This is a genomic window from Rhodoferax sp., assembly GCF_028688795.1.
Lineage (GTDB): Bacteria > Pseudomonadota > Gammaproteobacteria > Burkholderiales > Burkholderiaceae_C > Rhodoferax.
The window spans coordinates 1-112638 of sequence record NZ_JAQTXM010000011.1 but is presented as its reverse complement, the minus strand read 5'-3'; the positions used below and the strand labels follow the sequence as shown (position 1 = coordinate 112638).

109 protein-coding genes and 3 pseudogenes (1 of these 112 only partly in view) are annotated in these 112638 nt (G+C 60.1%); 56 read left to right on the top strand and 56 right to left on the bottom strand.

What is annotated here, in order from left to right:
- A protein-coding gene (locus PHQ58_RS10365) for a secretion protein (protein ID WP_300110815.1) crosses the window boundary here: on the top strand, positions 1-1296 show its 3' portion. It extends 663 nt beyond the left edge of the window; 1296 of the gene's 1959 nt are visible here — the last part of the coding sequence; its start codon lies beyond the left edge, outside the window; its stop codon occupies positions 1294-1296.
- Positions 1297-1414: 118 nt separating this feature from the next.
- Positions 1415-2809, top strand: coding sequence for a jacalin-like lectin (locus tag PHQ58_RS10360; RefSeq protein WP_300110813.1), 1395 nt, complete (start codon positions 1415-1417; stop codon positions 2807-2809).
- A gap of 117 nt (positions 2810-2926) precedes the next feature.
- Here the strand turns inward: PHQ58_RS10360 and PHQ58_RS10355 are convergent, their stop codons facing one another.
- On the bottom strand, positions 2927-4129 hold the full coding sequence (locus tag PHQ58_RS10355) for an ammonium transporter (RefSeq protein WP_300110811.1): 1203 nt from the start codon (positions 4127-4129) through the stop codon (positions 2927-2929).
- Positions 4130-4588: 459 nt separating this feature from the next.
- Between PHQ58_RS10355 and PHQ58_RS10350 the strand changes: the two genes are divergently transcribed.
- The 3 genes from PHQ58_RS10350 to PHQ58_RS10340 all read left to right on the top strand — a co-directional run bounded on the left by PHQ58_RS10350 (position 4589) and on the right by PHQ58_RS10340 (position 7483).
- Positions 4589-6379, top strand: coding sequence for a PEP-CTERM sorting domain-containing protein (locus PHQ58_RS10350; RefSeq protein WP_300110809.1), 1791 nt, complete (start codon positions 4589-4591; stop codon positions 6377-6379).
- A 26-nt stretch (positions 6380-6405) separates the two neighbouring features.
- On the top strand, positions 6406-6846 hold the full coding sequence (locus PHQ58_RS10345) for a hypothetical protein (RefSeq protein WP_300110808.1): 441 nt from the start codon (positions 6406-6408) through the stop codon (positions 6844-6846).
- 73 nt (positions 6847-6919) lie between these two features.
- The gene (locus PHQ58_RS10340; protein WP_300110806.1) at positions 6920-7483 is read left to right on the top strand and encodes a TMEM165/GDT1 family protein; all 564 of its coding nucleotides are present in this window, start codon (positions 6920-6922) and stop codon (positions 7481-7483) included.
- 70 nt (positions 7484-7553) lie between these two features.
- Here PHQ58_RS10340 and PHQ58_RS10335 read toward each other — a convergent pair whose 3' ends face one another.
- The 5 genes from PHQ58_RS10335 to PHQ58_RS10315 all read right to left on the bottom strand — a co-directional run bounded on the left by PHQ58_RS10335 (position 7554) and on the right by PHQ58_RS10315 (position 12098).
- Positions 7554-8783 carry an ROK family transcriptional regulator gene (locus PHQ58_RS10335; RefSeq protein WP_300110804.1) on the bottom strand — a complete coding sequence of 410 codons (1230 nt, stop codon included), beginning with the start codon at positions 8781-8783 and terminating at the stop codon, positions 7554-7556.
- On the bottom strand, positions 8780-9232 hold the full coding sequence (locus PHQ58_RS10330; protein ID WP_300110802.1) for an RbsD/FucU domain-containing protein: 453 nt from the start codon (positions 9230-9232) through the stop codon (positions 8780-8782). Before PHQ58_RS10330 ends, PHQ58_RS10335 begins: the two co-directional genes overlap by 4 nt.
- Before the next feature lie 9 nt (positions 9233-9241).
- Positions 9242-10036 carry an ATP-binding cassette domain-containing protein gene (locus PHQ58_RS10325; protein WP_300110800.1) on the bottom strand — a complete coding sequence of 265 codons (795 nt, stop codon included), beginning with the start codon at positions 10034-10036 and terminating at the stop codon, positions 9242-9244.
- Positions 10036-10995 carry an ABC transporter permease gene (locus PHQ58_RS10320; protein WP_300110798.1) on the bottom strand — a complete coding sequence of 320 codons (960 nt, stop codon included), beginning with the start codon at positions 10993-10995 and terminating at the stop codon, positions 10036-10038. Before PHQ58_RS10320 ends, PHQ58_RS10325 begins: the two co-directional genes overlap by 1 nt.
- 116 nt (positions 10996-11111) lie before the next feature.
- Positions 11112-12098 (bottom strand): sugar ABC transporter substrate-binding protein, encoded by a 987-nt coding sequence (locus PHQ58_RS10315; protein ID WP_300110797.1) that lies wholly within the window; start codon positions 12096-12098, stop codon positions 11112-11114.
- A 170-nt stretch (positions 12099-12268) separates the two neighbouring features.
- Here PHQ58_RS10315 and PHQ58_RS10310 point away from each other — a divergent pair, with 170 nt between their 5' ends.
- From PHQ58_RS10310 to PHQ58_RS10285, 6 genes are all read left to right on the top strand, one after another.
- On the top strand, positions 12269-13261 hold the full coding sequence (locus tag PHQ58_RS10310; protein WP_300110795.1) for a PfkB family carbohydrate kinase: 993 nt from the start codon (positions 12269-12271) through the stop codon (positions 13259-13261).
- 173 nt (positions 13262-13434) lie between these two features.
- Positions 13435-14616, top strand: a complete 1182-nt coding sequence (locus PHQ58_RS10305) for a homoserine O-acetyltransferase (RefSeq protein WP_300110853.1) — start codon at positions 13435-13437, stop codon at positions 14614-14616.
- Entirely contained in the window at positions 14613-15194 is a 582-nt protein-coding gene (metW, locus tag PHQ58_RS10300; RefSeq protein WP_300110793.1) for a methionine biosynthesis protein MetW, read from the top strand. The genes PHQ58_RS10305 and metW overlap by 4 nt, the downstream gene beginning before the upstream one ends.
- A 155-nt stretch (positions 15195-15349) precedes the next feature.
- A complete protein-coding gene (locus tag PHQ58_RS10295) occupies positions 15350-15559 on the top strand; it encodes a hypothetical protein (protein ID WP_300110790.1) in 210 nt (69 codons plus the stop codon).
- A 90-nt stretch (positions 15560-15649) separates the two neighbouring features.
- Positions 15650-16768: an alkene reductase gene (locus tag PHQ58_RS10290; RefSeq protein WP_300110788.1), complete on the top strand. Its 1119-nt coding sequence runs from the start codon at positions 15650-15652 to the stop codon at positions 16766-16768.
- 29 nt (positions 16769-16797) lie between these two features.
- Positions 16798-18207: a right-handed parallel beta-helix repeat-containing protein gene (locus tag PHQ58_RS10285; RefSeq protein WP_300110785.1), complete on the top strand. Its 1410-nt coding sequence runs from the start codon at positions 16798-16800 to the stop codon at positions 18205-18207.
- A 3-nt stretch (positions 18208-18210) separates the two neighbouring features.
- Here the strand turns inward: PHQ58_RS10285 and PHQ58_RS10280 are convergent, their stop codons facing one another.
- Positions 18211-19104, bottom strand: a complete 894-nt coding sequence (locus PHQ58_RS10280; protein ID WP_300110782.1) for a D-hexose-6-phosphate mutarotase — start codon at positions 19102-19104, stop codon at positions 18211-18213.
- 153 nt (positions 19105-19257) lie between these two features.
- Between PHQ58_RS10280 and otnI the strand changes: the two genes are divergently transcribed.
- A complete protein-coding gene (otnI, locus tag PHQ58_RS10275) occupies positions 19258-20091 on the top strand; it encodes a 2-oxo-tetronate isomerase (RefSeq protein ID WP_300110780.1) in 834 nt (277 codons plus the stop codon).
- 59 nt (positions 20092-20150) lie between these two features.
- Here otnI and PHQ58_RS10270 read toward each other — a convergent pair whose 3' ends face one another.
- The gene (locus tag PHQ58_RS10270) at positions 20151-20585 is read right to left on the bottom strand and encodes a PAS domain-containing protein (RefSeq protein WP_300110778.1); all 435 of its coding nucleotides are present in this window, start codon (positions 20583-20585) and stop codon (positions 20151-20153) included.
- Positions 20586-20778: 193 nt separating this feature from the next.
- On the opposite strand from PHQ58_RS10270, the gene PHQ58_RS10265 reads away from it, so the two are divergent.
- Positions 20779-22263, top strand: a complete 1485-nt coding sequence (locus PHQ58_RS10265) for a M20 family metallopeptidase (protein ID WP_300110775.1) — start codon at positions 20779-20781, stop codon at positions 22261-22263.
- Between the two features lie 115 nt (positions 22264-22378).
- Entirely contained in the window at positions 22379-22939 is a 561-nt protein-coding gene (locus PHQ58_RS10260; protein ID WP_300110772.1) for a hypothetical protein, read from the top strand.
- A 12-nt stretch (positions 22940-22951) separates the two neighbouring features.
- Here the strand turns inward: PHQ58_RS10260 and PHQ58_RS10255 are convergent, their stop codons facing one another.
- From PHQ58_RS10255 to PHQ58_RS10240, 4 genes are all read right to left on the bottom strand, one after another.
- Positions 22952-23779: an ABC transporter permease gene (locus PHQ58_RS10255; protein WP_300110769.1), complete on the bottom strand. Its 828-nt coding sequence runs from the start codon at positions 23777-23779 to the stop codon at positions 22952-22954.
- A 117-nt stretch (positions 23780-23896) separates the two neighbouring features.
- Entirely contained in the window at positions 23897-24706 is an 810-nt protein-coding gene (locus PHQ58_RS10250; protein WP_300110765.1) for an ABC transporter ATP-binding protein, read from the bottom strand.
- A gap of 1 nt (position 24707) precedes the next feature.
- Entirely contained in the window at positions 24708-25733 is a 1026-nt protein-coding gene (locus PHQ58_RS10245) for an ABC transporter substrate-binding protein (protein WP_300110763.1), read from the bottom strand.
- A gap of 174 nt (positions 25734-25907) precedes the next feature.
- Positions 25908-27077 carry an MFS transporter gene (locus tag PHQ58_RS10240; RefSeq protein WP_300110761.1) on the bottom strand — a complete coding sequence of 390 codons (1170 nt, stop codon included), beginning with the start codon at positions 27075-27077 and terminating at the stop codon, positions 25908-25910.
- Between the two features lie 127 nt (positions 27078-27204).
- Here PHQ58_RS10240 and phnC point away from each other — a divergent pair, with 127 nt between their 5' ends.
- The 4 genes from phnC (at position 27205) to PHQ58_RS10220 (ending at position 30395) form a co-directional block, all read left to right on the top strand.
- A complete protein-coding gene (phnC, locus tag PHQ58_RS10235) occupies positions 27205-28086 on the top strand; it encodes a phosphonate ABC transporter ATP-binding protein (RefSeq protein WP_300110759.1) in 882 nt (293 codons plus the stop codon).
- A 41-nt stretch (positions 28087-28127) separates the two neighbouring features.
- Positions 28128-29096 carry a phosphonate ABC transporter substrate-binding protein gene (gene phnD / locus PHQ58_RS10230; protein ID WP_300110757.1) on the top strand — a complete coding sequence of 323 codons (969 nt, stop codon included), beginning with the start codon at positions 28128-28130 and terminating at the stop codon, positions 29094-29096.
- Positions 29097-29142: 46 nt separating this feature from the next.
- Positions 29143-29952, top strand: coding sequence for a phosphonate ABC transporter, permease protein PhnE (gene phnE, locus PHQ58_RS10225; RefSeq protein ID WP_300110754.1), 810 nt, complete (start codon positions 29143-29145; stop codon positions 29950-29952).
- Between the two features lie 62 nt (positions 29953-30014).
- Positions 30015-30395 (top strand): GNAT family N-acetyltransferase, encoded by a 381-nt coding sequence (locus PHQ58_RS10220; RefSeq protein WP_300110751.1) that lies wholly within the window; start codon positions 30015-30017, stop codon positions 30393-30395.
- A gap of 109 nt (positions 30396-30504) precedes the next feature.
- Here PHQ58_RS10220 and phnN read toward each other — a convergent pair whose 3' ends face one another.
- The 3 genes from phnN to phnF are packed head-to-tail and all read right to left on the bottom strand — an operon-like array spanning position 30505 to position 32503.
- Complete coding sequence (gene phnN, locus PHQ58_RS10215; protein ID WP_300110748.1) at positions 30505-31056, bottom strand: phosphonate metabolism protein/1,5-bisphosphokinase (PRPP-forming) PhnN; 552 nt, start codon at positions 31054-31056, stop codon at positions 30505-30507.
- Positions 31053-31748 carry a DUF1045 domain-containing protein gene (locus tag PHQ58_RS10210; RefSeq protein WP_300110745.1) on the bottom strand — a complete coding sequence of 232 codons (696 nt, stop codon included), beginning with the start codon at positions 31746-31748 and terminating at the stop codon, positions 31053-31055. The genes phnN and PHQ58_RS10210 overlap by 4 nt, the downstream gene beginning before the upstream one ends.
- Complete coding sequence (gene phnF / locus PHQ58_RS10205) at positions 31745-32503, bottom strand: phosphonate metabolism transcriptional regulator PhnF (protein ID WP_300110742.1); 759 nt, start codon at positions 32501-32503, stop codon at positions 31745-31747. Before phnF ends, PHQ58_RS10210 begins: the two co-directional genes overlap by 4 nt.
- 380 nt (positions 32504-32883) lie before the next feature.
- On the opposite strand from phnF, the gene phnG reads away from it, so the two are divergent.
- The 9 genes from phnG (at position 32884) to PHQ58_RS10160 (ending at position 40125) form a co-directional block, all read left to right on the top strand.
- Positions 32884-33348 carry a phosphonate C-P lyase system protein PhnG gene (gene phnG, locus PHQ58_RS10200; RefSeq protein WP_300110739.1) on the top strand — a complete coding sequence of 155 codons (465 nt, stop codon included), beginning with the start codon at positions 32884-32886 and terminating at the stop codon, positions 33346-33348.
- Complete coding sequence (phnH, locus tag PHQ58_RS10195; protein WP_300110736.1) at positions 33345-33944, top strand: phosphonate C-P lyase system protein PhnH; 600 nt, start codon at positions 33345-33347, stop codon at positions 33942-33944. The genes phnG and phnH overlap by 4 nt, the downstream gene beginning before the upstream one ends.
- A 1-nt stretch (position 33945) precedes the next feature.
- Positions 33946-35145: a carbon-phosphorus lyase complex subunit PhnI gene (locus PHQ58_RS10190; RefSeq protein ID WP_300110733.1), complete on the top strand. Its 1200-nt coding sequence runs from the start codon at positions 33946-33948 to the stop codon at positions 35143-35145.
- Positions 35142-36059, top strand: a complete 918-nt coding sequence (locus tag PHQ58_RS10185) for an alpha-D-ribose 1-methylphosphonate 5-phosphate C-P-lyase PhnJ (protein ID WP_300110730.1) — start codon at positions 35142-35144, stop codon at positions 36057-36059. Before PHQ58_RS10190 ends, PHQ58_RS10185 begins: the two co-directional genes overlap by 4 nt.
- Entirely contained in the window at positions 36056-36928 is an 873-nt protein-coding gene (gene phnK, locus PHQ58_RS10180) for a phosphonate C-P lyase system protein PhnK (protein WP_300110728.1), read from the top strand. Before PHQ58_RS10185 ends, phnK begins: the two co-directional genes overlap by 4 nt.
- Before the next feature lie 23 nt (positions 36929-36951).
- Positions 36952-37650, top strand: coding sequence for a phosphonate C-P lyase system protein PhnL (phnL, locus tag PHQ58_RS10175; protein ID WP_300110725.1), 699 nt, complete (start codon positions 36952-36954; stop codon positions 37648-37650).
- Positions 37651-37668: 18 nt separating this feature from the next.
- On the top strand, positions 37669-38811 hold the full coding sequence (locus PHQ58_RS10170) for an alpha-D-ribose 1-methylphosphonate 5-triphosphate diphosphatase (protein ID WP_300110722.1): 1143 nt from the start codon (positions 37669-37671) through the stop codon (positions 38809-38811).
- A gap of 93 nt (positions 38812-38904) precedes the next feature.
- A complete protein-coding gene (locus tag PHQ58_RS10165; protein ID WP_300110719.1) occupies positions 38905-39552 on the top strand; it encodes a DapH/DapD/GlmU-related protein in 648 nt (215 codons plus the stop codon).
- A gap of 96 nt (positions 39553-39648) precedes the next feature.
- The gene (locus tag PHQ58_RS10160) at positions 39649-40125 is read left to right on the top strand and encodes a peptidylprolyl isomerase (protein WP_300110716.1); all 477 of its coding nucleotides are present in this window, start codon (positions 39649-39651) and stop codon (positions 40123-40125) included.
- Positions 40126-40215: 90 nt separating this feature from the next.
- On the opposite strand, the gene PHQ58_RS10155 is transcribed toward PHQ58_RS10160, so the two are convergent.
- Entirely contained in the window at positions 40216-40821 is a 606-nt protein-coding gene (locus tag PHQ58_RS10155) for an outer membrane beta-barrel protein (RefSeq protein ID WP_300110713.1), read from the bottom strand.
- Positions 40822-41052: 231 nt separating this feature from the next.
- Here PHQ58_RS10155 and PHQ58_RS10150 point away from each other — a divergent pair, with 231 nt between their 5' ends.
- The 7 genes from PHQ58_RS10150 to ubiD all read left to right on the top strand — a co-directional run bounded on the left by PHQ58_RS10150 (position 41053) and on the right by ubiD (position 48777).
- On the top strand, positions 41053-42345 hold the full coding sequence (locus PHQ58_RS10150; protein ID WP_300110710.1) for an HD-GYP domain-containing protein: 1293 nt from the start codon (positions 41053-41055) through the stop codon (positions 42343-42345).
- Complete coding sequence (locus PHQ58_RS10145) at positions 42342-44000, top strand: ATP-binding protein (RefSeq protein WP_300110707.1); 1659 nt, start codon at positions 42342-42344, stop codon at positions 43998-44000. Before PHQ58_RS10150 ends, PHQ58_RS10145 begins: the two co-directional genes overlap by 4 nt.
- 59 nt (positions 44001-44059) lie before the next feature.
- Positions 44060-45076, top strand: a complete 1017-nt coding sequence (locus tag PHQ58_RS10140) for a peptidase U32 family protein (RefSeq protein WP_300110704.1) — start codon at positions 44060-44062, stop codon at positions 45074-45076.
- 38 nt (positions 45077-45114) lie between these two features.
- Positions 45115-46020: a U32 family peptidase gene (locus PHQ58_RS10135; protein ID WP_300110701.1), complete on the top strand. Its 906-nt coding sequence runs from the start codon at positions 45115-45117 to the stop codon at positions 46018-46020.
- Positions 46021-46080: 60 nt separating this feature from the next.
- Complete coding sequence (locus tag PHQ58_RS10130; protein ID WP_300110698.1) at positions 46081-46575, top strand: SCP2 sterol-binding domain-containing protein; 495 nt, start codon at positions 46081-46083, stop codon at positions 46573-46575.
- A 90-nt stretch (positions 46576-46665) separates the two neighbouring features.
- Positions 46666-47253 (top strand): UbiX family flavin prenyltransferase, encoded by a 588-nt coding sequence (locus PHQ58_RS10125; RefSeq protein ID WP_300110695.1) that lies wholly within the window; start codon positions 46666-46668, stop codon positions 47251-47253.
- Positions 47254-47292: 39 nt separating this feature from the next.
- Positions 47293-48777 carry a 4-hydroxy-3-polyprenylbenzoate decarboxylase gene (ubiD, locus tag PHQ58_RS10120; protein ID WP_300110692.1) on the top strand — a complete coding sequence of 495 codons (1485 nt, stop codon included), beginning with the start codon at positions 47293-47295 and terminating at the stop codon, positions 48775-48777.
- A gap of 37 nt (positions 48778-48814) precedes the next feature.
- Here the strand turns inward: ubiD and PHQ58_RS10115 are convergent, their stop codons facing one another.
- Positions 48815-49732, bottom strand: a complete 918-nt coding sequence (locus tag PHQ58_RS10115) for a LysR family transcriptional regulator (RefSeq protein WP_300110690.1) — start codon at positions 49730-49732, stop codon at positions 48815-48817.
- A gap of 208 nt (positions 49733-49940) precedes the next feature.
- Here PHQ58_RS10115 and PHQ58_RS10110 point away from each other — a divergent pair, with 208 nt between their 5' ends.
- The 6 genes from PHQ58_RS10110 to PHQ58_RS10085 all read left to right on the top strand — a co-directional run bounded on the left by PHQ58_RS10110 (position 49941) and on the right by PHQ58_RS10085 (position 55806).
- Positions 49941-51473 (top strand): aldehyde dehydrogenase family protein, encoded by a 1533-nt coding sequence (locus PHQ58_RS10110; RefSeq protein WP_300110687.1) that lies wholly within the window; start codon positions 49941-49943, stop codon positions 51471-51473.
- A 4-nt stretch (positions 51474-51477) separates the two neighbouring features.
- Positions 51478-53157 (top strand): thiamine pyrophosphate-binding protein, encoded by a 1680-nt coding sequence (locus tag PHQ58_RS10105; RefSeq protein WP_300110684.1) that lies wholly within the window; start codon positions 51478-51480, stop codon positions 53155-53157.
- A gap of 183 nt (positions 53158-53340) precedes the next feature.
- Positions 53341-53745 (top strand): DsrE family protein, encoded by a 405-nt coding sequence (locus PHQ58_RS10100; protein ID WP_300110851.1) that lies wholly within the window; start codon positions 53341-53343, stop codon positions 53743-53745.
- 177 nt (positions 53746-53922) lie between these two features.
- Positions 53923-54318 carry a hypothetical protein gene (locus tag PHQ58_RS10095; RefSeq protein ID WP_300110681.1) on the top strand — a complete coding sequence of 132 codons (396 nt, stop codon included), beginning with the start codon at positions 53923-53925 and terminating at the stop codon, positions 54316-54318.
- 373 nt (positions 54319-54691) lie between these two features.
- Positions 54692-55246 carry a polymer-forming cytoskeletal protein gene (locus tag PHQ58_RS10090; RefSeq protein ID WP_300110678.1) on the top strand — a complete coding sequence of 185 codons (555 nt, stop codon included), beginning with the start codon at positions 54692-54694 and terminating at the stop codon, positions 55244-55246.
- 122 nt (positions 55247-55368) lie between these two features.
- The gene (locus PHQ58_RS10085) at positions 55369-55806 is read left to right on the top strand and encodes a hypothetical protein (protein ID WP_300110675.1); all 438 of its coding nucleotides are present in this window, start codon (positions 55369-55371) and stop codon (positions 55804-55806) included.
- Positions 55807-55827: 21 nt separating this feature from the next.
- Here the strand turns inward: PHQ58_RS10085 and PHQ58_RS10080 are convergent, their stop codons facing one another.
- Positions 55828-57093, bottom strand: coding sequence for an iron-containing alcohol dehydrogenase (locus PHQ58_RS10080; protein WP_300110672.1), 1266 nt, complete (start codon positions 57091-57093; stop codon positions 55828-55830).
- Between the two features lie 112 nt (positions 57094-57205).
- On the opposite strand from PHQ58_RS10080, the gene PHQ58_RS10075 reads away from it, so the two are divergent.
- From PHQ58_RS10075 to PHQ58_RS10050, 6 genes are all read left to right on the top strand, one after another.
- Positions 57206-59335: a dehydrogenase gene (locus PHQ58_RS10075; protein WP_300110669.1), complete on the top strand. Its 2130-nt coding sequence runs from the start codon at positions 57206-57208 to the stop codon at positions 59333-59335.
- Positions 59332-60000 (top strand): DsbA family oxidoreductase, encoded by a 669-nt coding sequence (locus PHQ58_RS10070; RefSeq protein ID WP_300110666.1) that lies wholly within the window; start codon positions 59332-59334, stop codon positions 59998-60000. Before PHQ58_RS10075 ends, PHQ58_RS10070 begins: the two co-directional genes overlap by 4 nt.
- Positions 60001-60127: 127 nt before the next feature.
- Complete coding sequence (locus PHQ58_RS10065) at positions 60128-61051, top strand: ABC transporter substrate-binding protein (RefSeq protein WP_300110664.1); 924 nt, start codon at positions 60128-60130, stop codon at positions 61049-61051.
- Positions 61052-61066: 15 nt separating this feature from the next.
- Positions 61067-62317 (top strand): ABC transporter permease, encoded by a 1251-nt coding sequence (locus PHQ58_RS10060; RefSeq protein WP_300110661.1) that lies wholly within the window; start codon positions 61067-61069, stop codon positions 62315-62317.
- Positions 62314-63258: an ABC transporter ATP-binding protein gene (locus tag PHQ58_RS10055; RefSeq protein WP_300110658.1), complete on the top strand. Its 945-nt coding sequence runs from the start codon at positions 62314-62316 to the stop codon at positions 63256-63258. Before PHQ58_RS10060 ends, PHQ58_RS10055 begins: the two co-directional genes overlap by 4 nt.
- A 154-nt stretch (positions 63259-63412) precedes the next feature.
- Positions 63413-64102, top strand: coding sequence for an ABC transporter permease (locus PHQ58_RS10050; protein ID WP_300110655.1), 690 nt, complete (start codon positions 63413-63415; stop codon positions 64100-64102).
- Here the strand turns inward: PHQ58_RS10050 and PHQ58_RS10045 are convergent.
- Genes PHQ58_RS10045 through PHQ58_RS10035 form a run of 3 tightly spaced genes read right to left on the bottom strand, consistent with a single transcriptional unit; the run spans position 64025 to position 66732 of the window.
- Complete coding sequence (locus PHQ58_RS10045) at positions 64025-65083, bottom strand: Stealth CR1 domain-containing protein (protein ID WP_300110652.1); 1059 nt, start codon at positions 65081-65083, stop codon at positions 64025-64027. The genes PHQ58_RS10050 and PHQ58_RS10045 overlap by 78 nt on opposite strands.
- 23 nt (positions 65084-65106) lie before the next feature.
- Positions 65107-65385, bottom strand: coding sequence for a DUF427 domain-containing protein (locus tag PHQ58_RS10040; RefSeq protein WP_300110649.1), 279 nt, complete (start codon positions 65383-65385; stop codon positions 65107-65109).
- A gap of 9 nt (positions 65386-65394) precedes the next feature.
- Complete coding sequence (locus PHQ58_RS10035; RefSeq protein WP_300110646.1) at positions 65395-66732, bottom strand: AarF/ABC1/UbiB kinase family protein; 1338 nt, start codon at positions 66730-66732, stop codon at positions 65395-65397.
- 231 nt (positions 66733-66963) lie between these two features.
- On the opposite strand from PHQ58_RS10035, the gene PHQ58_RS10030 reads away from it, so the two are divergent.
- Positions 66964-67113: a hypothetical protein gene (locus PHQ58_RS10030; RefSeq protein ID WP_300110643.1), complete on the top strand. Its 150-nt coding sequence runs from the start codon at positions 66964-66966 to the stop codon at positions 67111-67113.
- A 42-nt stretch (positions 67114-67155) separates the two neighbouring features.
- On the opposite strand, the gene PHQ58_RS10025 is transcribed toward PHQ58_RS10030, so the two are convergent.
- Positions 67156-67989, bottom strand: coding sequence for a 16S rRNA (uracil(1498)-N(3))-methyltransferase (locus PHQ58_RS10025; RefSeq protein WP_300110640.1), 834 nt, complete (start codon positions 67987-67989; stop codon positions 67156-67158).
- A gap of 465 nt (positions 67990-68454) precedes the next feature.
- On the opposite strand from PHQ58_RS10025, the gene PHQ58_RS10020 reads away from it, so the two are divergent.
- A complete protein-coding gene (locus tag PHQ58_RS10020; protein ID WP_300110637.1) occupies positions 68455-68805 on the top strand; it encodes a septal ring lytic transglycosylase RlpA family protein in 351 nt (116 codons plus the stop codon).
- 104 nt (positions 68806-68909) lie between these two features.
- On the opposite strand, the gene fghA is transcribed toward PHQ58_RS10020, so the two are convergent.
- From fghA to PHQ58_RS10005, 3 genes are all read right to left on the bottom strand, one after another.
- A complete protein-coding gene (gene fghA, locus PHQ58_RS10015; protein WP_300110634.1) occupies positions 68910-69782 on the bottom strand; it encodes an S-formylglutathione hydrolase in 873 nt (290 codons plus the stop codon).
- A gap of 63 nt (positions 69783-69845) precedes the next feature.
- Complete coding sequence (locus tag PHQ58_RS10010) at positions 69846-70952, bottom strand: S-(hydroxymethyl)glutathione dehydrogenase/class III alcohol dehydrogenase (protein WP_300110631.1); 1107 nt, start codon at positions 70950-70952, stop codon at positions 69846-69848.
- Positions 70953-71038: 86 nt separating this feature from the next.
- Positions 71039-72151, bottom strand: a complete 1113-nt coding sequence (locus PHQ58_RS10005) for a phosphotransferase (protein ID WP_300110628.1) — start codon at positions 72149-72151, stop codon at positions 71039-71041.
- Between the two features lie 109 nt (positions 72152-72260).
- Here PHQ58_RS10005 and PHQ58_RS10000 point away from each other — a divergent pair, with 109 nt between their 5' ends.
- The 3 genes from PHQ58_RS10000 to rsmA are packed head-to-tail and all read left to right on the top strand — an operon-like array spanning position 72261 to position 76775.
- The gene (locus PHQ58_RS10000) at positions 72261-74624 is read left to right on the top strand and encodes an LPS-assembly protein LptD (RefSeq protein WP_300110626.1); all 2364 of its coding nucleotides are present in this window, start codon (positions 72261-72263) and stop codon (positions 74622-74624) included.
- A gap of 9 nt (positions 74625-74633) precedes the next feature.
- The gene (locus PHQ58_RS09995; protein ID WP_300110624.1) at positions 74634-75989 is read left to right on the top strand and encodes a peptidylprolyl isomerase; all 1356 of its coding nucleotides are present in this window, start codon (positions 74634-74636) and stop codon (positions 75987-75989) included.
- 18 nt (positions 75990-76007) lie between these two features.
- The gene (gene rsmA, locus PHQ58_RS09990; RefSeq protein WP_300110621.1) at positions 76008-76775 is read left to right on the top strand and encodes a 16S rRNA (adenine(1518)-N(6)/adenine(1519)-N(6))-dimethyltransferase RsmA; all 768 of its coding nucleotides are present in this window, start codon (positions 76008-76010) and stop codon (positions 76773-76775) included.
- Between the two features lie 265 nt (positions 76776-77040).
- Here rsmA and PHQ58_RS09985 read toward each other — a convergent pair.
- The 29 genes and pseudogenes from PHQ58_RS09985 to PHQ58_RS09845 form a co-directional block, all read right to left on the bottom strand.
- Positions 77041-77478: pseudogene (locus PHQ58_RS09985) on the bottom strand (barstar family protein); the annotation flags it as partial.
- Positions 77479-77517: 39 nt separating this feature from the next.
- The gene (locus tag PHQ58_RS09980; RefSeq protein WP_300110616.1) at positions 77518-77850 is read right to left on the bottom strand and encodes a ribonuclease domain-containing protein; all 333 of its coding nucleotides are present in this window, start codon (positions 77848-77850) and stop codon (positions 77518-77520) included.
- Between the two features lie 215 nt (positions 77851-78065).
- Complete coding sequence (locus PHQ58_RS09975) at positions 78066-80378, bottom strand: NADP-dependent malic enzyme (RefSeq protein WP_300110613.1); 2313 nt, start codon at positions 80376-80378, stop codon at positions 78066-78068.
- Positions 80379-80530: 152 nt separating this feature from the next.
- Positions 80531-81922, bottom strand: a complete 1392-nt coding sequence (locus PHQ58_RS09970; RefSeq protein WP_300110610.1) for a glutamine synthetase family protein — start codon at positions 81920-81922, stop codon at positions 80531-80533.
- A gap of 110 nt (positions 81923-82032) precedes the next feature.
- Positions 82033-82401, bottom strand: a complete 369-nt coding sequence (locus PHQ58_RS09965) for a hypothetical protein (RefSeq protein ID WP_300110608.1) — start codon at positions 82399-82401, stop codon at positions 82033-82035.
- Positions 82402-82599: 198 nt separating this feature from the next.
- The gene (maiA, locus tag PHQ58_RS09960; RefSeq protein WP_300110605.1) at positions 82600-83238 is read right to left on the bottom strand and encodes a maleylacetoacetate isomerase; all 639 of its coding nucleotides are present in this window, start codon (positions 83236-83238) and stop codon (positions 82600-82602) included.
- Positions 83235-84341 (bottom strand): 1,2-phenylacetyl-CoA epoxidase subunit PaaE, encoded by a 1107-nt coding sequence (gene paaE, locus PHQ58_RS09955; RefSeq protein WP_300110602.1) that lies wholly within the window; start codon positions 84339-84341, stop codon positions 83235-83237. Before paaE ends, maiA begins: the two co-directional genes overlap by 4 nt.
- 6 nt (positions 84342-84347) lie before the next feature.
- Positions 84348-84941: a 1,2-phenylacetyl-CoA epoxidase subunit PaaD gene (gene paaD, locus PHQ58_RS09950; RefSeq protein WP_300110599.1), complete on the bottom strand. Its 594-nt coding sequence runs from the start codon at positions 84939-84941 to the stop codon at positions 84348-84350.
- 6 nt (positions 84942-84947) lie between these two features.
- Positions 84948-85736: a 1,2-phenylacetyl-CoA epoxidase subunit PaaC gene (gene paaC, locus PHQ58_RS09945; protein ID WP_300110595.1), complete on the bottom strand. Its 789-nt coding sequence runs from the start codon at positions 85734-85736 to the stop codon at positions 84948-84950.
- Positions 85736-86059 carry a 1,2-phenylacetyl-CoA epoxidase subunit PaaB gene (gene paaB / locus PHQ58_RS09940; RefSeq protein ID WP_300110592.1) on the bottom strand — a complete coding sequence of 108 codons (324 nt, stop codon included), beginning with the start codon at positions 86057-86059 and terminating at the stop codon, positions 85736-85738. The genes paaC and paaB overlap by 1 nt, the downstream gene beginning before the upstream one ends.
- Positions 86056-87069 carry a 1,2-phenylacetyl-CoA epoxidase subunit PaaA gene (paaA, locus tag PHQ58_RS09935; RefSeq protein ID WP_300110589.1) on the bottom strand — a complete coding sequence of 338 codons (1014 nt, stop codon included), beginning with the start codon at positions 87067-87069 and terminating at the stop codon, positions 86056-86058. Before paaA ends, paaB begins: the two co-directional genes overlap by 4 nt.
- Positions 87070-87097: 28 nt before the next feature.
- Entirely contained in the window at positions 87098-87883 is a 786-nt protein-coding gene (locus PHQ58_RS09930) for an enoyl-CoA hydratase/isomerase family protein (protein WP_300110585.1), read from the bottom strand.
- Positions 87884-87951: 68 nt separating this feature from the next.
- Complete coding sequence (locus tag PHQ58_RS09925; protein ID WP_367187302.1) at positions 87952-89085, bottom strand: ABC transporter substrate-binding protein; 1134 nt, start codon at positions 89083-89085, stop codon at positions 87952-87954.
- Positions 89086-89133: 48 nt separating this feature from the next.
- A complete protein-coding gene (gene pcaF / locus PHQ58_RS09920) occupies positions 89134-90339 on the bottom strand; it encodes a 3-oxoadipyl-CoA thiolase (RefSeq protein ID WP_300110580.1) in 1206 nt (401 codons plus the stop codon).
- A gap of 106 nt (positions 90340-90445) precedes the next feature.
- Positions 90446-91771 carry a phenylacetate--CoA ligase PaaK gene (gene paaK, locus PHQ58_RS09915; protein ID WP_300110577.1) on the bottom strand — a complete coding sequence of 442 codons (1326 nt, stop codon included), beginning with the start codon at positions 91769-91771 and terminating at the stop codon, positions 90446-90448.
- Between the two features lie 54 nt (positions 91772-91825).
- Positions 91826-92290 (bottom strand): hydroxyphenylacetyl-CoA thioesterase PaaI, encoded by a 465-nt coding sequence (paaI, locus tag PHQ58_RS09910; protein WP_300110575.1) that lies wholly within the window; start codon positions 92288-92290, stop codon positions 91826-91828.
- The gene (gene paaH / locus PHQ58_RS09905) at positions 92287-93810 is read right to left on the bottom strand and encodes a 3-hydroxyacyl-CoA dehydrogenase PaaH (protein ID WP_300110572.1); all 1524 of its coding nucleotides are present in this window, start codon (positions 93808-93810) and stop codon (positions 92287-92289) included. The genes paaI and paaH overlap by 4 nt, the downstream gene beginning before the upstream one ends.
- A gap of 6 nt (positions 93811-93816) precedes the next feature.
- Complete coding sequence (paaG, locus tag PHQ58_RS09900; protein ID WP_300110569.1) at positions 93817-94608, bottom strand: 2-(1,2-epoxy-1,2-dihydrophenyl)acetyl-CoA isomerase PaaG; 792 nt, start codon at positions 94606-94608, stop codon at positions 93817-93819.
- Positions 94609-94617: 9 nt separating this feature from the next.
- The gene (gene paaN / locus PHQ58_RS09895) at positions 94618-96285 is read right to left on the bottom strand and encodes a phenylacetic acid degradation protein PaaN (RefSeq protein ID WP_300110566.1); all 1668 of its coding nucleotides are present in this window, start codon (positions 96283-96285) and stop codon (positions 94618-94620) included.
- 106 nt (positions 96286-96391) lie between these two features.
- Positions 96392-97408, bottom strand: a complete 1017-nt coding sequence (locus tag PHQ58_RS09890) for a fumarylacetoacetate hydrolase family protein (protein ID WP_300110563.1) — start codon at positions 97406-97408, stop codon at positions 96392-96394.
- A gap of 6 nt (positions 97409-97414) precedes the next feature.
- On the bottom strand, positions 97415-97954 hold the full coding sequence (locus tag PHQ58_RS09885) for a VOC family protein (RefSeq protein WP_300110560.1): 540 nt from the start codon (positions 97952-97954) through the stop codon (positions 97415-97417).
- Positions 97955-98186: 232 nt separating this feature from the next.
- Positions 98187-98411, bottom strand: a complete 225-nt coding sequence (locus PHQ58_RS09880) for a DUF2783 domain-containing protein (protein WP_300110557.1) — start codon at positions 98409-98411, stop codon at positions 98187-98189.
- A gap of 10 nt (positions 98412-98421) precedes the next feature.
- Positions 98422-100110 (bottom strand): FAD-dependent oxidoreductase, encoded by a 1689-nt coding sequence (locus PHQ58_RS09875; RefSeq protein WP_300110554.1) that lies wholly within the window; start codon positions 100108-100110, stop codon positions 98422-98424.
- 45 nt (positions 100111-100155) lie between these two features.
- Positions 100156-101121, bottom strand: a complete 966-nt coding sequence (locus PHQ58_RS09870; RefSeq protein WP_300110551.1) for an MBL fold metallo-hydrolase — start codon at positions 101119-101121, stop codon at positions 100156-100158.
- A gap of 30 nt (positions 101122-101151) precedes the next feature.
- Positions 101152-101853, bottom strand: coding sequence for an ABC transporter ATP-binding protein (locus PHQ58_RS09865; RefSeq protein ID WP_300110849.1), 702 nt, complete (start codon positions 101851-101853; stop codon positions 101152-101154).
- A gap of 216 nt (positions 101854-102069) precedes the next feature.
- Positions 102070-102468 (bottom strand): annotated as a pseudogene (locus PHQ58_RS09860) (hemerythrin domain-containing protein); the annotation flags it as partial.
- A gap of 24 nt (positions 102469-102492) precedes the next feature.
- Positions 102493-103254 carry an ABC transporter ATP-binding protein gene (locus PHQ58_RS09855; protein ID WP_300110548.1) on the bottom strand — a complete coding sequence of 254 codons (762 nt, stop codon included), beginning with the start codon at positions 103252-103254 and terminating at the stop codon, positions 102493-102495.
- A gap of 2 nt (positions 103255-103256) precedes the next feature.
- Positions 103257-104189, bottom strand: a complete 933-nt coding sequence (locus tag PHQ58_RS09850; RefSeq protein WP_300110545.1) for a branched-chain amino acid ABC transporter permease — start codon at positions 104187-104189, stop codon at positions 103257-103259.
- A 2-nt stretch (positions 104190-104191) separates the two neighbouring features.
- Positions 104192-105064 (bottom strand): branched-chain amino acid ABC transporter permease, encoded by an 873-nt coding sequence (locus tag PHQ58_RS09845; RefSeq protein ID WP_367187301.1) that lies wholly within the window; start codon positions 105062-105064, stop codon positions 104192-104194.
- 235 nt (positions 105065-105299) lie between these two features.
- On the opposite strand from PHQ58_RS09845, the pseudogene PHQ58_RS09840 reads away from it, so the two are divergent.
- From PHQ58_RS09840 to PHQ58_RS09820, 5 genes and pseudogenes are all read left to right on the top strand, one after another.
- A pseudogene (locus PHQ58_RS09840) lies at positions 105300-105437 on the top strand (mechanosensitive ion channel family protein); the annotation flags it as partial.
- Between the two features lie 240 nt (positions 105438-105677).
- Positions 105678-106451 carry a DUF3348 domain-containing protein gene (locus tag PHQ58_RS09835; RefSeq protein WP_300110539.1) on the top strand — a complete coding sequence of 258 codons (774 nt, stop codon included), beginning with the start codon at positions 105678-105680 and terminating at the stop codon, positions 106449-106451.
- The gene (locus PHQ58_RS09830) at positions 106448-108616 is read left to right on the top strand and encodes a DUF802 domain-containing protein (protein WP_300110536.1); all 2169 of its coding nucleotides are present in this window, start codon (positions 106448-106450) and stop codon (positions 108614-108616) included. Before PHQ58_RS09835 ends, PHQ58_RS09830 begins: the two co-directional genes overlap by 4 nt.
- Positions 108616-109251 carry an OmpA family protein gene (locus PHQ58_RS09825; RefSeq protein WP_300110533.1) on the top strand — a complete coding sequence of 212 codons (636 nt, stop codon included), beginning with the start codon at positions 108616-108618 and terminating at the stop codon, positions 109249-109251. Before PHQ58_RS09830 ends, PHQ58_RS09825 begins: the two co-directional genes overlap by 1 nt.
- Before the next feature lie 5 nt (positions 109252-109256).
- Positions 109257-110072 (top strand): DUF2894 domain-containing protein, encoded by an 816-nt coding sequence (locus PHQ58_RS09820; protein WP_300110847.1) that lies wholly within the window; start codon positions 109257-109259, stop codon positions 110070-110072.
- 105 nt (positions 110073-110177) lie between these two features.
- On the opposite strand, the gene PHQ58_RS09815 is transcribed toward PHQ58_RS09820, so the two are convergent.
- Positions 110178-111746 carry a DNA polymerase Y family protein gene (locus PHQ58_RS09815; RefSeq protein ID WP_300110530.1) on the bottom strand — a complete coding sequence of 523 codons (1569 nt, stop codon included), beginning with the start codon at positions 111744-111746 and terminating at the stop codon, positions 110178-110180.
- Positions 111721-112431, bottom strand: a complete 711-nt coding sequence (gene imuA / locus PHQ58_RS09810) for a translesion DNA synthesis-associated protein ImuA (protein ID WP_300110527.1) — start codon at positions 112429-112431, stop codon at positions 111721-111723. The genes PHQ58_RS09815 and imuA overlap by 26 nt, the downstream gene beginning before the upstream one ends.
- Positions 112432-112638: the final 207 nt, after the last annotated feature.

The following is a 112638-nucleotide window of genomic DNA, read 5'->3' as shown; positions in this document are numbered from 1 at the left end:
ACGACCTTGGCCGCATTGAACCGCGAGCCCACCGATGTCGGGCGCGTGGATCAGCGACTGGCCCAATGGAAATCTTTTTACCGCCAAAATGCGCCCACCGAGAGTGCCGCAGCCGCCAATTCAGTCGCCGGATTGATTCAGACGAGCCTGAGCAGCGCCGCCACGGCTGCCCCACCTGAACGCTTTGCGCAAGCCTTCACGCTGCCCAGCAGCGGTATTGCCCAGCCCATGGCACGGCCAGCGCCCAGCGCCGTTGTGCCCCAGGCCAACCGCCCCACTGAACCCAACGCACCCGAATTGGTGAGGGCGGCTGACAGCGCCAGCGACGGCAGCCCACGCATGGTGCTGGTGGATGTGGTCCTGGTGTCTACCCAGGAGTTGGTCAGCACCTCCAAAGGCGTCAACCTGCTCAGCGCCTTGACGCTGCAACTGGGCTCGCTCAGCGGCGGCAAACCCGCCTACTCGCGTGAGAACATCTCCAACAGCGTTGGCGGTGCCGCCGAGAGCGTCAGCACCGCCATCACCCGCGCGGTCACCATTCCCGCCCTGGCCTATTCGCTGAACATTGCCAACGCCAGCAACAGCATGAACGAAGTGCTGGCGCGGCCCACCCTGGCCGCGATGGAGGGCATGCCGTCCGAATTCTTCTCGGGCACCAACCTGAGTGCCGGCGTGGTGTCGGCCAGCTCCCAAGGTGGCACCACCGTGGTGCCTGTTGAGAAGCGTTTTGGTGTCAAGCTCGCAGTCACGCCGGTCTTTTTGTCCAATGGCCGGGTGCAACTCAAGGTCGATGCCCAGCGCACCTCTTTGAACGCCACGGCAGACAACCCCAAAGTGGCCTACCAGATCGAAATTGCCGAAACCACGGCCAATGCCAATGTGGTCATGCAACTGGGTGACACGCTGGTGTTGAGCGGCTTGAGCGAAAAGACGTCATCCAATGCCCGCGATGGCGTGCCGGTGCTGCAAGACGTGCCCGTGGTTCAGTATTTTTTCTCAAACAAGAAAACCAATGACATCCAGCGCTCGGTGCTGATCCTGATCACCCCGAGGGCGCCGGTGTATGCCGCCAATCTGGCTCAGGGCACGGCCATCAGCACCAGCACCCAGGTCCTGCGCGAGAAATTCGGCTTCTCGGGCAGCACCCCCTCCAGCGTCGAAGCCATCCTGAGTCACCTGAAAACCAATGACCTTTTTCGCGAGTTTCGCCAGGGTGACGTGACCCTGGAGCGCTGGGACCGCATGCACAGCACGGGCGACCGGCTGCGCCAGGCCTTGGGGTTTTTGTATTACTAACCTGCCATTCCCCTCGGTTTTTTCCTAACCAGAGAGCGCCCAACCGCAAGTATTTAGTTAACGCCCGTCAACCTTCGATTCTTCGACATCCAGTCGACACCATTAACAACACATTCCCATGAATAAAAAACTTACCCCCCACGCCGCCCACCTCCTGGCCACTTTGGCGATGATTTCTTTCGGTGCCAGTGATGCCATGGCCATTGGCGGCGGCGGCGGCGCGCCCTGGGCCGACACCAATTGCGCGGGCAAACCTGTCAGCGGGTTCTATGTTCGCTCGGGCGGTCGGGTCGACGGCTTGCAGTTCGGCTACCGAAATGGGGGCTGGGCCAACAAGCATGGCTACGAGGGCGGCGCGGGAACCCTCGTCTCCCTGGACGCAGATGAAACCTTCACCGAGGTGCGCTACCGCAGTGGCGGTGCAGTTGACCAGTTGACATTCGTCACCAGCAAAGGCCGTGTCTATGGCCCCTATGGCGGCGGCGGCGGCGCGCCAGGCGTTTTCAAGGGACCCGACGGCGGCAGCCTGTCCTGTGTGTCCGGGCGATCCGGTAGTTCCATTGATGCAATCGAATTCACCTGGATGCAACCCACGTCCAAGCCCTCGGACAAGCCCAAAAAATCAGGCATGACCTCCAGCGCCAATTGCACGGCCTCGTCTTACGCCAATGGCAGTGGGGGCACGTCCGGGGGCAACGTGCAGGGCGGTGGCAGCGTGGGCAGCGGTGTGGTGTGTACCGACACCACCGGTTATGCCGACCAAAACGGCTATGCCAATGTCCAGTTGTCATGTCAGTCCGGCATGTTTGCCAACGCCGAAGGACAGGCTGGCGCCAACGGTGTCGCGGTGTGTGCGGATGCCAGCGTAGGCACCTCATGCAGCGCGACGGTGGCGGGCGGCGGCACCACGCAGTATGGCGGCGGTGGTGGTTCGGCCGGCGTCAGCGGCGGCGGCACCGGGGCCGGCACCTGCGGCGGCGTGACCTTCACCGCTGAAGCGGTCAACATCGCCATGTGCGGCACCGTTGCGCTCGATGTGGGGGTTGACGTGTGCATCAACGGCAGCGTGAATTACGCCAACATCTATGGTCGCACCGAACCCTTTGCCTCGCGTGCAGTGGCGCAAGCCGCCAAATGCGCCAGTTCCAGCAACGGGGCAGAGTGCGGCTTCACCGTGGGCGACATGCTGGCCAATTCGGCTGCACCCTATGTGGGCCGCGCCGCTGATTTCTTTGACAGCAAAAAAACCTTTCGCACGGGCGCAGCCATTGATGTCTGGAACGATTCCAGGGCCAGCGTTTTGCGCACGGGCAACTACACCAAGGCGGTGGACAAATATGTCGGCAACAATTTGAAAAACACCACGTACAGCGCGGTGGGCCAAGTGCTCAACACCAGCAATCAGTTGGTGGACATCGGCAAGTCCAGCGTTGAAACGGGCAAAAATATCGTCAACAAGGTTGGCAAGGAAGCCAATAACGTGACGAAAAAAATGAACCCGAAGAACTGGTAGTTCCACTTCACCAGGTTCGCTTGAGTAATGAAAAAGGACCCTCGGGTCCTTTTTTATGGCTTGAGTCGTTCGAGTTTTGACGCGCAGAGGAGGCAAGGTTCGCCTCAGTCAACCCGGTTACCAGTTTGCCTCGCGCTCCGGCGTTGCGCTGATTTTGTGAATGGAGATATCAGCGCCGTCGTATTCCTCTTCCTGGCTCAGGCGCATGCCCACGGTGGCCTTGAGTACGCCGTACACCAGCAGCCCGCCAGCGGCAGCCCAGGCCACGCCCATGGCAGTGCCGATCAGCTGCGCACCCAAGCTCACCCCACCCAAACCGCCCATCGCTTTGCTGCCGAAAATGCCCGCAGCGATGCCGCCCCAGGTGCCGCACAGTCCGTGTAGCGGCCACACGCCCAGCACGTCGTCAATCTTCCATTTGTTTTGTGTCAGGGTGAACATGGTCACAAACAGCGCACCCGCCACGGCGCCAACCACCAGTGCGCCCAGCGGGTGCATCAGGTCGGAGCCGGCGCATACCGCCACCAAGCCGGCCAGGGGGCCGTTGTGCACAAAACCAGGGTCGTTTTTGCCAGCCACCAGCGCGGCCAGCGTGCCACCTACCATGGCCATCAGGGAGTTGACCGCCACCAGGCCCGAGATTTTGTCGAGGGTTTGAGCGCTCATCACGTTAAAACCAAACCAGCCAACCGTCAGAATCCAGGCGCCCAGCGCCAGAAACGGAATGCTGCTGGGCGGGTGCGCCGAGATGCCACCGTCTTTGCGGTAGCGGTTGGCCCGCGCGCCCAGCAGCAGCACGGCGGGTAGCGCAATCCATCCGCCCACGGCATGCACCACCACGCTACCGGCAAAGTCATGAAATTCGGCGCCAGTCAGCCCCTTTAACCAGGCCTGCACACCAAAGTGCTGGTTCCAGGCGATGCCTTCAAAAAATGGGTAAATGAAACCGACGATCACCGCTGTGGCAATCAGCTGCGGCCAAAAACGTGCGCGCTCGGCAATGCCGCCGGAAATGATGGCCGGAATGGCCGCGGCAAAGGTCAGCAGGAAGAAGAACTTCACCAGCTCGTAGCCATTCTTGGCCGCCAGTTCTTCCGCACCAACAAAGAAATGGGTGCCGTAGGCCACGCCGTAACCCACCAGAAAATACACCACGGTGGACACCGAGAAGTCCACCAAAATTTTCACCAGCGCATTGACCTGGTTCTTCCGCCGCACGGTGCCGAGCTCCAGAAACGCGAAACCGGCGTGCATGGCCAGCACCATGATGCCGCCGAGAAGGATGAACAAGGCATCTGCGCCCTGTTTGAGTGCTTCCATGAGAACCTCTTTGAGTGAATTGCTTTGTATTGGTGCGTTCTTTTCCTATTTCATAAAAACGCACCAAAGTAAAGCAAGATTTGAGCCAAATTAAAAAGACAAATCCATGGCAGTGCAGCCAAAAGTCTTTCCAGTGTGTGCTTTTGGGCTGTCTTGATCGTTGGTAGAAAAAAGGCTGTGCGATGGGTTTGATCCTGGTCAGGATCGCGTGCGAGAAATGTAACCAAAGGTACTCAGAGGCTGCGAATTCGCATGTCAGGAGAATTTGATTTTTCTTAGACTGAATTTGCGTTCAATCAATCAATTCGGCCTGTCTGGGCGCAGGGCCATTAAGGGGAAATCATGTGCATTTCTTTAAGAATAAAAGAGTGCTTGACGGGGGATCTTGTGGTCGCGTCGGCCATCACCCAATCAGGCATCAACAACCGACAAGCAACACCGCGGCGGTGTAGGGAAGGTATGGCGGTCAGAGCTGTGCGCCTGCATTCTTTAAGTTCGGCTGCCGTCTGTGCCGCGATAGCTGGGGTTGGCTGGATTTCTCCGGCTCCGGCGGCTGCGGAGCCGGTTTTGGCGTGGACGACGGTCGTCAACAACAGCTTTGTGGCGCCAGATCCAACCAAGCCGGACTCGACCAAAGTGTTCAACAGCTACAGCCCCGCATCGGTTAACGACGAAGGGCTGGTTGTGTTTCGTGGTCGCACCCAGGGCGGTACCGAAGGCGGCACCGATGGCAGTACAGGCAGCGAAGGTGGTGGGCGGATTTCCGGGGTATTCCAGCGTGACATGAAGACACTTGGGCCGGTACAGGCCATTGCCACACAGGGATCGGCGGTACCCCAGCCGAACAACCTCGCCGCAACTTTCAATGAGTTCCCATCATTTGCGCGCATCGACAGCGGTTCGAACCTGATCGCCACGCGTGGGCAGTCGGGGCCAGTGCTTGAGTACCAGACAGGCATCGATCCTGTAACTGGTGAGCCCGTCACCACCCGAGTTGGTACTTCGGGAATTTACGCCACGCCTGGCGGCACGCTTACCACCGGGGCGAGCTTGTTGGGTGCTGTGCCTGGATACTCTCAGTTCCAGATTCCACCCGCGGCGGCAAGTGGAGTTGAAGGTTTGCGCTTTGACCAGTTCCCTGGTGCGCCCGCAGCGTTTGACGGCAAATACATTGCCTTCAAGGCCAACTACACCGACGCGGCCACCGTGGGCCAGACTGCCGTGTTCTACCGCGACATCACAAGCGCAGGAGGGTTGGAGCAAGCCGTGGCCATCGCCTGGCGGGGCATGGCATTGCCAAATGACCCATCGAAATTCTTTGGCTCAACGTCCCCACCCAGTGCCGCCAAGGGCAAGGTCGTGTTCACCGGGCTGGACAATGAAGATGCACCCACCGCAGGCGGCATTTACAGCGCCAAGGTTGGGCAAGCTGGTTTGACCACACTGGTCAGTATTGGTGAAGCCGTGCCAGCTGGCGCCACGAGCGGTAACGGAAATACATTGACCAGCTTGGGCGAAGGCCTGTCTTTCGATGGCCGGTATGTCTCTTTCTGGGGTGCTTGGGGCACCGAGACACGCAAGATCACATTGACCTGCCCGGTGGATGGCAATACGGCGGTGAAGGCGGCTTGCATGGCTCAAAGCGACAAAGATGCCAACGGTAGCCCCACGGGGCAAACGACCAAAGAGGTACCACTGCACCAAGGTATCTTTCAAAAGGACACCTTGACTGGCAAGTTGCAACTGGTCGCGCAGACTGGTACTGCTTACGAAGATTTCCTGTTCTGGAACTTCTCGGGTAATGCTGGCCAGGGTGGTCCTGCCGATACAGAAGAGGAGGAAGGCCCGCGTTGGCGTTCCACTGCATTCATCGCTGCCGATGGCACCAAAGTGGCCTTCAAGGCGACCCAGCCAGCTACTCTCGATATACCAAGCATCTTTGGGATCTACCTCGACATGAGCGATCTGCTTGATCCATTTGCGCTGCTGACGTCAGCCATGTCTGGTGGCGTATTGGACTCTATGGCGCAAGACATGAAAATTGTGGCACTGTCCATTGAGCGTGACTCCTTCCGCAATGGCTGGCTGGCGGTAAGTGCCAGCATGGCGAATGCGGAGGCCGGTTGGGCTGGCGTTTATCTGACACAAATACCAGAGCCGTCCAGCGTGGCGCTGGTGCTGCTGGCACTTGGCGTACTGGTGGTCTCAAAAAGTCGTCGAACCCGGCTGAATGGTGAGTTCAGCCTTTGATCAACAGTTCAACCCAGGAGAAACGTATGAAGATGCGAAAGACCAATATCACCCGCGCAGCTGTGGCTGCTGCAATGGCACTGCTGGCCGTGGCCGCAGCGCCGGGCGCGCTGGCACAGGATCAAACTCGGGACCAAACCCGAGACCAACTCAAGGACGGAACTGGCGATCAAACGCCAGACCGGTTGCGTGATCAAGACCGGCTGCGCGATGCCATGTATGGCAGTCAACTGATGACACAGCAGGAGCGCGCCGCGTATCAGGCCAAAATGCGCACCCTTAAGACTGAGCGAGAGCGCGAAGCCTACCGTCTGGAACACCATAAAAAAATGCAGGAGCGCGCCAAGGCGCAGGGCATGACGTTGCCTGAAACGCCACCAAATCCCCGTCCAGGGATGGGTCCCGGCCCGGGTGCAAGTACTGGCACCAGCACAGGTCCTGGCCCGGGTGCTGGCAATAAAAAATAGTTGATTGTGCTCAGGATGCGGTTAAACCCATTCAGGCCGGCGCCTGGATGGGTGTAAAGGCTACCATCGGAGGATGGAAGCCTTTTTAATCTCAACCGGTATCGTCGCCCTGGCCGAAATGGGCGATAAAACCCAACTTCTCGCACTCATTCTGGCGGCACGTTTTCGCAAACCCTGGCCAATTGTGTGGGGCATTTTTGTCGCCACCGTCGCCAACCACGCCATGGCTGGTGCTGTCGGCGCCTGGGTTAATAGTGTGCTGGGGCCAGACGTGTTGCGTTGGGTGCTGGGCGTGTCTTTCATTGCCATGGCGGTGTGGATGCTGATCCCCGACAAGATGGATGACGATGGTGACCCCAGTGCGCCGCGTTTCGGAATTTTCTGGACCACGGTGGTGGCGTTCTTTCTGGCCGAAATGGGCGACAAGACACAAATCGCCACCGTCATGCTGGCCGCCAAGTACCAGGCTTTTTACTGGGTCATAGCCGGCACCACGGTGGGCATGATGCTGGCCAACGCACCGGTGGTCTGGCTCGGTGAGCGCATGACCCGGTTGGTGCCGCTGCGCGTGGTGCACATCGTGTCAGCGTTGATTTTCATGGGGCTGGGCGTGTGGGCGCTGTTGGCAGAATTTTAATGAATGCTATATATTAAATAGCTGCTTGCGCTTGATATATAAGGGCTAGAGGTCTAAAAACCTTAATAAATTAAGCCCCAACCTTCAAAAACAAATCTTGGTCGGGTGCAAAGTTGGCGTGCAGCGGCATCAGCGCGCCGCCTAGCGCCCCGGCATCCGGGCCCACGTTGCCGGCAATCACGTTGGCTGGCCACAGGCCTTCCCAGTTGTAACGTTGCAGGGCTTGCCCGGTGTCACTGATCAGCTGGGCGAGTAGCGCGCGGGAAAACGAGCCGTCAATGACCACGGCATCAATGTCCAGAAACGCGGTGCCACTGACCACGGCGTGCGCCAGCGCGTTGGCCGCCTGCTTGAGCCAGGCCTGGGTTTCGGGCGCATAGGCGGGCGTAAGGGCGCGTTCGTCGTAAGCACCATGCGGGTCAAGTCCTTTGGCGATCAGACGTTGCTCCAGCTCCCAAAGCGAGGCGTGGTGCAGCAGTTGGGTGGGCGGTGTGTCGCCCTGCGCCAGGCTGGACGGAAGCGACGCCACCGCGCCAGCGTTGCCATGCAGGCCCGTGTGCAAGTGTGAGTTGATGACCAGCCCGCCACCCACAAAGGTGTCGACAAACAGGTACAAAAAGCTTTTCAGGTCGCGCCCGCGCCCTTGAACCAGTTCGGCCACGCATGCGGCTGAGGTGTCTTTGGCAAAACTCACCGGCACATCCGTCATGGCTTGCACTTGCGCGCGTAAGTCAAGCTGGTTCCAGGCCTCGGACTGGGCCTCGGACAAACCCAGCACCTTGTGCCAGCCGCCCATTTGAAAGGGTGCGGCTACACCCACGCCAACCAGCCGGTCTTTCAGGTCACCCAAGTGCTCGCGCATGGCGTTCAGGCGGCTGGCGATGGCAGGCAGCAGCGTGGCAGCGTCTGGAAAAGCGTAGTCCAGGTTCTCGCGTTGGCGCACCTGGCCGGCAAAATCCACCAGCAGCCAGTCGGCACTGCGCCGGCCAATCTTGATGCCGATCGAAAACGCGCCATTCGGGTTGAGCGAGATCGGCACCGACGGCTGGCCGATGCGGCCGCGCACGCGGGCTTGTTTGAGGACCAAGCCATCGTCTTCCAGCCGGGTCGTGATCAGGCCAATGGTTTGCGCCGTCAGGCCCGTGACCCGCGCCAGATCGGCCTTGGGCAAGCTGCCATTGAGGCGAATGGCCTGCAGCACCACACGTTCGTTGAACTGGCGCATGCCAACGTGGTTGGAGCCGCGCGGTCGCAGCACGGCAGGGGGTTCAACGGCAGTGGGGTGGCGCGGAGGTGTCATGGGCGCAGATTTTCGCCGATGACGCCTTTGCGAAGGATGAAGTTGCCAAAGGGTTGCTTTTCGCCGGTCAGCACAATGGCGTAGGCGGCGCGCGCGCGATCATAAAAAGCATAGCGCTCTACGGGCTCTGCGCTTTGGCTGGGCAGCATTTCCGGCTGAATCAGGGTGATGACGTCACGTTGCAGGGCAGAGCGGTAACTGGCGGGTTCACCGCTCACGGCCATGAAGCCCACCGGGTGTGGCACGTCGGCGGCCAGCGGCAGCAGCGCGCTGATGGCCTGCACCGCTTGCAGCATCGACGCACCCGGTAGCCGGATCACCGGTTTGCCGGCAGCGATGCTCATGGCGGTGAAGTTGGCGTCTGCCAGCACCAGCGCATCGTCGTGGCCCATTTCCATCATGATTTTGAGCAACTCGGGCGTGAGCAGGGGGGAGATTCCTTTGAGCATGTTTAACTTTTAGGCGTGGGCATTGGCAGGCAATTCATCCACCGTCTTGGCGCCGGTCATCACCGCCACGGTGTCGCTCATGCTGATGGTTTTGGGGTTGACCACGGCGGCGCGTTTGCCCAGGCGCTGGATGTGGATGCGGTCGGCCACCTCAAACACGTGCGGCATGTTGTGGCTGATCAGAATCACCGGCAGGCCCTTGTCGCGAACGCGGCGAATCAGTTCCAGCACCATGTTGCCTTCTTTCACGCCCAGCGCCGCAGTGGGCTCGTCCATGATGACGACGTGCTGGGCAAAAGCCGCCGCACGGGCTACTGCCACGCATTGACGTTGGCCACCCGACAGGGTTTCCACCGCTTGTGTCATGGAGCGGATGCCGACCTTGAGCTCCTGCATCCGGGCAATGGCTTGCGCCAGCATTTCTTTCTTGTCCAGCAGGCGCAGCAGTTGGCCCAGCATGCCGGGTTTGATCAACTCGCGGCCCAAGAACAGGTTCTCGGCAATGCTCATGGCGGGTGCCACGGCCAAGTCCTGGTACACCGTCTCGATGCCGGCTTTGCGGGCATCAATGGGGGACTTGAACCGCACCGGTTTGCCGTCGAGCAGCAGTTCGCCTTCATCGGGCACGGTGGCGCCAGACAGGGCTTTGATCAGGGATGACTTGCCGGCGCCGTTGTCGCCAATGATGGCCATGATTTCGCCGGCGCGCAGCTCAAAGTCGGTGCCATCAAGTGCGGTGACCTGACCGTAGCGTTTGACGATGCCTTTGGCCTGCATGACCAAGGGTTGTGTGGTGGTGCTCATTAGCGCGCTCCTTTGCGAGACATTTGGTCAGCCGCTACCGCCAGAATCACCAAGATGCCGGTGATCAATGTTTGGTAGACCGAGGCCACACCCATCAGGGTCAGGCCGTTGCGGAACACGCCGACGATGACCGCACCGACCAGCGAGCCCAAAATGATGCCGCGCCCGCCAAACAGGCTGGTGCCGCCCAACACCACGGCGGTGATGGCGTCCAGGTTTTCGGTCTGCCCGGCGTTCGGGTCACCGACGCCGGTGCGCGCCACCGACAGCATCGCGGCAATACCGTAAAACAGGCCGGCCAAGGCATAGACCGTGATCAGCACGCGGTCCACATTGATGCCGGTCAGGCGCGCCGCTTCCGGGTTGTTGCCCACCGCGTACAGATGGCGGCCAGGGGCGGTTTCGCGCAGCACAAACCAGGCCAGCGCATACAAAAACAGCATGGTCACGGTGCCCAGGCTGACTTCGGTGCTGCCCAGGTTGAAGGTCTCGCCCAACGCCGTCATGACACTGGGCAGGTTGGTGATGGTTTGTGACTCTGAATAGATTTGGGTGATGGCAAAGGCAATGTTCAGCGTGCCCAAAGTGACAATAAATGGCGGCAGCTTGATGCGTGTCACCAGCAGGCCGTTGATCAGGCCAAAACCGGTGGTCACGGCCAGCCCGCACATGATGGCCGCATACGGGTCCATGCCGTAATTGGCGGCAAATTTGGTCATCACCACGCCGCCCAAGGCCATCACCATGCCGCACGACAAGTCAATGCCGGCGGTCAAAATGATCAGCGACTGGCCAATGGCCAACACGCCCACCACCATCACCTGTTGCAGCACCAACGAGAGGTTTTCGCCGCTCAAAAATCGGTCAGACTGGGTGGTAAAAAACAGGCAGGTCACCGCCAGGGCAAGCCAGGGGCCAAGGGCTCCCCAGGGAATGGGGCGTTTGGTTGTCGTGGACATCACAGACTCCGTGTGAAAAATGAACGATGTAGCCATTGCGAGGGCAGCGCGGCAATCCAGGCGGGCATGGATGGCCGCTTCGCTGTCGCGCCTCGCAATGACGCCTACTTAGAAAATTACTTGGTGCCCCAGCACAGGTCCATGCCAACCTTGGTGTCCTTGCTGTCCACGCCGGCCACTGGTTTGCCAGCAATCAGGGTCACGCCGGTGTCGGTGTAGCCAGAGACTTTCTTGCCAGTCTTTGCGTATTCCACGCCTGCCGCCACGCCCATCGACGCCATCTTCAGCGGGTATTGCTGCGACGTTGCGGTGATGATGCCGGCAGCGGTGTCCTTGATGCCTTGGCAACCACCGTCCACCGACACAATGATCACGCCTTTTTCTTTGCCGGCCTTCTTCAAGGCGTTGTAGGCACCTGCAGCGGCTGGTTCGTTGATGGTGTAAACCACGTTGATGTCAGGGTTCTTTTGCAGGCAGTTTTCCATGGCGGTCTGGCCTTTGGCCTGGTTGCCGTCAGTGTCGCCAGCACACACGGTCTCAGGCGTGGAAGACAGTTCGTTGGATTTGGCGTCATTGGCTTTCAAGCCAAAACCGGTCATGAAGCCGTTGTGGCGTTGTGCGCCCACCGGGTGGCCGGGGAACAAGTCGAGCATCGCAATCTTGGCAGGTTTGTTGCCCAACGCCGCCTTGGCATATTGGCCAATCAGCACGCCGGCCTTGTAGTTGTCAGTGGCAAACAGGGCATCAGCGCCGTCAAACGGGCTGTCCAGCGCAATCACTTGCACACCCTTGGCCTGCACCTTTTTCACGGTCGGGATGATGGCGTCGCCTGTGGAGGTGATCAAAATTGTCTTGGCACCAGCGGCGGCCATGTTTTCCAGGGCTGTGATCTGGCTGGCGGTGTCGCCGTCTTTCTTGCCCGCAGCGCTGAGCAGCTTGGCACCGGCTTTCTTGGCTTCGGCCTGTGCGCCTTCCTTCATCTTGACGAAGAATGGGTTGGTCTCAGTCTTGGTGATCAGGCCAATGATGGGCTCGTTGGCGGCAAACGCGGCGGTGGTGGCCAGGGTCAGGGTGCTCAACAGCAGGGTGGTCGAAAACTTCATGGTTGTGTTCCTCTTTGGTCTGTGTCCTTGCGGGACGATCGGTTGGCTCTGGTGCAGGTTGCTTCAGGCTGGCCTGCGGGTAATTACGCTTGTTTGTCTAGCGTGGCTGAACTATAGTGGCAGAATAGTTACTAAATCAAGTTGTTTTAGTTATGGAAAACCCTAATACCATGCAAATAAATTCTTCTGTCCAAGTCGCCACCGCAGGCGAAGCCTTGATCGATTTCATTGCCCATGCCGATGGCCGGTTTGAGCCGTGTCTGGGCGGTGCGGTCTACAACCTGACCCGGGCGCTGGCCCGTCAAGAGGTCGGTACGCTGTACCTCAACCCCCTGTCGCGCGACCGGTTTGGCCAGCGTTTGGCGCAGGGTCTGGTTGATGACGGTGTGCATCTGGCCGTGCCCGAGCCAGTGGTTCAGGTCACTTCGTTGGCGGTGGTGAATGTCAATGAACAAGGCCACCCTGATTACGCGTTTTACCGTGAAGGCGTGGCAGACCGGGCCACCACGGCCACCGCCTTGACCCAGGCCTGCCACGACCTTGAGGACTTGACGCTGGTTTGTACTGGTGCCCTGGCGTTGTCACCGGACGATGCAGACACCTATCTGCCCTGGCTGGCTGCGCAGCGCCAAGCCGGCCGCACCGTGGTGATTGATGCCAACCTGCGCCCTTCTGTCATGCCCAATCTGGAGCAGTACCGTCGCCACGTGCTCACGGCGTTGCAGTACGCCGACGTGATCAAGGCCAGTGACGAAGATCTGGCCTGCCTGAACCTCCCGGGTGCGAACGCCTTGGCGCAGGCGCAGCATCTGCTGCACAGCAGTCGCGCCAGCGTGATGGCGCTCACCTTGGGTGCTGAAGGCGCGGCTTTGCTGACCCGCCATGGCCAGGTGTTTCAGGCGCAAGAACAAGCCCCCGTATCGGTGGTTGACACGGTGGGTGCAGGCGACTGTTTTCTGGCCGGGTTGGTGGCTGCGATGCTGGGGCACAAACTGTCCACGGATTGGGGCAGCGCAGCGGTGGCTGCCGACGTGGCCAAGCACTTGCTCGGCAGCGCCATTGCCAGTGCCAGCCTGTGTGTGATGCGCCGCGGCTGTGTGCCGCCAACGCGCGCCGAAGTGGCATTGCGGCTTGAGCAGCACCCTTGCGTGTTCATTCCCTGATCACGCCGCGTTGATATACTGGCAAAGCGCCGATTTGCCAGAATTGCGGGCGCATAACAAGTACCGCTAAAGATGCCTGCCCACCCGGTTTTGCCTTTAGCGTCACACATGAAACTTAGTGGAACAGACCGCAGTGACGCGAAGCGCCCCAGTTCTGTCCCCAACTGATTGACATCTTGATGATCGCTACGCCACAGTCCATGCAATTTGCTGCTGCCTTGCCTTTGCAAAGCGGCGCATCACTGCGCGACTACCACCTGAGCTTTGAGACCTACGGCACGCTCAACGCCGCCAGGTCCAACGCGGTTCTGGTTTGTCACGCCTTGAACGCCTCGCACCATGTGGCGGGCGTGTACGCGGGGCAGGACAAGAGCGAAGGCTGGTGGGACAACATGATTGGCCCCGGCAAGCCGCTTGATACGAACAAATTCTTTGTCATTGGTGTCAACAACCTGGGCTCGTGTTTTGGCTCAACTGGCCCAATGCACACCAACCCCGACACCGGCCGCGTTTACGGCGCAGGTTTTCCGGTGGTCACGGTGGAAGACTGGGTCGATGCCCAAGCCCGTTTGCTTGACGCGTTGGGCATTCAAACCCTGGCCGCCGTGATGGGTGGCAGTTTGGGCGGCATGCAGGCCCTGAGCTGGACGCTGCAGTACCCAGGCCGTGTGCGCCATGCGCTGGTGATTGCCAGCGCGCCCAACCTGACGGCAGAAAACATCGCCTTCAACGAAGTTGCCCGCCGCGCCATCACCACCGATCCCGAGTTTCATGGCGGCCATTTTTACGACCACGGCACCGTGCCCAAACGCGGGCTGCGCATTGCCCGAATGATTGGCCACATCACCTACCTGAGTGATGACGTGATGAACGAAAAATTTGGCCGCGACCAGATTGCCCCTGCGCTTGTTGCTTCGCTTGCGGCGCTGCCGCCCGGGGATGTGCGCGCCACATCTGCTGTGCCCTACAAATTCAGCACGCTGGAGGCCGAGTTCCAGATCGAAAGTTACCTGCGTTACCAGGGTGACAAATTTGCCGAATACTTTGACGCCAACACCTACCTGCTGATCACCCGCGCCCTTGATTATTTTGACCCAGCCCGCCGTTACAACGGCAACCTGAGCCTGGCACTGGCTCGGGCCAGCGCCAAGTTTTTGCTGGTCAGCTTCACCACCGACTGGCGATTTGCCCCCAAGCGCAGCCGTGAAATCGTCAAGGCGCTGCTGGACAACAAACGCGATGTCAGTTATGCCGAAATCGACGCGCCTCATGGGCATGATGCCTTTTTGCTTGATGATCCCCGTTATATAAGCGTAGTGCGCTCTTATTTTGAAAGCATTGAGGTGCAAGCATGAGCGACCCGCACCTGATGAACGCCCTGGCGCAACTGGTCCCAGAGGGCTCGCGGGTGTTGGACCTGGGCTGTGGCGACGGCGCCATGCTGGCGCACCTGAAAGCCACGCGCGGTTGCACCGGTTATGGCGTGGAGATTGACGACGCCAATGTGCTAGCCTGCGTCAAGCGCGGTGTCAACGTCATTCAGCTCAACCTGGACGAAGGTCTGAGCATGTTCGAGGACGCTTCGTTTGACGTGGTGCTGCAAATTGACACCCTGCAACACCTGCGCAACGCCGAGGTGATGCTGATTGAAACCGTGCGCGTGGGGCGCCTAGGCATCGTCGCCTTCCCTAACTTTGCCCACTGGCCAAACCGCCTGAGCGTGCTCAAGGGCCGCATGCCGGTGACCAAGCGCCTGCCCTACCAATGGTTTGACACGCCCAACATCCGTGTTGGCACCCATGCCGACCTGGGTGTGCTGGCGCAAAGCAGCGGCCTCAAGGTGCAGGACAGCTTTGGCCTGCAGGACGGCGAAGTGGTGCGCTGGTTACCTAATTTGCTGGCGGGTACCTCGGTGTACCAACTGTCCCGGTGATTCCGGCTGAAGAAGACAGGTTTTAGTAGGCAGCCAGGAGTTGCCGATCTACGCGATTCAAACCAGACACTTGGAACCATTTGGTGTCGGCTCGCCTTGACCAGCTATCAACTGGAAAAGACGCAGAAAATAGCCCTTTTAAAAATGAGGTCCTTGTGAATCAATCCCTTGCCAATTCCGAACTCATCGCAACTTTCAGGAGGGCGGAGGTAGATGCCGCTCACAAATTCGGATTGATCAAAGCTGCTCAAAAGAAAGGGCCCAAGGCCATTCAGACGGCCGTCGAAACTGCTGCAAAAGCAGCTAAACGCAGGGATTCGTATGCAAAAAAGCTGGCTGTCCTAGGGGTGAGTCTCACGGATTGAGCCGGACTCAGCACCCGCATTAACGCGGCAGCGCTGTCGCACAGACCTTAAACTAATGCGAACCGTTCAGATACCTACATGAGACAAGCCATGCATTACCGTACCGCCACCCTGTTTGACCCCCTGCAAGTGGGCGACCTCTCCCTTGCCAACCGCGTCGTCATGGCCCCGCTGACGCGCAACCGCGCGCCTGATGCCGTCCCGACGCCGCTCATGGCCCTGTATTACAGCCAGCGCGCTAGCGCCGGCCTGATCATCAGCGAGGCGACGGCCATCAGCCAGCAAGGCCAAGGCTATTCAGACGTGCCCGGCTTGTACGCCGAGGAACAAGTAGAGGCCTGGAAGCCGGTGACCCAGGCGGTGCACAAGGCTGGCGGGAAAATCGTTTGCCAGCTTTGGCATGTGGGCCGGGTCTCGCACACCAGCTTGCAGCCGCATGGGGCAGCGCCTGTGGCGCCCTCGGCCATCACGGCCAAAACCAAAACCGTGTTGATCAAGGACGGTGTGCCGAGCTTTGTCGACACCTCTGAGCCGCGTGCTTTGCAAGCCTACGAGTTGCCCGACATCGTGCATGCCTATGTGGCCGCTGCGCGCAATGCGGTGCACACCGCTGGTTTTGACGGGGTGGAGATTCATGCCGCCAATGGTTACTTGTTGGACCAATTCCTCAAGGTCGGCTCTAACCAACGCCGTGACGACTTTGGTGGCAGCGTCGAAAACCGTGCCCGCTTGCTGCTGGAAGTGGTGCGCGCCGTGACCGATGCCGTGGGTGCTGGCAAAGTCGGCATTCGCCTGTCCCCAGTGACCCCGGCCAATGATGCGTTTGACCCAGACCCGCAACCCTTGTTTGACTACGTGGTGCGCGAGCTGGCGCCGTTCAATCTGGCTTATGTGCACGTTATCGAAGGCGCCACCGGTGGCCCGCGTGTGTTGCCAGACCGCCCGTTTGACTACACCGGCCTGCGCCGCGCTTACCGTGCTGCGGCTGGCAAAGGCGCCTGGATGATCAACAACGGTCTGGACAAGGCGCTGGCGCAGGAAGCCGTCGTGGGTGGTGCCGATCTGGTGGCGTTTGGTCGCCCGTTCATTGCCAACCCGGACTTGGTGGAGCGCCTGCGCAAAGGCAAGCCGCTCAATGAAGGCGACCGCAACACGTATTACGGTGGCGGCGCCAAGGGGTACACCGACTACCCCACGCTCAAAGGCTAAAGCGCCAGCCAGCCCAACGCATCAGCCACATGGACCGCCGACTTTTTTTATACACCTCTCTGGCTGCATCGGCAAACCTGGCCGCTTGCGGCGGTGGTGGCAAGGGCAGCGACGCGGCCGCTGCGAATCTGCTGCCCTTGGCACCAGCGCCCATCGCCAGCCAACCGATCGCGCCCACCACCCCGGCGGCAGAATGGCCGCAAGACTACGTGGCCGACACCAGTGGCCGCATTTTTTACGTGTCACCCGCGGGCAATAACAATGCCGCTGGCTCATTGGCTGCGCCCTTTGCCACCGTGAGCCACGCGGTGACCGTGGTGGCCGCTGGCGACACCATTGTGCTGGCCGATGGCACCTATGCCGAAGACGTCTGGTTGACGCAGTCTGGCGCGCCGGGCCGCTACATCACCCTGCGCGCAGCCAACCCTGGCATGGCCAAGTTGGTGGGGCCACTGGGCAGTTATTCGGCGCTGGCCATGGCCAATGTGGGCTGGATTCGGGTGCAAGGTCTGGATGTGCAGGCCCACCTGGGCCACGGCATTGAAAGCAACAACAGCCACCATATTCAGCTGGTGGGCAACACCTGCCATGATTGTGGTGGCAGCGGCATCAGCCTGGAGGCGGGTGACTATTACCTGGTTGAGACCAATGCGGTGTTTCGCAACGCCAGCACCAATGTGCACCAAACCAGCGGCATTTCGATTTACCAGGCCCGCGCGTTTGATGCGGCAGCGGGCTTTCACATCGTCATACGACGCAATCTGGTGCACTCAAACGTCGAGTCGGCCGCGGTTGTGGCCGCGCACAGCGAGGGCAACGGCATCATCCTTGACGATTTTCACAACAGTCAAGGCGGCGCTACCTCAGGCAATTACAGCGGCAGCACGCTGGTCGAAAACAACATCGTGGCCTTCAACGGCGGCGACGGCATTGCGGCGTATGAAAGCGACAACGTCACGGTGCGGCACAACACGGTGGCATTCAACAACACCGACCTGTCAAACCCCGCCACCTGGCGCGCAGAGCTCAGCAGCGGTCAGGGCCGCAACAACCACTGGTACAACAACCTTGCTGTGTGCAACACACAAACCAGCCCCAACAGCAATGCCTTACTGGAGGCGGTCACCGATGATTTTCAAAACACCGGTGCCGCCTGGGCTGGCAACCTGCTGTTTGATGTGGCTGCGCCCACGCGCAACGCCGTGCTGGTCGCCGGCGCTGGTAACACTTTGTCGCTGACCCTGGTCAGCAGCAGCAACCTGCTGCGCCAGGACCCCGGCTTTGTTTTGCCCCTGGTTGCCGGTCAAGCGGACACCTTCAGGCTGGCTGCAAACAGCCCCGCCATCAACACCGCACTGCTGGCGCAGGCCGCTTTGGTGGACTACGCCAACCAGGCCCGCGGGGCCCAGCCAGACATTGGGGCGTTTGAGCGGGTGTGACGCTCAAGCCACGCTGATGGCTGCCGTCAGGGTGTGTTGCTGCCCCGGTGCCAGCGTGACCTGATCCGGCCCGGCGTTGCAGGTTTCCACGCACAGCATGTCCTTGAATTCAGCGGCTGCCATGTCGGCAAAGGTTTTTGCACGCTCGCTTCCTGGGTTCCACACCACGGTCGAGCTGCTGCCCTGCTTGGCCACGCAAATACTGCGGCTCCAGGCCTTGTCGTCAATCAGGCAGTCGGCTGTGGTGTCAAAGTAAATACGATCTGTTTCGCCCGTGAACGCAACGGCACCGGTTTGCTTGGCCTTGGCAAAGTTTTGCACCTTGTCCAGGTATGCGCAACCGTCCAGCCCCTGCACCATGGCTTGTGCAATGTCGCTTACGCAAAAGTAGCTGTGCAAGGCATCGGTGATCGTGAAAGCTGCTGTGCCTGTGTTTTTGGTGACCAAGGCCACGGTCAGGGTTTGGCCCACGGTGACCACCAGCTCCAGATCAAAGGCAAAGTCCCACAGTGTGCGGGTGCTGGCGTCATCAGTTGTTCCCAGGCGCAGCACCACTTGCCCGGCCGCATCCTGCGTGGCTTCACGCATCTCCCATAGGCGGGTGCGCACAAAGCCGTGGGCCGGCAGCCCGTCACGGGCGCCAAACCACGGCCAGCACACCGGCACGCCGCCACGCACGCCTTTGCCCGGCTCGTACACCGCAGCTTTGGACACCCAGAGCACCGGTTGTTGCCCGGCTGGCTGAAATGCCAGCACCTGCGCGCCCTGCAGTGCCACGCGGGCGCTGGCGTGAGGTGTGTGGATTTCAGCCACGGGCAAGCCCGCGCCGCTGTCGACAAAATGCAGCAGCCCAGCCAAGCCAAAGCGGGTGTTGAGGGTGTCGATGGGTTGAGTCATGTGATGTCCTATGTAAAAATGCTATGTTACTAATAGCTGCTTACGCATGTAAATAAAGGGCTAGAAGGTGATTTCTATACAAAAATACACCCCCATCGCCCGCCACTGCTTGTGCGACACTTTAAGTCCTGAACCACTGCTTTTGCCAGACCCATGCCCCGTTTTGCTGCCAACCTGAGCTTTTTGTACCCCGAGCTGCCGTTTTTGGCGCGCTTTGAAGCCGCTGCGTGTGACGGCTTCACGGCGGTGGAATATTTGTTCCCCTACGCCTGGGCCCCGCAAGAACTGGCAGCCTGCCTGCAGGCCAATGGCTTGCAGCAGGTGCTGATGAATGCGCCCCCGGCCGGTGCTGATTTGGCATCTGCAGCGGCAGCGTGGGACGCGGGTGAGCGCGGCTTGCTGTGTCTGGCCCATCGGCAGGCCGAATTCCGCCACAGTGTCAGACTGGCGCTGGACTACGCTGGCGCGCTGCAGTGCCCGCGCATTCACGTCATGTCAGGTTTGGTGCCGGCAAGCGTGGCGCGTGAATCGCTGCTGGACGTGGTGGCTGGCAACCTGGCCTGGGCCTGTGCGCAAGCCGCAGCGCAGGCCGTGACGCTGCTGATTGAGCCCATCAACCTGCGTGACATGCCCGGTTACTTCCTGAACCGGCAAGACCATGCGCACGAGATTCTTGACGCGGTGGGTGCGCCCAACCTGCAGGTGCAGATGGACCTCTACCATTGCCAGATTCAAGAGGGCGACCTGGCCAGCAAGCTGCGCCGCTACCTGCCCACCGGGCGCATTGGCCACATTCAAATTGCTGGCGTGCCCGAGCGCCAGGAGCCCGATGTGGGCGAATTGAACTACCCGTATCTGTTTGATGTGATCGACGAGCTGGGTTACAGCGGCTGGGTCGGGTGTGAGTACCGGCCGCAGCGTGGTGCGCAAGCGGGTGGCACCTCAAGCGGGCTTGGCTGGCGCCAGTCGTATGCGCCAAGTTTTTAGATGTTTTTGGCCTCTAGCCCTTTAAATTCGTGCGTAAGAAGCTATATTAAATATAGCATCTAAGGCAGCACCTCGGCCGGCTCCTGCGGGCTCGCCTGGCCCAGTTTGCGTTCGGTGATGTCTTTGATCAGACCCACAAAATGCGTCACCTCACGCCGGTGGTTACGCCAGGGAAAAATGGTCAACTCGTTCCAAAAGGCGGAGTAATCTTTTCGGTAGTTCAGGACTTCGCCAGAGAAGATCGTGCCATTTTTTTGCGCCTGCCGCATCTCGTTGAGCGTCTGCTGATCAGTCCCCGGGCCCTGAAAAAAGCGGCAAGTTCGCCCCAAAGTCTCGGCCTTGCTAAAGCCTGACAGGCTGATGAAGGCGTCGTTCAGGGCAAGAATGATCCCGTTGGCATCGGTGATCAGCACGCCCTCCTGAACCGCATTGAGTTCAATCTGGCTCATGCGAAACAAGACTTCAGGGGCGTGGGCTGTGCAATGGTCTGCCATGGTTGTCCTTTCTGGAAAACGTGGACCGGGGCCAAATTTTGGCTTTGCAGCTGGCGTTGTACGCCATTTGCGGCTGCGTTGCACCGGGCCCTGAGAATTTTTTAACGTCGGCGGTCATTATTTTGGCGCCGACACTGTTTTGGGGACATGGCATGATCATGGTCATCGCCCATGAACCATGTCAGGAGTTTTGATGAATGCACGTCTACCCGCCTCACTTTTGAACACCGCCCAAGCCCTCACTCAAGTCAGCCAGGCCTGGGACGATGACCTGGTCAAGCAACTCTCTGGCTATATCGCCGTCCCGGCCAAGTCGCCCATGTTTGATGCCGATTGGGCCACGCATGGCCTGATTGACACGGTGGTGCAGAACGCTTTTGAGTGGGTGCAGGCGCAAAAGGTTCCTGGCTTGACACAGGAAATCGTTCGCCTGCCCGGGCGCACGCCGGTGCTTTTCTTTGAGGTGGCCGCGTCAACCGGCAACACCAACCAGGCGGTGTCTGACCAAACCGTGCTGATGTACGGGCATCTGGACAAGCAACCCGAATTCACCGGCTGGCGCGCTGACCTTGGCCCGTGGACGCCCAAATATGAAGACGGCAAGCTGTATGGCCGTGGCGGTGCCGACGATGGCTACGCCATCTACGCCGCCATCACCGCCATTCAGGCCCTCAAAACTCAGGGCGCGGCGCACCCGCGCATCGTGGGCCTGGTGGAAACCTGCGAAGAAAGCGGCTCCTACGACCTGATGCCCTACATCGACCTGTTGCGAAAGCGCCTGGGCGACGTGGGCCTGGTGATTTGCCTGGACTCGGGCGCCGGCAATTACGACCAACTCTGGCTTACCAGCAGCCTGCGCGGCATGGCCAGCGGCACGCTCAGGGTCGAGGTGCTGACCGAGGGCGTGCACTCGGGTGACGCCAGCGGCTTGGTGCCATCAAGCTTTCGCATCCTGCGCCACCTGCTGGATCGCCTGGAAGACAGCGCCAGCGGCCGACTGTTGCCCGCCAGTTTTCACTGCGAGGTGCCGGCCGACCGATTGGCCCAAGCCAAAGCCACCGCAGCCATTCTGGGCGAAGAACTTTACAAACGCTTTCCCTGGGCCCACGCCGATTGCGGTGGCAGCAGCAGCCAGAGCATGTTGCCCACCACGCAAGACCCGCTGCAAGCTTTGCTGGCGCGCACCTGGACACCCACCTTGAGCGTGACCGGTGCCGAAGGTCTGCCAGAACTCAAAAACGCCGGCAACGTGCTGCGCCCATACACCGCCTTCAAACTCAGCCTGCGCCTGCCCCCGCTGATTGACGCGGCCAGCGCTGTGGCCGAACTCAAAACCCTGCTCGAAGACAACGCCCCCTACCAGGCGAAGGTGACGTTTGAAGGCGGCGCAGGGGCCACCGGCTGGAACGCGCCCAACACCGCACCGTGGTTTGAGCAGGCGCTAAACCAGGCCTCCAAAGACTACTTTGGCGCACCCTGCGGCTACATTGGCCAAGGCGGCACCATTCCGTTGATGAACATGTTGAGCACCGGGTTTCCCAGGGCGCAAATGATGGTTTGCGGTGTGCTTGGGCCCAAAAGCAACGCGCATGGTCCGAACGAGTTTCTGCATGTGCCGTACGCCAAAAAGCTTACCGCAGCTGTGGCGCAAGTGATTGCAGCTGCCGCCACGGCCTGAGGCCTAGCCCCGTCTGCTTTGGATAAATTGGCCTCTTCTTGACATCTATCAACGACCCGTGCGACGCCAAGACGCAAGCTAGCGCAAAAGTGGTTCACCCAAGGGGATTGATGTCATGAAAAAGCTGTTTGGTGCGATGGCACTGGTGCTGCTGACCAGCGCCTGTTCATCCATGCTGCCCAAAGCGTCTACCGATGCGTCTAACTTCCAGAGTTTTGACGAAGCGCGCGCTGCCGTAGAGAAGCTGCAGCCAATGAAAAGCGACCGGCAATCGCTTGAAAACAATGGCTTCAATCTCAAGTCGCACCCCAACATCAAGTTGTTGACACATGCCGACGTGGTGCGGCTGTTTGTGCCCACCAGTTTGCTCAAGCGCGAAGACCTGGACCCCGGCATCTTGAAGTGTCTGGAGGCGCGCGATGCCTGCCGCGGCATGGAGGTCACCGAGTCCAGAATGTCCCGGGTACGCACTGGCAATTTCTGGACCGATTTCACCAACTTCAAGCGCCGCACCGAGACCACCGGCTGGCGGCTGGACGCGCTGATTTTATTTGTGGATGACCTCGTGGTGTACCGCTCATGGGGTGGGCAGCCCGCCATCAATGAGGTTGAGGTCAGAACCAACCCCCTGGGCCCGTTTCAGGAAATTGGCCCTGCAATGCTGACAACCCAGTGAAGCGCCGTCCCGCTACAGTTTTTCTGTCTCGCCAGAGCGTGGTTGCCACTTCATCAGGCGTTTCTCAAGCATCCCCACCAAGCTGTCAAGTAGCAGCGCAAAGACGGTCAGCACCACAATGCCGGCCATCACGGTGTTGATGTCAAAGCTGCCTTCGGCCTGCAAAATCAAATAACCCACGCCCTGGCTGGAACCCAAATACTCCCCCACCACCGCGCCGACAAAAGCCAGCCCGACGCTGGTGTGCAATGAGCTGAACACCCAGCTGGTGGCGCTGGGCAGGTACACATGGCGCAGCAATTGGCGCGCATCGGCACCCAGCATGCGGGCATTGGCCAGCACCACCGGGCTCACCTCTTTCACGCCCTGATAAACGTTGAAAAACACAATGAAAAACACCAGCGTGACGCCCAGTGCCACCTTGGAGCCCATGCCCAGGCCAAACCAGACGGAGAAAATGGGCGCCAAAATGATGCGCGGCATGGCGTTCATGGCCTTGATGTAAGGCTCAAGAATGGCCGATGCCATGGGTGCCAGCGCCAGCCACAGGCCACCGCCCAGCCCCAGCCCGGCGCCCACGGCGAAAGCCATCAGGGTTTCGGCCAGCGTCACGCCCAGGTGTTGGTAAATGTCAGCATCTGTCACAAACCATGCCCAGATGCGTTCGAACATCTTCAGCGGCTCGCCAAAGAAAAAAGCGGCCTGGCTGTCGTTGTCAAACATCATCGGCGGGATCAAGCCCGGCACGGTCATCACATGCCAAAAGACAAACAGGGCCACCAGCAGGCTCAGCTGCCAGAGCCATAAATTACCGTTTTTGGGTTTGATCAGTTTCCACATAAATGCCTATTTTTTTGCGACACCCGCACAGCGGCAGTCTTTGACGGCTTCCTCGTACTGGGGTACCAGAAATCGTCAGCCGCCAAAGCCAGCCACTGCGCTAGACACTTCATGAAGTCATGCCGCTTTCAGTTGTTGTTGGTAACCCTTGAGCACTTCCTCACGCAGCACCGCCCAAATGGCTGCGTGCAACTCCAGAAAACGTGGCGTGGTCTTGATCTCGGCCACGTCACGCGGGCGTTCGATGTCAATGCGGAAATCACCCATCGGATGGCTGCCCGGCCCGGCGCTCATCACCACCACGCGGTCGCTCAGGGCGATGGCTTCGTCGAGGTCATGGGTGATGAACAGCACCGCCTTTTTCTTGGCCTGCCAGATGTCGAGCAACTCGTTTTCCATCAATTGGCGGGTCTGGATGTCCAAGGCTGAAAATGGCTCGTCCATCAAAATAATGTCGGGGTCAAGCACCAGCGTTTGCGCCAGGCTCACGCGCTTGCGCATGCCGCCGCTCATCTGGTGCGGGTAACGGTCGCCAAAACCACCCAGACCGACGCGTCGCAGCCAGTCGTTGGCCTGGGCTGCCGCTTGCGCCTCGGCCACGCCGTGAAACTGCAAACCGGCCGACACGTTTTCCAGCGCCGTGCGCCAGGGCATCAGGCTGTCGGCCTGAAACATGTAACCGGCACGCCGGTTGATGCCCGTCAGCGGCTGGCCAAAGACCTGCACCGTGCCCACGCTCGGACTCAGCAGCCCGGCGCCCACATTCAACAGCGTGCTTTTGCCGCAGCCCGTGGGCCCAACCACGCTGACAAACTCGCCGGCGGCCACCGTCAGGTTGACATCTTGCACTGCCGTGTAACGCTGGCCGGGCTTGTCCTTGCTGACAAAGGTGCAGGCCACGTCCTGCAGCGTGAGGGCTGCTGTCATGTCAACCCTTGGGGTATTTGGCGTTGGCCTTTTTGACGAAGTCGTTGGTGTAGACCGCCATCAAATCCAGCTTGGCTGCGGCGATCTTGTCGTCCACACTGGCCAGTGCTTTGAACGCCGTCTGGGCACCTTTTTCCGGAATCATGCCGTCTGGTGACAAGGCACCTTTGGCGGCCAGGAAGGCGTCAATGTAGACCGCGCGGTCACCCAGCAAAAAGCCTTCGGGCACAGCCTTGATGATCTCTGCCGCGCCGGCCTTCTGGATCCATTTGTTGGCGCGCACCATGGCGTTGGTCAGGGCTTGCGTGGTGTTGGGGTTTTTGTCAATAAAAGCTTGTGGCGCATACAGGCAGCCAGCGGGCATGGGGCCGCCAAACACCTTGTCAGATTCGACCACGTTACGGGTGTCCGACACAATTTTCAGGTCGCCCGAGCGCTGCAGCAGGGTGATGACCGGGTCGAGGTTGCTCATGGCGTCAATTTGGCCAGAACGCATGGCGGCGACAGCGCCGTTGCCTGTGCCCACGCCAATGATGCTGACATCGGTGGGCTTCAGGCCGGCTTTGGCCAGAATGAAGTTGACCATGACGTTGGTCGAGCTGCCCGGCGCTGACACGCCGATTTTTTTGCCCTTCAGGTCGGCAATCGACTTGTAGTTGGGCATGGTTTTGGGGTTGATGCCCAGCACAATTTGCGGTGCTGCGCCCTGCAGCACAAAAGCACGCATCTTTTGGCCCTTGAACTGCATGTTGACGGTGTGTTCAAACGCCCCTGAGACCACATCGGCACTGCCGCCCACCACCGCTTGCAGGGCTTTGGCGCCACCGGCAAAGTCGACGATGGTCACGTCTAGCCCCTCGGCCTTGAAGTAGCCCAACTGTTCGGCAATGGTTAAAGGCAGGTAATACAGCAAATTTTTGCCGCCTACGGCCAGGGTGACTTTGGGTTTTTCAAGCACTTGCGCCAGCGCCCAGTGAGGCAGGGTGGCGGCAGCGAGGCCGCCCGCAATCAGGTGTCGTCTTTGCATGGGATTTGTCTCCAAAGTTATGAATGGATGGGCAGCTTCTTGGGTGGCTGCCACGGACAAATCATACTTGCCCAAGTCAAGGCGAGGGTAAACCAGAGTGCCCGCGCCCTTGTTCAGTATGGGCAAACAGCTACAAAATTCATGGCCCTTTCCAGCGTGTGTCGCTTCACCGAGTCACGCTATCGCCCTGCGGCTGGGGTGGCGTGCCAGCCAGATCAGGGCAGCACCTGTGAGTGCCACAGGTATCAGGGAGCCCATGTTGAGCAATTGCCAGCCTTGGGTGGTCACCAGCACACCAGAGGCAAATGAACTGACTGCGGTGGTGGCAAACACAAAGAAATTCAGCGCGCCTTGCGCCCGGTCTTTCTCTTGAGGCGTGTAGGTTTGCAGTGACAAGGTGGTGCTGCCAGTGAACAGAAAATTCCAGCCCACACCTAGCAAAAACAGGGCAATCAAAAACTGGTGCAGGTCCACGCCCGAGAGCGCGATGGCGATGCATACCGCGTTGAGCACCACGCCAATGCCCATGATGGGCAGGACACCAAAACGCTTGATCAAATGGCCAGTAAAAAAGCCCGGGGCAAACATGCCAATCACATGCCATTCCAGCACCAGCGCCACATCACTGAAAGGCAGGCTGCACTGCTGCATGGCCAGCGGCGTGGCGGCCATCAGCAGGTTCATCACGCCAAAGCCCAGCGCGCCACTGACCGCAGCCACGATGAACATCGGCTGGCGCATGATTTCGCGCAGGGGACGACCGTCATCATTGAGTTTTTTGGCCGGTGTGGGTGGAAACGTGATGAAAGCCAGCACGGCCATCGACAACAGCGCTACCCCGGCAAGCGCCAAATATGCGCCCATGAAAGGCACGGTGGTGAGCGTGCGTGTCTGCGCCGCCAGGTTCGGCCCGGCCACGGCACCAATCAGGCCACCGGCCATCACCATCGACACGGCTTTTTCCTTGTAACCCGCGCTTGCCAGCTCGGCGGCGGCAAAACGGTAAAGGTTGGCATTGGCGTTGTAGTAGCCAGCCACCACGGTGGCGGCGCACAGCAGCCAGAAGTTGCGGCTCCAGGCGGCGTAGGCACACAACAGGGCGCTTAAGCAAGCCACCACCAGCCCCATTTGAAACGACGTTTTGCGACCAAAACGGTGCTGTGTCTTGGCCACCAGCCCGGTCGAAAACGCCCCACCCACCACATAACCCATCACCGGCAGCGTGGCCATCCAGCCCAAGGGGGCCAGACTGAAACCCACCAAGCCGTTGATGGCAATGAAGGTGACGTTGTTGGTCAGGAAGAGTCCCTGGCAAATGGCCAGTAGCCAGAGGTGTCGGTTCATGGGGAGATGTCAGGGTGGAGAGTAAGGCCAGCATTTTCGCAGGTTCAGTGCCAGCCACAGGCCTTGCCGATTGACATCTATTTGACATGTTGCCCCGTTAACTTTGGCGCATTAACCAGGAGTTAGCATGGGCACGGCGATTCACATCAATGCATTGAACAAGACATTTCGCGGCGGGCGCAAGGCGCTGCATGACATTCATCTGACCATTCATGCAGGTGAAATGGTGGCGCTGATTGGTGCCTCGGGTTCTGGCAAGTCCACCTTGCTACGTCACATGGCAGGCTTGATGGCCGGGGACGGCGCGGGCCACGGTCTGATCCAGATCCATGGCAAGACCGTGCAGAAAAACGGAAAAATCGCATCTGACATTCGCCGCACGCGTGCCCGCATCGGTTTTGTCTTTCAGCAATTCAATCTGGTGGACCGCTTGCCGGTGATCGTCAATGTGCTGGCGGGTACGCTGCACCGGGTGCCGTTGTGGCGCAGCCTGCTGCGCTGGTTCACGCCCGCCGAGCGCATCCGTGGGGTTGAGGCCTTACGGCGTGTTGGCATCGCTGAGTGCTGCGACCAGCGTGCGTCAACGCTGTCGGGCGGCCAGCAGCAGCGCGCAGCCATTGCCCGTGCCATGGTGCAGGGCGCCCAGGTGATTCTGGCGGATGAGCCAATTGCCTCGCTTGACCCGGAGTCTTCCCGCAAGGTGATGGACATTCTGGCGCAGGTGAATCGCGAGGACAAATGCACCGTGGTGGTGTCGCTGCACCAGGTCAATGTGGCCATGAAATATTGCCCGCGCACCGTGGCCCTGCATCAGGGCCGGGTGGTGTACGACGGGCCATCCGCTGCGCTTACCCCCACCTTGCTGCGCGAACTGTATGGTGCCGAAGCCGACGACATCCTGTCGCTTGGCGACCACATCTCCAGCCTGCAAGACAGCAAGCCGGCGGCCGTGCACCTGGTCTGGCCTGCCCCGCTGGCAGCACATGTCCCGCAGGCTTGCGCGGCCTGAATTCGATTTTTCTCTCTTCTCAAACTTCAAAGGAAATCACCATGATCAAGAAACTGCTCGCCGGACTGGCTGGCGCCGCACTCATCGCCATGAACCCCGTGACGGCTCAGGAACTAAAGGAACTCAATTTTGGCATCATCTCAACCGAATCATCGCAAAACCTGAAGTCTGACTGGCAACCGATTCTGGACGCCATGAGTCAAAAAACCGGCATGAAGGTGAATGCATTTTTTGCCTCGGATTACGCCGGGATCATCGAAGGCATGCGCTTCAACAAGGTGCATGTCGCCTGGTTTGGCAACAAGTCGGCGATGGAAGCGGTGGACCGAGCCGGTGGTGAGGTGTTTGCCCAAATGGTCAACGCCGATGGCACAAAGGGCTACTACTCGCACCTGATCGTGCACAAGGACAGCCCACTCAAATCATTGGCTGACATGCTAAAACAAGGCAAAAACCTGTCGTTTGGCAATGGTGATCCAAACTCGACGTCAGGCTTTCTGGTGCCAAGTTATTACGTCTTTGCGCAGAACAAGATTGACCCCAAGACTTTCTTCAAGCTCACCCGTGGCGCCAACCATGAAACCAATGCCTTGGCCGTAGCCAACAAACAGGTGGATGTGGCCACCAACAACAGTGAAAACTTGGACAAGCTCAAAGGCAAGCTGCCCGAGAAGTTCAACGACATTCGCGTCATCTGGACGTCGCCACTGATTCCGTTGGACCCGCTGGTGATTCGCAAAGACCTGCCTGAAGCCACCAAGGCCCGGGTGCGTGATTTCTTCTACACCTTTGGCCAGGGCGGCCAGCAGGAAAAAGATGCCTTGTTCAAGCTGTCAAAACTCTCCGGCTTCAAGGCCTCCACCAACGACCAGCTGATTCCGATTCGCCAACTTGAGCTGTTCAAGGCACGCAACAAGTTTGAATCAGATGCCACACTGGCTGCTGCCGACAAACAGACCAAACTGGCCGACATCGACAAGCAGTTGGCCGCGCTCGGCAAGGTGCAGTGATGCGGCTGGCACCTCAAGCAAAGTTTGATTTTTATGAGGTGCTGGCATGAGCGCGCCCGCAGGTGTCAGGATTTTGCCTGCCGCGCCAACCCCGCAGCCGCCTCGCGCTAGCTTGATGAGTCTGCTGGCCTGGGGCGCGCTGCTGGCCTTGCTCGCGGGCTCCTGGCAGGGTGCCGACATGCGCCCGTTCGATTTGGTGCGCGATGCGGGCAACATGGCCACTTATGCGGCTGATTTTTTTCCACCAAATTTCACTGACTGGCGCATGTATTTGCAAGAGATGGTGGTCACCGTGCAGATCGCGCTTTGGGGTACCGGGCTGGCGGTGGTGTTTGCCGTGCCGCTGGGATTGCTGTCTTCGTCCAACATCACGCCGTGGTGGGTTCACCAACCGATTCGTCGCCTGATGGATGCAGCCCGCGCCATCAACGAAATGGTGTTTGCCATGCTGTTCATCGTGGCGGTTGGCCTGGGACCTTTTGCCGGGGTGCTGGCCCTTTTTGTGCACACCACCGGTATTCTGGCCAAGCTGTTTTCTGAGGCGGTGGAATCCATCGACGCCCAGCCGGTTGAAGGCATCCGCGCCACAGGTGCCCATGCGCTGGAGGAAATTGTCTACGGCATCATCCTGCAGGTGTTGCCGCTTTGGATTTCGTATTCGCTGTACCGGTTTGAGTCGAACGTACGGTCCGCCTCGGTGGTGGGCATGGTGGGTGCGGGTGGCATTGGCGTGATTTTGTGGGAGATCATTCGCGGCTTTCAATACGCCGAAACCTGCGCCGTGATGATCATCATCATTGTCACGGTGACGATGATTGACGTGATTTCAGCGCAGATCCGTAAAACGCTCATTTGAGGCCAGAAGTGCACGCCATCAGGGCAATGTCAATCCATGACCACCCTGCGGTCATGGACCTCATGAAGCAAACGCCCGGCGTGACGGTACGTGATGCTGATTCATATGAAGGCACCCAACGCTACCTGCTTCGCAACCCGAACCTGAGTTTCATTGCCCTCGTCAATGAGGTGCTGGTGGGTTGCGCCATGTGTGGACACGATGGTCGTCGAGGCTATTTGCAGCATTTGTTGGTGTTGCCTGGCCATCGACGCAAGGGCATTGCAAACGAGCTGGTGGAACATTGTCTGGCGGCACTTGAAAAGAATGGGATAGTGAAGGCGCATATTGATGTCTTGACAACAAATCAACTTGCGCAAACCTACTGGGGCAGTCAAGGATGGAAACGGCGCACCGACATTCAACGTTTTTCTTTTGTGCGCAAAGGTGGTGAGAACGTTTGACACTCTGCGGCATAGGCAGCGTAGCGTGGAAAGGCGTGAGGGTGCACTGCAAGAGCAAGCCTCGGTTCAGTGTGCTAAACGAGCACTCGCTGCCAACGCACGCGCCATCTCACAACGGCAACAGCGCCCCACCCACCAGGTAGTCCACCAGTTGGCGGCCGGCATTGGTGAGCTCACTTTGGTTAACGATGGTGCAGTCCGCGTACAGATCGGTAAAGAGCGCGTTGCGGGCCAGTCGCTTGGCTACCTCTTGGGGGGTGTCGCGGCTACGCTGAGCCAACCGTGCGGCGAGTTGCGCGGCGTCAACCTCAATCTGCACCACGCGCAGTTGCTCTGAGGCCTGCAGCGTGTTGACATGTTCGCGTGAGCCATTCACCACCACCACGCGGCCTGCTGCCACCAGCGCGGCGTAGCGCGCCTCAATGCCATAGTGAAACCCGTGCGCCTGCCAGCGCCAGGCTAGGCCGCCGCAGTCCATCAGGCGCGCAAACTGTTCCGGGGTGACCTCATCGTGGTCGGAGCCCGGGTGTGCGGCGCGTGTGACCAAGCGGCGGGCAAACACAATGTCCTCCCGCGCGGCAAGTTCTTGCGCGGCCCAGCCCAGCACACTGTCCTTGCCCGCGCCCGAGGGGCCGCACACAAACACCCACAGGCCGCTCATGCTGGAAACTCCGCATCAGCCAAACGTGTGAAGGACTGCCCCAGTGATGACTCAATAAACAGGCAGATCCGGTCCAGCACCAACGGCGCTTTTTCATTCAGCTCTGCCACGGGGTTAGCCGCCGCTTGCAGGATAAGTTCTGCCATGGGCGGGGCCACCGGCCCGCTCAGGGTGAGGTGCAAACGGTAACGCTCCAGCACATAGGGGTAGCCATACTGGGCCAGCAGTGCCTGTTCACGCGCATCCAGGTTACTTACCCTGCGGCGGAGCAGGTCAGCCGCAGACAAGGGCGCACGCAAATCGTCAATCCCGGTGACGCAGGCGGTAGCCAGGGCCGCCAATTCGCCGGGCACCTTGACTGGCACCAGCGCCACAAAGTCGCCCAGCATGGCGGCTTGCATCGGCCCCAGCGCCACCGGCCTGAGTGTGGTCGCCAGCGCTTTCATGCGCGTGATCAGGTCGTCCAGGGTGTAACCACCACGCAAGGCAAAGGGCGCTTTCAACGTGGCGTGAAATCCGTAGCGGCGTGGCTGCTCAGTGGCTGCATGCAACTCGGCGGGTGCGATCTGTGCCAGCGCGTGCTGGGCAATCTGAACGTCGTGGTATTCATCTCGGCCAAGCCAGCGGGTGCCGAATTCCCACCACGGTGAGCCTTGCGCGGGTGCGAAATAGATGGCGTAGCGCGGTGTCATGCGTTGTCCCCGGTATTGACCACCAGTTGCACGCGGTCGCCACAAAAAACGGTTTCACCATATTTGATGGGTGTGCCCTGCATGTCCACATCCAGACATTCCACGCACAAGAGCGGCCGGGTGGCGGGCTGCTTCAGCAGGCGCGCGGTTTCGTCGCTGGGCAGTTGGGTGGTGATGCGGCTTTGTGAGCGCACATAGTCCTGCACATCAAAATGTTTGAGAATGTCGGTGCTGCGCATGCCATCGGCCAGCATCTCCAGCAAGCCGCCAAAGCGAAGCGCCGGGTAATAAGCGGTGGCCAGGCCGATGGGTTCACCATTGGCCTCGTCCAGCGTCTCCACCATCAACACCTTGGCACCCCTGTCTAGCTTGAGTTCAAGCGCAGCACGCTCAGGGGCTGGCATGTCACGCGCGGTCAGCAGTTGCTTGCTGGGCAGCAAGCCCTGGCGCAGCAGGTTTTCACTGAAGCGGGTGCGTTTTGACAGTGCGTAGTCCAGCAACTCATGTTGCACAAACATGCCGCGCCCCGGCTCAATGCGCACCAGTCCTTCGCTTTGCAGCGCGGCCACGGCCTGGCGCAGCGTGTGGCGGTTCACACCAAAGCGTGCCGCCAGCGCCACTTCGCCGGGCAGGCGGCCGGTGTCTGCATAGGCGCGGTCACGAATCTCGGTGGTAAGCGTGTCGGCAATTTGCCGCCAGACGGTCACACCGCTGCGCCGCCCGGGAGGGCTGGTGATAAGTTGTCCGAATGTCATGCGTCTTCCTGGTCAATGAAGCGGGTTGCGTGTGAGGTACGTGATTTGCGGCAACGGGTACGCGCTGCAGCCACTTTAGTGACTGATTTAGACATCTGTATGACAAATGCTGTTGGTGGGACTAAATATATATAAAACAAGGCTGTAACCCTCGTATATTAAGCGTAAGACGCTATAAATAAAATAGTGAACAAGGGGTGTCGGTGTGGGTGCATGGCCCATGCTTGGGCGTATGCGACCGTCAGCCGCGCAAAGCAGGTGCGGTGGGTTTGATTGTCATAAATCCTTCATGTTGACAACGTCAACTACCCGGCATGCACTTCGACTTTCAAACAGACGTGCCCTGGTTTTTAACTTGGCTGACTGCTTCAAACACCCCTATGACACACCACAACCTGACAAGCGATTACCCCACGCGACCGGCCTGGCTGGCCGTGTTGGCGCGCGCCACGCTGGCCGAACTCGAAGGCATGGCGCCTGCAAGAAGTGAGCTTTCCCAGCTGCAGTCCGTGCGCCCGCCAGAGATCGGCATGGTGATGCTGCGCGGCCGGATCGGCGGCACTGGCAACCCGTTCAACCTGGGCGAGGCCAGTGTGGTGCGATGCGCATTACGGCTTGGGGACGGCCCGTTGGGCGTGTCTTATGCACTGGGCCGTGACAAGCGGCGGGCGGAACTGGCCGCCTTGTTTGACGCCATGCTGCAAGACCCGCAACACCATGACCGCTTGCAACGCCAGGTGATAGCGCCTCTGGCCGTGACACAAGCGCAAGCCCGGGGAGAAAAGCAGCAGGCTGTGGCCGCCTCCAAGGTCGAATTCTTCACCTTTGTGCGGGGTGAAGCATGAACGGCACACAGGCTTTGGCGGCTGGCCTGCCCGACGCTGTTCATGACGCGCAGCAGGCGTTTCGTGCCGTGCTTGACGCGTTGGCCCGGCCAGGAAAAATCCGTGTGATTGGTCCGGCGTTGCCGGGTGTGGCGCTGGGTGGCGCCATGGCGCGTTTGCTGCTGAGCCTGAGCGATGACGACACCCCCGTGTGGTGGCAGTGTGAGGGCACGGGCCTGCAGCGCTGGCTGCGTTTTCATGTGGGCGCACCGGTTGCCGACGCGCCTGCTGTTGCCAGTTTTGCGGTGTTCGCCGATCTGGGGCAGGGGTTTGACTTGGCGGATTTTGCTGCTGGCACGGCTGCTGCCCCCGAGTTTTCCACCACCCTGTTGATTGAGCTGCCCAGCTTGACGGATGGGCCGGTGCTGGCCTGGCATGGCCCCGGCATTCAGACGGTGCAGCGTGTTGGCCTGCAAGGCTTGCCCGCAAATTTCTGGACGCAGTGGCAAGCCAACCATGCGGCTTTTCCACAGGGTGTGGACATCATCTTCACCTGTGGCGAAGCGGCCCTGGGCCTGCCGCGCACAACACGCGTGCGTCGATTGGAAGGAGTCTGACATGTATGTTGCAGTCAAAGGCGGCGCTGCCGCCATCGAGAGTTCCTGGCAGTTGCTGGAAAAACAACGTCGGGGTGACATCACTATTGCTGAGTTGTCAGTGGCGCAAATTCGCTCGCAACTTACGCTGGCAGTGGACCGGGTGATGAGCGAGGGCTCGTTGTACGACCCCGAGCTGGCCGCCCTGGCCATCAAGCAAGCCAGCGGTGATTTGATGGAGGCAATTTTCCTGCTGCGCGCCTACCGCACCACCTTGCCGCGCCTGGGCTACAGCGAGCCGCTGGACACCGCGCGTATTGCGCTGGTGCGGCGCATCTCGGCCACCTTCAAGGAGGTGCCGGGCGGTCAGTTGCTCGGGCCAACGTACGACTACACCCAGCGCCTGCTGGACTTTGCATTGCTGGCCGAAGGCGAGACCTGCGGCCAGGCCGATGCCGGGGCTATGGCGCAGGGCTTAAGCGCGCGGCCCTCGCCGTGTCCACCGGTGTCCATGAACGCGCCTGATGTGCAGGCCTGTGCCACATCGGGACCGGCCACCGTGCCGCGCATCAACGATCTGCTGGCGCGCGAGGGTCTGCTGGAAACACCGCAGCCTTTTGACGCGGCGCCACCGGGCGACCTGACCCGTGACCCATTGATGTTCCCGGCCGACCGCGCCTTGCGCTTGCAAGCGCTGGCGCGGGGTGACGAGGGCTGGCTGCTGGCCATGGGCTACTCCACCCAGCGCGGTTACGCCAACTCGCACCCGTTTGCAGGCGAAATCCGGCGCGGCACGGTCAGCGTAGAACTGGTGCCCGATGAACTCGGCTTTGCCATTGACATTGGTAACCTGGAAGTTACCGAGTGCCAGATGATCAATCAGTTCAACGGCAGCCGCGAGGTGCCGCCACAGTTCACCCAAGGCTATGGCCTGGCCTTTGGCGGGGCCGAGCGCAAGACCATGGCGATGGCTCTGGTGGACCGCGCCCTGCGCGCCGATGAGTTGGGCGAACCGCGTGTGGCCCCTGCGCAGGACGAGGAGTTTGTGCTGTCACACGCCGACAACGTCGAGGCGTCTGGTTTTGTGCAGCACTTGAAGCTGCCGCACTACGTGGACTTTCAGGCTGAACTCGAATTGGTGCGCAGGTTGCGCCAGGCCCATGCCAAGGCAGCACAAGGCAACGCCAACCCTTTCAACCCGACCCAGCAAGAGGCCGCATGATGGACACACACTACAACTTTGCCTTCCTTGACGAACGCACCAAAAAACGCATCCGCCGCGCCTTGCTCAAGGCCGTGGCGGTGCCTGGCTACCAGGTGCCGTTTGGCTCACGCGAGATGCCTTTTGCCTATGGCTGGGGTACCGGCGGCGTGCAGATCACGGCCAGCATCATTGGCTTATCCGATGTCCTGAAGGTGATTGACCAGGGCGCGGACGACACCACCAACGCGGTCAACATCCGGCGCTTCTTTGCCCGTACCACCGGCGTGACAACCACCGAGAAAACGCGCGAGGCCACGCTGATCCAGACGCGACACCGCATCCCGGAGGCCGCCCTGACCGAGTTGCAGACGCTGGTCTACCAGGTGCCCATGCCCGAGCCGCTGTCCAAGCTGGAACCCAGCCGACGCGAGACCATCAAGATGCATGCGTTAAGCGAGTACGGTCTGATGCATGTGCGCCTGTACGAAGACATTGCGCAGCTGGGTGCCATCTCACACGCCTATGACTATCCGGTCATGGTCAATGAGCGTTACCTGATGTCACCGTCACCCATTCCAAAGTTCGACAACCCCAAGATGCACATGAACCCGGCCTTGCAGCTCTTTGGCGCCGGGCGTGAAAAGCGCCTGTACGCTATTCCTCCGTATACGCCCGTGCGCAGCCTGGACTTTGAAGACCACCCGTTTGAGGTGCAGCACTGGGACCATGCTTGTGCCTTGTGCGGCGCCACGGAGAGTTATCTGGACGAAATGATTGTGGACGACGCGGGCAGCCGCCTCTTTGTGTGCTCGGACAGCGACTATTGCGAGGAGCGGCGTGACGCCGGCCATGTCGGCACGCAGCAAGCGGTGACGCTGTACGATGCCTTGGCCACCGACACGTTGATGCCCAGCGAATTGGAGGCCGCATGAGCGCCGCACCGGGCCGCCCCCAAGCCAACTCGCACGGCAGTGCGCCGCAGGACGGTTTTTCAGTGAGTCCGCCGGTGTTGTTGTCGGCGCGTCAGGCGGGTAAGGCCTTTGTGCACCAGGGCCAGTCGCGCTGGGCCTGCCGCGATGTGAGTTTTGACCTGTACCCGGGCGAGGTGCTGGCGGTGGTAGGTGAGTCCGGATCGGGCAAAAGCACGCTGTTACGTTTGCTGGCGGCACGGCTGACTTGCGACGAGGGCTCGGTGCACTACGACGTGCGGTCTGAATCTGCCAATGAAGCCAGCGGTTTGGTCGATTTGGCCGCGTTGTCAGAGGCGCGCCTGCGCTGGTTGGCACGTACCGATTGGGGTTTTGTGGAACAACATGCGAGAGATGGCCTGCGCATGAATGTCTCTGGCGGGGCTAATGTGGGTGAGCGCCTGATGGCACTGGGGGCCAGGCATTACGGCAATCTGCGCAGCGAGGCGATCACATGGCTGCAGCGTGTGGAACTCGACACCGGACGTATTGACGACCTGCCCGGCACCTACTCCGGCGGCATGCAGCAGCGCCTGCAGATTGCCCGCAACCTGGTCACCCACCCGCGCCTGGTGTTCATGGATGAGCCCACCACCGGTCTGGACGTGTCGGTACAAGCCCGCCTGTTGGACTTGTTGCGTGAATTGGTGGACGAGTTGCAACTGGCCGCCGTGGTCGTCACCCACGACCTCGCCGTGGCCCGCCTGTTGGCGCAACGCATGCTGGTTATGAAAGACGGTCAGGTGGTCGAACAAGGCCTGACTGACCGCGTGCTGGACGACCCCCAGCACCCCTACACCCAACTGCTGGTGTCCTCGGTGCTGACACCATGAGCCCCTACCTTGAATTTAATCCCATGACCGCACTGATCGAAACCCTCGCCCTGTCCAAAACCTTCACACTGCATGGGCGTGGCGGCCTGCAGTTGCCGGTGTTTGCTGGCATTGACTTGAGCGTGCAAGCGGGTGAATGCCTGGCGCTCACTGGCCACTCCGGCAGCGGCAAAAGCTCCTTGTTGCGTTGCCTGTACGGCAACTATGGCGCCAGCAGCGGCGAGGTGCGCATTCGTCATTCAGGTGATTGGGTCAGCCTGTCCACAGCCGCCCCGCGCGAGGTGTTTGACGTGCGCCGCCGCACGCTGGGCTATGTGTCGCAGTTTCTGCGCGTGATTCCGCGTGTGTCCACGCTCGACATCGTGGCCGACCCGCTGCGTCGACTTGGTGTGGGTGCCGAAGAAGCACGCAAACAAGCAGCGCAGTGGCTGCAACGCCTGAACCTGCACGAACATTTGTGGCATTTGCCACCCGCCACGTTCTCAGGTGGTGAGCAGCAGCGCGTGAACATTGCGCACGGCATGATCACAGCCCCGCCGGTGCTGCTGCTGGACGAGCCCACCGCCTCGCTGGACGCTGACAACCGGCGCGTGGTGGTGGAACTGATCCATGCCGCCCGCGCGCAAGGCTCAGCCATCGTCGGCATCTTCCATGACGACGAAGTGCGCGAGGCCGTGGCCACGCGCTGCTTTGACGTTGAGCAGCACCGCAACCCCGTTTGATATTCAAGGAACACTTTCATGAAGCAACGCATTTTTCGCAACGCCCGCATCGTCACCGCCACCGAAGAATTCACCGGCAGCGTGGTGATTGAAGACGGCCTCATCCAACGCGTGGACCGCGGCGACACCTCGGTGACCGGGGCCGAAGACTGGGCTGGTGACTGGCTCATGCCCGGCCTGGTGAAGGTGCACACCGACAACCTTGAAAAACACCTGTCGCCCCGACCCGGCGTGTTGTGGAACGCCCATTCCGCCATGCTGGTGCATGACGCGCAATGCGCCGCCGCCGGCATCACCACCGTGCTGGACTCGGTGGTGATTGGTGACCTGGATGAAGGTGGTGCCCGTAGCCAGACCCAGCACACCTCGATTGCCGCCCTGCACCAGTGCCGTGACGAGAGCCTGATGCGCGTGGCGCACCTACTGCACCTGCGCTGCGAACTCTCCGCGCCCGACATGCTGGAGGTGTTTCACCAATATGCCGACGACACGCTGCTGACCCTGGTGAGCATGATGGACCACACACCGGGTCAGCGCCAATGGCGTGACATGGCCAGTTATCGCCGTTACACCGAGCGCAATGGCCGCTACAACGAAGCCGAGTTTGACGCCATGATCGCCCAGCGCAAGGCCGACCAACAGGCCTACTCGCTGCCGCACCGGGTGGAAATTGTGCGGGAATGCCAGGCGCGAAATTTGCCCATGGCCAGCCACGACGACACCTTGCTCAGTGACATCGCCCAAGCTGTTGAAGAACGCGTGGTGATGTCCGAGTTTCCAACCACGATTGAGGCAGCGCAGGCCGCGCGGGCCGCCGGCATGGCGATCATCATGGGTGGCCCCAACATGGTCAAGGGCGGCTCACACTCTGGCAACGTGTCGGCAGCAGAACTGGCGCAATTGGATTTGCTGGACATTTTTTCATCCGACTACGTGCCCAGCAGCCTGTTGTTGGCCACCTTCATGCTCAGCGCGCTGGACGGTTGGACCCTGCCCAAGGCGGTGCGCACCGTCACCTGCAACCCGGCGCGCGCCATTGGCCTGCAAGACCGCGGCGAAATTTCCCCTGGATTACGCGCCGACCTGCTGCGTGTGCGCATGAACCGCGCTGGCATGCCCATGGTGATTGAGACCTGGTTTGGCGGCACCCGCGCTTTTTGAATCCGCCGAGAAGTAGAGAAGGGACGGGGTCGCCTTTTTGTGGGCCTCCCGTTTCGTCAAAGAAATTCGTCCTGAATTTGAAGAGGATTTGCCATGAGTTACACCCACATCTCCGCCCACAACCTGTCGCCCGCGACCCGTCTGGGGCTGGCCCCCACCATCGCACCAGGTGCCAGCGTGCGCGACAGTCGTTTTGGCCGTTACACACAGGTGGGCGACCAGGTGCACATGGCGAACTGCCTGCTCGATGATTACGCCTACGTTCAGCCCTATTGCGACCTGATGTCGACCGACATTGGCAAGTTCGCCAACATCGCGTCCATGGTGCGCATCAACCCGGGTTTTCATCCCATGGATTACCCCAGCTTGCACCATTTCACCTACCGGCCCACGATGTACGGCATGGCAGAGCAGGACGATGCGGCGTTTTTTGAATGGCGCAGCCGCCAGAGGGTGGTGATTGGCCATGACACCTGGATCGGCCACGGCGCCGTCATCATGCCGGGCGTGCGTATTGGCAACGGCGCGGTGGTGGGCAGCAACTCGGTGGTGACCAAGGATGTGCCGGCGTATGCCATCGTGGGCGGTGTGGCGGCCAAACTGATTCGTCAACGGTTTCCCAGAGCGATTTCTGAAGCGCTGGATGCCACCGCCTGGTGGGACTGGGACCACGACACCCTGACCGAGCGCTTGCCAGAGTTCAAGGACCTGCGCAGCTTCCTTGCGAAATACGCGCCTTAGGGTGTGCTCGTCCGGGGCGGGGTCGGCGGGCTACGGGTCGCGCCATTTGCTGCGCGAGAATGGACCTTTACATCCACTCACTCACAAACACACCCCATGGACATCGGAAAAGACACCGTCGTGACACTGCGCTACAAAGTAGCGGACGCTCAAGGCAAGCTGCTGGAGCAAGCCAAGGAGCCCATGGCCTACCTGCACGGCGGCTACAACAACACACTACCCAAAATAGAGGAAGCGCTGGAAGGCAAAAGCGCCGGGTTTCAGACCACGCTGCTGTTGCAACCCGAAGACGGCTTTGGCCTGCGCGACGATAACCTGGCGCAAACCATGCCGCGCCGAGATTTCCCGGCCGGCGTCAAAGTGGGCGGACAACTGCAGGGGCGCACCGCCGACGGCCGTGACCAAGTGTTCAACGTGGTCAAGATCAAGGGCGACACCGTGCTGCTGGACGGCAACCACCCTTGGGCTGGCAAAGTGCTGCGCTTTAGCCTGAATGTGACCGACGTGCGCGCCGCGTTGGCCGAAGAACTGGCCCATGGCCACGTTCATGGGGCGCACGGGCACAACCACTGACGGCAGATGGGGCCTTGCTAAATCACGATGTGCTCGGTCCCAACCTCCATGCTGAATGCCGGGCTGCCAGCAAGGTTGCTGTCCGCTTGATCAGAACCGGTATCTTGCGCTCACGGTGGTGACACCAACACGGTCATTGCGGTCGCCGGCAAACTTCACGTCGGTCGATTCATACTGCAGGACGGTTGACCACTGTGGGGTGAACACATATTCAACACCGACGCCATACGACAGCCCAAAATCACTGTTTGAGCCTGCCGTGACACCCGATACAGGATTGGACGACACGTCAGTGCGGCTGTAGGTGGTGCCGACTTTTCCAAGCAGATTAAAGCTCGTGTTGAGTGGCAGTTTGCCGATCAAGCTGATGTTGATGCCGTCCACTTTGGTGCGACCACCCGCCCGGGCAATCGAACCAAAATCGGTATAACCCATCTCAACGCCCCAGTTTTCGCTAAAGTAGCGTCCACCGCGCAGGCTATAAGACGTGTCGCCCTGGTCAGAGCCAAAGACGCCAATGCCGTTGCCCAGGTCGTAATCGGACTGACCCACGCCCAAGTCCAGATAGCTGCTGCCTGCGCCGTAGAGCGAGGCTTTGTTGTTGGATGGGCCGTTTTGGGCTTGTGCGCCAGCGGCCAGGGTCAGTGTCGCTGCAGCAAAGATCAGGCTGGCAGCGGTGCGATTGAATTTTTTCATGATTGGAGCCTTTGGTTGGTTGATTAACTCACCGGACATTCCGGCGGTTTAAGTGGGGACGCAATTGCCAAGCTTGGCTTGCCTCACCTCTTGCTTGAACGATAGGCGTTTGCCGCTGCTTTATCTGTTCGTTGGCGCACCAAACCGCAGCGCTGCACTGAACGACCTAAATGGGGTGGCGCTAACTGATAATGAGGTTTACCTTGCCTTCATGTACCTGCATGACTTCTCATGCCAAACGAACACAGTCTTTCGGTTGACCAGCTCCACGTTGGTCTTTATGTTTACCTCGACCTGAAGTGGTTCGAGCACCCCTTTGCGTTCAGTCATTTCAAAATCAAGTCTGAGGACCAGATCCAGACCATTCTCAAGCTGGGTTTAAAAACGGTGCGTTTCAGTCCGGAGTTGAGCGACAAGCGCCCCCCGGCTCCTGCAGACGCCGCACCAGCGGCATCATCAATGGTGTCTGACGTGGTGGCCTCCTTGATGCCGGACCCATCGCCAGTGATGTTGGCCAAACGCGCCATGATGGCGCAGATGAAGCTTCGCCAGCAAGCCGCCGAGCGCATTGAAAGTGCTTTCGTCAATACCGCCAACACCCTGCGCGACATCGAAAAAAACATGCACAGCCGGCCCCAGGAGACCGTGCAGCAAGCCACCAAACTGGTCAAGGACATTGCTGACGCCATCCTCATTGCGCCCGAGCTTGCCATTCATGTCATGGGCGACAAGATGGGCGGCGAAGAGCTGTACTTTCATTCGCTCAACGTCACCATGCTGTCGATCATGATGGCACGTGACCTGAAGCTGCCGCATGATGTGGTGGGCGTGCTGGGAGTTGGCGCCATCATGCATGACATCGGCCGCAAAGAGGTTCCAAACAAAATATTGCTCAAGACCGAAGCGCTGACGCAAGCAGAGCGCAATTTTTATGAAATGCACTGTCAGTTCGGGGTGGAAATTGGCCAACGAATGCAGTTGCCCCCGGCCGCACTGACCATCATCCGCGAGCACCATGAGCTGTATGACGGCACTGGTTATCCGGCCAAGCTCAAAGGCGAGTCGATCAACCTGCTGGCGCGTATCGTGGTCATTGCCAACTATTACGACGAACTGTGCAACCCACCAGCCCTTGCCGATGCGCTGACCCCGCACGAGGCGCTGTCCCTGATGTTTGCCAAATACCGCAGCAAGTTTGACCCCAAGTTGTTGCAAGTGTTCATCCGTTGTCTGGGGGTGTACCCGCCGGGCACCATCGTGCAGCTGTCCAACGGCGCGCTTGGGATGGTGGCCACGGTCAACACGGCGCGGCCCATGAAGCCGGTGGTCATGGTGTACGACGCCGATGTGCCCAAAGATGAGGCCATCCTGCTCGATATGGAGCGCGAGACTGAGTTCAACATCGCCAAGGCCATTCGCCCGGCCCAAGTGCCACGCGAGGTGTACAACTATTTGAGCCCCAGAAAGCGCATCAGCTATTACTTTGATTCAACCACCACCGGTTCGCAAGGGCGCAAGCCATGACGGACCTGGCCAGGCTTATGCTGGACAACAGTACCGAGATGTTGATGTTGGTCAACCCGACCACCCTGCAGATCGAGATGGCCAATGCGCCCGTGGTCAACACCCTGGGCTACCCGCTGGCGAAGCTGCAGGGCATGACGATCACCGACGTTGAAAGCGCGTTGCAGGACATCTTTTATTGGGAAGATGTGCGGGCGGGTGAGTACCTTGAAGTCCAGAGTCAGGAAGGGCAGTATTTGCGCGCCGATGGTGAGTTGCTGACGGTCAGTAAGTCCATCAAACTGCTTGACCATGATGGCGTACCAATGCTGCTGGTGCGGTCTGTGTTGACGCAAAATGAGCGAAAAACAGAAGATGTACTGGCGCACACCCTGTCGCAGTTGCGTGCCACCCTGGAGTCCACTGGCAACGGCATTCTGGTGATTGACTGGCAAGGGCACATTGCCAGCATGAACCACCTGTTTGGCAAGATGTGGGGTATTTCTGACGCCTTGCTGGCGTCGAATGACGACGCCCGGATTCTTGACTTCGTGGTGGCACAGGTCATTGAGTCCGAGCAGTTGCGCGCCCGGTTTGGCGCCATTGTGGACAGCGGCGAGACGCAAGACCTGCTGCACCACCGCGAAGGCAGCGTGTATGAGGTGACGTCGCGCCCGCAGTATTTGGGCGAACAAATCATCGGCCGTGTGTTTGGTATTCAGGACATCACAGACCGCACGCTGGCCGAAAAATCTTTGCGTGAGTCACGTGACCTGCTGGAGGAGCGGGTACGGGCCCGGACGGCAGACCTGCATGCGGTCAATGAGACGCTACAGCAAGAAAAGCACAGCCAGGCCATTTTGATCAAGCGGCTGGAAGAGGCGCAAAACCAGTTGCTTCAGTCCGAACGCATGGCGTCCATTGGGCAGCTCGCGGCCGGCGTGGCGCATGAGATCAATAACCCGGTGGCGTTTGTCAATTCCAATTTGGGTTCGTTGCAGCGTTATGTCATGGACATGCTGAAACTCCTGCTGTTTTACGAGCAAGCCGAAGGCGGGCTGCCACAGACCGTGGTGCAGCAGATCAAGCAGTTAAAAGCTGCCGCTGATTTTGATTTTTTGCAGGGCGACATCGTGTCACTGCTGGATGATTCCCTGGACGGGCTCAAGCGTGTAACACGCATCGTGCAAGACTTGAAGAATTTCTCGCATGTCGATGAGTCAGAACGCCAGTGGGCCAACCTGGAAACGGGGTTGGAGAGCACCTTGCGCGTGGTCTGGAACGAGCTCAAATACAAAGCCACCGTGGTCAAGGAGTTTGCCGGTATTGCACCCATTGAGTGCTTTGCATTCCAGGTCAACCAGGTGTTCATGAATTTGCTGGTGAATGCCTCGCATGCGATTGAAACGCAGGGCACCATCACCCTGCGCACCGGGCAAGACGACAGCACCGTTTGGGTTCAGGTGCAAGATACCGGCCGTGGCATCAAGCCCGAGAACCTGGCGCGCATTTTTGAGCCTTTTTTTACCACCAAGCCGGTGGGGCAGGGCACTGGGCTGGGCTTGTCGGTGGCCTATGGCATTGTGAAAAAGCACAACGGCCGAATTGACGTCACGAGTGAGATCGGAAAAGGCAGCACGTTTACCGTGGTTTTGCCCAAAAAACACAGCGCCTAATGGCGGAAAAGTTGACCTACATCATCGATGTTTCTGGCGAGGTCTGATACCTTCGCCGCATGAAAAATGGACCTCTTTTTGAACTGGTTTGCCCAGCCGGTAGTTTGCCAGCGCTCAAAGCGGCTGTGGACAACGGCGCTGATTGTGTCTACCTGGGTTTCCGTGACGCCACCAATGCGCGCAACTTTGCGGGGCTGAACTTTGACGAAGCCGCCATTGAGGCGGGCATTCGTTATGCGCATGACCGCGGCCGCAAGGTGTTTGTTGCGCTCAACACCTACCCGCAGGCGGCCAAGGCTGACTTGTGGCAGCGCGCCGTTGACAGGGCTGCGCACAGTGGGGTGGATGCCGTCATCCTGGCCGACCCCGGCATGATGGCTTACGCCGTTAAACATCAGCCGCAGTTGCGTCTGCATTTGTCGGTACAAGGCTCGGCCACCAACTACGAGGCGTTGGACTTTTATTACCAGCACTTTGGCATTGCGCGTGCCGTGCTGCCGCGTGTGCTGTCACTGACTCAGGTGGAGCAGGTGCTGCAAAAGTCGCCCGTTGAGATCGAGGTGTTTGGCTTTGGTAGCCTGTGCGTGATGGTGGAAGGCCGCTGTGCGCTCTCAAGCTACGTGACCGGCGAAGCGCCCAACACCAACGGCGTGTGTTCGCCGCCCAAAGCGGTGCGCTGGGTGGAGACGCCGCAGGGCCGCGAGTCGCGTCTGAATGGTGTGCTGATTGACCGCTACGCGCCCGGCGAAAACGCTGGATACCCAACGCTGTGCAAAGGCCGCTTTGACGTGGGTGATGACCATAATTACTACGCCATTGAAGAGCCCACCAGCCTCAACACTTTGTCTCTGTTGCCGGAGTTGATGAAAATCGGCGTGCGCGCCATCAAGATCGAAGGTCGCCAGCGCAGCCCGGCGTATGTGGCGCAGGTCACCAAGGTGTGGCGCGCTGCCATCGACAACTGCCGTGACAACCCCGAGCGCTACACCGCCAAGCCGGCCTGGATCAGTGACCTGGACAAGGTCGCCGAAGGCCAGCAACACACGCTGGGTGCCTATCACCGGCCCTGGAAATAGTGGATTTGCGCTGTCCCCAACTGATTAAAGGAAGTTCCGTGAAATTAGCTTTAGGCCCCATCCTGTACTACTGGCCGCGCGACGAGGTGCTGGCCTTTTACGCAGCCGTGGCCGCCAGCCCGATGGACATTGTTTACCTGGGCGAAGCAGTGTGTTCACGCCGCCACGAGGTGCGGCTGAACGACTGGCTGGACATCGCCACCGCCCTGCGAGACGCTGGCAAAGAAGTGGTGCTGTCCACCCAGGTGCTGATCGAATCGGGGGCGGACGTGGCGGTGCTACACAAAATCGCCGCCAATGGTCAATTCATGGTGGAGGCCAATGACGTGGGCGCGGTGCATTGCCTGGAGGGCAAAGCCCCGTTTGTGGCCGGCCCGCACCTGAACATTTACAACCTGCCCACGCTGCAGTGGATGGCCGCGTTGGGCGTGCACCGCTGGGTGATGCCGCTGGAAATGGGCCGAGACGACCTGGCGCTGCTACTGGCCGGTTGCCCTGCCAGCGTGCAAACCGAGGTGTTTGCCTATGGTCGCATGCCGCTGGCGTTTTCTGCACGCTGCTTTACCGCGCGCCACTGCAATCTGCCCAAGGACGATTGTCAGTTCAAATGCATGAACCACCCCGATGGCTTGTTGATGCGCACGCAGGAAGACGAAGAATTTTTGGTGCTCAACGGCATCCAGACCCAATCGGCCCGCGTGCACAACCTGCTGCCGGAGTTGGCCGCCATGCACACCATGGGCGTGGATGTGGCGCGCATCAGCCCGCAGTCGCGACACACGGTGCGCATCATTGAGCTGTTTCATGGCGTGCTGCACCGCGAGCTGGATGTCGTAGCCGCCAACATTGAACTGAACAACCTGATGCCCGAGAAATCTTGCAATGGCTATTGGTACGGCAGGCCCGGACTGGAACAAGTGGCAGAAAACCTTGCTCCTGCCTAGCGATGACACGATCGATCACCATGCATTTCCAATCCATGACTTCTGGAAAGAACACATAACATGACCGCCAAACCGTTTGTGATTCCGCCCCCGCTGGGGGCCATGCTGGGCCGCCTGCCTGGCTACCCCGGCTCCCTGTTGTTTGTGACCGCCTTGAATGTCGCCCTTGCCAAACAACTGGCACCCGATGTGACGCAAATGCTCACCGGTAAAAAGCTGCGTTTGCGTGTAACCGATGCAAAGTGGGCGTTTGACTTCGAGTGGAAAAACGCCCGCTTTGTCGCCTGCCAAAACGCGGGCGGGGCCGACCTTACCATCAGCGCCAGTGCGCATGATTTTTTGCTGCTGGCGCGTCGCCAGGAAGACCCCGACACCCTGTTCTTCAACCGCCGCCTGGCCATGGAAGGCGACACCGAACTGGGCCTGTTGGTGAAAAATACCATTGATGCCATTGAACTGCCGGTGTTCAGCTTGACGCAGCTGCACCCGCGCCATGTGCTGACGCAAGCCCGTGAACATTTCAAGTCCCTGTTGGGTGGCCTTCGGCCGCGTTAGAAAAAGCGTATTTGTAGGGCCGATTTGTACCGGCTGTGTTGGTATCAGTCGACCCCACGAAAACTCAAGACCCCTCAATCATCACGCCTCATGCAAGCATCAGAAAACCGCCCAAAACGCATCATCGTCACCATCTCGGGCGCCAGCGGCGCGGTGTATGGCGTTCGGCTACTGGAGGTGTTGCGTGCCATGGGCCAAGTGCGCACCCATTTGGTGGTGTCGCATGGGGGTTGGCTGAACCTGCAGCAAGAGCTGGACATGACGCAGAACCACCTTGAAGACCTGGCCGATGTGCTGCACCCGATTCATGACGTAGGGGCCAACATTGCCAGCGGCTCATTTCAGTGTGATGGCATGGTCATCGCGCCCTGCTCCATGCGAACGCTGGCTGCGGTGGCGCATGGCCTGTCAGACAACTTGATCACCCGCGCCGCAGATGTGATGCTCAAGGAACGACGCCGGCTGATTTTGATGGTGCGTGAAACGCCCTTGAATCTGGCGCACCTGCGCAACATGACCAGCGTGACCGAAATGGGCGGCATCATCTTTCCGCCGGTGCCCGGCTTTTACCACCGCCCGCAAACCATCGCCGAAATGATCGACCACACCGTGAGCCGCGTCATTGACCTGTTGGGCTTGCCGCAACCAGATGCACCGCGCTGGACCGGTTTCCCATAACGGGGGTCAGACCCCAATTAATTTTTTGGAAACAAGCTGATGGCCTACCGTGACCTGCGTGAATTCATCGCTCAGCTGGAACATCTGGGCGAGCTCAAGCGTGTGCAGCCCGAGGTGTCCCCGCACCTTGAAATGACCGCGCTGTGTGACAAAGTGCTGCGCGCGGGGGGCCCGGCCCTGCTGTTTGAGCACCCCACCGGCCACAGCACCCCTGTGCTGGGCAACCTGTTTGGCACGACCCGCCGCGTGGCCCTGGGCATGGGCGTGAATGATGTCAGCGAATTGCGCCAGTTTGGCCATGTGCTGGCCTCACTCAAGGAGCCAGAGGCTCCCAAAGGCTTCAAAGAATTCATCGGCTTGGGCAGCCTGGTCAAAACACTGTGGGCCATGGCACCCAAAGAATTGCGCAGCGCGCCGTGTCAGGAAATCGTATGGGAAGGTGCCGACGTGGATTTGGCCCGCCTGCCCATTCAGCACTGCTGGCCGGGCGACGTGGCACCGCTCATCACCTGGGGTCTGGTGATAACGAAAGGCCCACACAAGGCGCGGCAAAACCTGGGCATTTACCGCCAGCAAGTTCTGACACGCAACAAAGTCATCATGCGCTGGCTGCCGCATCGTGGCGGTGCCCTTGACTTCAGGGACCACGCCCTGCAAAACCCCGGCCAACCTTACCCGGTGTGTGTGGCACTTGGTGCCGACCCGGCCACCATCCTGGGCGCCGTCACCCCAGTGCCGGATTCTTTAAGCGAATACCAGTTTGCCGGCTTGCTGCGCGGCAGCCGCACCGAACTGGTCAAGGCGCTGGGCAGTGAATTGCGCGTGCCTGCCTTTGCCGAGATCGTGCTGGAAGGCCACATTTACCCCGACGCCAATCACAAAAGCGGCTTTGAGCACTCCCTGGAAGGCCCGTTTGGCGACCACACCGGCTACTACAACGAGACCGCAGAGTTCCCGGTGTTCACTATCGACCGCATCACCATGCGGCGCGAGCCCATTTACCACTCCACCTACACCGGCAAGCCGCCGGACGAGCCCGCCATGCTGGCGCTGGCCTTGAACGAGTTGTTTGTGCCGCTCTTGCAGCGCCAGTACCCCGAGATCACCGACTTTTACTTGCCCGCCGAAGGCTGCAGCTACCGCATGGCGGTGGTTAGCATCAAGAAAGCCTACCCCGGCCACGCGCGGCGTGTCATGTTTGGCATCTGGAGTTTTCTGCGCCAGTTCATGTACACCAAGTTCATCGTGGTGGTGGATGACGACGTGAATGTGCGCGACTGGGCTGATGTGATCTGGGCCATCACCACCCGCGTTGACCCGACGCGCGACACATTGCTGGCCGACAACACACCAATTGATTACCTCGACTTCGCCTCGCCAGTGAGTGGCTTGGGTAGCAAGATGGGCATCGACGCCACGAACAAATGGCCCGGCGAGACCAGCCGCGAATGGGGCAAGCCCTTGACCATGAACGCTGAGGTAACGGCGCGGGTAGAGCAGGTTTGGCAGACCCTGGGGTTGTAGGAAAAATCATCCTATAAGCCAATTGATACAAGCGCAATTAGCTATTTAATACATAGCATAACCCGCCCCCACACTGCCCCAGAACCCAGTCGCGAAACGCGCGCACCAGCGGCGCTTGAGCGCGCGACTCGGGGTAGACCAAGTAATAGGCGTCGGTGCTGGTCAATGCCTGGGGGAACAACTCGACCAGCGCGCCCGAGGCAATTTCGGTCTCGACCAAAAAACGCGGCAGCAGCGCAGCGCCCAGGCCAGACACTGCGGCCTGCGCGATCATGGCGAATTGCTCAAAGCGCGGCCCGCGCAACGCATGCACGCCAGCAGCGCCAACCTGTTCCAGCCAGTCTGCCCACTGGGTAGGGCGGGTGGTTTGCTGCAGCAGTACGACCCTTGCCAAGTCCTGCAACTGCGTGATGCTGTGTTGGGCCCGGTAGCCGGGGCTGCACAGTGGCACCACCTGTTCGTGCATCAAATATTCACATACCGCACCAGCCCAGTGTGGCGCGCCAAAGTGGATGGCGGCGTCCAGTGGCACCAGGGAGAAGTCAAACGGCTCGCTGCGTGCGGCCATGTTCACAGTCACGTCTGGGTAGCGTGCCGCAAAATCGCCTAGGCGGGGAATCAGCCAGCGCGTCCCCAGCGTGGGCAGCACTGCCAGATTCAACAGCCCCGCGCCGTCAGACCAGGCCATGGTTTTTTGGGTGGCGGCTGAAAGCTGCTGCAACACCGCGCGCACGTCAGAGGCGTAGACCCGGCCAGCATCGGTCAGCACCACGCGCTGGCGCACGCGGTGAAACAGGGCCATGCCGAGTTGTCCCTCTAGTTGGCGGATCTGGCGTGATACCGCGCTTTGTGTCAAATGCAGCTCTTCGGCCGCACGCGACATGCTGGTATGACGCGCGGCAGCTTCAAAAGCCAGCAGGTCAGCCACCGGTGGCAGAAAAGTTTTGCGAAACATGGTCATGCACCTTTGGAATGAAATATAAATAAGTGACAGATCAATGATTCGTCTGTAGCCCAGTAGACAAAAGCGTTAGAGGCCTTCAGAGGTAAACCTATGTGGGACCTGGTTCATTCCATTTTCACATGAAGTTCTTCCAATTTTTCGCTATACAAGCGTGCGGGAATCGGGGATATTCAAGGTCTCTTTACCTTTACCCCTTGCCATGTCACAAGCCAATGCCACCCTCCCCGCCGAAGTTGACCAGTTGCTGCAACGCCTGGGTGTGCCGCGTGCGGCTTACACCGGCGGCACGCTGGCCGTGCGCTCGCCCATCACGGGCGACACCATTGCCCATTTGCCGCAAACCACGGCGGCAGAAGCCACGCGGGCCATCGCTCGCGCCCAGGCGGCCTTTCTGGTTTGGCGTGATGTGCCCGCGCCGCGCCGGGGTGAGCTGGTGCGTCTGTTAGGCGAAGAGCTGCGCGCGGCCAAGGTCGATCTGGGTTTGTTGGTAACACTGGAAGCGGGCAAGGTGCCATCTGAGGGCGCGGGCGAGGTGCAAGAGATGATCGACATCTGCGACTTTGCCGTGGGCCTGTCGCGCCAGTTGTACGGCATGACCATTGCCACCGAACGTGCCGAGCACCGCATGATGGAAACCTGGCACCCGCTGGGCGTGTGTGGCGTGATCTCAGCCTTCAATTTTCCTGTGGCGGTGTGGTGCTGGAACGCGGCGCTGGCGCTGGTGTGTGGCGATTCGGTGGTCTGGAAACCGTCTGAAAAGACGCCGCTCACCGCCTTGGCGACTCTGGCGATTGCCAAACGTGCGCTGGCGCGTTTTGGTGACGCACCTGAAGGCTTGTTGGAACTGCTGATTGGCCAACGCGACATTGGTGAGGTGCTGGTAGACGACCCCCACGTGAAGGTGCTGTCGGCTACAGGTTCGACCGCCATGGGCCGCGCCGTGGCGCCCCGTCTGGCGAGCCGTTTTGCCCGTGCGATTTTGGAGCTGGGGGGCAACAACGCCGCCATCGTGACCCCCTCGGCCGATCTGGACCTGACCCTGCGCGGCATTGCCTTTGCTGCCATGGGCACGGCCGGCCAGCGCTGCACCACGCTGCGTCGTTTGTTTGTGCATGACAGCGTGTACGACACGCTGGTGCCCCAACTGGCCAAGGTATATGCCAAGGTGCAGGTGGGTGACCCGCGCACGCCGGGCACGCTGGTGGGGCCGCTGATTGACCGTGCCGCGTTTGAAGGCATGCAAAATGCGCTGGATGAGAGTCGTGCCCTGGGTGCCACGGTGCACGGCGGCACACGTGTGGACGGCATTGCCAGTGCCGATGCGTTTTATGTGCGCCCGGCGCTGGTCGAGTTGCACGACCATGCTGGCCCGGTGCTGCGTGAAACCTTTGCGCCCATCCTGTACGTGGTGCGTTACCAATCCCTGGCGCAGGCGATTGACTGGCACAACGCCGTGGGCGCAGGTCTGTCGTCGTCCATCTTCACGCTGAACATGCGCGAAGCCGAGCGCTTCATGGCCAGCAGCGGGTCAGACTGCGGCATTGCCAACGTGAATATCGGCCCCAGCGGTGCCGAAATTGGCGGCGCTTTTGGCGGTGAAAAAGAAACCGGCGGTGGCCGCGAGTCTGGCTCAGACAGTTGGAAGGCCTATATGCGCCGCGCCACCAACACCATCAACTATTCCACTGCGCTGCCACTGGCGCAAGGTGTGTCTTTTGACATCGGGGAATAAGACCTTGACCACGATTTCTTCTCGTACCGGCGGCCAGATCCTGGTTGACCAACTCATTGTTCACGGCGTGCAGCAGTTGTTTTGTGTCCCAGGCGAGAGTTTTCTGGCGGTGCTGGATGCCCTGCACGACGCGTCGATTGCGGTCTCCGTGTGTCGCCAGGAAGGCGGCGCAGCCATGATGGCCGAAGCCCAAGGCAAGCTCACCGGGCGACCCGGCATCTGCTTTGTCACGCGTGGCCCCGGTGCCACCAACGCCACAGCGGGTGTGCACATTGCGCATCAGGACTCTACCCCGCTGCTGCTGTTTGTTGGCCAGGTGGCGCGCGGCGCGCTGGGCCGGGAGGCCTTTCAGGAACTGGATTACAGCGCGGTATTTGGCACCATGGCCAAGTGGGTGGTGCAGGTTGACGACGCCAAACGCCTGCCCGAATTGGTGTCGCGGGCCTTCCATGTGGCCACCTCAGGGCGACCCGGCCCGGTGGTGATTGCCCTGTCGGAAGACATGCTGACCGAGGCGGCAAGTGTGGCCGATGCCCTGCCGTATGCGGTGACCGAAACCCATCCCGGTGCCGCACAACTGGCTGAGCTGCAAGACCGTTTGGCCAAAGCGCAGCGCCCGGTCGTCATCCTGGGGGGCAGCCGCTGGTCAGAGGCGGCGGTGCAGCAGTTCACGGCTTTTGCCGAAGCCTTTTCACTGCCGGTGTATTGCTCGTTTCGTCGGCAGATGTTGTTCAGCGCCAAGCACACGTCTTATGCGGGTGACCTGGGGCTGGGTGCCAACCCGCGTTTGCTGGCGCGCATCCGCCAGTCTGACCTGGTGTTGCTGGTCGGCGGGCGCCTGTCCGAGGTGCCGTCGCAGGGGTACGAACTGCTGGGTATTCCCACGCCGCAGCAAGCGTTGGTGCATGTGCATGCCGATGCAGATGAGTTGGGCAAGCTGTACCGCGCCGCCCAGTCGATTCACGCCACACCGCAAGCCTTCGCCCAAGCCGTGTCCACGTTGCACCCCACGGCCCCGGTAGCCTGGACGGCCGAGACCCTCGCGGCGCGCGAAGACTACCTGCGCTGGAGCGACCCGGCCCCGATCCGCATTCCCGGCCCGCTGCAAATGGGCGAGGTGATGCAACACCTGCGTGAGGTGTTGCCTGCAGACACCATTTTTTGCAACGGTGCCGGTAACTTTGCCACCTGGGTGCACCGCTTCTGGCCGTTCACCACTTACGCCAGCCAGTTGGCCCCCACCAGCGGCTCCATGGGTTACGGCCTGCCCGCTGGTGTGGGGGCCAAGCGCCTGTGGCCGCAACGTGAGGTGGTGGTGTTTGCTGGCGACGGCGACTTCATGATGCACGGCCAGGAATTTGCCACTGCCGTGCAATACGGTCTGCCGATCATTGTGGTGCTGCTGGACAACGCCATGTTTGGCACCATCCGCATGCATCAGGAGCGCCATTACCCGGGACGTGTCAGCGCCACCCAGCTTAAAAACCCCGACTTCTGTGGTTACGCCCAGGTGTTTGGCGGGCATGGGGAACGCGTCACCACCACCGCAGAGTTTGCCCCGGCGCTGGCACGCGCCCGGGCCAGCGGCAAACCAGCCATCCTGCATTGCCTGCTGGACGCGCAGGCCATCACGCCGACCAGCACGCTGGATGGCATTCGTAAAGCGGCTTTGGCTGCGGCCTGATAACGCCTTTCCTGCTTCACCGGGCTGTTTGCATTTAATTTGACACTGACGGGGCCAGTTCACCACGGGTAATCCCTGTAGCGTTTTGCTGGTCTGACCCGACAATTAAGTGTTTGCTTAATTTATATCAATACTTCACAGGAGATAAACATGTTCAAGTTTCTGTTAACCCTTAAGGCCGCCATGCTGGCACTGCTGATGGCCACGTCTTTTCAGGCGCAAGCTGCTGACGATGTCATCAAAACCGTCTACCACATGAGCGAAGGTATCCCGCAGGCCTCGCGTGCCATGGCCAACATTCGCAACCACTTGGCAGCTGACCCCAAGGCGAAGATCGTGGTGGTGGCGCATGGTCTGGGCATTGACTTTTTGTTGCAAAACGCGACCAATCAGATGGACCAACCCTTTGCAGGTGCGATTGCTGATCTGGCCAATCAAGGTGTGGAATTCCGGGTGTGCAACAACACCTTGACGTCACGCAAAATTGACCCAAACCGCGTGGTCATGGAAGCCAAGATCGTGCCCTCTGGTGTGGCTGAAGTGGCCCGGCTTCAGGCGCGCGAAGGCTATGTTTACTTGCGTCCGTGAAATAGCACACCCCTGACCGGTGCATTTGGGGTTGATGTGCCGCTTCGCTGCTTGCGTGCGTGAGCGCACCGACAGCCGTCGCTGGGAGGCTTAGTCTGGAGTGGCGCGCTTGAATTGAAGGGCGCATCGCGTGGTTTTTCCATGCTTTCAGCCACCCGACCTTTCAGAAAGCCCTCTATGACGCCTACATTGATACCTCTTCGTCACCTTGCCCTGGCGGTAGCGACAACCTTGGCCTGCCTGACCGGTGCGCAGGCTAGCCAGCCCAATCCGTCCGACCCAGCGCTGGCGCGGTACCGCCATGACATGGCGGTGTGCAACAGCGGACAGTCCAACCAGTCGCCCGCCACCTGTCGGCGCGAAGCTGGCAGTGCCTTGGCCGAGGCCATAAAGGGCCATCTGGTGAACGCGCCAAGCCAGTACCAACAAAATGCGCTGCAGCGCTGTCAGGATCACACTGGTAGTGACCGTCAGGCCTGTGAGGCGCGCATCCTCGGCGAGGGCGATGTCAGCCGGGGCACGCAGGCCGGTGGCCTGTTACGGGAAAGCGTCATCGTGACGCCGGCGCAGTAAACCTGGCCGCAGTTGGCCATGTGCCATGACTACAAGGGTGCGGCTTTAGTTGCCGCTAATTTTTAAGTAATATTGGCCTGCAGCCCTTTATTTACATGCGGTAGCAGCTATGTAATACGTAGCGTAAATACGCCGCTACCATGGCCCTTGTCATGGGCTGCAGCCATCGGGCAACACCTGGCGAATTGGGCCTTGGGCCTCAAAGCGTGGCCAGCGCCAGCACGTCGGTCTGCTGTAGGCAATTGCCGCGCTTAGGCAAATCGGGCAAGCGTAAACCGGCGCTGCGGAAATTCATTCTGTTACAGAACTTGCATTTTCAGTGGCGACTTGTCCGGCCATCGCCTTTAAGCTGGCGTTTTATCAAGGAGAACTCATGGCCATTTCCCCCAACTTTTTCAACAAACGCGAAACACCCAGTACCGAGGCCCGCCATGTGGTGCCTTTGCCGCAAACCACAGGTTATGGTGCAACAAGCAACACGCCTGCGCCCCAAACACCCAGCCCGACAAGTGCGGCGATGGGTGTTGTTGGCAGCGCCAGCGCACCAGCCACAGCTGGCGGCAGCAAGCTCATTGTTGGCCCCAACATCAAGCTCAAAGGGGTGGAAATCACCGATTGCGACACACTGGTGGTTGAAGGCTTGGTGGAGGCCACCATGGATTCGCGCGTCATGGAAATCGCCGAGCAAGGTGCCTTCAAGGGTTCTGCCGAAATCGACATTGCCGAGATTCATGGGCAATTTGATGGCAATTTGACCGTGCGCCAGAAACTGGTGATCTACGCAACCGGCAAGGTCACCGGCAAAATTCGCTACGGCAAAGTGGTAATAGAAGAAGGTGGGCAGCTCACCGGCGACATCCAGTTTGGTGCAGCGCACAGCGCCAGACCCAGCAGCGCCGAAAAGCCGGTTTTGAGTATGGCCGCCTGAGGCTGGGCCTTGGGTGCACAGGTGTCAATGTTGGCTGACGCACAGACAGGTGGTTACCTGCCTGTGACTACCATGATTCAGAACACATTCCATTGACCCCAAGGACCCCAAAATATCCGCCCTTGCACCAAATACCTTTTGCCCTCTTTTCAGTTCCTTGGCGCTTTGCCAATGCCGATTGCACCGGTGCCTTGGTGGCCATCGGCAGCTTTGGCAAGGCACAGGAGACCGTGCAGTATGGGGCGACCTTGCCCAATGTCTCGGTCATTTTGCAAGATGGGTCCACGATCCTGGCCAATGTCGACCCCGCTACGTCCACGCTTTCCGTCGCGCCCTTTGTGTTTACGGGCAGTGGTGTCGTTCGAACCCTCTACATCGAAGGCGGCAAGACCCTGACCACGCTCGCCTACGCGGGTGGCAATGTGGACGTTGCGCGGGATTCTGTGAATGGCGGAACCACCCAAGGCGGGCTAATGCTGCGCGCTGGCGAGTTGCTCGCCTTAGTGCCAGTGGCTGGTGCCACCACGTCGTACAGGGTGAACCAACGCTTCACCCGCTGAGTTGTCATCGCGCAGGCAAGTTCACGCTGCTTTTTTGCGCACCCTGGGTTTTGGTTTTGAGCCCTTAGGCAACACCAGGCGAATCACCGCCTCGCAGTCGGCTTGCGACATGTAGCGCGGCACCGGGTAGTTGACATCGGCTTCATGGCAGGCGGCATGTGCCAGCGCTGAAATGTCTTTTTCGCGCAGTGCCTCCAGCGTGGCGGGAATGCCCAGGCGGGCGTTCATGGCAACCACAGAGTCCAGAAATTTCTGCGCCAGCACGGCTTCAGAATCATTCTTTTTGCCCACCTTGGCATGCCGGGCCAAGGCCGCAAGTTTGGCTGTGATGGCAGGGCTCAAAAACCGCAGCACATGCGGCAACATGATGGCATTGGCCAGCCCGTGCGGCGTGTGGTACAGACCACCCAACTGGTGCGCAATGGCATGAACATAACCAACGTTAGCGCGGGTAAACGCTTGCCCTGCGTAGTTGGCGGCCAGCGCCATTTTTTCGCGGGCTGCCACATCTTGCCCATTGACGTACGCCACGGGCAGGGCCTCATAAATCATGCCCACCGCCGACAGCGCCATGCGGTCGGTAAAGTCGGTGCCCCAATGGCCAATGTAGGCCTCGATGGCGTGGGTGAGCGCATCCATACCGGTGGCCGCCGTGATGTCGGCCGGCAGGCCCAGCATCAGGTTTGGGTCAAGTGCGGCCATGCGTGGCACCAGGCGGGTGTCGGCAATGACCAGCTTGCGGTGGTGCGCCGGGTCTGACACCACGGCCACCACGGTCACCTCTGACCCCGTGCCCGCGGTGGTCGGCACGGCGTAAAGCGGCATGGGTGCGCGCCAGCCCTTAAAGTAGCCGACCAACTCACGCGGGTGTTTGTGGTTGGCCACGGCCAGCGCCATGGTCTTGGCGGCATCCATGGCAGAGCCGCCGCCAACGGCCACGATGGCGTCGCAACCCTCGGCATTGAAGAAAGCCACGCCCTGTTCAATTTGTTCAACCGGTGCGTCGGCGGTGATCGCATCAAACACCACGAAGCGGGTACCCCCTGCGCTTAACGCCTGCGTCAGTGGCGCAGTCAACCCCAGTTGGGTAATGGCAGCGTCAGTCACGATCAATACCTTGTGGTGGCAGAAGTCATTGATGGCTTGGCCAAGACGGGCGCTGGCACCAGGGCCAACCATCAGGGTGGGTTGTGAAATGGGCAGCAGGCGGGTCAAAACGCCGGCCGTACGCATCACGGCGGAAAGCCCCATCGAGCGCGCCATGCTGGTCAACTGGTTTGCGAACATGAGAGACATCCTCCTCCAAAAAACCGGGCCCGTGTTTGAGCAAATCGAGGTTCTGATGTTGCCTCGGGTGAAACAATCTTTTTAGTCATACCACTCCAAACCAGGGGGCTTCATGAACAGCGTCAAAACCGTGGTCGGCATCAGTCTGGGCAGTTGCGCGCAGGATTTTGAGTTCAGCACCTCTTTTCTCGGCGCCCGCCTGCAGGTGCGCCGCCTCGGCTCCAACGGCAGCCAGGCCAAGGCCACCCGGCTGCTCAAATACTGGGACAAGCGCGCCGATGCCATCGGCCTGGGTGTGCTCAAAGACGGTTACAAGGCAGGCGCCTACAAGTTCATTGACGCTGACAGCGCCAAATTGAAGGCCGTGGCGCAGAAGGCCCCGGTGACCCTGGGGGGACCCTTGGGCGACATCTTGCAGGAGTGGGCAGTGCGCCACGCCCAGATTGAACTGGGCAGCTATTTCAACAACGCGCGCACGCTGTTTTTCTCGGGCCTGAAAAACTACAAACTGGCCTTGTCCATGGCCGAATTCACCGACAACCTGGCCTTTGCCGATCCGGTGACGCAACTCGGCGTTCCCAAGCTGCTGACGTCGCTGGAAGCCTTGCAGCTGTACGCCAGCGGTGCGCATTACGTGCGTGATTGGCAACTGCCCCGAGCCCTGTCGTCTGGCCCGGTGAAAGAATGGACAAGGTTTTTGCTGCGCAAAGCCATGCAAAAAACCACCGTGGTGGTGGCACCGGTGTATGAGTTGGATGAATTCGGATTGGAGGAACTGGCCGGGAAAACCATCATCACCTCTACTGTAAGTGAGGCCCGCATGGCAGACCTCGCACGCAAGGGCGTGCACATGGTGATTGACGGTGCGCCGGTGATGCACGGCCACACCATCGGCCCGGATTTGTTTGACGCCATGGTCTGCGCCGCCACTGGCAAGCAGCCTGATGAGTTGTTGGAAGACGATTACCTGGAGATCATCATCGGCCTGGCGCTCCAGCCACGCATCAGCTACCCCAATGGTTTCAAGCGGGTGAACCGTTTTGCCTTTGTGATTCACCCGTTGTCACAGGAGTATTTCAAGCAGGTCAAGCCGATTGACTTGCTGTCACAAGTGTCGCCACCTGTGCTGATGAATTCGCTGGAAAAAATCATGGCCTACGCGTCACCGTTTGTTTACTCAAAGGTGTCGGGCATCAAGTCACCCACCGGGGTCGAGGCTGAAGGCTGGTTGATCTCAGTCGGTGGCACGCCCAAAGAGATCATGCGCCACAGCCCCGAGTTCACCTACCGCCGCCTGCTCGACGCCGCCGCCATGGCGAAGCGGCTGGGCGCACAAATCATGGGTTTGGGCGCCTTCACCAAGGTGGTGGGTGATGCCGGGGTCACGGTGGCCAAACGTTCACCGCTGCCCATCACCACGGGCAACAGTTACAGCGCCTCAGGCGCACTTTGGGCTGCGCACGATGCGCTGCTGCGCATGCAATTGTTGCCCAAGCCCAAGGGCAAACAGCGCGTCAAGTTCAAGGCCATGGTGGTGGGCGCCACCGGGGCGATTGGTTCGGTGTGTGCGCGGCTGCTGGCCAAGGTGGCTGAAGAGGTCTATTTGGTATCGCCCGAAACCGCCAAGTTGCTCGCGCTGAAAGAATCCATTCTGCAGGAAACGCCGGATGCCAAGCTGTTTTTGTCAGCCCGGGCCGACAAGGATGTGGCCGACATGGACATGATCGTCACTGCCACCTCTGGCGCCGGCAAAAAAGTGCTCGACATCGGATTAGTCAAGCCGGGTTGCGTGATTACTGACGTGGCCCGCCCGTTGGACTTGCCTGCGTCTGAGGTGGCCAAGCGGCCCGACGTGCTGGTGATCGAATCGGGCGAAATCCAGCTGCCCGGTGAGCACATTCAGATGAAGAACATCGGCCTGCCTAAAGGAGTGGCATACGCCTGCCTGGCCGAGACGATTGTGCTGGCGCTGGAGGGCCGCTTTGAGAACTACACCGTGGGCCGCGCCATTGAGTGGGAAAAGGTGCGTGAGATTTACCAACTGGGCCTGAAACACGGCATGAAGTTGGCGGCCATTTCGGGTGTCAATGGGCCTTTCAGTGACGAAGACATTGAACGGGTGCGCGAACTAGCGCTGGTCGCGCAGGCGGCAAAGACCGCAAGATTCGCCAAGGTCCACGGTCCGGTTAAAGTAGTTGCCAGAAAACGCACAGCCAAGTCCACCAAGGTTCCCACACCATGATTCCCATGCTCAAAATTGATTTTGTTTCAGACGTTTCCTGCCCATGGTGCGCCATTGGCTTGTCAGCCCTTGAGCAGGCGCTGGCAAATTTGCAGGGTGAGTTGGCAGTTCAAATTCACGTGCAACCCTTTGAGCTCAACCCGCAGATGCCCGCTGGCGGCCAGGACGTTAGCGAGCACTTGACCCAAAAATACGGCTCCACGCCCGAAGAACAGGCGCAAAACCGGGACATGATTCGTCAGCGTGGGGCGGGGGTCGGTTTTGACTTCAACTCTGCTGGCCGCGGCCGCATTTACAACACCTTTGATGCGCACCGTTTGCTGCATTGGGCGGGTCTGGAGTCGGCACCCGCGCAGCTTGCGTTAAAAAAGGCGCTGCTGGTGGCCTGCCATGGTCAGAGTCAGGTCATGGAGTCACCTGACGTGCTGATGGCGGCGGTAGCTCGTGCCGGGCTGGACACGCAGCGCGCACAAGCCATTTTGGCCAGTGACGAATTTGCCGCCGAGGTGAGCGCGGCCGAAGCCTTTTATACCAGCCAGGGCATTCACTCGGTGCCGGCAGTCATCATCAATGACCGGCATCTGATCTCCGGCGGGCAACCCGTGGCGGTGTTTGAGCAGGCACTGCGCCAGATTGCGTCTGAGTCAAATGACAGCGACCATTGAGAGGATCTGAGGTTTGACGTGTGGCAGACGGCATGCCTCGCGTGATTGACCTCTCTGGCACACCGATGCCCGCGCTGCCTTAAGATTTGTGCCAATACAACTTTGCCAATCTTCAAGGAGCACCGCCATGATGAACTTCCAACGCCGCCTTTTGCTCACCCTGTCTGGTGCGTTGCTGGCCGGCAGCGTGCTCGCCCAACCGGCAGCCGCCGTGCGTGTAGGCTCCAAAATTGACACCGAGGGCAAGTTGCTGGGCAACATGATTGCGCTGGCGCTGGAGGCCAATGGCATCAAGGTCGACAACAAGTCCAGCCTGGGCAACACCAAGATCATGCGCGGCGCCATCACCGCTGGCGAGATTGACATCTACCCCGAGTACACCGGCAACGGCGCCTTCTTCTTTTCCGACGAGGCCAACCCGGCCTGGAAAAATGCCAAAGCCGGTTTTGAGCGGGTGAGCGCCTTGGACCTGGAAAAAAACAAAATCGTCTGGCTGGCCGCAGCGCCTGCCAACAACACCTGGGCCATCGCCGTGCGCAAGGATGTTGCCGCCGCCAACAAGCTCAAGACGCTCGCCGACATGGGCAAGTGGATCAGTGCGGGCGGTCAATTCAAGCTGGCGGCTTCCGCCGAATTTGCCGAGCGCTCGGACGCCCTGCCCGCGTTTCAGGCGGCTTACGGCTTCAGGCTCAAGCCCGACCAACTCTTGACCCTGGCTGGTGGTGACACCGCAGTGACCATTCGCGCCGCAGCTGAAAAAACCTCAGGCGTCAACGCCGCCATGGCCTACGGCACCGATGGCCAGGTGTCTGCGCTGGGCCTGGTCATCATGGACGACCCCAAAGGCGTGCAACCCATTTACGCCCCGGCACCCATCATCCGCGCCGAGGTGCTGGCCAAACACCCGAAGATCAAAGACGTGTTGGCCAATGTCTTCAAGCAACTTGATGGCCCCACGCTGCAGGCCCTGAACGCGAAGATCCAACTCGAAGGCCAAGATGCCAAAAAGGTGGCGGGTGAGTTTTTGCGCGCAAAGAAGTTGATCAAGTAAGCCCAGGTCTGCGGCGTGCGGGGCAACCCGGCTTTTTCAGTGTTGGCCGCGTTCGGGCTGGGCACCGTGCTCTGGTTGCCGCTGGTTACGGTGGCACCCAACCGCTTGGTGTCGGGACAGGGCGTGACGCTGTGGCAAGTGTGGCAAACGCTGGCCGCACCCGTCAACGCGCTGGGCATTTCAGCGCCGGAACAAATGCTCTTGATGGCAATGCTGCTGCTGGCTTTGCTGGCCGCTTTGTTCCTTGAATCGCAGCGCTGGGCGGGTGCTGCGGTGCTGGTTTTGGCGGGGCTGCTGATGCCGGGGTTGCTGTCACTTTGCGGGCTTTACGCGGGACTGGCGTCTGATGCGCAGTCCAGCCTGGTGCGCACCTCGTTGGGTGGCGCGTTTTGGGTGTTGATGCTGTTGCTGTGGCTGGCCGTGATGGACGCACTGCATCGCATGCAGGCTGGCCTGGCGGTACGCGCGACCATTTGGCTGGGCCTGTGTGGCAGCCTTGTCTGGCTGTTGGCCTCTGGCCAGTGTGACCAGCTTTCCTTGATGAAAGAGTATGCCAACCACTCTGAGAGTTATGGCGGCTCTGTGGTGCGCCACCTGCAAATTGTGGTGTTGACCCTGTTGCCCACACTGTGCATTGGCTTGCCGTTAGGCTGGGCGATTAATCACTCAGCAAAGTGGCAGCGGTGGCTGTTGCCGCTGCTCAACATCATTCAAATCGTGCCCTCGATCGCGCTGTTTGGCTTGCTGATGGTGCCACTGGCCTGGCTGGCAACTGTGTGGCCGGCGCTGGCGTCCTGGGGGGTGAGCGGCATTGGCCTGGCACCGGCGGTGCTGGCACTTACTTTGTACAGCCTGTTGCCGGTGGTGCGCGGCACACAGGCTGGTCTGGCCCAGGTGCCCGCCGCAGTGCAGGAGGCAGCGTGCGGCATGGGCATGAGCGCGGCGCAAATCTTTTGGTCGGCCCAGCTGCCGCTGGCGGCCCCGGTGATTTTGGCGGGTGTGCGCACGGCCACGATTCAGGCAGTGGGCTTGGCCGCCGTGGCGGCGCTGATTGGTGCCGGTGGCTTGGGTGCCATCATGTTTGATGGCCTGTTTGGCAGTGCGCAAGACCTGGTGTTGCTGGGGGTGTTACCCATAGTGGGCTTGGCCTTGCTGTTGGACTTGGCCTTTGCAATGCTTGCCCGGTGGGTGCAGCCAGCCACGGGCGCCATGTTGGACACATTTTCGGAAACACCTCCAGGCGCACAAACGGGAGCTTCTGCATGATCAGGTTTGAGCACATTGGCAAGTCATACGCCGGGGTGCGCGTGGTGGATGACCTGAACCTGCACATTGCCCGTGGCGAGCTGCTGGTGCTGATTGGCGCGTCAGGCTCTGGCAAATCCACCCTGCTGAAAATGATCAACCGGTTGGAGCCGCATGACGCTGGCCGCATCTTGTTTGATGGGCAAGAAATTTATGCCTTCAAGCCGCGCGACTTGCGCCTGCGCATGGGCTATGCCATTCAGTCGGTGGGCTTGTTTCCGCACTGGACCGTGGCGCGCAACATCGCCACGGTGCCACACCTGCTGGGCTGGCCTGCGGCAAAAATCGCGGCCCGGGTGGATGAGTTGCTGACGCTGTTTGACCTTGACCCCGCGCAGTACCGCCCGCGTTTTCCGCATGAACTCTCAGGCGGTCAGCAGCAGCGCGTGGGGGTTGCCCGCGCCTTGGCTGCTGACCCCGATGTGCTGCTGATGGATGAGCCCTTTGGCGCGCTTGACCCGGTCACGCGCGCGGCGTTGCAGCAAGAACTCAAGCGCATTCACGAGCTCTCGGGCAAAACCATTGTGCTGGTCACCCACGACATTGACGAGGCGCTGCTGCTGGCCACCCGGATTGTGCTGATTGACCAGGGCAAAGTGGTGCAGGTGGCTACACCGCTAGAGCTGCTGACCCACCCCGCCACGGCGCAAGTGGCTGATTTTGTGGGGCGTAGTGACATGGGCATCAAATGGCTGTCACTCCAAAACGCTGCCGGGTTGGCGCGCGCGCAGCCTGCCGTGCCTGGCCTCACGCTGGGGCCGCAAGCCTCGTTGCGTGAGGCGGTGTCGGCGATGGTTTTGAACCATGTGGCTTGTGTGAACGTGACGGATGCCGCTGGCGGGCATGTCGGCGTGCTGCACGCCGCAGATGTGTTCGCGCCTGAAGCGGCATGCACTTTATGAAAAATCAGGCTGTATCCCTTTTAGGGTAAGCGCGAGCAGCTACTTTTAACATAGCATCTTAGTTTTGATTCTGGTGAGGTCTATACGGTTTATGAAGTTCATGGGGTCTAAGGCACAAGCTTGCGCCCGCAGTCGCCTGACTTGGGCCACGTTGATGCTGATCGTTTTAGTGCTGGCGCTGCCCGGGTCCGAGCCACTTTTTGCCTGGCTGTTCCCCGCGCTGGCGCGCCCGGTGTACCAACAGGAGCCGTTTGTCCAATTGTTGTGGCAGCACGTTGCGTTGGTGGCTTTGTCGAGTCTGGTGGCGGTTGTGGTGGGTAGCCTGGGCGGCCTCTGGGTCACGCGCCCGGCTGGTCGGGCCTTCAAGCCGATGGTGGACGCGCTGGCAGCCATGGGGCAAACTTTTCCGCCGGTGGCGGTTCTGGCGGTGGCCGTGCCCCTGGTTGGGTTTGGTGAGCTGCCGGCCTTGATTGCGCTGGCCATGTACGGCGTACTGCCGGTGTTGCGCGGCACAGTGGCGGGCTTGCAGGCGGTGCCTGAGCCCATGCAGCAAGCGGCGCACGGCTTGGGGATGTCTCCCTGGCAGGCCTTTTGGCAGCTGGAAGTGCCGCTGGCCCTGCCCGTTTGGCTGGCCGGGGTGCGCTCGTCCGTGATCATCAACATTGGCACCGCCGCCATTGCCTCCACTGTGGGGGCCAAAACGCTGGGCTCGCCCATCATCGTGGGCCTGAGCGGTTTCAACACCGCCTACATTTTGCAGGGCGCTTTAGTGCTGGGCCTGCTGGCCGTGGTGACTGACATGGCGTTTGAGCGGGTGGCGCATCGAGTTGCCTGGCAGGCCTGAATCCGGCGTCGCTTTTTCAAAGCGTGACGGGACGGGCAACAGACGCTCCAGAGCGTCCCTGACCAGGCTCAGCCGTGGGTCGCCGGGGTGCGCATCGTCAGTGGTGTCGTTGATGCAAAAGAAATCAAGTTTGCCAAACTGTGCAATCACTTCGTCCAGGCCAGCGCTGCCATGCAGGTCGCCGCTTGACACATGCACATGCGCATAGTCACGGGCTTTGGCCAGACCGTTGGCGAGCGACCAGCGCAGCACAAAATCGGACACGATGGTGGGTTTGTCCCAGGTGCGAAACACGGTGGAACGCACACTGGCAAACAAGTCGGACGCGAGTTTTTCCAGCCCAAACAAGACGGACTTGACCATTGGGCGGGGCGAATGGGCAAAGGTGCGAAGCATCGGCGTGTCGAGCCCTGCTGCGTCTGGGTGGGCGTTTAGCCATTGGTGCGACAGGCGGCAGGCGTTTTCAAGCGCCGTGGCATCCATGCGCAGCGGCTCGTTGCTTACCTCAGGTTCATCTGACCAGCCCACATACACACCACCCGGCCAAAACCAATCGTCAAGCTTCACCGGTGCGCCAAAAAACACATCGTCGTTGCAATAAAAGTAGCGCTCTGACAAGTTGGGGATGCGGTGAATGTAGGACTCGATGTGGCCCGAATCAAAGGTCGGCAACGCGCTTGCCGGTATCAGCTCCCGATGGTCAACCACGGTGATCTGTGGGTGCGCACGCAGCCAGACGGGTGTTTGTGCGTCGGTCACGAGGTACACCTGGCCGTGGTTTGGGAAGAACCGCGCCAGCGCGCGCAGGCTGTAGCGCAGCTCGTCGTTGTCCCGGTACCGCCCTTCAACGTTGCCATAGGCCGCCATGGCGTGCTGGTTTTCTCCCAGTTGTGCATGCGCACGCTGACGCTTTTTGCGCCAGGCGGGGTCGTCGCCATTCACCCAAAGGTAAACAACGTCAACGGGCTTGCTCACATCCATGAAGTTCGATCCCGCAATAGCTGTCAGGCAACCTTCACACCTTTCCAGAACGCCACGCGGCCACGAATGGCCTCGGCTTCAGGCTTGGGATCAGCGTAGTACCAGACCGCATCGGGGTTGGTGTCACCATCGACGATCAACGTGTAATAGCTGGCCTGGCCTTTCCATGGGCACGATGTCTTGTGATTGCTGAAGGTGATGAACGCTCTATTGAGCGAACTTTCGGGAAAGTAATGGTTGCCCTCGACCAGAACGGTGTCCTCGCTCTCGGCAATCACGGTGTTGTTCCAGGTGGCTTTCATGGGGGTCTTTCAATGGGTGGGGTTAAAGAAGGGTTGTACCAGTTGGCGCACGTTCACCCGCGCTTTGAGCCGCGCCGCCAACAGGTACAGGCCGCCGAGTTTGCGATGCAAAAACAGCGTGTCAATGGGCGGAACATGCCAAAAGTCGCGATCCAGACCCAGCGCCATGCCAGTTTCGCGCAGGCGCTGCAGCATGTCGGTGCTGCCAAAGTCAAAAGCGCCCTTGACGCGCAACGGCTCCAGGGCCAGGTGCATCATGTCCAGCACGGCAGCTTGGTGCCTGAGTTGGGTGTGCTCGTCAAAATAACCAATGGCCATGGCGGCTTGTGTCATATCGGCGCGGTTGCCCGCGATGGCTGCAGCCGTCAACTGCCGGTAGGCCTGGCCAAAAGCTGGCGCAAAGCTGCGCGTGGCGCCAAAGTCAAGCAAGATCAGTTGTTTGCTCTGCATGTCGTACTGGTAGTTGGCAAAGTTGGGGTCAGTCTGCATCAGCCCAAACTCAAACAGCTCCCGAAACAGCAGGCGCACCAGCAGGCTGACGATGCGGTCGCGCTCGGCCTGGGGGGCGTTCAGCATCGACTCGATGGGCACACCACCGACAAAACCCATGGCCAGCACATTTTTGGTGGTCAGGTCGGCATGCAACTCAGGGACCACAAACTCAGGCGCATTCGCCAGCAGTTCGGCAAAGCGCAGCAAGTGCGCGCCTTCGGCCTGGTAATCAGCCTCTTCGTGCAGTTGTCGCTTGGCCTCCAGCAGCAGCGGCGCAATATCGAGGGTTTTGGGCAGCAAGCCTGAGATGCGCAACAGCGAGGCCACGTTGTTCACGTCACTGCTGATGCTTTTTCGCACGCCGGGGTACTGGATCTTGATGGCCAGGTCGCGCCCGTCCTTGGTGGTGGCCCGGTGCACCTGACCAATGGAGGCCGCAGCGATGGGGGTGAATGAAAACGGCTCAAAACGCTGCTGCCAGCCAGCCCCCCAGTTGGCGCTGAGCACCGCCTGCACCTGGCGCTGCGGCATGGCGTGGCCATCAGAGCGCAGGCGCGCCAGAATAGCGGCCATCTCGGGTGGCAGCAGGTCGCCAGCGTCCATCGAGATCAGTTGCCCGACCTTCATGGCGGCACCGCGCATTTGGGCCAGTTGGTCGGTGATCTTGCGGGCGTTGGCAGGGGTCAGCAGCAGGTCGCTTAACTTGGGGCGTTTGCCATCGGCCAACTGGCGCGCACCGGCCATGAGCATGTTGCCCGCCACACCCGTGGCCATTTGTCCCAGGCGCATCAGGCGGCCAAGGCGGCTGCTGGGTACGGCTGAACTGCTGCGCTCAGGTGTAGATTTGGGAGCCATGTGTGCCAAAAATAAGGGGTTGTGTGGTGATGCCGCGCTGGCGAGGCACCTACCGCGTTGGGTGGCGTGGACTGCGATTACGGCACAAACCGGGTAGCCCTTGCCGCTTGACTGATTCTGCAAGCATCGGTTTTGACATCGTGGCGGCAAGGTTTTCAAGTTGCCTCAACAATACCAGCCTTGATGATGCATGAGAAGAGGTTGTACACCATGGACAAAAAGCAGCGATTCATGAAAGCCACCCAGTGGCTGCGTCCCGTCACGCGCTGGTCGACGCGGTTTTCCCTGAACTCACCCAAGTGGGTACCTGGCGCTGTGCGCCATGCGCCGTTGCGCTTGACGTCGTTGATTTTGCGCGGCTACCACCTGGCCCTGCGTTGAGTTGTTGGGGCTCGGCTTAAGCCCAAACCATTCTATTTTGCGTTAAACCAGCAAAGCGGCCAGCACTGCCAAGGCTGCTGTCTCAGCCCGCAGCACACGCGGCCCCAGCGTGGTGGGTTTGAAGCCGGCCGCCAGCGCAAGTTCTTCTTCAGACGGGCTCAGGCCGCCTTCAGGGCCTGATAGAAAGCTCAAATGCGAGGCGTCTGCCACAGCAGAGCCATCGGCCAGCGTCTGGCTTGGCAAGTGTTGTGCCACGGCCTCACGCAAGCCCAGTGAGCCCTCACGCAAGGACAGCAGCAGCCTCAGCGTCCTCGGGTTTGCGCCAGTCTTGCCACCAGCGGTCATGTCGGTCTGAGTCTGTCCATCAGCTTGCGTGGCGTGCGCCTTGAGCCACTGCGCAAGCGTCATCACTTCATGAACAACAGGCACGCGATTGCCGCCACATTGCTCACAGGCAGCCACGGCCACGCTTTGCCAGTGAGCCTGTTTTTTAACAGCGCGTTCGCCACTTAGGCGCAACACACTGCGCTCGGTCATCAGCGGCTGAATGCTGGCCACCCCCAGCTCGGCGGCTTTTTCTACCAGCCAGTCCATGCGCTCGTTGGCCGGCATGCCCACGGCCAAGTGAACGCTGCGGCTGGCCTCGCGCTGTGTGGCTGTCCATGCACCCACTTGCACCTGCACGTTGCTGCGCCCCATCTGCGTCACGGTCGCGGCAAATTCACCAAATTGCCCGTTGGCATTAGCCTGACCATCAAACAGCGTGATGGCATCGCCCGGCTGCAGGCGCAGCACTTGCACATGGCGGGCAGGGCCCTCAGGCAGGTCGGTTAAGGCGCCAGTGACAAGTGGGGTAGAGCAGTAAAAGCGGGGCATAGTGAAACGTGAAGCAAGTTTGAATTGCTATTTAATGAGTAGCTAATAGCCTTTATTTTATATGGGCTAAGAGCCTGCTAATTGAAATTATCGACACGCCCAACGAAACCGACAGGTGTTGCTGAGGCTAAAGTACCACGCGGCCCGTCTGGTGTTCTGATGCTGCCTTGCCACCCTGCTCGTTGCGGCGCATGTGCATGGGGCGTGCTGCCGGCTCTGACCCGCGTTTTGCCGGGTGCGGCAGAAATTGCCTACACTTCGCGGTTTTCAACTAAGCCTGCCGGAGTTTCTATTTCGTCCAAACTCGTCACCTGCTGCCTGTTTTCGGTCCTGACCCTCATCGGGTCATGGGCGCACGCCCAATCTTTGCCAGAGACAACGTCCGACGCGGCGGCTGCGATCGCGGCCACCACTGCGACCTCGGCTACCGCTGTGGTCGCCACTGACACTGCCGTCGCCTCCGCGATGTCAACCGCGACTGCGGCCGGCGTTGCCGCTGCCGTTTTAAACCGAATCGACACATGGGAAGGCAAGGTGTCGTACCTCGCACACAGGTTCACCGGTCGCAAAACGGCCAGCGGGGAACGGTTTGACCCCAATGCGCTGACCATGGCACACAAGACACTGCCTTTTGGCACGCTGGTGCGGGTCACCAATCCACTCAACGGCAAAAGTGTGCAGGTGCGGGTGAATGACCGGGGCCCGTTTATCGCTGGGCGGGTGGCTGATTTGAGCCACGCGGCAGCCCGCCAGATCGACATGTTGCGGGCTGGCGTGGCGCATGTCAGGCTGGAAATTGTCAGCGCCTTCAACTAGGAGCCGGTCTGCTTGCTGATTTTTGATGAAATCGACCTCTGGCCCTTGTATTTACTGCGTAAATAGCTATACAAAAGATAGCAGCCAGGGGGCAGTGTGCCGCATCAATCCCGTAGGCATGCCGCATGGTGCGCCAGGTGGTCGCCCATGAAGGTGGCCACAAAGTAGTAGCCATGGTCGTAGCCTGGGTGGCGGCGCAGCGTCAGGGGCTGGCCCACGGCTTGGCAGGCAGCCTCGAAGCTTTCCGGGAACAACTGGGTTGGTAAAAACTTGTCGGCCAAACCCTGGTCGATCAAGATGCCGCGAGGATACGGTGCCGACGCTTTGGCGGCCATCAGCGCACTGCTGTCATGCGCCGCCCACGCCGTGACATCAGTGCCCAAATAACCCGTGAATGCCTTTTGCCCCCAAGGACACAGGCAGGGCGCGCAGATTGGGGCAAAGGCCGACACCGACTTGAACACATCCGGGTGTTTCAGCGCCAGCGACAAGGCGCCGTGCCCGCCCATGGAGTGGCCAAAAATGCCGACACGCGCCAAGTCAATCGGTAACGTTTGCGCCACCAAGCCCAGCAACTCGGTGGTGAGGTAGGTCGCCATGCGGTAGCGCTGGGCCCAAGGCGCCTGCGTGGCGTCCAGGTAAAACCCGGCACCCACGCCAAAGTCCCAGCTGTCGGCCTCGCCCGGCACACCCGCGCCGCGCGGGCTGGTGTCGGGGGCGATCAGCGCCAAACCCAATTCAGCGGCCATGCGCTGCGCACCGGCCTTCATCATGAAGGTTTCTTCGTTGCAGGTCAGGCCAGCCAGGTACATCAGCGCAGGCACTTGGCCACCGGCGGCGTCGATCTTGGCTTGCGGCGGCAGGTAGACCGAAAAACGCATGGGCAGGCCGATGACGCCCGACGCATGTTGGTAAAAGCGCTGCACACCACCAAAACAGGCGTGCTCACTCAAGAGTTCCAGGGAGGTAGATGGCATGTTTATTGATATATATTTAATAGCTGCTTACGCATATATTTAAAGGGCTAGAGGCTAATTTCATCAATAAATCACCACGCCGCGAATGGATTCGCCGCTTTTCATCAGCTCAAAGCCCTTGTTGATGTCTTCCAGCGGCATGGTGTGGGTGATCAGGTCGTCAATGTTGATCTTGCCTTCCATGTACCAGTCGACAATTTTCGGCACGTCGGTGCGGCCACGGGCGCCGCCAAAGGCCGAGCCTTCCCATTTGCGTCCGGTGACCAGCTGAAACGGACGGGTGGAGATCTCTGCCCCGGCTTCGGCCACACCAATGATGATGCTGCGGCCCCAACCCTTGTGGGTGCACTCCAGCGCCTGACGCATCACCTGGGTGTTGCCAATGCACTCAAAGCTGTAGTCGGCGCCGCCGTCGGTGAGCTGCACAATGCTGTCGACCACGTTGTCAACCTCCTTGGGGTTGATGAAATGCGTCATGCCAAATTTGCGCGCCATGGCTTGCCGCGCCGGGTTGATGTCGACCCCAATGATCTTGTCGGCACCGACCATCTTGGCGCCCTGAATCACGTTCAGACCAATGCCGCCCAGGCCAAACACCACCACGTTGGCACCAGCCTCGACCTTGGCGGTGAAGATCACCGCGCCAATGCCGGTGGTGACGCCGCAGCCGATGTAACAAACCTTGTCAAACGGCGCGTCCTTGCGGATCTTGGCCAGCGAAATCTCTGGCGCCACCGTGTAATTGCTGAAGGTGCTGGTGCCCATGTAGTGAAAGATCGGCTTGCCGTCCAGGCTGAACCGGCTGGTGGCGTCGGGCATCAGCCCCTTGCCCTGCGTGCCGCGAATCAGCTGGCACAGGTTGGTCTTGCGCGACAGGCAGAACTTGCATTGGCGGCATTCGGGCGTGTAGAGCGGAATGACGTGGTCGCCTTTTTGCAGGCTGGTCACGCCGGGGCCCACATCCACCACAATGCCCGCGCCTTCATGGCCCAAAATGGCTGGGAAGATGCCCTCGGGGTCCGCGCCGCTGAGTGTGTAGAGGTCGGTGTGGCAGATGCCGGTGGCCTTGATCTCGACCAGCACCTCGCCAAACTTGGGGCCTTGCAGGTCAACGGTTTCAATGGTCAGGGGCTGGCCTGCTTTCCAGGCGACGGCGGCTCTTGTTTTCATGGGGTTCTTTCGGTAAGGAGCCAGCGCAGGCTGGCGGTACGCATAACGATGCAGGGTTTGACTGTACTTTCAGCGCTTGGTCTATCTCATTGCCGGCCAAACCCAAAGATGTCGGGTTCCACAATGCCTTCAAGCTTGTCAACCAGCCGCAGCAGCGGTTTGAGTTCGCGGTAGCGGGCGCAGGTGGCGCGTATGTAGGCGATAAAACGCGGCGCGTCGGCCAGGTATTGCGGCTTGCCGTCGCGCAGGGTCAGGCGGGCAAAGATGCCGGCCACTTTGAGGTGGCGCTGCAGGCCCATCCACTCCACGCCACGGTAAAACTCACCAAAGTCGCTGTCCACCGGCAGGCCGGCTTTGCGGGCTCTTTCCCAGTAGCGGACGGTCACTTCCAGGCAAAAATCTTCTTCCCAGCTCAAAAATGCGTCGCGCATCAGGCTGGCAATGTCGTAGGTGATGGGGCCGTACACGGCGTCCTGGAAGTCCAGCACGCCCAGCGAGCCGTCCGAAATCGTGGGGGCCATCAGGTTACGGGGCATGAAGTCGCGGTGCACAAACACGCTGGGCTGGGTCAGCACCGTGGCAATGATCTGTTTGAAGGTGTTGTCCAGCGTGAAGCGCATGGTCTCATCGACCTCTACGCCTTTGTGCCGGGTGATGTACCAGTCAGGGAACAGCGCCATTTCTCGGCGCAACAGAGCTTCGTCGTAAGGCGGCAACACGTCGGGCTTTGAGCTGAGCTGCCAGGCAATCAGCGCGTCCACCGCCTGCAAATACAGCGGCAGGTTGGCTTGTGGGTCAGCGCGGTTGATGACCTGCATCATGGTCTGCGCGCCCAGGTCGGTCAGCAGCATGAAGCCCTGGGCCTCGTCCCAGGCCAGCACTTGCGGCGCGTGAAGGCCTGCGGTTTGCATCAAGCCTGCCACTTTCACGAACGGCTGGCAGTTTTCCTGGGTCGGCGGCGCGTCCATAATAATATAAGAAATTGGCCTCTGGCCCTCTTCCTGATTGCGTGAGCAGCTATCAATTCTGAAGTAACGTCGAAAGCTGGCATCGGCCGAGGCCAGGCGCAGGCTGTCAATTTGCAGGTTTTGGCTGGGGGCGATGTGGCTTAGCCAGGTTTGGAATTGGGCGGCGCGGGTGGCGTCGTCCCAGACAATGTTTGCGCTCGGGGCGGCTTGGGGGGTGGGGGCTTGGCTCATGGATAATCAATTCTACAAACCCGTCCCTTGATGCCCTTCGCCTCCTTCATGCCCGCCACTGCTTTTTCACCGTCTCCGCCTGATGCACGCCTTTCAAAAGTGTCTTTTGATGCGTGATACCTCATTGCTGACCACGCCGAGCCGTTTTGCATTGGCGCCTGTGTGCCTGTCGGTGGCGCTTTTGCAGTCGTCTTTGGCGGGCGCGCAACTGCTGGGCAATGACCCGTTGCAGCTGCAACCCAGCCCCTTGTTGCAAGAGCAGTTGAGCCCGCAGGTGCGCAGCAGTTTGCCCACGTTTGTGTCGGGTCAGCGCATTACGGGTCGCCCGGACCTGGAAACCGTGGTTGAGGGTGACGCCATGCTGCGCAAGGGTGACATCGTCATCAAGGCCGACCGACTCGAATACGACCAACCCACCGACTTGGCCAAAGCCATTGGCCATGTGCTGGTGAACCGTGCCGGCAACGTGTATGAAGGCCCGCTGCTGGAACTGCGGGTGGATGCATTTGAAGGCTTTTTCAACGAGCCCACCTACCATTTTTTGCGCAACGATGCCCATGGCCAGGCGAGCCGGGTCGATTTTGTGGATGACCAGCGGGCAGTCATTCACAACGCCACCTACACCACGTGCCGGCGCCTGCCCGGCCCGAGTTGGATGCCCGACTGGATTTTGAAGGCCAGCACCATCAGCCTGGACAACGAAGAAGACGTCGGCACTGCCTCAGGCGCGTTGCTGAGCTTCAAGGGCGTGCCGGTGCTGCCGGTGCCCTTCATTACTTTTCCGCTCAGTGACAAGCGGAAGTCTGGCGTGTTGCCGCCCACCCTTGGCCTGGACAACGTCAATGGCACGGAAGTCTCATTGCCTTATTACTGGAACATTGCGCCCAACCGCGATGCCACCCTCACGCCCACTGTGATGACCAAACGCGGGGTCAATCTGGGCACCGAGTTTCGTTACCTGGAAGATAACTACGCTGGCACCGCCAATGTGGAATGGATGCCCTTTGACCAGCTGCGCGACAGCAGCCGCTGGGGCCTGAACATCAACCACCAGGCGCGCATCAAGAGTGCCTGGACCGACAACGGCGCCGCGCTGAACCTGAGCCTGAACCGCGTCAGCGACGACAACTATTGGCGCGATTTCACCCGCACCAACAGCTCGCTCACGCAGCGCCTGCTGGCCAACGACGCCACGCTGGCGTGGACCAACGGTGCCTGGGCCAACAGCGTGCGCACACTCAAGTGGCAAACCCTGCAAGACGTCACTGCGCCCATCGTGCCGCCGTATGACCGCTTGCCGCAATTGGCCACGCGTTACACCCGCAGCAATCTGGCCGGCATGGATGTGGCGCTGGACGCCGACTACACCCGCTTTCAGTCCGACGGCATACGCACGGGCCAGCCCAATGCCGAGCGGACCTTTTCCCTGCTGCAGGCCAGTCGGGTGTTTCAGTCATCTGCCGGCTACATCACGCCTAAAGTGCAATTGCACGCCACCAATTACCAGTTTGACGCGCCCCTGAAAGACGGTGCCATGCGCGCCAGCCGAGTGGTGCCCACCCTGAGCGTCGACACCGGCGTGGTGTTTGAGCGAGACACCCAATTGTTCGGTCGCGCCTTGCGCCAAACCCTGGAGCCGCGGGCCTTTTATGTGAACACGCCTTACCGCGACCAGAGCCTGTTGCCCAACTATGATTCGGGCGCCAACGACTTCAATTTGTCGACGATTTATTCAGAAAACGCGTTCGTTGGCAATGACCGTATTTCGGACAGCAACCTGCTGACCATTGGCGTCACCTCACGCTTTCTCGACCCCGCCACCGGTGCCGAAAACGCCCGCATCGGGGTTGCCCAGCGCTTGCGATTTCAAGACCAGAACGTCACCTTGCCCGGCGGCTTGCCCGCGCAAGACCGCATCAGTGACATGTTGTGGGGCGGCTCCATCAACTGGGACCCGCGTTGGCGCTTTGACGGCACGGTGCAGTTCAACCCCGACACCCAGCAGTCGGTGCGTTCTACCCTGGGGGCGCGCTACAACCCGGGCCGCTACCGCACCTTGTCGGCGGCTTACCGCTACCAACGTGACCTAAGCGAGCAGCTTGACGTGGGCTGGCAATGGCCCATCAATGACCTGTGGGGTGACCGGGGGCAAAAGCTGAATGCGGGCCAAGGCCAGGGCGAGGGGCGCTGGTACAGTGTGGGCCGACTCAACTACAGCATGAATGAGCGAAAGCTGGTGGACTCGGTGCTGGGCCTTGAATATGACGCCGGTTGCTGGCTGGGTCGCATGGTGTGGGAGCGTCTGCAAACCAGCAGCGTCACCGCCACCCAGCGCATCATGTTCCAGCTGGAGTTTGTGGGCTTCTCGCGGCTTGGGGTGAACCCGCTGAAGTCGCTCAAAGATAACATCCCCAATTACCAGTACTTGCGTGAGCCTAGCGTCATGCCAAGCCGTTTCAGTAACTACGATTGAGTTTCCAAGATGCACCGTTTCAAACTTTTAGCGCTTGCCGCCCTGGCAATGGCTGTCATTTTGCCCACTCAGGCGCAAGGTTTGCGCTTGGTGGCGAGCCCACTGATCGCAGCACCTGGAAGCGTCAGTGGCGTGAAGCAGGCCGATTTCATCGTGGCGGTGGTCAATTCCGAACCCATCACCAACAACGAAGTACGTCGCGAGGTCCAGCGGGTGCTGGCCCAACTGGAGCAGCAGCGCCGTCCCCAACCCGACCCGCGGCTGTTGGCCGGCGAGGTGCTTGAGAGCTTGATCAGCATCAAGGCTCAGCTGCAACTGGCACGCGAAACCGGTCTGAAAGTAGAAGAGGCAGCGATTGACCAGGCCGAGCAAAACATCGCTCAGCAAAATCAATTGGATGTGGCGGAATTGCGCCGTCGGGTGTTGCGTGATGGTCTGACGGTGAGCCAGTTTCGGGCTCAATTAAGCGACCAGATCACGCTGCAGCGTTTGCGCGAGCGCGATGTAGAGTCCCGCGTTCGGGCTACCGATCAAGAGGTTGACCAATACCTGGCGGACCAGCAAGGCAACCAGAGCCTTGACGCAATGCAGCTAAATCTGGCACAAATTTTGGTGGCTGTGCCCGAGGCGGCTACACCTGAGCAGGTGGAGGCTTTGCGTAAACGTGCTGAGCGCGCACTGACGCGCGCCCGTGCCGGGGAAGATTTCGCCACCCTGGTGCGCGAGTTTTCTGACGCCACTGACCCTGCCAATGGCGGCCAACTGGGGCTGCGTGAGGCCAGTCGGTATCCGGCCCTGTTTGTCGAGGCGACGCAAGCGTTGGGTGTTGGTGATGTGGCCGCGCTGGTGCGTTCGCCCGCTGGTTTTCATGTGCTCAAGGTGGTTGAAAAGCTCAGCACGGCATCGCCCACGATGGCGGTCACGCAAAGCCACGCCCGGCATATTTTGCTGGTTCCCAGTGCCCGCTTGAGCGAGTCTGACGCCCGCCAAAAATTGGCTGACTTCAAAAAACAAGTGGTGTCTGGCAAGGCAGATTTCGCTAAGTTGGCGCGTGACAACTCGCAAGATGGCAGCGCGGCCCAGGGTGGTGATTTGGGTTGGGCCAGCCCCGGCATGTTTGTGCCTGAATTTGAAGGCGCAATGAATCGGCTGGCGCCCGGCGAGGTCAGTGACCCGTTGGTGTCGCGCTTTGGTGTGCATTTGATCCAGTTGCTGGAGCGCCGCAAAGCCAGCTTGAGCCCGGCAGAGCAACGCGAGGCGGTGCGGAACATGCTGCGTGAGAAAAAACTTGACGAAGCCTTCAGAACCTGGGCGCAGGATTTGCGGGGTCGCGCCTATGTCGAGTTGCGTGAGCCACCGCTTTAATTCTGCGCAAACACTGTCATGAAACATATCCCGCGCAAGCGCTTTGGCCAGCATTTTCTGGCCGACGGCGGCATCATTGAATCGATCGTGGACGCCATTGCGCCCAAGGTCGGTGATGCCATGGTTGAAATTGGTCCAGGTTTGGCCGCACTCACGCAGCCTCTTGTGGAACGATTGGGTACGTTGACCGTGATTGAGCTGGATCGTGACCTGGCCCAGCGCCTGCGCAGCCATGCGCAACTCACCGTGATCGAATCCGATGTGCTGAAAGTGGACTTCGCCCAGCTTTCCCAAGCGCACGCGAATGCCAAATTAAGGGTTGTGGGCAACCTGCCTTACAACATCTCGACGCCGATTTTGTTTCACCTGCTGCAGTACGTGGGCGTGATTGCCGACCAGCACTTCATGCTACAAAAAGAGGTGATTGATCGCATGGTGGCGCGCCCCTCCACAGCGGCGTATGGTCGCTTGAGTGTCATGCTGCAATGGCGTTATGCCATGGAAAACGTGTTGTTTGTGCCGCCTGAAAGCTTCAACCCGCCGCCGCGCGTTGACAGCGCCGTGGTACGCATGGTGCCGCGCGAGGATGCTGCCGCCGTGGACGTGCGCCTGCTTAGTGAACTGGTGCAAGTGGCATTTAGTCAGCGGCGCAAGCTGATGCGCCACACGCTTGGTGCCTGGCTGCAGGCAAAGAACTTTGCCGGGGAATTCAATGTGCAGCGCCGAGCTGAAGAAGTGCCTGTGGAGGAATATCTGGCGTTGGCGCTGGCGTTGGCCAAGGGCTGAAATAAAAAAAGCCCGGGACAGCGATCAATCTGTCCCGGGCTTTTTAAGAAGCAAATCTGGTTAGTGATTTGACTATGGATCAGGCCATGGTCCAGTAGCCGGCGTTGAACGGGCTGCTCATGCGCAAGGCCTGTGGCGAAATGTCAAGCAATTTGTCGGTTGGCATTTTTTCGCCGCTTTCGGTCAGCACTTCGATGCCACCACCAGCAGCGTGGGACAGTCGGGCATCGTCGGCCAGCCCGGCGCGTGCCGAACGGGCCACAGAGAATGAATAGAAGCAACGGAAAGGCACCTTGCGGTCACCCCAGTAATCCACGGTGTCGCGGAAAATGTCGAGCAGTTGCTCGCGGGCTTCCTTGTCGAACTTGGCGTTGGCCGGGACATGTTCCAGCACCACGATAAAACCTGGCTGAGGGCCAGACTTATGCACAGGGTCGGTCAGGCTGTCGTAGAGTGAGTCAAAGTTTTTGCCCACGGACACGGTCAACATGAACTGCTGACCAATCAGGTCAAGCACGTCCTGCTTGCTTTGAGCTGTGGCCAAATTGGCATACAAAAAATGGTGGCCCAGGGCTTTGGCGGCGTCCTGCAAATCTGGCACGCTAAACGCCCGGATCGATTGAACGATATTGGTGCGGATGCCGCGCAGCGGCAATTCAGCAGGACTCGCAGGGGTGGCAAGGGTAGGTTGAGCAAGTGACATAGGTTTTCTTTCTTTATTGCTTAAAGCAAACATTCAAATTCAAGGCACGATCTGGCGAAAACTTGCGTAATGATCAGCTGTGTAATAACAAACATCTGGCACGGTGGGCTGACCACCACAGACGATTCGTTTGACACCCCGATGACTCAAGCCTGGTGTTGGCACCGTGTATTCAAGGTAATAACCGCGCTTTTTCAAGGGCAGAAGACGCTCCCGGTTGCCAAACACCACACCATCTTTTTCGGTTGCAAACGGACCACCCTGATGAATCAGTGCGTACATCTGGACACCTTGCTTTGGCAATTGGCCCAAGCTGACAGTGCTCTCCAGATCAACCGACGCAGGGGCTCTGGCGAACAACGCGCCTGACATGACTACCGCTGCAACACCTAAGCCAGCAAGCACCAACTTAAGGTTTTTTAATCGGGGTATCAACGCTATTTCCTGTAAAACTACGGGTTAACCCGAACATTTAAGGGCGCTAGTGTCGATGATCTGAAAGAAAAAAGCAAGCCATTGCCCAATAAATAGGCAATGGCTTAAAGGGGAAATGCGGCTTAAGTTTGCGCTAACTTAGCTTTTATGTGTCAGCGGACGGCGTTTGCGTCTGCCACGGTCAGTGCGGTCATGTTCACAATTCGGCGCACAGTGGTGCTGGCCGTCAGGATATGCACGGGTTTTGCCGCCCCTAACAGCACCGGGCCGACGGCAATATTGCCCCCCGCGGCTGTTTTGAGCAGGTTGTAAGCGATGTTGGCCGCATCGATGTTGGGCAATACCAGCAGGTTGGCGTCGCCGTGGAGCGTGCTGTGGGGCATGAGGTGGGTGCGGGCTGCGCCATCTAGCGCCACATCACCGTGCATTTCACCATCGACTTCAAGCCACGGTGCCTGCACCCGCAACAAAGCCAGGGTGTCGCGCATTTTGATGGCGCTGGGCTGGTTGCTGCTGCCAAAGCTTGAGTGTGACAACAAGGCCGCTTTGGGTGGAATTCCAAATCGCATCATTTCCTCGGCCGCCATGATGGTGATCTCGGCGAGCTGTTCCGCTGTCGGGTCGTAATTGACGTGGGTGTCGACCAGAAACACCTGGCGTCCCGGCAGCATCAGCCCATTCATGCACGCATAGTTGTTGACCCCCGCACGCTTGCCAACCACCTGGTCAAGGTATTGCAGGTGCAATGAGGTTGTGCCCCAGGTGCCGCAGATCAAACCATCCACATAACCTTTGTGCAGCATCATGCTGCCAATCAGCGTCAGGCGGCGGCGCATTTCGATTTTTGCCACCTGCGCCGTGATGCCCTTGCGTTCGGTCATGCGGTGGTAGGTTTGCCAGAAGTCGCGGTAACGTTCGTCCAACTCGACGTTGACCACCTCGTAATCAACACCTTCTTTCAAGCGCAGACCGAATTTTTCAATGCGGGTAGCGATCACTTTGGGGCGACCTATCAGGGTGGGCAGGGCCAGGCCCTCATCGACCACAATTTGCGCCGCCCGCAACACGCGTTCTTCTTCACCTTCTGCAAAGGCGATGCGTTTTTTAAGGCCTTTTTTGGCGGCGGTGAAGATCGGCTTCATCACTGTGCCCGAGGCATAGACAAAGCTTTGCAGCTTTTCGCGGTAGGCATCCATGTCCTGAATGGGGCGCAAGGCCACGCCGCTGTCGAAGGCGGCTTGTGCAACCGCCGGGGCGACCTTCATCATCAGGCGCGGGTCAAAAGGTTTCGGGATCAGGTATTCCGGGCCAAAGGCCAGCGGTTCACCGGCGTAAGCCGCTGCCACCACTTCGCTTTGCTCGGCCTGGGCCAGTTCAGCAATGGCGTGCACGGCGGCCATTTCCATCTCGACCGTGATGGTGGAAGCCCCGGCATCCAGGGCACCTCGGAAAATGTACGGAAAGCACAAGATGTTGTTGATCTGGTTCGGATAATCCGAGCGGCCTGTGCCAATGATGGCATCACTGCGCACTGCCTTGACTTCTTCCGGCGTGATCTCGGGCGTGGGGTTGGCCAACGCAAAGATGATGGGGCGCGGGGCCATGCGTTTGACCATGTCCGCCTTGAGCACGCCGCCTGCGGACAAGCCCAGGAACACATCGGCGTTGTCAATAACTTCACCGAGCTTGCGCGCTGGGGTGGGTTGCGCATAAATGGCTTTATTTGGGTCCATCAGTTCGACGCGGCCCTCATAGACCACACCGGCCAAATCGGTGACCCAGACGTTTTCACGCTTAATGCCGAGTTTGACCAGCAGCCCAACGCAAGCCAGCGCTGCAGCACCAGCACCCGAAGTGACCAGTTTCACGTCTTTGGGCTCTTTGCCCGCAACTTTTAGGGCGTTCAGAATGGCCGCGCCCACGGTGATGGCGGTACCGTGTTGGTCGTCGTGAAAGACCGGGATCTTCATGCGTTCGCGCAGTTTGCGCTCTACATAAAAGCAGTCAGGTGCCTTGATGTCTTCCAGGTTTATGCCGCCGAAGGTGGGCTCCAGCGAGGCAATGATGTCCACCAGTTTGTCAAGGTCGTGTTTTTCATTGATTTCAATGTCAAACACGTCGATGCCGGCGAACTTTTTGAACAGCACACCCTTGCCTTCCATCACTGGCTTGGCTGCCAGCGGGCCGATGTCGCCCAAGCCGAGCACCGCCGTGCCATTGGTGATGACGGCCACCAAGTTACCGCGGCTGGTGTACTTGTAGGCGTTGTTGGGGTCTTTGACGATTTCTTCACACGGTGCAGCGACGCCTGGCGAGTAGGCTAGTGCCAGGTCATGCTGGTTCACCAGCTGCTTGGTGGCACCAATTGAAATCTTTCCAGGGGTCGGAAACTGGTGGTAATCCAGGGCGGCGCGGCGCAATTCGGTACGTTTGTCTTCGGGGGTGGCCGGGGCGGCTTGGGTCATGGTGTCTCCTGCTTCTTGGGAGCTGGCCATCGGGCCAACTCTGTGTTTGAATCAAGAGAAATTGTAGACCTTGACACATTCCCGATAACTGATGCGTTCTCTTGCGGCCCCTGAGATGGAATGTTGTGGCGAACGGACCCGGGTGGTCATGCTCAAACCTGGGGCAACAAAAATCGCCGCTCCCAAGCGCTGATCTCGCCCTGAAAACTGTCAAATTCAAGTGTTTTCACGGCGCAATAACCCGTGACAAAGTCGTCGCCCAAGGCTTGCCTGGCAAACCCACTGTCGTGCATTTTGTGCAACGCCGCTTCCATGCTGCGTGGCAGGCTGTGCGCTTGGCCATAGCCGTTGCCCAGCAGGGGTTCAGAGGGGTTGATTTGCGCCTGAATCCCCTTGAGCCCGGCGGCGAGCGATGCGGCGATGGCTAGGTAGGGGTTGGCATCGGCCCCGGCTACGCGGTTTTCAACGCGCCGCGCATCCGGGCCACTGGCGGGTATGCGCAGCCCGGTGGTGCGGTTGTCGTAACCCCATTGCAGGTTCACAGGCGCTTGACTGCCAGACACGTAACGTCGGTACGAGTTCACGTTGGGGGCAAACATCAGCATCAGGTCAGGCCCATAGGTTTGCAGCCCGGCAATGAAATGTTTGAAGCTAGGGCCCTCGCTGCCGTCGTTCTGGCTGAACACATTGCTGCCCTGTGCATCGACCACGCTGATGTGCAAGTGCATGGAACTGCCCGAGCTACCGGCGATGGGTTTGGCCATGAAAACTGCGTTCAGGCCGTGTTTCAGGGCGATCTCACGCGCCGCGTACTTGAACAGAAAGGCTTGGTCAGCCACGGCAACCGCATCACCATGCATCAGGTTGATCTCGTATTGTGTGGCGCCCACCTCGTGAATCCAGGTGTCGGCAGCAATGCCCAGCGTGGCACAGGCATCACGAAACTCGTTCCAGAACGGGGCCAGCTCATTGAGCATGTTCAGGCTGAAGGCACTTTGGCCCACTTCGGCACGGCCACCGCGCACGGCAGGTGCTTGCAAGGCTTGCGCCGGGTCCGCATTGATGGCGGTCAGGTAAAACTCGATCTCGGGCGCCACCACCGGGCTCAGTCCCAAAGCGGCGTAATTTGCCAGCACGGTTTTCAAAATGCTGCGCGGTGCAAACTGGCACAACTCGCCGTTGAGTTCCACGCAGTCATGGATGGCCACGGCGCGTGGCACGCTGGACCAGGGTGCGAGCGACACGCTGCCGTAGTCGGGCAGCAACTGCACATCGGGGTCGGAGTCGGGAAACACCGGGTTGTAGGAGTACTCACCGGTGACAGCCTGCATCGGTATGGCTTGGCAAATGCGTAACTCGGTACCTGCCAAAAAGCTGGCGCCTGGCATCAGCTTGCCGCGCGGGTAGCCAGAAATGTCAGGAAAAAGGCATTCCACATCGCGCACGCCATGTTGGCTGAACAACTGGTGAAGGTGTTCTGGCGCCGATGGCTTGCCAGCGGAGTGCGGATGGGTTGGCACGGGAGATAAGGGCTGCTGGGGCATGGCACCAACTTTGCAAAGTGAAGTTGGTGCCAGTTTAAGCCAGCCTATGGCGGAGCTTGCCACCCACCAAGGCCAACGCCATGACCGATGTGGCGGCGCAAATGCTGAATTTACTGTGCCGCAGTCGCCACAAACTGGCTGTTGACGGACAGTGTGGCAGCATATTGCGTGTCATTGGCCATCACAGCTGGTGCTGGCTGGGTCGCCCGACCGAAACCACGGCTGGCAAGCTCCGTGTGCATGGCTTTCACCCGTGCCAGGTCTTGCGGGCTGCCACTGCGACGGTACTGCGCTTCAGCCTGGTGCGTCAGCTTGATTAATGTGGCCACTTCATGCGACATGACGGGGACGACCGGTTTGACTGCCGCGACCTGAATCACGGGTACTTGGGTGTTTGTGCTTGCGCCCTGCGCCAATGCGCTTCCGGCAGCAGCCACAGACACAATGGCGAACACCAAAGAAGAGATGGATTTGTTCATGAGGACGCTCCTGTACGGTGGGGTGTTTGACAAGCTGAGCCCGAAAAAGGCGGGGCCAGATGACATCGATGCACCTCGAAGATACCGCACGGTTTTGACATCGGGAAGTCAAACGTAACGAATCAGCGCCTGACGTGACATCCGTTACAACTGCTTTCGAATGAAGCGGTTTTCCTTACAAATTTCAGCGCTTTTACGTCAAAACGCGTCGGGTTGTTGTGGCGGTGCCGCCCGCTGAAAGGCGGGCAATTGCGCGCAAGCTTGGTCAATAGCGTAAATGTTGGGGTAGGGTACCAAGGCCACCTTGAAACGCCGGGCGCTTTCCACTTGCGCCACCAGGTAAGCGTCAGCCAGGCCGGGTTGACCGCCAAAACAAAAGCTGCCGCGCTGCGTGTCTGATGCCAGCATGTGTTCCAGCGCCTCGAAACCGGCGTTGATCCACGTGGCGCACCAAGCCAGCACGGCCTCTTCATTGCATCCCAGCGTGTGGCGCAAATACTCCAGCACGCGGCGGTTGTTCAGCGGGTGGATGTCGCAGCCGATGATGGCGGCCAAGGCACGCACCCTGGCCCGGTCGTTCACATCTGCGGGCAGCAGCGGGGGTGTCGGGTAGCGTTCTTCCAGCCATTCGATGATGGCGGGTGACTGGGTCAGCACCAGGTCACCATCGATCAGCGTGGGCACAAAACCTTGCGGGTTGAGCGCCTTGAACGCGGCATCAAAGTGTGCTTCGGCGCGCAAATCGACTGCCACATAGTCCCACTCCAGACCCTTGAGGTTGAGCGCGATGCGCAAGCGGTGCGAGGTGCCGCTGCGAAAGTAGTTGTAAACCTTCACCGCTCGTCAAAACTCACGGTGACGTTCTCGCTGGTTGGGCGCGACTGGCAGCTCAGCACAAAACCCTTGTCGGTTTCCCAGGGCTCCAGACCATAGTTTTTGTCCATGCTCACGCTGCCTTCCATGACCTTGCAGCGGCAGGTGGCGCAGACGCCACCCTTGCACGAAAAAGGCAGGTCCAGACCGGCTGCCATGGCCACGTCCAGCACGTGCTGGTCGGGGTTCATTTTCAGCGCGTGCGACTTTCCGTCCAGCACCACAGTGAGCGCCACCTGGCCGCCAGCGGGCAGCTTCATGCTGCTGGCCACCGCTGCCTGGCGTGCTTCGGGTGTCAGGGTTTCCAGTACCGGCGACGTGAAGCGCTCAGTGTGCACCTGTTTGGCGGGCACACCAGCCTCCAGCAGGGCTTGTTCGGTGATGTTGATCATGGCCTCGGGGCCGCAAATGAACACCTCGTCCATGCTGCCCACGGGTAACAGGGTGGCAATGATGGCGCGCACCTTGTCAGCGTCGATGCGGCCTTGCAACAGGTCCACTTCTTGGGCCTGGCGCGACAGAATGTGGATCAAGGTGAGGCGGTCGGCATAGCGGTCTTTCAGGTCTTGCAGGGCTTCGTTGAACATCACGCTGGCCATGCTGCGGTTGCCATAGACCAGGGTGAATTTGGCATCGGTCTGGTCTTCCAGGGTGCTCGCCATGATGGACAAAATGGGTGTGATGCCTGAGCCCGCAGCAAAACCTACCCGGTGCAGCGCACGCGGGCGCTTTGACACAAAACGGCCATCGGGCGGCATGACGGCCAGGGTGTCACCCGCTTTCAGCTGGGTGGCCGCCCAGTTGGAAAATACACCGCCTTCCATTGGACGAATGCCTACCACCAGCTCATGTTTGCGTTTCAGGTGGCTGTGGGTGCAGCAGATGGAGTAGCTGCGGCGCACGTCAGCCCCGTCGATCTTGCTGCGCAGGGTCAGGTACTGGCCGGGCTGGAAGTCAAAGCTGTCCAGCAGGTCATCGGGCACGCTCAGGGCAACGGCCACTGAGCCAGCGGCTTCGGGACTGACATGCGCCACGCGCAGGTCGTGAAAACGGGGGGATTTGGACATGATGGCTTAATAAGGTTTGAAGTAATCAAAGGGTTCCAGGCAGTCCAGGCAGCGGTACAGCGCTTTGCAGGCAGTCGAGCCAAAGTGCGATGTCTCTGTCGTGTTTTTTGAGCCACATTGCGGACAAGCCACCGCCAACTCAGCGCCAGCAGCTCTGTTTTTGGAAGCGAACTGGATGATGTTGGCGTTTGACTCGCCGCAGTGGCTGGCGTGCGGTGGTGCGATGCCATAAGCCCGCAATTTCTCACGTGCCTCAACAGTCATCCAGTCGGTCGACCAGGCCGGCGCAATCTGCGTCAACACCCGTGCCGCCATACCACCTTGTGCCAGTGCATTCACCACATCGTCCTGCATCTGGCTCATGGCCGGGCAACCGCTGTAAGTCGGGGTAATCACCACCTCAAGCCCGCTGGCGGTTTGGCGCACGGCCCGCAAGATGCCCATCTCTCGCAGGTTCACCACCGGAATCTCTGGGTCAGTGACAGACTCCAGCAGATGCCAGACGGCGTAAAAAGGCTCGGACGGCTGCTTTTGCGCGATGGGGCCATTTGGCAATGCGTTCAAAGACGCCAGCTGATTTGGGGTGGCATTGGTTTGCATGATGTCTTACCAGACAGCTTCCGGGTGGGCACGGGCCAGGCTTTGCATCTCGGCCAGCACAAAGCCTAGGTGCTCGGAATGCACGCCGGTCTTGCCGGTGGAGACAAAACCACCCTCCGCCGGACGCTTCAGTGTGGCCGCTGACAATGCCTCGTCCACCAGCGCGTTCCATGGCGCTTGCAGTGTCCGGGTGTCCACCCCCAGGCCAGTCTTGACGACATCGGCCTCCATCGCGCTGGTGGTCCAGAACTCTTGCGTGTAGGTCATCAAATGGTTAATGGCGGCCTGCATTTTGGCGTGTGACTCTTCGGTGCCGTCGCCCAGGCGCAGCAGCCAGTCATGCGCATGGCGCAGGTGGTATTGGGCCTCCTTGAGCGACTTGGCGGCAATGGCAGCCAGTTGTGCGTCGTTCGAGCTTTTCAGCCCGTCCCACACCAGCACCATCAATGCGCTGTACAAAAAGTTGCGCCCAATCGTCACCGCGTAATCACGGTCGCCACTGGCAGTGGGCGCCAGAGCGGTGCTGTGGGGCAGCTCAAGTAAGGTGTAGTTTTTGAACTCAGGCACGTCGCGAAAGTAGGCCAACAGGTCTTCACTGGTTTTGCCGTCTTTGCGCACCGTGGCCACATGCTGGTACAGAAGCCGGGCTTGGCCGATCAGGTCGAGGCTGTTGTTGGCCAGCGCCAGGTCTTCTTCCAGTATCGGGCCGTGACCGCACCACTCGGCGTTGCGCTGGCCCAGAATGACCGCGTTGTCCGCCAGATGCAGTAGGTAATCTTGAAAATAAGCAGCCATTACATGTGCCCCACTTCGTCCGGAATGTCATAAAAGGTTGGGTGGCGGTAGATTTTGTCTGCGGCGGGCTCAAACATCGAGTCCTTGTCCTCAGGCGCACTGGCTGTGATGTTTTTGCTCGGCACTACCCAGATGCTCACGCCTTCCTGGCGGCGGGTGTAGACATCGCGCGCCATTTGCAGGGCGTGTGCCGAGTCGCTGGCGTGCAAGCTGCCGCAGTGTTTGTGCTCCAGGCCTTGTTTGCTGCGCACAAAAACTTCCCACAGTGGCCAGTCTTTCAGTTCAGGGGTCGCAGGTGCGGTGGTTGGGTTCTGGGTGCTCATGCTGCTTCCTTTTGTTGGGTTGGTTGGTGTTTGCGGGCGTGCGCCAGGGCAGCATCACGCACCCACTGGCCATCGTTATGGGCTTTGACGCGCGTGGCCAGGCGCTCTTTGTTGCACGGGCCGTTGCCGTTGACGGTGCCCCAGAACTCGTCCCAGTCAATCTGGCCGTAGTCGTGGTGCTGGCGTTCTTCGTTCCACTTCAAATCCGGGTCGGGCAGGGTCACGCCCAGCACCTTGGCCTGTGGCACGGTGGCGTCGATGAACTTCTGGCGCAAGTCGTCATTGCTGATGCGCTTGATGCCCCAGTGCATGGCCTGGGCGCTGTGCGGGCTATCAGAATCGGGCGGGCCAAACATGGCCAGACATTTCCACCAGAAGCGGTTCACCGCGTCTTGCACCATGGCTTTTTGTGCGGCTGTGCCTTGCATCATGACCAGCAAGGCCTCGTAGCCCTGGCGCTGGTGAAAAGACTCTTCCTTGCAGACGCGGATCATGGCGCGGGCGTAAGGGCCATAGCTGCAGCGGCACAGCGGAATCTGGTTCATGATGGCCGCGCCATCGACCAGCCAGCCGACCGTGCCCACGTCAGCCCAATTCAGCGTGGGATAGTTGAAGATGGAGCTGTATTTGGCTTTGCCACTGTGCAGATCAGCCAGCATCTGGTCGCGCCCCTGGCCCAGGGTCTCGGCGGCGCTGTAAAGGTACAGGCCGTGGCCGCCTTCGTCTTGCACCTTGGCAATCAGGATGGCCTTGCGTTTCAGGCTGGGTGCGCGGCTGATCCAGTTGCCCTCGGGCAGCATGCCAACAATTTCGCTGTGGGCATGTTGGCTGATCTGACGCAGTAGGGTTTTGCGGTAGGCCTCGGGCATCCAGTCTTGCGGCTCAATCTTGCCGTCGTTGGAGACTTTGGCATCAAAGCGCGCCTGAAACTCGGGGTTCTCCAGGGCCGCCGGTTTGGCCGCCTTTTTCTGGCCGGGGGTCTCCTGCACGTTGAACGATTGCGTGTACATAAGTGTGACTCCTTGGGTTAAAAAATAACTAATCTGCCAGCCACGCGGGCGGGCGTTTGTCCAGAAATGCGGCGACGCCGTCGCGCCCTTCTGCGGTGGCACGCTGTGCGGCAATGCGTTGGGCCGTGGCCTCCATGACCACATCGTCAATGGGCTGGCCATGCACGGCGGCAATCAATTCCTTGGCTGCCTTTTGGGCCGAAGGCGCACCGGCCAGCAGGGGCTCAATCAGGGTTGCCAGCACGGCGTCCAGTCCCTCGCCCGGGGCCACTTCGTTGATCAGGCCAATGGCCAACGCACGCTCTGCCGAAATGCGCTCGGCACTCTGGAAGTACCGTAGCGCGTGGCGTGGCCCGATGGCGCGCAACACGTAGGGGCTGATCACCGCCGGGATGATGCCGAACTTGACCTCGGAGGTGGAAAACACCGCATCGCTGCTGGCCACCGCCATGTCGCAGGCGGCTGCCAGCCCGGTGCCGCCGCCCAAGGCTGCGCCCTGGATGCGGGCAATGGTTGGCTTGGTCATGCCAGAGAGCGTGCGGAGCATCCGGGCGAAGCGGCGTGCGTCGTCCAGGTTGTCGGCTTCGCTGCCCAGGGCGGCCCGGCGCATCCAGTTCAGGTCGGCGCCGGCTGAAAAATGCTTACCACGCCCGGCCAGCACCACCACGCGCACGCTGGGGTCGGCGTCGAGCATCAGGCAGGCTTGCTGCAGGTTGTCAATGAGCTGCTCGTTGAAGGCGTTGAACACCTCCGGGCGGTTCATCCAGATCGTGGCGACCTTGTGGTTGTGTTCAATGGCAAGCGTGTCAAACATGGTATGGCTGGGTTAAATGTGAGAGAGCTGGCTGTCATGCACGGCATGACAGCCCATTTGTCTGCCTTTTACTTGGCCAATGTCCAGTCGCCGCCCTTGATTTCGAGCATCTTGAAGGCTGAGAGGTCCAGGCCCATGTGGTCGGTGGCCGACATGTTGACCAAACCACCGGTGCCGACAAAGCCTTTGGTGGCTTCAATGGCATCGCGCACCTTGGCTTTGTCAGTGCTGCCAGCGCGTTTGATGGCGTCTACTGCCAGCATCAGGCCGTCATAGGCGTGTCCGCCAAACGTCGACACATCGGTTTTCCACTTGGCTTTGAAAGCATTGGCATAGCCTTCGGCTACCGGTTTTTGCGGGTCGTTGGCGGCCAGCTTGTCAGCCACCAGCAATGCGGCAGCGGGCAGGCGCACACCTTCGGCGGCCGGGCCTGCGAGCTTGATGAACTCTTCAGACGCCACGCCGTGGGCGTGGTACAGCGGCAAAGTCATGCCCAACTGCTTGTAGCTTTTGGTGGCAATCGCCGGGCCCTGACCCAGACCAAAAATGAACACGGCTTGGACGCCCGGCACATTGCGAATTTTGGTGAGCTGTGGGCTCATGTCGGTGTCTTTGGGACCATAGGTTTCATTGGCCACCAGGGTGATGCCGTACTTGGCTGCCACACCCTCGGTTTCCTTCTTGCCGGACTGGCCAAAACCGCTGGTTTCGGAGAACAGGGCCACCTTGGTGAGACCACGTTTTTTCATGTCTTCAAACACTTTTTCTGCAGCCATGCGGTCGGTGTGCGGGGTCTTGAACACCCACTTTTTCACCGGCTCCACAATCACCACGGCACCAGCCAGGGAGATGAAAGGCACACCCGCTTTTTCAACTAACGGTGCCATCGACATGGTGGCGCCGGTGGTGGTGCCGCCCACAATGATGTCGACCTTGTCGTCGTCAATCAGGCGTTTGCCAAAGCCGTTGGCCTTGCTGGCGTCACTGCCGTCGTCGTAGTGCACCAGTTCCAGTTGGCGACCGATCACGCCGCCCTTTTTGTTGATGTCTTCCACGTACATCTGCAGGGTCTTGAGTTCCGGGTCACCCAAAAAAGCGGCTGGGCCAGTGACGGACAGCACCGAGCCAATCTTGATCGTGTCAGCGGCCATGGCAGCCATTGCGCCGAATGCCAATGCGGTGCCAATCGCCAGTTTCTTCATCGTAAATTTCATGGGTTTGTCTCCTACAGGGTTAAAAAAATTATTCCGTTACACGCGCTCTATCACCAGGGCAATGCCTTGCCCCACACCAATACACATCGTGCAAAGCGCATAACGCCCGCCACGCCGTGCCAGTTCGTACATGGCGGTGGTCACCAAACGGCCACCGCTCATACCCAGAGGATGACCCATCGCAATCGCGCCGCCATTGGGGTTGACCCGTGCCTCTTCGTCCTTCAGCCCGAGATCGCGCAACACCGCCAAGCTTTGAGCGGCAAAGGCCTCGTTGAGTTCAATCACATCCATCTGGTCGATGGTCAAGCCGGCCTTGGCCAACACCTTGCGCACCGCCGGCGCCGGACCGAACCCCATGATTCGTGGTGCGACACCAGCGGTCGCCATGGCCACAATGCGGGCACGCGGTGTCAATCCGTTGGCGCGGGCGCTGGTCTCACTGGCCAGCAGCAGCGCGCAGGCCCCATCGTTGACACCCGAGGCGTTGCCTGCGGTCACCGACAACTCGGGGCCGTTGACACCTTTGAGCTTGGCCAACATCTCCAGCGTGGTCTCGGGGCGCGGGTGCTCGTCGGTGTCGACCACCAGCGGGTCGCCCTTTTTGCGTGCAATCAACACCGGAATCAGTTCGTCGGCAAAACGCCCGGCGGCATGGGCTGCCGCCCAGCGTTGCTGCGAGCGAAGCGCAAAGGCATCCTGGTCAGCACGCGAGATGTGAAAGTCAGCCGCCACGTTGTCGGCCGTTTGTGGCATCGAATGCGTGTCGTACAGCTTTTTCATCAGCGGGTTGGGAAAACGCCAGCCAATGGTGGTGTCATAAATGGCAGCGCTGCGCGACCAGGCGCTTTCAGCCTTGCCCATGACAAAGGGTGCGCGCGACATGCTTTCGACACCGCCAGCAATCATCAAATCGGTTTCGCCCGACTTGATGGCGCGCGCTGCCATGCCGACGCAGTCCAGCGACGAGCCACACAGGCGGTTCACGGTGGTGCCGGGCACCTCAATCGGCAGGCCCGCCAGCAGGCCCGCCATGCGCGCCACGTTGCGGTTGTCTTCACCGGCCTGGTTGGCACAGCCAAAGATGATGTCGTCCACACTGGCCCAGTTGACCTGGGGGTTGCGGTCCATCAGGGCTTTCAGGGGAATGGCGGCCAGGTCGTCGGCGCGCACGCTCGCCAGCGCTCCGCCGTAGCGGCCAATGGGGGTGCGAATGGCATCGCAAATAAAGGCTTCGGTCATACGTTACGTGACACATCACGTCCTGAAATATTAAAAAGATAGCTATTCGCGCTTATTTAATAAGGGCTAGAGCACTAAAAGGCTTATAAAACTGTGGTAAACCAGCTCACAGCTGTTTCGGCCGCTCGTCAATCACCCGGCGCGCTTTGCCGGTGAGCGTGCGCGGTATCGCCTCAGGCGCCAGCACTGAGACCTTGGTGGTGATGCCAATGATGGTTTTGATGTGGTGTTGCAGCTCCTTGGCCAGCACCCCCACGTCCGCTGGTGACAGTTGCGCCGCCGCTTCGCGTTGCAACTCGCAACGCACCTCCACGTTGTCCAGATGGCCGTCGCGGCTGAGCTGAATTTGGTAATTGCCCGAAAGCCGCTTGTCGCGCAAGATTTGTTCTTCGATTTGCGTCGGGAACACGTTCACACCGCGAATGATCAGCATGTCGTCTGAGCGGCCGGTGATCTTGCCCATGCGCCGAAACGCCCGTGAGGTGGGTGGCAGCAGGCGCGTCAGGTCGCGGGTGCGGTAACGAATCACCGGGAACGCTTCTTTGGTGAGCGAGGTGAACACCAGTTCGCCGTCTTCCCCGTCGGCCACCACTTCGCCGGTTTCGGGGTTGATGATTTCGGGGTAGAAGTGGTCTTCCCAGATCACCGGGCCGTCTTTGGACTCAATGCATTCGCAGGCCACGCCGGGGCCCATGACTTCAGTCAGGCCATAGATGTCGATGGCGTCAATGCCCAGTTTGCGCTCGATTTCGGCACGCATGCCTTCGCCCCAAGGCTCTGCGCCAAAGATGCCGATCTTCAGCGAGATCTGGTCGGGCGTGATGCCCTGGCGCTCAAACTCCTCGGCAATCACCAGCGAGTAGCTGGGGGTGACCATGATGATCTGCGGCTGGAAATCAACAATCTGTTGCACCTGCTTTTCGGTCTGCCCGCCCGACATCGGCACCACCGTGCAGCCCAGCCGCTCGGCGCCATAGTGCGCACCCAGGCCACCGGTGAACATGCCGTAGCCATAGGCGTTGTGCAACATGTCGCCGGCACGGCCACCGGCCGCGCGAATCGAGCGCGCCACCAGGTTGGCCCAGTTGTCAATGTCTTGCAGTGTGTAGCCAACCACGATCGACTTGCCGGTGGTGCCGCTTGAGGCATGCAGTCGCGCCACTTTTTCTTTTGGCACGGCAAACAGGCCAAACGGGTAATGGTCACGCAGGGCAATCTTGGTCATGAAGGGAAACTTGGCCAGGTCGGCCAGGGTCTTCAGGTCATCCGGGTGCACACCTTTGGCGTCAAAGGCGGCTTTGTGAAACGGCACGTTGTCATACGCATGCTTGAGCGACCATTTCAGGCGCTGCAGTTGCAGGGCGCTGATTTCGTCGCGGCTGGCGGTTTCAATGGCGTCGAGTTCGCCGGGTTGGGGGAATTTGGCGGTCATGCGGGTCTCCTCTTGTTCAGATTTGCTTTGATGTCTATCGGGTGTCAGGTCAGGTCAGGCTGCGGCATCGGTCTGCTGCAAGCCGGCAATCACCTCACCCTTGATGCGGTAACTTTTGCCTCGAAACAGCGCCACGGTTTTGCCGCTGCGGGTGCGCACCGTGATGTCATAGACGCCGGTGCGGCCTGATAACGAGCGCTCTACCGCTTCGGCTTCCAGCACATCGCCTTCGCGGGCTGGGGCCAGAAAGTCGATGTTGCAGCTCGACGCCACGGTGTTCTGGTTGTAGCTGTTGCAGGCAAAGGCAAAGGCGCTGTCGGCCAGGGTGAACATGAACCCGCCGTGGCAAATGCCGTGGCCATTGACCATGTCGCCGCGCACCGGCATGGCCATCAGGGCATAACCCGGTTTGACGCTGAGCATCTGCATGCCCAGGCCTTGCGTGGCGCGGTCGCGCGACCACATGGCCTGCGTCACGGCGTCGGCCAGTTCTTGGGGGTTGGCGTATGAATCAGTCATGAAAAAGCCTTCTGTACAAAAACGTGGTGTTGAATCAGCGGTGAGGTGCGGTAGCGGTCTTCGCCATAGGTTTGCGCCAAGTGCGTCAGCACCGTGCTCACCGTGTCGATACCGATGGCGTTGGCCCAGGTCAGCGGGCCGCAGGGGTAATTGACACCCAGGCGCATGGCGGTGTCCACAGCGGCGGCATCACACACACCCTGGTTGACGGCATCAGCTGACTCATTGGCCAGCATGGCCACCGTGCGCATCACGATCAGGCCAGGAATGTCTTGCAACTGCGACACGGCAAAGCCTGCTGCCTGCAGCAAGCCGATGGCGCTGTTGGCCGCCGCTTCGTCACACTGGGCCGCCACGCTGACGGCCAGTCGGGTGGCTTTGCCATAGTCCAGCGCCAGATCCATCAGCACGGTGTTGGGTGTTTGCAGGTCAAAGGCGCAGCGGGTAGCTGTGCGGCCATCGGTGATGCGCAGGGTGGCGCCGCCTGCGGTGGCCACCGTGTCGCCCAAAGCATGGGCCTGGGTGAAGCTGACGTGGTTGGCTTGCAGGCGGTTGGCCAGGGCAAGGGCTGCGGCAGATTGCCCATACACCACGATGTCATGGGGCCGGGCCAGCGCTGGCACGGTAGCGGGCAGCGGTTTGTCGGTGCCGTCCTGGTAGTTGTAAAAACCCCGACCAGACTTTTTGCCCAGGAAACCGGCATCGACCAGATCCTGCTGAATCAGCGACGGCGAGAAACGTGGGTCGTTGAAAAACGCGCGCCACACCGAGTTGGTCACGGCAAAGTTCACGTCATGGCCAATCATGTCCATCAGCTCAAACGGCCCCATGCGAAAACCACCGGCTTCGCGCATGACCGCGTCCAATGTGGCGCAATCAGCACCGCCTTCGGTCAACACGCGCAAGGCTTCAGCGTAATACGGGCGCGCGACCCGGTTGACGATGAAACCGGGGGTGGATTTGGCATGCACCGGGGTCTTGCCCCAGGCCGCAGCCGTGGCAATGAGGGTGTCGGAAACTTCCAGTGCGGTGGCCAGGCCTGACACCACTTCGACCAGCGCCATCAACGGTGCCGGGTTGAAGAAGTGCAGCCCGGCCAGACGCTGCGGCTTACTCAGCGCCGCGCCAATGGCGGTGATGGAAATCGACGAGGTGTTGCTGGCCAGAATGCAACCCTCAGACACCACGGCTTCAAGGTCTTTGAAAAGCTGTTGCTTGATGGTGAGGTTTTCCACAATGGCCTCGACCACCAACCCAGCATCGGCCAGGTCGGCCACTTGTTCGGCTGCCTGCAAGCGTTCGCCCGCGGCTTTGGCAGCCTCAGCGCTCATTTTGCCCTTGGCAGCCATTTTTTCGAACTGGGCACAGATGCCCGCAATGGCTTGGGCGGCTGCGCCGGGGCGGTTGTCGAGCAGCTTCACGCCATGCCCGGCTGCGGCTGCCACCTGGGCAATGCCTGCACCCATGGCACCGGCACCAATCACGGCAACCAGGGTGTGTGTGGAGAGCGCTTGTGTCATGGCTTGTTAGTTCCCTGTGAATTTGGGCGCGCGTTTTTGCTGGAAAGCGGCGACGCCTTCCTTGAAGTCGTCGCGCCAACCGAGTTCGCGCATGAACCCGGCTTCCATGTTGAGCTGCTGCTCCAGCGTGTGGTTGGGCGCAGCGTGCATGGCCAGCCGCGTGGCGACCAGCGCGCGGGTGGGCATTTGGGCCAGTTGCGCGGCGAGCTTGTCCACCGTGGCGGTGAGTTCAGCATCGTCCACGGCTTGCCAGATCAGGCCCCAGGCTTCGGCCTTTTCAGCCGGTAACTTGTCAGCCAGCATCGCCAGGCCCATGGCGCGGGCCATGCCCACGCGCTGTGGCAAAAACCAGGTGCCACCAGTGTCGGGAATCAGGCCGATCTTGCTGAAGGCTTGTAAAAATGTGGCAGATTTGGCCGCAATCACCAGGTCACAAGCCAGCGCCAGGCTGCAACCTGCACCAGCAGCGACGCCATTGACTGCGGCCACTGTGGGCACCCGCAGGTTCTGCAACGCCAAAATCAGCGGCCTGTAGTGTTGTTCAACCACGGCGCCAATGTCGGGCTGCAAATGGCCCACCGTCATCTCGGGGTCAGCCAAGTCTTGCCCGGCGCAAAAGGCGCGGCCCGCACCGGTGATCACCAGCACACGAATGGCCGTGTTGTGTTGCACCGTGTCGAGCGCCGCACGCAGTTCAGTGTGCATGGCGCCGGTGAAGCTGTTGAGCTTGTCCGGGCGGCTCAAAGTCAGGCGGGCCACGCCGTCTTGCACGTCAAAGCGGATGTTTTGGTAAGTCATGACGTGGCCTTAAACGTGGGCGCGGCGTTGCACCACACGGAAGCGGTTGGCCACAAAGGCCGAGTCGGAATACGAGGCATTGGCCGCCGGGTTGCCGCCGGTGCCGTGGTAGTCAGAAAACGCAGCGGACTGGTTCACAAACACCGCGCCCGTCAGGTTGATGGACAAGGCAACTTTGGAGCGCCAGGTGGCGGCGGTCATGGCTTCAATGACTTCGGGGCGGGTGGAATAGATACCGGCGGTTAGCGCCCCATGGGTGGCGATGACCCGCTCCGACAAGGCAATGGCGGCAGCGGTGTCGGCCACTTTCACGACAAAGGTGATCGGGCCAAAACGCTCTTCCATGTAGGCGGCTTCGTCCGTTGCATCACAAGCCAGCAGCACTGGGGTGCGCACTTCGGCTTTGGGGAACTCGGGGTTTTCCAGCTTTTTCGATGCCAGAAGCACCTTGCCCAATGAGCCGCCTTCGGCCAAGGTGATGCGTGCCAGCGTGTCGGCAGATTGCACCGCACCGAGCACGGCCAGCGCCACTTCAGGCTTGGCTAGAAAACCGTCAATGGCACGGGCCAGGTCGGCACACACCTCGTCATAGGTCTTGTGGCCGTCTTCGGTGTCAATGCCGCCTGCAGGCACAAACAGCGCCTGTGAGGTGGTGCACATCTGGCCGGAATACAACGACAGCGTGAACGCCAGGTTGCGCAGCATGGCTTTGTAGGCATCGGTCGAGTCGACCACGATGTTGTTGACACCGGCCAATTCGGCGTACACCTGAGCCTGGCGGCAGTGGTCAATGAGCCACTGGCCAAACACATTGCCACCGGTGAAGTCCACCGATTTGACGGCGGCGTGGGTCACCAGCGCTTGCGTGGTTTCGCGTTTGTCCGGCACACACAAAGTCACCAGATTGGGGTCCATGCCATGCTCGGCCAACACGGCGCGCAGGGTGCGCACGGTGATGGCGGCGGGCAAAATCGCGTTGTTGTGCGGTTTGATGATCACCGCGTTGCCGGTGGCCAGCGCGGCAAACAGGCCCGGATAAGTGTTCCAAGTCGGGAAGGTGCCACACCCCACCACCACGGCCACACCGCGGCCGACAATCTGAAAATGTTTCTTCATCACCAGCGGTGGGTTTTTGCCTTGCGGCTTTTCCCAGGTGGCCTCGGGCGGCACAAAACTTTGCTCGCGGTAAGCGTAGGTCACGGCTTCCAGGCCACGGTCTTGCGCGTGCGGTGAGCCCGCTTGAAACGCCATCATCCAGCCCTGGCCGGTGGTCATCATCACCGCGTGGGCGATCTCGAAACTTTGTGCGTTCAGGCGGTCCAGCATCTCTATGCACAGGCCGGTGCGGCCTTCCACACCTGCGGCTTGCCAACCGATCATGGCGGTTTGGCCAGCCGCAATCAGCACCTCGATGTCGCACACTGGGTAGCTCACATTCAGCTCAATGCCAAAGGGCGAGTTTTCGCCGCCTTGCCAACCGGTGGTGCCGGGCTGGTTCAACTCAAACTTCTGGCCAATGTGCGCTTCAAAGGCTTTTTTGCCGTCATCCGGCGCGGTTTCGCCATAGGTTTTGGGGCTGGGCATCTCGTTGTAGGCAGCCCAGTAGCCACGGGTGTGGATGGCGTTGAGGGCGGCGTCGAGTTTGGCGCGGTGTTTTTCAAAGAGTGGGTGTGTCATGGGGTGGTCCTGAACGGGTCAATTAAATTAACTAAAAACAATAGCTTCTCACGCTTATTCGATAAGGTCTAGGGGCCTAAAAGACATAAATATCTCTCTCGCTGGCTTAGCCTGAATAGGCTTGCACCGTTTGCTCGATCGCGCCAAAAATCGATGCCCCAGTGGCATCCAGCATCTCAATGCGCACGCTGTCGCCAAACTGCATGTAAGGTGTTTGTGGCTTGCCGGTCTCAATGGTTTCGTACATCCGCACCTCGGCAATGCAGCAATACCCGACCCCGCCATTGGCAATCGACGAGCCTTGTAGCCCGCCTTGCTTGTTTGACACCGTGCCGGAGCCGATGATGGAGCCAGCACACAGCTCACGCGTTTTGGCTGCGTGGGCAATCAGTTGCGCAAAGTTGAAGACCATGTCGGTGCCCGCATCAGGCTGGCCAAACAGCGCGCCGTTCAGGTGGACAGTCAAAGGCCGCTGCACCCGGCAATCCGCCCAGTTAGTGCCTAACTCGTCGGGCGTGACCGCCACCGGGCTGAAGGCGCTGGCGGGTTTGGACTGGAAGAAGCCAAAACCCTTGGCCAATTCCGCCGGGATCAGGTTGCGCAGCGACACGTCGTTGACCAGCATCAGCAGGCGCACCGATTTGGCAGCGTCAGCCACGCTGCAGCCCATCTTCACATCACCAGTGACCACGGCCACTTCAGCTTCCAGGTCAATGCCCCAATCCGCCGAGAGGGCGCGCACCGGGTCGCGCGGGCCGACAAATGAATCCGAGCCGCCCTGGTACATCAAAGGGTCGGTCCAGAATTCAGCGGGCAATTCGGCACCACGGGCGCGGCGTACCAGCTCCACATGGTTCACGTACGCCGAGCCATCGGCCCATTGGTAAGCGCGTGGCAGCGGTGAGTGGCAGGCGGCCTGGTCGAACACATCGGGGTTGGTGAATGCGCCGCTGTTGAGCGCCTCGTACACCTGGCGCAACTGCGATTCACAAACCTCCCAGTCGTCCAGCGCCGCCTGCAAGGTGCGGGCAATGGCCGGCACGGCGCGGCAGTGAGTCAAGGTGCGGTTGACCACGACCAAAGTGCCGTCGCGTCCGCCTTGTTTCAGGGTGGCAAGTTTCATGTGTTTTTACTCCCCGGCAAAAGAGCCGTCGTGCATCCAGCGCGCGTGCTGCGGGGCTTTTTTGGTGATGGCCCATTCGTTGAGCATGTCCCACTTGGCCTCGTCGAGCATCTTGGCCATCTTGGGTGTGCCGGTGTTGGCGGCCAGTTCCAGCCGGTGGCCGCTGGGGTCAAAGAAGTAGATGGATTTGAAGATGGTGTGGTCGGTCGGGCCGACCACTTCAATGCCATCGGCCTCCAACTTGGCCTTGGTTTCCAGCAGTTCGTCGACCGTGGCCACTTGCATCGCCAGGTGTTGTGTCCAGGCCGGGGTGTTCATGTCGCGGCCCATTTCGGGTTTGGTGGGCAGTTCAAAAAATGCCAACACGTTGCCGCCGCCCGCGTCCAGAAAGACGTGCATGTAGGGGTCGGGCTCTTTGGTGGACGGCACTTCGTTCTCGGCAATCGCCAAAATGAAATTCATGTTGAGGTATTTGCCATACCACTCCACGGTTTGTTTGGCATCTTTGCAGCGGTAGGCCACATGGTGAATTTTCTGGATTTGCATGGGAATCTCCTTAACTTTTATGAATCTATGCTGCTGTCATAGGGTTGTCATTGCAAACCTGATCCTGAAACCACCACGCCGTCTAGCAGCGTGCGTTGAGTGTCCAACGGAGCGAAATCAAGGAGGAGAAGCGGACGCAGTCCGCTTCGGGGGACATTCGCGTAGTTGGATACCCAACGTGCGCTGCGGGTAACAGCCAGCACCTCAGGCATGACAAACAGGCAGCACACGTTTAAACGTCGCCCCGGGCCAACGCCATGGCTTCACGCAATACAGCGATGTCGCCCACATGGTTAGCCAGCAGCAGCACCAATTTGGCGTTGACCATGGCGCTTTGTTCGTCGCTGAGGTCGCGGTGGGTGTCAATCAGGGCTTCGTAAAAATCGTCGCCGGGGGTGAAGGCGCGAAAGTAGCGTTTGCCGGGTTCTTTGAAATTGGCTTGCAGGTTCAGGGACATGGCGGGTTCCTTATTGAAGATTGCAGGTGGCGCGGGCCAGGGCGGCTTGCACTTGCGCCGCATCAAAAGCACGCCAACGCGCAGTCACATGCTGGTCCGGGCGAATCAGGTAGGCCGTGCCGTCTTGCGCATCAAACCGCTCAGCAAAACGGTTGGTGTGGTCTTGCAGCAGCGTCAAATCTGCCGCTGTGGTTTGGGTGGGCGACACCAGCACCACGTCAAGCGCAAGCGCGCTCCCAGAACCCGACGCTGCACTGGCCAAGCCTTTGAGTTGCGCCAGGGCGTCCAAGCTCAGACTAGCCGGGTCGTTCACATAAACCAGCAGACAAAAGCGCTGACCCACCTGGTCCAGCAGCCAGACATCTTGGCCAGCCTGGCGCATCGGCGCATCGTCCATCGACGCGCCGGGCACCATGTCGCCGGTAAAACTGCCGTCATCGGGCGTGTTCAGACGAGATTCGGTCAGGTAACTCGGCACCGACAAACGCCCTGAGTTGACCAAGGCACGGGCAAACGCATGCTCGCGTGCCAGGCTCAGCACCGCGTTGCGAAACGTCAACGAAGTTTTGCTTTTGGGCGTGATGAAGTCGGTGGAACGGGTGGAGTTGAGCAAGTTTTCTTCGGCGGCAAACACACGTTCTTCCGAATAGGTGTCCAGCAGCTCGGGTGGGGCCTTGCCTTCAACCACCAATTTGAGTTTCCAGCACAGGTTGTCGGTGTCCTGAATGCCGGAGTTGGCACCACGCGCGCCAAACGGCGACACCTGGTGTGCCGCATCCCCCACAAACAGCACGTGGCCGTGGGTGAAGGCGTTCATGCGGCGGCACTGAAAGGTGTAGACGCTGACCCATTCCAGTTCAAACTCGCGGTCATCGCCGAGCATGGCCTTGATGCGCGGAATCACCTTCTCAGGCTTCTTCTCTTCTTCCGGGTCGGCATCCCAACCGAGTTGAAAATCGATGCGGTACACGTTGTCGGCCTGGCGGTGCAGCAGTACCGATTGCCCGGGGTGAAACGGTGGGTCAAACCAGAACCAGCGCTCGTGCGGAAAATCGGCCTTCATGACCACGTCGGCAATCAAAAAGCGGTCTTTGAAAATCTTGCCTTCAATGTCCAGAGCCATCAGGCGGCGGATGCCACTGCGCGCGCCATCGGCCACCACCAGCCAGTCGGTCTCCAGAGAATAAATACCGTCGGGTGTTTCAACTTGCAGCGTGGCGCCATCACCCTGCGGGGCAACTGACACCACCTTGTTTTTAAAACGCAGGTCCAGATTAGGCAGCTCCTGCGCGCGTTTTACCTCGAACTCTTCCAAGTAATACTGCTGCAGGTTGATCATGCCGGGGCGTTTGTGATCAGCTTGTGGCAACAGGTTGAAGTTGTACACCTCTTGCTCGCGGAAAAATGTGCGACCCACGTTCCAGCTCACACCCTTGTCCATACACGGCTCGCCCAGCCCCAAGCGGTCAAGTACTTCAAGCGTGCGTTTGGCGTAACAGACGCCGCGCGAACCCACCGACACGGTGTCATCGTCGTCAAGCAGCACCACCTGCACGCCAGACTGCGCCAGCTCGATGGCCGCCGCCAAACCCACCGGGCCGGCACCCACTACCACCACGGGGTAGCGGTTTTTAACCGCACCAGATTGCTCTGGCGGGCGGACGTAGTCATATTTTGGATATTGGTAAGTGCTCAACATGGCTTGTCTCTGGTGTTAAATTTTTTGGGCCGATGTTGTTGTGACTTACTCAGCCGCTTGCAGGCCGTGCCACATTTCCTTGTCACGCTCGGCTGTCCAGATGCGCGGGTGTTTGATGCCGCTGGCCTCATCCACGGCGCGGGTCACGTCAAACGGCAGGCAGTGTTCATAAATGAAGACCTGGCCAAACTTGGGGTCCATGGCTTTGCGGCAATGCGCCATGGCCTGGTTCAGGTTCATGCCCTGGGCTACGGCTTCTTTGGCTGAACTCAGCAAGGTGCTGACGAAGTCCCGCGTGTAAGCCAGTCCTGATGCCACGCGCTCTGGCGTATCCAGCGCCGGGCCACGGCCGGGCACGATTTTTTCGGGCTTGAGGGCGGCCAGCGCGTCCAGCGTGGCGGGCCATTCTTCCAGCTGCGCGTCACCGGTGTAGCACGCCGCATCGGCTTCCATCAGGTCGCCCGAGAACAGCACTTTCTCTGACGGCACCCACACAATGGTGTCGCCCTTGGTGTGGCCGGGGCCCACATGCATGATCTTGACTTCGAGCTTGCCCATCCACAGCGTCATTTCGTTCTTGAACACCATGGTCGGCCAGGTCAGGCCGGGGATGGAGTCAAACGCGTCAAACAGGCGCGGAAAGCGCTCGTACTCAGATTGCATGTCTTGCGCGCCGCGCTCCACAATCATCTCGTAGGTGCCTTGGCTGGCAATGATTTCCTGCATGCCGTGCGCCTTGTAGCCCGACGCGCCCAGCACCCGCACCGCGTGGTAGTGCGACAGTACCACGTACTTGATGGGCTTGTCAGACACCTTGCGAATTTCGGCCACCAGGTTTTGCGCCATCACCGGCGTCGCCAATGCGTCACAAATCAGCACCGCGTCTTCACCAATGATGACGCCGGTGTTGGGATCGCCCTCGGCGGTGTAGGCCCAGCAGTGCTCGGACAGTTGCGCAAAGGTGGTCTTTTTGACCTCCAGGTCAGCCTGCGATGCAAATTTTTTGGTCATGGGTTTTCCTTGGGTTAACTTGTTGTGGCGTTACATGCCCAGGTACGCGGCGCGCACCTGTTCGTTGCTGATGAGCTCTTGCCCGGTGCCAGTGAGCGTGACGTTGCCGGTTTCCAGCACATAACCCCGGTCGGCAATGGCCAGTGCGGCAAAGGCGTTTTGCTCGACCAGCAATATCGTCATGCCCTGAGCTTTCAGCGTCTTGATGACGTTGAACACCTCTTCCACCAGCAGCGGTGCCAGCCCCATGGAGGGCTCGTCCAGCAGCAACAGGCGCGGGCGGCCCATCAGCGCGCGGCCAATCGCCAGCATCTGTTGCTGGCCGCCTGACAGCGTGCCGGCAGGCAATGCGCGTTTTTCTTTCAGGATCGGAAACATGGCAAAGATTTTTTCCATGTCGCCTTCCACCTGCTCGCGCGGCTGGGTGTAGGCGCCCAGCCGCAGGTTGTCTTCAATCGACAGCGGGCCAAACACTTGCCGCCCTTCCGGGCTTTGGCAAATGCCACGGCGCATGCGTTTGTCGGAGCGCAGTTTGCTGATGTTTTCGCCATCAAAATGAATGCTGCCCGCGCTCATCGGCTGCACGCCCGACAAGGTGCGCAAAAACGTGGTTTTGCCGGCACCATTGGCACCCACCAAAGCCACGGTTTCGCCCCGTCGCACTTCTATGCTGATGCCTTTGAGTGCCTTGATACGGCCATAACAACTCTCCATGCCCTGCACCGTGAGCAACACATCTGCTTTTGCCTGCGCCGGGCTGGCCTGCAACTGGCCCACGCTGCTGGCCCCCAGCCCGACCGACTCAGGTGCCAGGCTGGCAACGCGGTGGTACAGCTCGCGGAACTCTGCGCGGGCTGTTTCACCAAACAAGGGGTCGCTGTTGTCCAGAAATGCGGCGTTGATCTCGGCCCAGTCAGCGGGCAGCAAGGCGCTGCGGGCCAGTGGCAAGACACTTTTTTCTTCGGTGCGGATGTGGGTTTTCAGGCCAGCCGTGTAGTGGCGCAAGGCCACTGCAAACTCAGTTCCTGAGATGTCGCCCCGGGCCGCCTGGCTGACTTGGCCACGCAAGGCGGCCAGTTTGGCCGGGCCTTCGCGGTGTTCGGTTTGCAGGCTGTCGAGCACGGCGGCGGCATCCAAGCTGCGCAGGCGCAGCAGGCGAAACAAATAGTCGTCTTCTTTGGGGTGGTGCGAGCGGTCAACAAACTGTTCGATGTAATCAAACACTGCGTTGAAAAACGGTTGCTCGACTGGTGCGCCAGCTTCAATTTCAGAAGCTACCTGATCAACGGTGGTGGCCAGGCGCCACAGGTTGCTGTGGTCCTGGCTGATGAGGGTGAGTGCGTCCATGGTGTTCTCTTTAAGCCTGCGGGTTCAGGCGTGGGCGCCAAGGTAGGCGGCGATCACATCGGGGTTGCGGCGCACTTCAGCACCCGTGCCTTCGGTCAGCTTCTTACCGTAGTCCAGCACCAAAATGCGGTCTGACAGGTTCATCACCATCTTCATGTCGTGTTCCACCAGCACCACCGTCACGCCGGAGTCGGCCACCTTGCGCACCAGCTGGTCCACTTCAATGGTTTCCTTGGGGTTCAGGCCGGCGGCGGGTTCGTCCAGAAAAATCAGGCGCGGTTTCATGGCCAGGGCGCGGGCAATCTCCAGCCGCTTGAGCGCACCGTAGGGCATGCTGTCGGCGCGAGCGTTGATGTAGCTTTCCAGTCCGACAAACTTCATCAGTTCCGCGGCTTCAGTGTGCAATTCGCGGTCACGTTTCTTGATCGATGGCCAGCGCAGCATGGCCTTGAACAGGTTACGGTCCAGCCGCAGGTGGGCGCCCACCATGACATTCTCAATGGCGCTCATGTTCATGCAGATTTGCAGGTTCTGAAACGTGCGCGCCACGCCGCGGCGGGCCAACTCATCGGGCGACTTGCCGCCAATGGATTCGCCATCGAGCGTGATGGTGCCGGTGGTTGGGGTGTAAATACCCGTGATCAGGTTAAACAGTGTGGTCTTGCCGGCGCCATTTGGGCCAATCACCGCGTACACAATGCCGGCGTCGATGCTGAACGTGACGTTTTGGACTGCTTTGACACCACCGAAATGGATGGAGAGGTCTTTGACTTCAAGCAAGGCCATGGTCAGTCTCCCCGTCCAAATTTGGCTGCCAACGTAGGCACCAGCCCCTTGGGCATGAAGATCATACAGAGCATCAGAATCGTGCCAAAGGCCACGGTTTCCCAGCCTTCAAAAGACGTCAGCGCTTGCGGCAGCGCGGTCAGCAACACCGCGCCCAGCACCGAGCCATAGACCGAAGCCATGCCGCCAATCACCACCATGGTGACCAGCTCAATGGAGTGAAAGAAGTCGGCCAGATTCGGCGTGACAAACCCCACGTAATGTGCCGTCACGCTGCCCATGATGCTGGCAAACACCGCAGACAGCACAAAAATAGCCACCTTGTAGCGCACCACATCCACGCCCACCACCTTGGAGGCCACTTCACTGCCATGCAAGGCACGCAAGGCCCGGCCAAACGGCGAGTTGATCAAATTAAGTGACGCCCAAACACTCACCGACAGCAGGATGGCGACGATCCAGTACCAGTGCTTGTCACCTGAAATCTCGAAACCTGCCAAGCTCATGGGCGGCACCGGCATGCCGTCCGGGCCGCCAGTCCATTGCGCTTCGGTGCGCACCACAATGTTGATGATGATGCCCAGGCCCAGCGTGGCCATGGCGAGGTAATGGCCCTTGAGCTTGAAAATGGGCCGGGCCACAAGCGCCGCCAGCAAGCCAGCCGCTACCGCGCCAGCTGCCATGGCCAGCAGCGGATGCCAGCCAAAGTGGGTCGGCAACGCGGCGGTGGCATAGGCCCCAATGCCCAGAAAGCCCGCATGCCCCAGGCTGATCTGACCGGCAAAACCAATCAGCAGGTTCAGGCCCAGCACAATCACTGCGTTGATCGCCATACGGATTGCCAAATCGACATAAAAGCTGTTGGGCAACACAAAGGGCAGCACCAGCAGCACCGCCATGATGATGTACAGCCCCAGATAAGGATTCTTTGACATGCTCAGACCCGGTCGGTAGATTTGCCGCCAAACAGACCGCGCGGCATGAAGAACAAAATCAGCAGGATCAGCACAAACGGCATGGCATCCTTGTAGGCGGACGAGATGTAACCCGCGCCCATGGCTTCCAGAATGCCCACCAGCAAGCCGCCCAGCACGGCACCCAGGCCGTTGCCCAAGCCACCCACCACGGCAGCCACAAAACCTTTGAGGCCGAGCATGATGCCCACGTCATAAGAGGTCAGCGTGAGCGGTGTCACCAGAATGCCACCCAGCGCGCCCAAAGCGGCCGACATGGCAAAACTCAAGAACAGTACCCAATTGGTGTTGATGCCCACCAACTCAGCCGCCACCCGGTTAAAGGATGTGGCCAGCATCGCCTTGCCATGCAGCGTGCGGTTAAAAAAGTACCACAGAGCCACCACCACGATGGCAGTAACGCCCAGCACCCAAAGGCTTTGCGGCATCAGTGTGGCGCCCAAAATGTGCAGCGGTACATCGCCCGAAAACGCAGGCAAGCTGAAAGTGTTTTTGCCCAGCCAAACCTGAATCAGACCGCGAATCACCAGCGACGCACCGATGGTGATGATGATCAGCGTGACCGGCTCGGCGCCCTTGACCGGCTCAATCGCCAGTTTCTCAAGCACCACACCCACAATGGCCGGCACAAGAATCGCCAGCATCAGAGCCACCGGCAATGGCAGACCGGCTTGCGAAAAGTACACCGCCAGCATGCCGCCGAGCATGATGAATTCACCCTGGGCAAAGTTGATGACGTTGCTGGCGTTGTAGATCAGCGTGAAGCCCAACGCGGCCAGCGCGTAGGTGGCACCCACGGTGATGCCGGAAAACAAAAATTGCAGGAATTCGGCCAGCATCAGTGGCTCCCAGGGGCGAATTTCAAACACCCTGAACGGGTTGAATACGTCAACATGCGCTGTCTCCGGTTGTCAGAGTCCGCTGTATGGACTCGTTGATCTGTGGGGGTGGATTCTGAAATATGGAATCAATTCTGTCAATCGGTATTTGTAAATTTTTTTTGGGAGAGGGAAAACGAGGGGATTGGGGGTGATCTGCTTGAGTACGGCGCAAGGGCAATGAGGCATCTTCCTGCTGGTGTTGCGTCCCTATTGCCACACCAACCACTTCTGGCAGGTGTATTTCGACACCAACAAGGCCATTGCCGACACGTTAGGTGCAGCCGGATTTCCGGTGGCTACTCGCCCGGTCAAGATATACCCGGTTTGATACCAGTCCAAGGCAGTCTGAAATTTATATAAACTGGCTTGTCGTGCTTTTTAAACAAAGGATTGTTGCTATTTTTTAAATAGCTTAAGGTTGATGAAATCCAGATGGAGTGGACTGATCTGTCACTCGCTTTATGTGACAGTAAAATCAGACTTATCTTGCATGTCCGCAAGATGCGGCGTTAGATGTCGATGGATTCTTCAGCGCCCACACCATCCCCCCGATTCCTTCCCCTCCGATATGACGCGAGTCCTCACGCGTACACACCTCCACAGCTCCAACCTCATTCGTGTTCTTGCCGACCTGACCCTCGTGGATGCAGTCGAGCCAGGCGGCGCGTTTGCCGAAAAGCTGGGGCTATGGTTGAGCCTGCATGAGTCCATTGCCCTGCATGCGGCGCACAACGCCAGAGCAGCCAGCCCGACTGCTCTGCCCGTTGGGGCGACATCTGTCGCGCGCGTGACCATTGCCGAAATATTGGCCCGAACACGCACCAGTCTTGAGAATGCGATCACCGGGTGTGGCTCGCCCAACACCAGTCACACCCACATCGAGCTGCCCGACCCGCAGCCTGGCGAGCCGCTGGACACCCCAACCGCCTATGAGCCCTATCGGCGTTACTACCAGGCCCACCAGCGCGCCATCGAGACAAGCGTTCGTCCGCTGCGCGCTGCAGCGCGAGAGTTGCTGGCCAGGACCTCCCCCGCGCTCAAGCAGTTGGCCGCGCTGGACGCGGTGTTTGACGAGATACTGAGCGAGCGCGAGAGCAAGTTGCTCGCCACCGTTCCCCTGCTTTTGAGGCGACGTTTTGAGCAACTGCGCCAAGCGCAGCAGCAGACACAGACCGACACCCAAGCCACAGAGCCCCCAGCCAGGCGCCTGCACCCACCCAGCTGGCTGGTGCGCTTTGGCCACGAAATGCAGACGGTGTTGCTGGCCGAGCTTGACCTTCGCCTGCAACCCGCTTTGGGGCTCATTGAAGCCTTTCACCACGAGACAAACACCCCCCCATGAAGAAACATTTGTTCAACGGCGCCTTTTTGTTGGGCGCCATGGCCGTCGTTTGGGTCGGCACCGGGTTCATCGGCTCGCATCTCTTGGCGCTGACGATGACGCTGTTGATTGCCGCCGTGTACGTGTTCGGCGCGCTTGAATTGCGCCAGTACGGCCGAGCCACGGCCACGCTGTCGTCAGCGCTGGCGGCTATTCCTGAGCAGCTGGCAAGCCTGGGGGACTGGCTTGACGGCGTGCATGCTTCCTTGCAAAACCCGGTGCGCCTGCGCATTGAAGGCGAACGCATTGGCTTGCCCGGCCCGGTGCTGACACCTTACCTGGTGGGGCTACTGGTGATGTTGGGCATGCTAGGCACGTTTCTGGGCATGGTGGTCACGCTCAACGGCGCCGCGTTTTCACTGGAAAGCACGACCGACCTGCAGGCGATCCGCGCTGCGCTGGCTGCGCCCATCAAAGGCTTGGGGCTGGCCTTTGGCACCTCAGTGGCCGGCGTGGCCACATCTGCCATGCTGGGCCTGATGTCGGCTCTCAGTCGGGGCGACAGGCTGCGGGCGTCACAACTGCTTGACAGCAAACTGGCCACCAGCTTGCGCAGTTTTTCACTCACCCACCAACGCCAGGAAACCTACAAGGCGCTGCAGTACCAAGCCCAGGCCCTGCCTGAAGTGGTTGACAAATTGCAGACCATGATGACTCAGATGGCCCACATGAGCCAGCAGCTCAATACCCAGCTGACCAGCAACCAGACCAGCTTTCACAGCGAGGTCAAGGGCATTTACAGCGAACTGGCGTCTTCCGTGGGCCAGTCCCTCAAGGACAGTCTGGCGCAAAGTGCCCACGTGGCCAGCGACAGCCTCAAACCCATGGTCGAGACCGCCATGACTGGCATGGCGCAAGAAGCTCGGCTGTTGCACACCCGCTTGATCGACACCGCACAAACGCAACTTGATGGGTTGGCGGCCAGTCTCGCTGTCACCGCTGCCACCGTCACCGACAACTGGACGGCGGCGTTGGCCAGCCACGAACGCAGCAGCGCCAGCATGGTCAGTGGTGTTGGTCAATCCCTGAGCGGCTTTGCCGACACCTTTGAGCAGCGCGCCACATCGCTGTTGACCTCAATCAACCAAGCCTACGCCACGCTGCAGGTCGATCAGGCGGCGCTTGATCAGCAACGCCAGCAGGCGTGGATTGGCTCACTCGACGCCATGGCAGCAAACCTGCAGCAAGAATGGCAACAGGCCGGGGCGCAAACGCTGGCCCAGCAGCAGCACATCTGCAGCACGCTGGTCGACACCGCGCACGGCATCACCGAACAGGCGAAATTGAGCGCCAGCGCCACGTTGAGTGACATCTCGCGGCTGGTGACCGCTTCAGAAACGCAAGGCTACAGCCGCATTGCGGCAGAGGCCGACTGGCTCACGCAGCACGGTGAGCGCATGGACCAGCTGGCCAGCCTGTTGCGCAGCGAACTTGGCGCGCTCAGAGATGACGAAGCGCAGCGCGGCTTGGCGGCGGTCAACCGGCTGGGCGACTTGCAGGCGGCCATGGTCGGCCATCTGGCCACACTGGGCACCGCGCTGGAAGCACCCATCACGCGGCTCATCGCCACCGCCTCAGAAGCACCCCGGGCGGCCGCCGAGGTCATTGGGCAATTGCGCCAGGAGATGTCGGGCAGCCTGGTGCGCGACAACGAGCTGCTGGAAGAGCGCAGCCGCATCATGGCCACGCTGAATTCATTGCTGGAGGCCATCCACCACGCCGCCGCTGAGCAGCGCGCGGTGATCGACACGCTGGTGGCCTCTTCAGCAGTAGCACTCAACACCGTCAGCAGCCAGTTTGCCGACCAGCTGGGTGTGGAAACCGGCAAACTGGCCGACGTGGCCGCCCACGTCAACAGCAGTGCGGTGGAGGTCTCCAGCCTGGGTGAAACCTTTGGCTTTGCCGTGCAATCGTTTGGCGCGGCCAATGAGAAGCTGCTGAGCCAACTGCAACGCATCGAGGTCGCCATGGACAAGTCCATGACCCGCAGCGATGAGCAGCTGGCTTATTACGTGGCGCAGGCGCGTGAACTGATTGACTTGAGCACCCTGTCGCAGAAGGAAATCTTTGAAGAACTGCGCCAGTTGCCGCGTCAGCAGGCCTTGTCTGCGCAAGAGGTGAACTGATGGAAAACAGTGACGGTATCGAGCAAACCGCGCCCGTCTGGGCCGTTTTTGGCGATCTGATGTCGGGGCTGCTGGGGGCTTTTGTGCTGATTTTGGTGGGTGTTCTGGGTGTGCAAATGGAGCTGCAGACCAGCCTGCAAGCCGAGGTGCAAAAACGTCAGGTTGAAGAACAACGCCGCATGAGCCTTGAAAAAGCCCTGGCCATTCCGCTGGCCAGCGGACGCATCACCTTGAACAACGGACGCATTGGCATCAGTGGCCGGGTCTTGTTTGCGCTGAATTCCGACCAACTGCAGCCCGAAGGCCGCCAGCTGCTGAGCAGCCTGGTGGCACCGTTGCAAGCATATCTGGCCTCGCGCAACGAGCTGCTGATGGTGAGCGGTTTCACCGATGACCGATCCATACGCGACGGTAACGCGCGATTTGCCGACAACTGGGAGTTGTCAGCCCAGCGAGCGCTGACCGTGACCCGGGCCTTGATTGAAGACGGCATGCCCGCGTCGATGGTTTTTGCCGCTGCCTTTGGTGCCGAGCAGCCCTTGGCCCCCAACACGGACGATGCCGCGCGCGCGCAAAACCGACGCGTTGAAATGGCGCCCGTGCCCAAGACCAGCAACACCAAAGCCGCTCCTTGAGTGAGGTGTTTGAGGTGAATGACGTGATTGAGGCCAACCACCGCGAGAGGTCAGCACCGCAGGCAGACCAACCCGCAGATGTCGGCGCGGCCTTGGCCGCTTTGCGCCAGGCCGGCGCAGACCGGTTTGACCCGGTCGGCCTGCATTACCTTGGCGTTCTGGCCCGCCGCGCCAGCGGCCAGCAAGGTCGTGTCAGGGCGCTGCTTGACGGCAAACTGGCGCAAGCGCTGGCGGCGTTCACAGCGCGTTTTGCGCATGCGCAAGCTGATGCCCAAAACGCCATCAACCCAATGGCCCCGCAGACTGCCGCAAAGCTGCAGCCGCTGCTTGAAACAAGCGATGCCAGAGGCGTGAAGCAACGCATTCGGGGCCTGACAACCAACGCGCAGCCTGCGTCTTTGGGCGACCTGACCCGCGACTTGACACAGCGTGTGTCTGGGCAAGCCATTGGGCAGACCCTGGAGCCAATGGGGGCGACAGAGGCGCAGCGTTTTGCAGGACCTGCCGGGCAGCATCCCGAGCCCAATGCCACGCAATATTTCAGAAACACCTGGTCCAAAATCAGCGTGGCCAAGCGGGTTACCCAAGCGCTGGAGCAGGCCCCCAAAAACGCCGGGCCGCTCAATCCACACAGGCTTGTACTGCGCTCACTGGCGGTGATGCGTGAGGTATCGCCTGATTACCTGAACCGGTTCACGTCGTATGTCGATGCCCTGCTGTGCCTGGACCAATGCGACAAGGAAAAACAGGCGCAGGTCAAAAAAATCGCTGAAGGCGACAGCAGCAAAAAGCCAAAACCCCGGCGCGCCCAAGCGCGCTGATTGGCGCGGGAGTCTAGGCAGTCCGGAAGTCATGGATTGCTTCACGTTGTTTGCAATGACGTGAACGGTTCATCACGGCGGCATGCCACGTTAATCCGTTGTCCTTCAGGCAAAGATGCCATGCAGATACCAAGCGGACGCTGCTTGTGCGTCTGGCAGCCGCTCGCGGTAAATCCACAACAGCTCGGCCTGTGCACTGCGTGCCACAAAGTAGTCTCGCAGCGCCAGATCGCCGCCGCCCCACCAACCGGATTCGATGCGCTGCGGGCCAGTCAGCAAGGTCAACGGCCCCCGGTATTGCGGCTGCTGCTGGCGCAGCGCCAGTTTCAGGGGCGCTTGCAGCAGCCAGGTGGGGGCCAGCGGCTGCGCCCAGGAACCACCGCCTGACACCCACGCGGACGCTGGCGTAGATACCGGCACGGGCGCAGCTTGGCTTTGCGTCGCATCGGCAGAACCCAGCCCACAACCCGCCGTGACAACGGATGTGTTTGGAATTTTTAAGCATTTTTGGCTTGTAGCCCTTGTTTCATAAGCGTGAGCAGCTATTAACTGTGTAGCGGCTTTTTGCCATGTCTGCATCTGCTCGGGCCGGTGGTCCAAACGCGGCTGCAGTTGCAGCACCTGCTCTGGCCCTAAGCGGGCGCTCAGGCGCTCCACCATCTGCGCCAGGCTGTCACCCGTGCTCACGGCATCAGGCAACAAGCTGGCGCTGTCATGGGACAGGGCGGCGGTTTCCAGTGTGCGCAGGCGCAAGGTGTGGGCCGGTGCGGGCAAGCTCACATGCGCCAGATGTTCGCCCAGCAGGCGCTGCAAATGGCTGCTGTCTTGTGTCGGCTGGGCAGTGCGCAGCAGGAGCGTGCCCTGATGGTCGGTGTGGCGGCGTTCATCCATTTGCCACCGGAGCTCCAGCGCCAGCACACCGCGGTGGCGCAGCTGCAGCCAGACCTTAAGCTGCGCTAGCAAACGGCGCGCGGCAAACAGCAGGGCGGGGGCACTTTCAACCTGGGCGCTGAGTTCCAGCGACGCCTCAAACACCTCGGGCAGCGTCAGCCAGGGGTAAAGGTCGGGACGCTCGCCGTAGGCTTGGTCGAGTGCGTCAAGCAGCGCCGCGCCAAACCGCCGGCTGACGCCGCCACGCGGCAGCGCGCGCAACTGGCCCCAGGTGGTCACGCCCAAGCGCGCCAGGGTGTCAAGGTGCGGCTGGGCGGCGGCCAAGGCATGCAGCGGCAAGTCGTCTGGCGTTAGCTTGTCCACAGATGGATGGATGCCGGCCAAGTCATTTGCTGACTGGCTATTCAGGGGTGGGTTGTGTGCGGGCAGACCTGTTGCCAGCGGCCTTGTCTCAGGCAGGCGTTTTCCCAGCATCGGCTTGACAGGCTGCAGGGCGCTGGATGGCCTCACCTCAAGCGCTGCCAATGCTATTAAAGACGTAGCTGCTTGCGCATATTTATAAAGGTCTGCAGGCTGATTTGATGTAAGAATATGCTGTAGCAGCGCAGGCAGGCCACCCCACAGCCGGGCGCTGGCCGCCACCTCTAGCAGCAGCACATCGCCTGTGCGCGCCACCTTGGGCGTGTAGCGCAGCGCCCACCAGCCCAAAGCGGTGACGGGGTCGGTGAGGCTGTCGGCCCCATCGGCAGGCACGGGTTCAGGCTGCAAGGCAATCCAGTGCATGCTGGCGCTCCCACTTGTCTGCGGCGCGGGCAAACAGGGCCAAGGCGCCTGCCAGCGGTGGCCCGCGGCGCTTGAGCACCTGAATGTGCAGGGCGTCGAGATCAGCACACGGGCTGGCCTCTTGTGACGGTGTCGGCAACAGCAGCCGCAGCACGGCCGGCGACGACTCGTGCCGTGCCGCCGCCGGGCGCATCACAAACAGCAGCTTGGCGTGTGTCAGGGCGGCCATTTGCAGCCGTCGCAGTTGCGCTGCCTGCACCTGCGGCAACCAGGCCAGCACGGCAGCCACGCCTTCGCAACGCAAGGCTTGCTCTGCGGTCCACAGCCGCTCGGCAGGGGCTTGTTCCTTGACCCATAGCAGACGCCGCACATCAAGCCCCTGTGCGGCCAGGGCCGGACCAAACGGCACATGCGGCGGGCCGATCAGCACCACCCACTGTGCAGCGGTTGGCCTGGTGCCTTGCTGTGCGGTACACAAGGCCGGCAGCAGCAAGCGCCACTCACTTTGGGCGCTGTGGCTTTGCAAAATCTCGCACAAACCCCCCACGGGCCAGCCACCGCCGGGCAGCTCGGCGTCCAGCAGCGCATGGCCAGTGGCCACCACACCGGCCGGACTGGCGTGGCGCGCCAGGGCGTCGGCACGCCAGACGGCATCGCCAAAGTCATGCGTGGCTGCTGCTGCCATGGCCACTCAGTCACCCGACGCCATAACAGCGTCATGGATTGCCGAGTTGCGCTGGCAACGACAGGGCACTTTCAAGTGCAATAAACCGAGATTGTTCATTAGGACTTCTGCCGACTTTGGCGGCACAATAACTGCTCACATTTTCTTGTGGATTTCTAATGGCATCCATTAGAAATAGCTCAATGAAATCAACGCTGTTGTTCTGAA

Bases quoted from the DNA above. Each gene is read 5' to 3' on its own strand.
- PHQ58_RS09975 (WP_300110613.1), bottom strand. From the start codon at position 80,378: ATGACCCAAGCCGCCCCGGCCACCCCCGAAGACAAACGTACCGAATTG.
- PHQ58_RS10145 (WP_300110707.1), top strand. From the start codon at position 42,342: ATGACGGACCTGGCCAGGCTTATGCTGGACAACAGTACCGAGATGTTG.
- fghA (WP_300110634.1), bottom strand. From the start codon at position 69,782: ATGCCATCTACCTCCCTGGAACTCTTGAGTGAGCACGCCTGTTTTGGT.
- PHQ58_RS10290 (WP_300110788.1), top strand. From the start codon at position 15,650: ATGCATTACCGTACCGCCACCCTGTTTGACCCCCTGCAAGTGGGCGAC.
- PHQ58_RS09925 (WP_367187302.1), bottom strand. From the start codon at position 89,085: ATGAAGAAACTGGCGATTGGCACCGCATTGGCATTCGGCGCAATGGCT.
- paaE (WP_300110602.1), bottom strand. From the start codon at position 84,341: ATGTCCAAATCCCCCCGTTTTCACGACCTGCGCGTGGCGCATGTCAGT.
- phnC (WP_300110759.1), top strand. From the start codon at position 27,205: ATGGGCACGGCGATTCACATCAATGCATTGAACAAGACATTTCGCGGC.
- PHQ58_RS10255 (WP_300110769.1), bottom strand. From the start codon at position 23,779: ATGTGGAAACTGATCAAACCCAAAAACGGTAATTTATGGCTCTGGCAG.
- imuA (WP_300110527.1), bottom strand. From the start codon at position 112,431: ATGGCAGCAGCAGCCACGCATGACTTTGGCGATGCCGTCTGGCGTGCC.
- PHQ58_RS10340 (WP_300110806.1), top strand. From the start codon at position 6,920: ATGGAAGCCTTTTTAATCTCAACCGGTATCGTCGCCCTGGCCGAAATG.
- PHQ58_RS10045 (WP_300110652.1), bottom strand. From the start codon at position 65,083: ATGGATGTGAGCAAGCCCGTTGACGTTGTTTACCTTTGGGTGAATGGC.
- PHQ58_RS10125 (WP_300110695.1), top strand. From the start codon at position 46,666: ATGCAAGCATCAGAAAACCGCCCAAAACGCATCATCGTCACCATCTCG.
- phnD (WP_300110757.1), top strand. From the start codon at position 28,128: ATGATCAAGAAACTGCTCGCCGGACTGGCTGGCGCCGCACTCATCGCC.
- paaC (WP_300110595.1), bottom strand. From the start codon at position 85,736: ATGGCTGCTTATTTTCAAGATTACCTACTGCATCTGGCGGACAACGCG.
- pcaF (WP_300110580.1), bottom strand. From the start codon at position 90,339: ATGACCGAAGCCTTTATTTGCGATGCCATTCGCACCCCCATTGGCCGC.
- paaA (WP_300110589.1), bottom strand. From the start codon at position 87,069: ATGTACACGCAATCGTTCAACGTGCAGGAGACCCCCGGCCAGAAAAAG.
- PHQ58_RS10115 (WP_300110690.1), bottom strand. From the start codon at position 49,732: ATGTTTCGCAAAACTTTTCTGCCACCGGTGGCTGACCTGCTGGCTTTT.
- ubiD (WP_300110692.1), top strand. From the start codon at position 47,293: ATGGCCTACCGTGACCTGCGTGAATTCATCGCTCAGCTGGAACATCTG.
- PHQ58_RS10080 (WP_300110672.1), bottom strand. From the start codon at position 57,093: ATGTTCGCAAACCAGTTGACCAGCATGGCGCGCTCGATGGGGCTTTCC.
- PHQ58_RS10360 (WP_300110813.1), top strand. From the start codon at position 1,415: ATGAATAAAAAACTTACCCCCCACGCCGCCCACCTCCTGGCCACTTTG.
- otnI (WP_300110780.1), top strand. From the start codon at position 19,258: ATGCCCCGTTTTGCTGCCAACCTGAGCTTTTTGTACCCCGAGCTGCCG.
- PHQ58_RS10005 (WP_300110628.1), bottom strand. From the start codon at position 72,151: ATGAGCCAAGCCCCCACCCCCCAAGCCGCCCCGAGCGCAAACATTGTC.
- PHQ58_RS10260 (WP_300110772.1), top strand. From the start codon at position 22,379: ATGAAAAAGCTGTTTGGTGCGATGGCACTGGTGCTGCTGACCAGCGCC.
- PHQ58_RS09855 (WP_300110548.1), bottom strand. From the start codon at position 103,254: ATGGCCTTGCTTGAAGTCAAAGACCTCTCCATCCATTTCGGTGGTGTC.
- PHQ58_RS09930 (WP_300110585.1), bottom strand. From the start codon at position 87,883: ATGTTTGACACGCTTGCCATTGAACACAACCACAAGGTCGCCACGATC.
- PHQ58_RS10050 (WP_300110655.1), top strand. From the start codon at position 63,413: ATGCTGATCGTTTTAGTGCTGGCGCTGCCCGGGTCCGAGCCACTTTTT.
- PHQ58_RS10355 (WP_300110811.1), bottom strand. From the start codon at position 4,129: ATGGAAGCACTCAAACAGGGCGCAGATGCCTTGTTCATCCTTCTCGGC.
- PHQ58_RS09995 (WP_300110624.1), top strand. From the start codon at position 74,634: ATGCACCGTTTCAAACTTTTAGCGCTTGCCGCCCTGGCAATGGCTGTC.
- PHQ58_RS10165 (WP_300110719.1), top strand. From the start codon at position 38,905: ATGAGTTACACCCACATCTCCGCCCACAACCTGTCGCCCGCGACCCGT.
- PHQ58_RS09970 (WP_300110610.1), bottom strand. From the start codon at position 81,922: ATGCCCCAGCAGCCCTTATCTCCCGTGCCAACCCATCCGCACTCCGCT.
- PHQ58_RS09815 (WP_300110530.1), bottom strand. From the start codon at position 111,746: ATGCACTGGATTGCCTTGCAGCCTGAACCCGTGCCTGCCGATGGGGCC.
- PHQ58_RS09875 (WP_300110554.1), bottom strand. From the start codon at position 100,110: ATGTTGAGCACTTACCAATATCCAAAATATGACTACGTCCGCCCGCCA.
- PHQ58_RS10185 (WP_300110730.1), top strand. From the start codon at position 35,142: ATGATGGACACACACTACAACTTTGCCTTCCTTGACGAACGCACCAAA.
- PHQ58_RS09850 (WP_300110545.1), bottom strand. From the start codon at position 104,189: ATGTCAAAGAATCCTTATCTGGGGCTGTACATCATCATGGCGGTGCTG.
- PHQ58_RS10075 (WP_300110669.1), top strand. From the start codon at position 57,206: ATGAACAGCGTCAAAACCGTGGTCGGCATCAGTCTGGGCAGTTGCGCG.
- PHQ58_RS10325 (WP_300110800.1), bottom strand. From the start codon at position 10,036: ATGAGCACCACCACACAACCCTTGGTCATGCAGGCCAAAGGCATCGTC.
- PHQ58_RS10150 (WP_300110710.1), top strand. From the start codon at position 41,053: ATGCCAAACGAACACAGTCTTTCGGTTGACCAGCTCCACGTTGGTCTT.
- phnK (WP_300110728.1), top strand. From the start codon at position 36,056: ATGAGCGCCGCACCGGGCCGCCCCCAAGCCAACTCGCACGGCAGTGCG.
- PHQ58_RS10270 (WP_300110778.1), bottom strand. From the start codon at position 20,585: ATGGCAGACCATTGCACAGCCCACGCCCCTGAAGTCTTGTTTCGCATG.
- PHQ58_RS10155 (WP_300110713.1), bottom strand. From the start codon at position 40,821: ATGAAAAAATTCAATCGCACCGCTGCCAGCCTGATCTTTGCTGCAGCG.
- PHQ58_RS10350 (WP_300110809.1), top strand. From the start codon at position 4,589: ATGGCGGTCAGAGCTGTGCGCCTGCATTCTTTAAGTTCGGCTGCCGTC.
- paaN (WP_300110566.1), bottom strand. From the start codon at position 96,285: ATGACACACCCACTCTTTGAAAAACACCGCGCCAAACTCGACGCCGCC.
- PHQ58_RS10245 (WP_300110763.1), bottom strand. From the start codon at position 25,733: ATGCAAAGACGACACCTGATTGCGGGCGGCCTCGCTGCCGCCACCCTG.
- PHQ58_RS10210 (WP_300110745.1), bottom strand. From the start codon at position 31,748: ATGACACCGCGCTACGCCATCTATTTCGCACCCGCGCAAGGCTCACCG.
- PHQ58_RS09885 (WP_300110560.1), bottom strand. From the start codon at position 97,954: ATGCAAATCCAGAAAATTCACCATGTGGCCTACCGCTGCAAAGATGCC.
- PHQ58_RS10055 (WP_300110658.1), top strand. From the start codon at position 62,314: ATGATCAGGTTTGAGCACATTGGCAAGTCATACGCCGGGGTGCGCGTG.
- PHQ58_RS10330 (WP_300110802.1), bottom strand. From the start codon at position 9,232: ATGCTCAAAGGAATCTCCCCCCTGCTCACGCCCGAGTTGCTCAAAATC.
- paaH (WP_300110572.1), bottom strand. From the start codon at position 93,810: ATGACACAAGCGCTCTCCACACACACCCTGGTTGCCGTGATTGGTGCC.
- PHQ58_RS10250 (WP_300110765.1), bottom strand. From the start codon at position 24,706: ATGACAGCAGCCCTCACGCTGCAGGACGTGGCCTGCACCTTTGTCAGC.
- phnF (WP_300110742.1), bottom strand. From the start codon at position 32,503: ATGACATTCGGACAACTTATCACCAGCCCTCCCGGGCGGCGCAGCGGT.
- paaI (WP_300110575.1), bottom strand. From the start codon at position 92,290: ATGACTGATTCATACGCCAACCCCCAAGAACTGGCCGACGCCGTGACG.
- PHQ58_RS10020 (WP_300110637.1), top strand. From the start codon at position 68,455: ATGTCAACCGCGACTGCGGCCGGCGTTGCCGCTGCCGTTTTAAACCGA.
- PHQ58_RS10345 (WP_300110808.1), top strand. From the start codon at position 6,406: ATGAAGATGCGAAAGACCAATATCACCCGCGCAGCTGTGGCTGCTGCA.
- PHQ58_RS10170 (WP_300110722.1), top strand. From the start codon at position 37,669: ATGAAGCAACGCATTTTTCGCAACGCCCGCATCGTCACCGCCACCGAA.
- PHQ58_RS10095 (WP_300110681.1), top strand. From the start codon at position 53,923: ATGACGCCTACATTGATACCTCTTCGTCACCTTGCCCTGGCGGTAGCG.
- PHQ58_RS09965 (WP_300110608.1), bottom strand. From the start codon at position 82,401: ATGAACAAATCCATCTCTTCTTTGGTGTTCGCCATTGTGTCTGTGGCT.
- PHQ58_RS10190 (WP_300110733.1), top strand. From the start codon at position 33,946: ATGTATGTTGCAGTCAAAGGCGGCGCTGCCGCCATCGAGAGTTCCTGG.
- PHQ58_RS10010 (WP_300110631.1), bottom strand. From the start codon at position 70,952: ATGAAAACAAGAGCCGCCGTCGCCTGGAAAGCAGGCCAGCCCCTGACC.
- PHQ58_RS10240 (WP_300110761.1), bottom strand. From the start codon at position 27,077: ATGAACCGACACCTCTGGCTACTGGCCATTTGCCAGGGACTCTTCCTG.
- PHQ58_RS10160 (WP_300110716.1), top strand. From the start codon at position 39,649: ATGGACATCGGAAAAGACACCGTCGTGACACTGCGCTACAAAGTAGCG.
- PHQ58_RS09980 (WP_300110616.1), bottom strand. From the start codon at position 77,850: ATGTCAGGCGCGTTGTTCGCCAGAGCCCCTGCGTCGGTTGATCTGGAG.
- PHQ58_RS10315 (WP_300110797.1), bottom strand. From the start codon at position 12,098: ATGAAGTTTTCGACCACCCTGCTGTTGAGCACCCTGACCCTGGCCACC.
- PHQ58_RS10070 (WP_300110666.1), top strand. From the start codon at position 59,332: ATGATTCCCATGCTCAAAATTGATTTTGTTTCAGACGTTTCCTGCCCA.
- PHQ58_RS10110 (WP_300110687.1), top strand. From the start codon at position 49,941: ATGTCACAAGCCAATGCCACCCTCCCCGCCGAAGTTGACCAGTTGCTG.
- PHQ58_RS10220 (WP_300110751.1), top strand. From the start codon at position 30,015: ATGAAGCAAACGCCCGGCGTGACGGTACGTGATGCTGATTCATATGAA.
- PHQ58_RS10090 (WP_300110678.1), top strand. From the start codon at position 54,692: ATGGCCATTTCCCCCAACTTTTTCAACAAACGCGAAACACCCAGTACC.
- paaK (WP_300110577.1), bottom strand. From the start codon at position 91,771: ATGACCGCCAAATTCCCCCAACCCGGCGAACTCGACGCCATTGAAACC.
- PHQ58_RS10130 (WP_300110698.1), top strand. From the start codon at position 46,081: ATGACCGCCAAACCGTTTGTGATTCCGCCCCCGCTGGGGGCCATGCTG.
- PHQ58_RS10065 (WP_300110664.1), top strand. From the start codon at position 60,128: ATGATGAACTTCCAACGCCGCCTTTTGCTCACCCTGTCTGGTGCGTTG.
- metW (WP_300110793.1), top strand. From the start codon at position 14,613: ATGAGCGACCCGCACCTGATGAACGCCCTGGCGCAACTGGTCCCAGAG.
- paaB (WP_300110592.1), bottom strand. From the start codon at position 86,059: ATGAGCACCCAGAACCCAACCACCGCACCTGCGACCCCTGAACTGAAA.
- PHQ58_RS10035 (WP_300110646.1), bottom strand. From the start codon at position 66,732: ATGGCTCCCAAATCTACACCTGAGCGCAGCAGTTCAGCCGTACCCAGC.
- PHQ58_RS10310 (WP_300110795.1), top strand. From the start codon at position 12,269: ATGCAAATAAATTCTTCTGTCCAAGTCGCCACCGCAGGCGAAGCCTTG.
- phnH (WP_300110736.1), top strand. From the start codon at position 33,345: ATGAACGGCACACAGGCTTTGGCGGCTGGCCTGCCCGACGCTGTTCAT.
- PHQ58_RS10335 (WP_300110804.1), bottom strand. From the start codon at position 8,783: ATGACACCTCCGCGCCACCCCACTGCCGTTGAACCCCCTGCCGTGCTG.
- PHQ58_RS10100 (WP_300110851.1), top strand. From the start codon at position 53,341: ATGCTGGCACTGCTGATGGCCACGTCTTTTCAGGCGCAAGCTGCTGAC.
- PHQ58_RS10320 (WP_300110798.1), bottom strand. From the start codon at position 10,995: ATGTCCACGACAACCAAACGCCCCATTCCCTGGGGAGCCCTTGGCCCC.
- PHQ58_RS10030 (WP_300110643.1), top strand. From the start codon at position 66,964: ATGAAAGCCACCCAGTGGCTGCGTCCCGTCACGCGCTGGTCGACGCGG.
- phnG (WP_300110739.1), top strand. From the start codon at position 32,884: ATGACACACCACAACCTGACAAGCGATTACCCCACGCGACCGGCCTGG.
- PHQ58_RS10285 (WP_300110785.1), top strand. From the start codon at position 16,798: ATGGACCGCCGACTTTTTTTATACACCTCTCTGGCTGCATCGGCAAAC.
- PHQ58_RS10000 (WP_300110626.1), top strand. From the start codon at position 72,261: ATGCGTGATACCTCATTGCTGACCACGCCGAGCCGTTTTGCATTGGCG.
- PHQ58_RS09890 (WP_300110563.1), bottom strand. From the start codon at position 97,408: ATGAAACTTGCCACCCTGAAACAAGGCGGACGCGACGGCACTTTGGTC.
- PHQ58_RS10280 (WP_300110782.1), bottom strand. From the start codon at position 19,104: ATGACTCAACCCATCGACACCCTCAACACCCGCTTTGGCTTGGCTGGG.
- paaD (WP_300110599.1), bottom strand. From the start codon at position 84,941: ATGCAAACCAATGCCACCCCAAATCAGCTGGCGTCTTTGAACGCATTG.
- phnE (WP_300110754.1), top strand. From the start codon at position 29,143: ATGAGCGCGCCCGCAGGTGTCAGGATTTTGCCTGCCGCGCCAACCCCG.
- PHQ58_RS10140 (WP_300110704.1), top strand. From the start codon at position 44,060: ATGAAAAATGGACCTCTTTTTGAACTGGTTTGCCCAGCCGGTAGTTTG.
- PHQ58_RS09835 (WP_300110539.1), top strand. From the start codon at position 105,678: ATGACGCGAGTCCTCACGCGTACACACCTCCACAGCTCCAACCTCATT.
- phnL (WP_300110725.1), top strand. From the start codon at position 36,952: ATGACCGCACTGATCGAAACCCTCGCCCTGTCCAAAACCTTCACACTG.
- PHQ58_RS09830 (WP_300110536.1), top strand. From the start codon at position 106,448: ATGAAGAAACATTTGTTCAACGGCGCCTTTTTGTTGGGCGCCATGGCC.
- PHQ58_RS10265 (WP_300110775.1), top strand. From the start codon at position 20,779: ATGAATGCACGTCTACCCGCCTCACTTTTGAACACCGCCCAAGCCCTC.
- PHQ58_RS09880 (WP_300110557.1), bottom strand. From the start codon at position 98,411: ATGTCCCTGAACCTGCAAGCCAATTTCAAAGAACCCGGCAAACGCTAC.
- paaG (WP_300110569.1), bottom strand. From the start codon at position 94,608: ATGACTTACCAAAACATCCGCTTTGACGTGCAAGACGGCGTGGCCCGC.
- PHQ58_RS10025 (WP_300110640.1), bottom strand. From the start codon at position 67,989: ATGCCCCGCTTTTACTGCTCTACCCCACTTGTCACTGGCGCCTTAACC.
- rsmA (WP_300110621.1), top strand. From the start codon at position 76,008: ATGAAACATATCCCGCGCAAGCGCTTTGGCCAGCATTTTCTGGCCGAC.
- phnN (WP_300110748.1), bottom strand. From the start codon at position 31,056: ATGAGCGGCCTGTGGGTGTTTGTGTGCGGCCCCTCGGGCGCGGGCAAG.
- PHQ58_RS09870 (WP_300110551.1), bottom strand. From the start codon at position 101,121: ATGACCAAAAAATTTGCATCGCAGGCTGACCTGGAGGTCAAAAAGACC.
- PHQ58_RS09825 (WP_300110533.1), top strand. From the start codon at position 108,616: ATGGAAAACAGTGACGGTATCGAGCAAACCGCGCCCGTCTGGGCCGTT.
- PHQ58_RS10040 (WP_300110649.1), bottom strand. From the start codon at position 65,385: ATGAAAGCCACCTGGAACAACACCGTGATTGCCGAGAGCGAGGACACC.